Source organism: Acinetobacter celticus, from assembly GCF_001707755.1.
Taxonomy (GTDB): domain Bacteria; phylum Pseudomonadota; class Gammaproteobacteria; order Pseudomonadales; family Moraxellaceae; genus Acinetobacter; species Acinetobacter celticus.
Genome location: NZ_MBDL01000010.1, coordinates 1 through 115343 on the forward strand (window position 1 = coordinate 1; position 115343 = coordinate 115343).

The 115343-nt window shown below is 38.1% G+C and carries 107 protein-coding genes and 8 pseudogenes (1 of these 115 running past the window's edge); 32 read left to right on the forward strand and 83 right to left on the reverse strand.

Going from position 1 to position 115343, the window contains the following annotated elements:
• The 7 genes from BBP83_RS09020 to BBP83_RS09050 all read right to left on the reverse strand — a co-directional run.
• Positions 1-294, reverse strand: a 294-nt coding sequence (locus BBP83_RS09020; protein ID WP_141689966.1) for a 3-keto-5-aminohexanoate cleavage protein, incomplete at its 3' end; no start/stop codon positions are given.
• An 804-nt stretch (positions 295-1098) separates the two neighbouring features.
• Positions 1099-3972, reverse strand: a complete 2874-nt coding sequence (locus BBP83_RS09025) for a TonB-dependent receptor (RefSeq protein WP_068887695.1) — start codon at positions 3970-3972, stop codon at positions 1099-1101.
• 66 nt (positions 3973-4038) lie between these two features.
• Positions 4039-4932, reverse strand: coding sequence for a FecR family protein (locus BBP83_RS09030; RefSeq protein ID WP_068887697.1), 894 nt, complete (start codon positions 4930-4932; stop codon positions 4039-4041).
• 1 nt (position 4933) lies between these two features.
• Entirely contained in the window at positions 4934-5473 is a 540-nt protein-coding gene (locus BBP83_RS09035) for an RNA polymerase sigma factor (protein ID WP_068887699.1), read from the reverse strand.
• Between the two features lie 112 nt (positions 5474-5585).
• Positions 5586-6068: a transcriptional repressor gene (locus tag BBP83_RS09040; protein WP_141689967.1), complete on the reverse strand. Its 483-nt coding sequence runs from the start codon at positions 6066-6068 to the stop codon at positions 5586-5588.
• The gene (locus BBP83_RS09045) at positions 6047-6469 is read right to left on the reverse strand and encodes a YbaN family protein (RefSeq protein WP_068887701.1); all 423 of its coding nucleotides are present in this window, start codon (positions 6467-6469) and stop codon (positions 6047-6049) included. The genes BBP83_RS09040 and BBP83_RS09045 overlap by 22 nt, the downstream gene beginning before the upstream one ends.
• A gap of 22 nt (positions 6470-6491) precedes the next feature.
• A complete protein-coding gene (locus tag BBP83_RS09050; protein ID WP_068887703.1) occupies positions 6492-7073 on the reverse strand; it encodes a biliverdin-producing heme oxygenase in 582 nt (193 codons plus the stop codon).
• Positions 7074-7290: 217 nt separating this feature from the next.
• On the opposite strand from BBP83_RS09050, the pseudogene BBP83_RS15185 reads away from it, so the two are divergent.
• Together BBP83_RS15185 and BBP83_RS09055 are read left to right on the forward strand one after the other, a co-directional pair.
• A pseudogene (locus BBP83_RS15185) lies at positions 7291-7494 on the forward strand (transposase); the annotation flags it as partial.
• 27 nt (positions 7495-7521) lie between these two features.
• Positions 7522-8455, forward strand: a pseudogene (locus BBP83_RS09055) (IS5 family transposase).
• Positions 8456-8543: 88 nt separating this feature from the next.
• Here BBP83_RS09055 and BBP83_RS09060 read toward each other — a convergent pair.
• From BBP83_RS09060 to paaA, 12 genes are all read right to left on the reverse strand, one after another.
• A complete protein-coding gene (locus tag BBP83_RS09060; RefSeq protein ID WP_068887705.1) occupies positions 8544-9143 on the reverse strand; it encodes a DapH/DapD/GlmU-related protein in 600 nt (199 codons plus the stop codon).
• Positions 9144-9171: 28 nt separating this feature from the next.
• Positions 9172-10113, reverse strand: coding sequence for a PaaX family transcriptional regulator (locus BBP83_RS09065; RefSeq protein ID WP_068887707.1), 942 nt, complete (start codon positions 10111-10113; stop codon positions 9172-9174).
• A gap of 63 nt (positions 10114-10176) precedes the next feature.
• A complete protein-coding gene (gene paaK / locus BBP83_RS09070) occupies positions 10177-11469 on the reverse strand; it encodes a phenylacetate--CoA ligase PaaK (protein WP_068887709.1) in 1293 nt (430 codons plus the stop codon).
• Positions 11470-11529: 60 nt separating this feature from the next.
• On the reverse strand, positions 11530-12741 hold the full coding sequence (pcaF, locus tag BBP83_RS09075; RefSeq protein ID WP_068887710.1) for a 3-oxoadipyl-CoA thiolase: 1212 nt from the start codon (positions 12739-12741) through the stop codon (positions 11530-11532).
• An 11-nt stretch (positions 12742-12752) separates the two neighbouring features.
• Positions 12753-14306 carry a 3-hydroxyacyl-CoA dehydrogenase gene (locus BBP83_RS09080; RefSeq protein ID WP_068887712.1) on the reverse strand — a complete coding sequence of 518 codons (1554 nt, stop codon included), beginning with the start codon at positions 14304-14306 and terminating at the stop codon, positions 12753-12755.
• A 3-nt stretch (positions 14307-14309) separates the two neighbouring features.
• Entirely contained in the window at positions 14310-15101 is a 792-nt protein-coding gene (paaG, locus tag BBP83_RS09085) for a 2-(1,2-epoxy-1,2-dihydrophenyl)acetyl-CoA isomerase PaaG (RefSeq protein ID WP_068887714.1), read from the reverse strand.
• Complete coding sequence (locus BBP83_RS09090) at positions 15101-15871, reverse strand: enoyl-CoA hydratase-related protein (RefSeq protein ID WP_068887716.1); 771 nt, start codon at positions 15869-15871, stop codon at positions 15101-15103. Before BBP83_RS09090 ends, paaG begins: the two co-directional genes overlap by 1 nt.
• Before the next feature lie 19 nt (positions 15872-15890).
• Positions 15891-16949, reverse strand: a complete 1059-nt coding sequence (gene paaE / locus BBP83_RS09095; RefSeq protein WP_068887718.1) for a 1,2-phenylacetyl-CoA epoxidase subunit PaaE — start codon at positions 16947-16949, stop codon at positions 15891-15893.
• A 64-nt stretch (positions 16950-17013) separates the two neighbouring features.
• Positions 17014-17514, reverse strand: coding sequence for a 1,2-phenylacetyl-CoA epoxidase subunit PaaD (paaD, locus tag BBP83_RS09100; RefSeq protein ID WP_068887720.1), 501 nt, complete (start codon positions 17512-17514; stop codon positions 17014-17016).
• 30 nt (positions 17515-17544) lie between these two features.
• Positions 17545-18300 carry a 1,2-phenylacetyl-CoA epoxidase subunit PaaC gene (paaC, locus tag BBP83_RS09105; protein WP_068887722.1) on the reverse strand — a complete coding sequence of 252 codons (756 nt, stop codon included), beginning with the start codon at positions 18298-18300 and terminating at the stop codon, positions 17545-17547.
• A 17-nt stretch (positions 18301-18317) separates the two neighbouring features.
• The gene (gene paaB / locus BBP83_RS09110) at positions 18318-18608 is read right to left on the reverse strand and encodes a 1,2-phenylacetyl-CoA epoxidase subunit PaaB (protein WP_068887724.1); all 291 of its coding nucleotides are present in this window, start codon (positions 18606-18608) and stop codon (positions 18318-18320) included.
• Between the two features lie 30 nt (positions 18609-18638).
• Positions 18639-19583: a 1,2-phenylacetyl-CoA epoxidase subunit PaaA gene (gene paaA / locus BBP83_RS09115; protein WP_068887726.1), complete on the reverse strand. Its 945-nt coding sequence runs from the start codon at positions 19581-19583 to the stop codon at positions 18639-18641.
• 261 nt (positions 19584-19844) lie between these two features.
• On the opposite strand from paaA, the gene paaZ reads away from it, so the two are divergent.
• From paaZ to BBP83_RS09130, 4 genes and pseudogenes are all read left to right on the forward strand, one after another.
• Positions 19845-21956 carry a phenylacetic acid degradation bifunctional protein PaaZ gene (paaZ, locus tag BBP83_RS09120; RefSeq protein WP_068887728.1) on the forward strand — a complete coding sequence of 704 codons (2112 nt, stop codon included), beginning with the start codon at positions 19845-19847 and terminating at the stop codon, positions 21954-21956.
• 193 nt (positions 21957-22149) lie between these two features.
• Positions 22150-23595 carry a spinster family MFS transporter gene (locus tag BBP83_RS09125; RefSeq protein WP_068887730.1) on the forward strand — a complete coding sequence of 482 codons (1446 nt, stop codon included), beginning with the start codon at positions 22150-22152 and terminating at the stop codon, positions 23593-23595.
• Positions 23596-23786: 191 nt separating this feature from the next.
• Positions 23787-23990, forward strand: a pseudogene (locus tag BBP83_RS15000) (DDE-type integrase/transposase/recombinase); the annotation flags it as partial.
• 387 nt (positions 23991-24377) lie between these two features.
• Positions 24378-24815 (forward strand): winged helix-turn-helix transcriptional regulator, encoded by a 438-nt coding sequence (locus tag BBP83_RS09130; RefSeq protein WP_068887732.1) that lies wholly within the window; start codon positions 24378-24380, stop codon positions 24813-24815.
• Positions 24816-24832: 17 nt separating this feature from the next.
• Here the strand turns inward: BBP83_RS09130 and BBP83_RS15495 are convergent.
• The 4 genes and pseudogenes from BBP83_RS15495 to BBP83_RS09145 all read right to left on the reverse strand — a co-directional run.
• A pseudogene (locus tag BBP83_RS15495) lies at positions 24833-25037 on the reverse strand (NADH oxidase); the annotation flags it as partial.
• Between the two features lie 9 nt (positions 25038-25046).
• On the reverse strand, positions 25047-25433 hold the full coding sequence (locus tag BBP83_RS09135; protein ID WP_068887734.1) for a helicase: 387 nt from the start codon (positions 25431-25433) through the stop codon (positions 25047-25049).
• Positions 25434-25485: 52 nt separating this feature from the next.
• The gene (locus tag BBP83_RS09140; protein ID WP_068887736.1) at positions 25486-26349 is read right to left on the reverse strand and encodes an alpha/beta fold hydrolase; all 864 of its coding nucleotides are present in this window, start codon (positions 26347-26349) and stop codon (positions 25486-25488) included.
• A 40-nt stretch (positions 26350-26389) separates the two neighbouring features.
• Positions 26390-27265, reverse strand: a complete 876-nt coding sequence (locus tag BBP83_RS09145; RefSeq protein ID WP_245669744.1) for an alpha/beta fold hydrolase — start codon at positions 27263-27265, stop codon at positions 26390-26392.
• A gap of 430 nt (positions 27266-27695) precedes the next feature.
• Between BBP83_RS09145 and BBP83_RS09150 the strand changes: the two genes are divergently transcribed.
• Both BBP83_RS09150 and BBP83_RS15010 read left to right on the forward strand, forming a co-directional pair.
• Positions 27696-28694: an NADP-dependent oxidoreductase gene (locus BBP83_RS09150; protein ID WP_068887740.1), complete on the forward strand. Its 999-nt coding sequence runs from the start codon at positions 27696-27698 to the stop codon at positions 28692-28694.
• A 528-nt stretch (positions 28695-29222) separates the two neighbouring features.
• Positions 29223-29333 (forward strand): annotated as a pseudogene (locus tag BBP83_RS15010) (IS5/IS1182 family transposase); the annotation flags it as partial.
• A gap of 98 nt (positions 29334-29431) precedes the next feature.
• Here the strand turns inward: BBP83_RS15010 and BBP83_RS09155 are convergent.
• Positions 29432-30658 carry a heparin lyase I family protein gene (locus tag BBP83_RS09155; RefSeq protein ID WP_068887742.1) on the reverse strand — a complete coding sequence of 409 codons (1227 nt, stop codon included), beginning with the start codon at positions 30656-30658 and terminating at the stop codon, positions 29432-29434.
• A gap of 602 nt (positions 30659-31260) precedes the next feature.
• Between BBP83_RS09155 and BBP83_RS15015 the strand changes: the two are divergent.
• Positions 31261-31601, forward strand: a pseudogene (locus BBP83_RS15015) (transposase); the annotation flags it as partial.
• 287 nt (positions 31602-31888) lie between these two features.
• Positions 31889-32125, forward strand: coding sequence for a VF530 family protein (locus BBP83_RS09160; RefSeq protein WP_067724253.1), 237 nt, complete (start codon positions 31889-31891; stop codon positions 32123-32125).
• Positions 32126-32511: 386 nt separating this feature from the next.
• Here BBP83_RS09160 and BBP83_RS09165 read toward each other — a convergent pair whose 3' ends face one another.
• Positions 32512-33402, reverse strand: coding sequence for a LysR family transcriptional regulator (locus BBP83_RS09165; protein ID WP_068888557.1), 891 nt, complete (start codon positions 33400-33402; stop codon positions 32512-32514).
• Positions 33403-33801: 399 nt separating this feature from the next.
• On the opposite strand from BBP83_RS09165, the gene BBP83_RS09170 reads away from it, so the two are divergent.
• The gene (locus tag BBP83_RS09170) at positions 33802-35130 is read left to right on the forward strand and encodes an MFS transporter (RefSeq protein ID WP_068887744.1); all 1329 of its coding nucleotides are present in this window, start codon (positions 33802-33804) and stop codon (positions 35128-35130) included.
• A 4-nt stretch (positions 35131-35134) separates the two neighbouring features.
• Positions 35135-36604, forward strand: coding sequence for an aldehyde dehydrogenase family protein (locus BBP83_RS09175; protein WP_068887746.1), 1470 nt, complete (start codon positions 35135-35137; stop codon positions 36602-36604).
• Positions 36605-37340: 736 nt separating this feature from the next.
• Here BBP83_RS09175 and BBP83_RS09180 read toward each other — a convergent pair.
• The 10 genes and pseudogenes from BBP83_RS09180 to BBP83_RS09225 form a co-directional block, all read right to left on the reverse strand.
• The gene (locus BBP83_RS09180; protein WP_068887748.1) at positions 37341-38744 is read right to left on the reverse strand and encodes an amidase; all 1404 of its coding nucleotides are present in this window, start codon (positions 38742-38744) and stop codon (positions 37341-37343) included.
• A gap of 45 nt (positions 38745-38789) precedes the next feature.
• Entirely contained in the window at positions 38790-39998 is a 1209-nt protein-coding gene (locus BBP83_RS09185) for an alpha-hydroxy-acid oxidizing protein (RefSeq protein WP_245669731.1), read from the reverse strand.
• 52 nt (positions 39999-40050) lie between these two features.
• The gene (dld, locus tag BBP83_RS09190) at positions 40051-41739 is read right to left on the reverse strand and encodes a D-lactate dehydrogenase (protein WP_068887750.1); all 1689 of its coding nucleotides are present in this window, start codon (positions 41737-41739) and stop codon (positions 40051-40053) included.
• A 41-nt stretch (positions 41740-41780) separates the two neighbouring features.
• Positions 41781-43364, reverse strand: a complete 1584-nt coding sequence (gene mdlC / locus BBP83_RS09195) for a benzoylformate decarboxylase (RefSeq protein ID WP_068887753.1) — start codon at positions 43362-43364, stop codon at positions 41781-41783.
• 383 nt (positions 43365-43747) lie between these two features.
• A complete protein-coding gene (locus BBP83_RS09200) occupies positions 43748-44500 on the reverse strand; it encodes a glucose 1-dehydrogenase (protein ID WP_068887755.1) in 753 nt (250 codons plus the stop codon).
• 46 nt (positions 44501-44546) lie between these two features.
• On the reverse strand, positions 44547-46175 hold the full coding sequence (actP, locus tag BBP83_RS09205) for a cation/acetate symporter ActP (RefSeq protein ID WP_415502423.1): 1629 nt from the start codon (positions 46173-46175) through the stop codon (positions 44547-44549).
• Between the two features lie 16 nt (positions 46176-46191).
• Entirely contained in the window at positions 46192-46503 is a 312-nt protein-coding gene (locus BBP83_RS09210; RefSeq protein WP_068887760.1) for a DUF485 domain-containing protein, read from the reverse strand.
• Positions 46504-46526: 23 nt separating this feature from the next.
• A pseudogene (locus BBP83_RS09215) lies at positions 46527-46883 on the reverse strand (AMP-binding enzyme); the annotation flags it as partial.
• The gene (locus BBP83_RS15280; RefSeq protein ID WP_068887770.1) at positions 46834-47115 is read right to left on the reverse strand and encodes a protein kinase family protein; all 282 of its coding nucleotides are present in this window, start codon (positions 47113-47115) and stop codon (positions 46834-46836) included. The gene BBP83_RS15280 and the pseudogene BBP83_RS09215, both read right to left, overlap by 50 nt.
• 495 nt (positions 47116-47610) lie before the next feature.
• Complete coding sequence (locus BBP83_RS09225; protein ID WP_068887772.1) at positions 47611-48753, reverse strand: acyl-CoA dehydrogenase family protein; 1143 nt, start codon at positions 48751-48753, stop codon at positions 47611-47613.
• A gap of 251 nt (positions 48754-49004) precedes the next feature.
• Between BBP83_RS09225 and BBP83_RS09230 the strand changes: the two genes are divergently transcribed.
• The gene (locus BBP83_RS09230; protein ID WP_068887774.1) at positions 49005-49703 is read left to right on the forward strand and encodes a DUF1826 domain-containing protein; all 699 of its coding nucleotides are present in this window, start codon (positions 49005-49007) and stop codon (positions 49701-49703) included.
• A gap of 194 nt (positions 49704-49897) precedes the next feature.
• Entirely contained in the window at positions 49898-50809 is a 912-nt protein-coding gene (locus BBP83_RS09235) for a LysR family transcriptional regulator (protein ID WP_068887779.1), read from the forward strand.
• Positions 50810-50874: 65 nt separating this feature from the next.
• Here BBP83_RS09235 and madM read toward each other — a convergent pair whose 3' ends face one another.
• The 9 genes from madM to mdcA all read right to left on the reverse strand — a co-directional run bounded on the left by madM (position 50875) and on the right by mdcA (position 58222).
• Positions 50875-51636: a malonate transporter subunit MadM gene (gene madM, locus BBP83_RS09240; RefSeq protein ID WP_068887780.1), complete on the reverse strand. Its 762-nt coding sequence runs from the start codon at positions 51634-51636 to the stop codon at positions 50875-50877.
• Positions 51637-51683: 47 nt separating this feature from the next.
• Complete coding sequence (gene madL, locus BBP83_RS09245; RefSeq protein WP_068887783.1) at positions 51684-52085, reverse strand: malonate transporter subunit MadL; 402 nt, start codon at positions 52083-52085, stop codon at positions 51684-51686.
• A 63-nt stretch (positions 52086-52148) separates the two neighbouring features.
• Positions 52149-53072 (reverse strand): malonate decarboxylase subunit epsilon, encoded by a 924-nt coding sequence (mdcH, locus tag BBP83_RS09250; RefSeq protein ID WP_068887785.1) that lies wholly within the window; start codon positions 53070-53072, stop codon positions 52149-52151.
• A 12-nt stretch (positions 53073-53084) separates the two neighbouring features.
• A complete protein-coding gene (locus BBP83_RS09255) occupies positions 53085-53693 on the reverse strand; it encodes a malonate decarboxylase holo-ACP synthase (protein ID WP_068887787.1) in 609 nt (202 codons plus the stop codon).
• Positions 53683-54516, reverse strand: coding sequence for a biotin-independent malonate decarboxylase subunit gamma (gene mdcE / locus BBP83_RS09260; protein ID WP_068887789.1), 834 nt, complete (start codon positions 54514-54516; stop codon positions 53683-53685). The genes BBP83_RS09255 and mdcE overlap by 11 nt, the downstream gene beginning before the upstream one ends.
• Positions 54513-55364, reverse strand: a complete 852-nt coding sequence (locus BBP83_RS09265) for a biotin-independent malonate decarboxylase subunit beta (RefSeq protein WP_068887791.1) — start codon at positions 55362-55364, stop codon at positions 54513-54515. Before BBP83_RS09265 ends, mdcE begins: the two co-directional genes overlap by 4 nt.
• On the reverse strand, positions 55357-55656 hold the full coding sequence (locus BBP83_RS09270; protein ID WP_068887794.1) for a malonate decarboxylase subunit delta: 300 nt from the start codon (positions 55654-55656) through the stop codon (positions 55357-55359). Before BBP83_RS09270 ends, BBP83_RS09265 begins: the two co-directional genes overlap by 8 nt.
• Positions 55657-55658: 2 nt before the next feature.
• Positions 55659-56543 carry a triphosphoribosyl-dephospho-CoA synthase gene (locus tag BBP83_RS09275; RefSeq protein ID WP_068887796.1) on the reverse strand — a complete coding sequence of 295 codons (885 nt, stop codon included), beginning with the start codon at positions 56541-56543 and terminating at the stop codon, positions 55659-55661.
• The gene (gene mdcA, locus BBP83_RS09280; protein WP_068887799.1) at positions 56543-58222 is read right to left on the reverse strand and encodes a malonate decarboxylase subunit alpha; all 1680 of its coding nucleotides are present in this window, start codon (positions 58220-58222) and stop codon (positions 56543-56545) included. The genes BBP83_RS09275 and mdcA overlap by 1 nt, the downstream gene beginning before the upstream one ends.
• A gap of 474 nt (positions 58223-58696) precedes the next feature.
• Between mdcA and BBP83_RS09285 the strand changes: the two genes are divergently transcribed.
• The 6 genes from BBP83_RS09285 to BBP83_RS09310 all read left to right on the forward strand — a co-directional run bounded on the left by BBP83_RS09285 (position 58697) and on the right by BBP83_RS09310 (position 63481).
• Positions 58697-59293, forward strand: a complete 597-nt coding sequence (locus BBP83_RS09285; RefSeq protein ID WP_068887801.1) for a carbonic anhydrase — start codon at positions 58697-58699, stop codon at positions 59291-59293.
• A gap of 147 nt (positions 59294-59440) precedes the next feature.
• On the forward strand, positions 59441-59761 hold the full coding sequence (locus BBP83_RS09290) for a hypothetical protein (protein WP_068887803.1): 321 nt from the start codon (positions 59441-59443) through the stop codon (positions 59759-59761).
• Between the two features lie 68 nt (positions 59762-59829).
• Positions 59830-60246 carry a DNA breaking-rejoining protein gene (locus tag BBP83_RS09295; protein ID WP_068887805.1) on the forward strand — a complete coding sequence of 139 codons (417 nt, stop codon included), beginning with the start codon at positions 59830-59832 and terminating at the stop codon, positions 60244-60246.
• A gap of 256 nt (positions 60247-60502) precedes the next feature.
• Positions 60503-61720 carry an alpha/beta fold hydrolase gene (locus BBP83_RS09300; RefSeq protein WP_068887807.1) on the forward strand — a complete coding sequence of 406 codons (1218 nt, stop codon included), beginning with the start codon at positions 60503-60505 and terminating at the stop codon, positions 61718-61720.
• Positions 61721-61963: 243 nt separating this feature from the next.
• A complete protein-coding gene (locus BBP83_RS09305) occupies positions 61964-62293 on the forward strand; it encodes a putative quinol monooxygenase (RefSeq protein WP_068887809.1) in 330 nt (109 codons plus the stop codon).
• Between the two features lie 165 nt (positions 62294-62458).
• Positions 62459-63481: an urea transporter gene (locus BBP83_RS09310; protein WP_078055425.1), complete on the forward strand. Its 1023-nt coding sequence runs from the start codon at positions 62459-62461 to the stop codon at positions 63479-63481.
• Positions 63482-63564: 83 nt separating this feature from the next.
• On the opposite strand, the gene BBP83_RS15285 is transcribed toward BBP83_RS09310, so the two are convergent.
• The 9 genes and pseudogenes from BBP83_RS15285 to BBP83_RS09350 all read right to left on the reverse strand — a co-directional run bounded on the left by BBP83_RS15285 (position 63565) and on the right by BBP83_RS09350 (position 71617).
• The gene (locus BBP83_RS15285; protein ID WP_171258081.1) at positions 63565-63702 is read right to left on the reverse strand and encodes a hypothetical protein; all 138 of its coding nucleotides are present in this window, start codon (positions 63700-63702) and stop codon (positions 63565-63567) included.
• A 44-nt stretch (positions 63703-63746) separates the two neighbouring features.
• On the reverse strand, positions 63747-64019 hold the full coding sequence (locus BBP83_RS09315) for a hypothetical protein (protein ID WP_068887811.1): 273 nt from the start codon (positions 64017-64019) through the stop codon (positions 63747-63749).
• Positions 64020-64832: 813 nt separating this feature from the next.
• Positions 64833-65324, reverse strand: a complete 492-nt coding sequence (locus BBP83_RS09325) for a flavin reductase (RefSeq protein ID WP_068887815.1) — start codon at positions 65322-65324, stop codon at positions 64833-64835.
• A 214-nt stretch (positions 65325-65538) separates the two neighbouring features.
• Positions 65539-66567, reverse strand: coding sequence for a methionine synthase (locus tag BBP83_RS09330; protein WP_068887817.1), 1029 nt, complete (start codon positions 66565-66567; stop codon positions 65539-65541).
• A 32-nt stretch (positions 66568-66599) separates the two neighbouring features.
• On the reverse strand, positions 66600-67592 hold the full coding sequence (locus BBP83_RS09335; protein WP_068888567.1) for a DUF1852 domain-containing protein: 993 nt from the start codon (positions 67590-67592) through the stop codon (positions 66600-66602).
• 706 nt (positions 67593-68298) lie between these two features.
• A complete protein-coding gene (locus BBP83_RS09340; protein ID WP_068887819.1) occupies positions 68299-70503 on the reverse strand; it encodes a TonB-dependent receptor in 2205 nt (734 codons plus the stop codon).
• A gap of 192 nt (positions 70504-70695) precedes the next feature.
• A pseudogene (locus tag BBP83_RS09345) lies at positions 70696-70965 on the reverse strand (addiction module antidote protein).
• Positions 70896-71093: a hypothetical protein gene (locus tag BBP83_RS15290; RefSeq protein ID WP_171258080.1), complete on the reverse strand. Its 198-nt coding sequence runs from the start codon at positions 71091-71093 to the stop codon at positions 70896-70898. The pseudogene BBP83_RS09345 and the gene BBP83_RS15290 overlap by 70 nt, the downstream one beginning before the upstream one ends.
• Positions 71090-71617, reverse strand: a complete 528-nt coding sequence (locus tag BBP83_RS09350) for a hypothetical protein (RefSeq protein WP_213030442.1) — start codon at positions 71615-71617, stop codon at positions 71090-71092. The genes BBP83_RS15290 and BBP83_RS09350 overlap by 4 nt, the downstream gene beginning before the upstream one ends.
• 189 nt (positions 71618-71806) lie before the next feature.
• Between BBP83_RS09350 and BBP83_RS09355 the strand changes: the two genes are divergently transcribed.
• The 5 genes from BBP83_RS09355 (at position 71807) to BBP83_RS09375 (ending at position 77275) form a co-directional block, all read left to right on the forward strand.
• A complete protein-coding gene (locus tag BBP83_RS09355; protein WP_068887821.1) occupies positions 71807-73657 on the forward strand; it encodes an ABC transporter ATP-binding protein in 1851 nt (616 codons plus the stop codon).
• Between the two features lie 4 nt (positions 73658-73661).
• The gene (locus BBP83_RS09360) at positions 73662-74111 is read left to right on the forward strand and encodes a MaoC family dehydratase (RefSeq protein ID WP_068887823.1); all 450 of its coding nucleotides are present in this window, start codon (positions 73662-73664) and stop codon (positions 74109-74111) included.
• Between the two features lie 145 nt (positions 74112-74256).
• Positions 74257-75285 carry a helix-turn-helix transcriptional regulator gene (locus tag BBP83_RS09365; RefSeq protein ID WP_068887825.1) on the forward strand — a complete coding sequence of 343 codons (1029 nt, stop codon included), beginning with the start codon at positions 74257-74259 and terminating at the stop codon, positions 75283-75285.
• Positions 75286-75370: 85 nt separating this feature from the next.
• Complete coding sequence (gene gcvH / locus BBP83_RS09370; protein WP_068887827.1) at positions 75371-75745, forward strand: glycine cleavage system protein GcvH; 375 nt, start codon at positions 75371-75373, stop codon at positions 75743-75745.
• A 342-nt stretch (positions 75746-76087) separates the two neighbouring features.
• The gene (locus tag BBP83_RS09375) at positions 76088-77275 is read left to right on the forward strand and encodes an MFS transporter (RefSeq protein WP_068887829.1); all 1188 of its coding nucleotides are present in this window, start codon (positions 76088-76090) and stop codon (positions 77273-77275) included.
• A 73-nt stretch (positions 77276-77348) separates the two neighbouring features.
• On the opposite strand, the gene BBP83_RS09380 is transcribed toward BBP83_RS09375, so the two are convergent.
• Both BBP83_RS09380 and BBP83_RS09385 read right to left on the reverse strand, forming a co-directional pair.
• Entirely contained in the window at positions 77349-78533 is a 1185-nt protein-coding gene (locus BBP83_RS09380) for a PilT/PilU family type 4a pilus ATPase (protein WP_068887833.1), read from the reverse strand.
• Between the two features lie 275 nt (positions 78534-78808).
• Entirely contained in the window at positions 78809-79864 is a 1056-nt protein-coding gene (locus BBP83_RS09385; protein WP_068887835.1) for a 3-deoxy-7-phosphoheptulonate synthase, read from the reverse strand.
• A gap of 681 nt (positions 79865-80545) precedes the next feature.
• Between BBP83_RS09385 and BBP83_RS09390 the strand changes: the two genes are divergently transcribed.
• Entirely contained in the window at positions 80546-82126 is a 1581-nt protein-coding gene (locus tag BBP83_RS09390) for an ATP-binding cassette domain-containing protein (RefSeq protein WP_068887837.1), read from the forward strand.
• Between the two features lie 106 nt (positions 82127-82232).
• On the opposite strand, the gene BBP83_RS09395 is transcribed toward BBP83_RS09390, so the two are convergent.
• The 3 genes from BBP83_RS09395 to BBP83_RS09405 all read right to left on the reverse strand — a co-directional run bounded on the left by BBP83_RS09395 (position 82233) and on the right by BBP83_RS09405 (position 85822).
• Entirely contained in the window at positions 82233-83396 is a 1164-nt protein-coding gene (locus tag BBP83_RS09395) for a fatty acid desaturase family protein (RefSeq protein ID WP_068887839.1), read from the reverse strand.
• A gap of 23 nt (positions 83397-83419) precedes the next feature.
• Complete coding sequence (locus BBP83_RS09400; RefSeq protein ID WP_068887841.1) at positions 83420-84442, reverse strand: ferredoxin reductase; 1023 nt, start codon at positions 84440-84442, stop codon at positions 83420-83422.
• A 264-nt stretch (positions 84443-84706) separates the two neighbouring features.
• The gene (locus BBP83_RS09405; protein WP_068887843.1) at positions 84707-85822 is read right to left on the reverse strand and encodes an S-(hydroxymethyl)glutathione dehydrogenase/class III alcohol dehydrogenase; all 1116 of its coding nucleotides are present in this window, start codon (positions 85820-85822) and stop codon (positions 84707-84709) included.
• 129 nt (positions 85823-85951) lie between these two features.
• Here BBP83_RS09405 and BBP83_RS09410 point away from each other — a divergent pair, with 129 nt between their 5' ends.
• Positions 85952-87505 carry a phospholipase D family protein gene (locus BBP83_RS09410; protein WP_068887845.1) on the forward strand — a complete coding sequence of 518 codons (1554 nt, stop codon included), beginning with the start codon at positions 85952-85954 and terminating at the stop codon, positions 87503-87505.
• Between the two features lie 59 nt (positions 87506-87564).
• On the opposite strand, the gene BBP83_RS09415 is transcribed toward BBP83_RS09410, so the two are convergent.
• Both BBP83_RS09415 and BBP83_RS09420 read right to left on the reverse strand, forming a co-directional pair.
• On the reverse strand, positions 87565-88173 hold the full coding sequence (locus BBP83_RS09415; protein ID WP_068887847.1) for a uracil-DNA glycosylase family protein: 609 nt from the start codon (positions 88171-88173) through the stop codon (positions 87565-87567).
• Positions 88174-88195: 22 nt separating this feature from the next.
• Entirely contained in the window at positions 88196-88906 is a 711-nt protein-coding gene (locus BBP83_RS09420; protein WP_068887849.1) for an SGNH/GDSL hydrolase family protein, read from the reverse strand.
• Between the two features lie 252 nt (positions 88907-89158).
• Here BBP83_RS09420 and BBP83_RS09425 point away from each other — a divergent pair, with 252 nt between their 5' ends.
• Positions 89159-89914: a hypothetical protein gene (locus BBP83_RS09425; RefSeq protein ID WP_068887851.1), complete on the forward strand. Its 756-nt coding sequence runs from the start codon at positions 89159-89161 to the stop codon at positions 89912-89914.
• Between the two features lie 137 nt (positions 89915-90051).
• Here BBP83_RS09425 and BBP83_RS09430 read toward each other — a convergent pair whose 3' ends face one another.
• The 4 genes from BBP83_RS09430 to BBP83_RS09445 form a co-directional block, all read right to left on the reverse strand.
• Entirely contained in the window at positions 90052-90795 is a 744-nt protein-coding gene (locus BBP83_RS09430; RefSeq protein ID WP_068887853.1) for an SDR family oxidoreductase, read from the reverse strand.
• 28 nt (positions 90796-90823) lie between these two features.
• Entirely contained in the window at positions 90824-91522 is a 699-nt protein-coding gene (locus BBP83_RS09435) for a histidine phosphatase family protein (RefSeq protein WP_068887855.1), read from the reverse strand.
• Positions 91519-92640: a phosphotransferase family protein gene (locus tag BBP83_RS09440; RefSeq protein ID WP_068887857.1), complete on the reverse strand. Its 1122-nt coding sequence runs from the start codon at positions 92638-92640 to the stop codon at positions 91519-91521. Before BBP83_RS09440 ends, BBP83_RS09435 begins: the two co-directional genes overlap by 4 nt.
• Before the next feature lie 121 nt (positions 92641-92761).
• On the reverse strand, positions 92762-94003 hold the full coding sequence (locus tag BBP83_RS09445; protein WP_068887859.1) for an acyl-CoA dehydrogenase family protein: 1242 nt from the start codon (positions 94001-94003) through the stop codon (positions 92762-92764).
• Between the two features lie 93 nt (positions 94004-94096).
• Between BBP83_RS09445 and BBP83_RS09450 the strand changes: the two genes are divergently transcribed.
• Positions 94097-95014: a LysR family transcriptional regulator gene (locus tag BBP83_RS09450; RefSeq protein WP_068887861.1), complete on the forward strand. Its 918-nt coding sequence runs from the start codon at positions 94097-94099 to the stop codon at positions 95012-95014.
• Positions 95015-95272: 258 nt separating this feature from the next.
• On the forward strand, positions 95273-95827 hold the full coding sequence (locus BBP83_RS09455) for a thermonuclease family protein (RefSeq protein WP_068887863.1): 555 nt from the start codon (positions 95273-95275) through the stop codon (positions 95825-95827).
• A gap of 439 nt (positions 95828-96266) precedes the next feature.
• On the opposite strand, the gene BBP83_RS09460 is transcribed toward BBP83_RS09455, so the two are convergent.
• The 3 genes from BBP83_RS09460 to BBP83_RS09470 all read right to left on the reverse strand — a co-directional run bounded on the left by BBP83_RS09460 (position 96267) and on the right by BBP83_RS09470 (position 99215).
• Positions 96267-96758, reverse strand: coding sequence for a hypothetical protein (locus BBP83_RS09460; protein WP_068887865.1), 492 nt, complete (start codon positions 96756-96758; stop codon positions 96267-96269).
• A gap of 379 nt (positions 96759-97137) precedes the next feature.
• Complete coding sequence (locus BBP83_RS09465) at positions 97138-97698, reverse strand: hypothetical protein (RefSeq protein WP_068887867.1); 561 nt, start codon at positions 97696-97698, stop codon at positions 97138-97140.
• A gap of 356 nt (positions 97699-98054) precedes the next feature.
• Entirely contained in the window at positions 98055-99215 is a 1161-nt protein-coding gene (locus BBP83_RS09470; RefSeq protein WP_141689976.1) for an MFS transporter, read from the reverse strand.
• Positions 99216-99405: 190 nt separating this feature from the next.
• Here BBP83_RS09470 and BBP83_RS09475 point away from each other — a divergent pair, with 190 nt between their 5' ends.
• On the forward strand, positions 99406-100152 hold the full coding sequence (locus tag BBP83_RS09475; protein WP_068887871.1) for an AraC family transcriptional regulator: 747 nt from the start codon (positions 99406-99408) through the stop codon (positions 100150-100152).
• Positions 100153-100701: 549 nt separating this feature from the next.
• Here the strand turns inward: BBP83_RS09475 and BBP83_RS09480 are convergent.
• From BBP83_RS09480 to BBP83_RS09490, 3 genes are all read right to left on the reverse strand, one after another.
• Complete coding sequence (locus BBP83_RS09480; RefSeq protein ID WP_068887873.1) at positions 100702-100899, reverse strand: hypothetical protein; 198 nt, start codon at positions 100897-100899, stop codon at positions 100702-100704.
• 62 nt (positions 100900-100961) lie between these two features.
• Positions 100962-101195: a hypothetical protein gene (locus BBP83_RS09485; protein ID WP_068887875.1), complete on the reverse strand. Its 234-nt coding sequence runs from the start codon at positions 101193-101195 to the stop codon at positions 100962-100964.
• Positions 101196-101293: 98 nt separating this feature from the next.
• Complete coding sequence (locus BBP83_RS09490) at positions 101294-101509, reverse strand: cold-shock protein (RefSeq protein ID WP_068887877.1); 216 nt, start codon at positions 101507-101509, stop codon at positions 101294-101296.
• A 451-nt stretch (positions 101510-101960) separates the two neighbouring features.
• Here BBP83_RS09490 and BBP83_RS09495 point away from each other — a divergent pair, with 451 nt between their 5' ends.
• On the forward strand, positions 101961-102302 hold the full coding sequence (locus BBP83_RS09495; RefSeq protein WP_068887879.1) for an avidin-fold protein: 342 nt from the start codon (positions 101961-101963) through the stop codon (positions 102300-102302).
• 101 nt (positions 102303-102403) lie between these two features.
• Here BBP83_RS09495 and BBP83_RS09500 read toward each other — a convergent pair whose 3' ends face one another.
• The 13 genes from BBP83_RS09500 to BBP83_RS15505 form a co-directional block, all read right to left on the reverse strand.
• Positions 102404-103180 (reverse strand): N-acetylmuramoyl-L-alanine amidase, encoded by a 777-nt coding sequence (locus tag BBP83_RS09500; RefSeq protein WP_068887881.1) that lies wholly within the window; start codon positions 103178-103180, stop codon positions 102404-102406.
• 67 nt (positions 103181-103247) lie between these two features.
• On the reverse strand, positions 103248-103445 hold the full coding sequence (locus tag BBP83_RS09505; protein WP_245669733.1) for a hypothetical protein: 198 nt from the start codon (positions 103443-103445) through the stop codon (positions 103248-103250).
• A gap of 97 nt (positions 103446-103542) precedes the next feature.
• Positions 103543-103929, reverse strand: a complete 387-nt coding sequence (locus tag BBP83_RS09510; protein WP_068887883.1) for a hypothetical protein — start codon at positions 103927-103929, stop codon at positions 103543-103545.
• 73 nt (positions 103930-104002) lie between these two features.
• Positions 104003-104830, reverse strand: a complete 828-nt coding sequence (locus tag BBP83_RS09515) for a LamG-like jellyroll fold domain-containing protein (RefSeq protein ID WP_068887885.1) — start codon at positions 104828-104830, stop codon at positions 104003-104005.
• Complete coding sequence (locus tag BBP83_RS09520; RefSeq protein WP_068887887.1) at positions 104823-107480, reverse strand: hypothetical protein; 2658 nt, start codon at positions 107478-107480, stop codon at positions 104823-104825. The genes BBP83_RS09515 and BBP83_RS09520 overlap by 8 nt, the downstream gene beginning before the upstream one ends.
• Positions 107464-107643 (reverse strand): hypothetical protein, encoded by a 180-nt coding sequence (locus tag BBP83_RS09525; protein WP_245669734.1) that lies wholly within the window; start codon positions 107641-107643, stop codon positions 107464-107466. The genes BBP83_RS09520 and BBP83_RS09525 overlap by 17 nt, the downstream gene beginning before the upstream one ends.
• Positions 107644-107651: 8 nt before the next feature.
• Complete coding sequence (locus tag BBP83_RS09530; RefSeq protein WP_245669735.1) at positions 107652-107897, reverse strand: hypothetical protein; 246 nt, start codon at positions 107895-107897, stop codon at positions 107652-107654.
• Positions 107898-107907: 10 nt separating this feature from the next.
• Positions 107908-108825, reverse strand: coding sequence for a phage BR0599 family protein (locus BBP83_RS09535; RefSeq protein WP_068887891.1), 918 nt, complete (start codon positions 108823-108825; stop codon positions 107908-107910).
• On the reverse strand, positions 108822-110033 hold the full coding sequence (locus BBP83_RS09540) for a hypothetical protein (protein ID WP_068887893.1): 1212 nt from the start codon (positions 110031-110033) through the stop codon (positions 108822-108824). The genes BBP83_RS09535 and BBP83_RS09540 overlap by 4 nt, the downstream gene beginning before the upstream one ends.
• Before the next feature lie 49 nt (positions 110034-110082).
• The gene (locus BBP83_RS15295; protein WP_171258082.1) at positions 110083-110256 is read right to left on the reverse strand and encodes a hypothetical protein; all 174 of its coding nucleotides are present in this window, start codon (positions 110254-110256) and stop codon (positions 110083-110085) included.
• A gap of 514 nt (positions 110257-110770) precedes the next feature.
• The gene (locus tag BBP83_RS09545) at positions 110771-111130 is read right to left on the reverse strand and encodes a hypothetical protein (RefSeq protein ID WP_068887895.1); all 360 of its coding nucleotides are present in this window, start codon (positions 111128-111130) and stop codon (positions 110771-110773) included.
• A gap of 21 nt (positions 111131-111151) precedes the next feature.
• Positions 111152-114685 carry a tape measure protein gene (locus tag BBP83_RS15500; protein WP_068887897.1) on the reverse strand — a complete coding sequence of 1178 codons (3534 nt, stop codon included), beginning with the start codon at positions 114683-114685 and terminating at the stop codon, positions 111152-111154.
• Positions 114686-115073: 388 nt separating this feature from the next.
• Positions 115074-115343, reverse strand: partial view of a hypothetical protein gene (locus BBP83_RS15505; RefSeq protein ID WP_068887899.1) — the 3' portion only. Its footprint extends 147 nt past the window's final position; the window shows 270 of its 417 coding nt (coding positions 148-417); the start codon falls outside the window, past its right edge; the stop codon is at positions 115074-115076.

Here is a 115343-nt window from a genome sequence, read left to right on the forward strand (position 1 = left end):
AATTGAACCGCCGACTTGAATAATCATGTCAGGTACTTCTGCACGTACACCTGCAATCAGTTCATTGAACTTAGATAAACGCTTTGAACCTTTACCATCTAACTCACGAACATGTAGATGTAAAACTGTTGCACCCGCTTCGTAGCATTCTACAGCTTTGGCAATTTGCTCTTCCATCGTTACAGGAATATCTTCAGGGAAATCTTGAGGCATCCACTCAGGGCCATAAGGTGCAACTGTAATTACCACTTTTTCCATGTTTTCTGGGTGCAAGGAATCATCAAAGAACTGCATATACATTTCCTATTCTATTTTTAAATCATTTATTTAATAAAATGGTTTAATCTAAATTTCTTCAGATATACCTATTGTTTTAAGAGGCATCCATTGACTCTTAAAACAAAATATAAGAAGTTAAAAAACGAAAATTGTCTGTATGTCACTAGAATTTATCTTTACGTCATTTATTATTTAATGTTCATTAGAAATGATACGAATGAATGGAATTTTTACGGTTTTGGTTGGCTTTGTTGCACAAACCTATCCTTAAGGGCTGATCCTAGCCAAAATAATGGACAGCTCCTCCCTCTAAAGATAACGTAATGTGTAGTGGTCAACAATTATTGGACACAGTTTTAAGTTTTCTTCGAGGTCTCATTCCATAAACAAAGTTCTTATTCTTTTTTGTTTTTCAGATGGAGAACTGAATATACTAGTGGCACAGTGAGTGCTCCCCCAAAGAATATAAGGGAGTGTTTCTTCTCCCTATCCTTATGGTTTACTTCAAAACTTAATTTCTATCTTTTCTAGGTTGTATGATAAAAAATCATACTAGCATTCAACACTGTAAAAATGGTCATAATCACAATCATGGTCTGTGGTGTACCTGTTGAAAGCCAAGCGAGTAACAGCGAGGAAATAATGCCACTACCGTACTTGTAAGGCGGATGCTGAACCTACCTTTCTGGTACACCATCCAATGCTGCTGTGGTTAAATTAGCGGCAATCATGCCATTCATTGAATGGATGGCCCTAGTTCTCTTATTTTTCAAGTCAATTTCTTATCCCAGATTCAGGTGAGCTAATTAATTATTTTAATTAAAACTTGTACTCAAACCCAATATTAACCGTCCTTCCAGGAGCAGGCATATAACTCTGAGTCAATGCATCTAAATAATATTGGTCTGTCAAGTTGGTAATATTTAAGTTGTAATTTAACTGGTCAGACACCTCATATTTAGCATACAGATCAATTGTTTGTACTTTTTCGTAGAATTTCTGATATGTCGTTACGACCTTATGCCATGGTTTATCCATTCGTGAAATTGGGTTGTGGGTATAATTCAAACGCCCACCCAATGTTAATTTTTGATCCAATAGTCGTGTCCCTACTCCTAAAGCATAGGAATATTTAGGCGGATTCTGTGCTGCAGCATATGAACTACCAAATCCACCATCAACACAATTTGGTGTGCTTGCTGTTCCTTTTACATACGGAGAGTTCGTGGTGTCGCGGATTTTCTGTGCAATTTCGCTATCACATGCCTTCGCCTTTTGGAAATAGTTTCCAGTTAGGTTACTAAAAAATATTCCACTGTCATAAGCCACATTCATTTCAAAGCCTGAAACCTCGAATTTATCCAGGTTTGTGAAATACATAAACTGACTACTAGTGAAATACTCATTAGGATCTAAAAAGCGAGAAATATAGTTTTTATAATCATTATTAAAATATGCAACTTTAAATGAGAATTCGTCACCTGCTGTAATTACATCATTATGCATCGTACTAAAACCTAATTCAAAGTTACGCGCTTGTTCAGGTTCTAAAGAGGCAACTGTTTTTACGTTTGCGGTTCCCATACTCGTTTCAAACAATGATGGCATACGATACGCCAAACTATAGTTTGCATAGACAAAGGTTTCTGGTAAAAAATAATACGTTGTACCTAAACTTGGGGCAAGTTTACGATCATCATTTTTAATTTGATCTAAAAACTTGGCTGTTTTGGCATATTCATCAAATTGATTTTTAAAAATAAATTCTGGATTCTCATCCATTGTCATACACATATTCTGATTTGGACAAAATAATGACTTTTCAGGTTGTTGATTTAGATCTTTAGAGCCATATTGGATATATCTTAAACCGAATCTTAGTTCCCAAGTATCCACAGGCTTATAGAAAGCCTGAGTAAATAAACTCGACTCCCAACGTTTGGCATTTCGAATTACTTGCTCTCCAAGCTTTTCCATCGCAGTTAGGGGAGACAAGTGATCCTGCGGTTTGACATATTCATGTTTGAATTCTAAGCCATTCACCCAACGCAGATCGCCCAAGTCACCAACCAAGTTCGTTTCATTTCGAATATTTGCCCCCCAATTCAGTGCTGTTTGCGGCATACGTGCATAACCGATAGTATCGGGTTCTGCTGTTTCGTAAGGATGGTAGGGATTAGAACCACTAATTTCATTGGTATTGGTATTAGTGCTCCAAATACCAGCTTTGATATCGACCCAAGGATTGTCAATCGGATTAAAACGATAATCTAGGTTATAGGCATTTAAATGAACTGTTCCTGGCTCCCATTGAGCCAAGCCAGGGGTATATCGCCCTGTTATGCAGTTTCCAAATTTTCCACAATAGCGTTGCAGTGCTGAGGGCATAATGTTGGCTAATTCTGCATTATAGTTTCTATAACCCAATTTAATATATTGTTCATCATCAATATTATATTTTGCTTTGAGTAAAACTGATTCGCTGTCCGCACTGGTATTTAGGATCTCTTCATTTTCATAAAACATACCGTGTGTCACGGTAAAAGCTTGCTGTCCAGATCCTGCAAATCGGTCCTCATGGGCTTTTTGGTATCGATCATACCCATTTTTTCCCGAAAAATAATTCCCTTGTGTTCGCGTTGCATATGCGGCAAGCAGTTCCCAGTGATCATTCTTCCAAGCCGTAGCAATACTTCCTGAACGTGCTAAATCTGTCCATTGATGGCTACGCTCATCTCTGGGTTCTACCCATTGATAGTTACCTAGCCCATTAGGTTTACTGGTCCCACTGGGTGCGATGCTGTTATCTCCCAGATTCCCCTTAATACGCACACCAAAGTTTTTATCTGCAACTAAAATATCTTGAGGTTCAAGGGTATGCATGCGGACTGTTCCACCGATATATCCGCCCTCATTATCGGCAGTGCTGCTACCTTTTTCAATTTCAATACTTCGAATCAGATCAGGGTCGACATAACTACGCTGCTGTGTACCTGAATAACCTCTGTACACATTCACCATTTGTTCACCACCATCAACAGATACACCTACACGGCCTTGACCCTGTACCCCTCGGATATTTACATCAAGTCCACCACCATTTCTAGAATCACCAACAGCTACACCTGACTGCCCTTTTAACATGTCTGCTGGGCTAATATACGTATAACGATCAAGCTGCTCTTTATCTATAAATGCTTTTGAATTTGACTCTTTAAACATATTATTTTCTTTAGATGCATATATAGTTATTTTATCGAGCTTAACTAGAGGCTGCTTTTCTAAAGTCATCGAAATCTTATGTTCATTTTCTGTTGTAGTATCAGCATTAGCTAATGTTTTTACTTTACTCGAATTTTTATTTTCAATAATGACGTATATATTTCCCTGCTTTTCAGTGTTTAAACTGGAACTTTTTAACAGCTTTTCTAAAGCTTGTTCTGCAGACATGCTCCCTTTGACTTGAGGAGCTGTCTTGGTTTGTAGCACATGACCTGCAGAAATGATTTCAATACTACTTTGTTTAGCCAGTTGCTGAATAGACTTCTGTAACGACTGACTTGGTAAATTAAAGTCAATATTCTGAGCATGTAGTGGTGTTGAATAAATCACTGTAGCAATCAAAAAACTTAAAGTTTTGTGTTTACATAGAGGTAAATTACCGCGTCTTTTTTGATGTTTAAATAAGCTCATTTGACAATCGACTCAATAAAAATGCTTCTCATTTACAAAGACGATTGATCTCTAAAAAATGTAAACCTAGTGGGCTGACTTTTTCTTAATTTTCCATTTTTGGGTAGAAGCCTGCTCAACATCTAGCGGTGCTACATACGGTAACACCTGCATGAACTGTTGTACGTTCTGTGTTTTAAACTGACCTGTAATAGGTAAATCATTCAGCTCTTTATCTTCAATATGTACATGAAAATCGCTATAACGCTGAAAGTTTTGTAGCGCTAACAAAAGCGACGTTTGGTTAAAGACCACATGACCTGTTTGCCATGCTTGCACTTGCTCTAAACTCGCCTGCTCTACAGTAGCCAAGGTCTGCCCATAATTTCTTAAAGATTGGTTCTTAGTTAAATGAATCATTGGCGCTTTAGAGTTTCGAATACCTGCCATGACCTCTCCTCTGATTACCGTAACAGATGCATCCGTTTGATTATGCTTATCTACATTAAATACAGTACCTACATCAATCACATGTATTTCACCAGCTAAGACTTCAAAACGACGTTCAAGTGGCTTTAAGAGTCTATTTTCAATGTGCTTAACCGTAAAATTAGCTTCGCCCTGCACCAACTGTATCTGACGACTACGAATACGCTGCTGAACGCGTAGCACGGTATTAGTATTCAGCATAATTTGGCTGCCATCTGCTAGTGTTATACTCTTCTGCTGACCTTTTTGTGTTCTTACTTCATATTGTTCATAGCTAGGGTTTAGTAAAAATATACCCGAAAAAATACCCAACAAAGATAAAGCTGTACCCGTCCTCACCCTCTTTTTCAATTTTCTCTGCCTTGCTCTTTCCAAAATACTTTCTTTGGATGGAAGTAAGGGCAAAAGATCATCTTCAAAACTTGCTAATCGAAGCTGAATATCATGCAAATTGGTCAAACTATTTGTTTTATTCGTCTGTTTTTGCTTCATCTTAAATATTATGATCCATAAAAATAGGCACAAAAGACTGTAAAGCTCGAGTCAAATGCTTAATTACCATGGTTCTTGAAATACCAAGTTGACGACCAGCTTCTATTTGAGTCATATCGTAAAACTGAACCAAAAGAAATACATCTTGGCAAGCTGGAGGTAACAAAGCGATTTGATTTAAAATCTGTCTAGCATATTGGTCTTTGACTACACTTAACTCTAAATCAGATAGTTGTTTAGACTCCAATTGATTTCCTAAACAAATATCTAGCTCATCGGGTTCATAAAATTCAAAGTATTTATAATAGGTCTTATTTTTTTTTAAGTTATCTAAAGCAATATTAATACTAACTTTTTTTAAAAAAGCTATAGGATTTAATAAATTGAAAAACTGTTCAGGGCGCTGGAATACACGTACATAAGTTTCTTGTACAACGTCCAATGCAATTTGTCTATTACCAATTTTAAAACTGACATATTCAACCAATTCATCATAGTACTGCACTAAATATTCATTCGGTGAAGTGGAAGGGTTTACCATTTAAAAGCTCAAAAATATAAAATGATTACTATTATCATTTAATAATGAGAATCATTGCAATTTATTTTATAATATTTTTCACCTATAGTTTTTATACTATTAATGATTTTAATCAAATTTTGCTCAAACAACTCAAGCATTTCTGATGAATTAAAATCAATTGATAGCTATCTATCTTATTTACTCTGAGCAAATCCTCTAACTCAGATTTTAATAATGGAGTTTGAAGTTGTTGTAAACATCCACACTTTTGGCAACTGATTCGAATGTTAGTTTCGTTCTTGTTGACAGAATATAAAGCTTGTTTATCCTCATATTTACATTTATAAACAATACCTACTTTTTCAAAAAGCATTAAAGTTTGATAAACACTTGCAATTGATATTTTCATGAGATTTAGGTCAACACAAGCAATAATTTCTGTAACAGTCCACTCCTTTTCAGCACTTTGTAAAATATGTAATACTACTAAACGTACCAAAGTTACTTTAATATGGACTTGACGAAGTAAAGTTTTCGCCTTTTCTAAATTTTCATTTTCCACAAACATCTTCACTTTTATCGATTTTGTAGTTAAGTCTTTGTCCAAAGCCAAATTTGTACACACACCATAACTAGAATGATGATACTCACGGCTATGACATGTGGCACACTCACGATTAAAAGCACTGCACCTACACACATACTCATTAAGGAAATTAATTTAACGCGTAAGGGCAAGGTTCGATGTGTCTGCCATTGCTGCAAAATTGGGGCAATAATTTTATTATTCACTATCCAATCATGTAAACGCTTTGAACCTTTTGCAGCAAAAATCGCGGCTAAGAAATAAAAGTCAAAAGCTGGTAAGCCAGGTAACAGCAGTCCGACTGTTCCCAATATCAAGAATATCCAAGCTAAAATTATAAAAAACCAACGCATAGCCCATGATTTTGCGAGTTCTTGACTAGGAAGAGACTTATCTGTCAGCACTTGACCCGTTCCAGCTTTTTTCATTTCATTAACCTTTATGCTGAAATTAAGTTAATTGTTTTAGATCAGCGAGAAGATCACCAAAACGTTTAAAACCTTGCATTGCACCTTCAATAATTTGTTCTTGCTCAAGCTCATTGAAATTCGCATCATCTAAGGTTTGCTTAAAACGCTTCCACACGATTGCTCGACCCTCTGGATAAGCAGCTAAATTACGCGCAGCAAAATCGGCATTAAACCCAAATCTGGCTTGCACTTCTTTATATAAGAACGCAGCACCTAAAGTTGAACCCTCGGACACATAAATCCAGCCCAAAGATTGCGGAAAGCTCACTGCATTTGTAGTATTCCCTTCATGCTTTGGTTTTAAACCAAGATCGGCTAAATCGAGGAGTGCTGCTTCAGAGCGTCCTCTCACATCTAAATCTGGGATCAACTGCGAAACATGAGGATCTAAATATAAATGTTCAACATCTTTTTGAAAGTAGTATTGTGAAAGTGTAAACTGAGCATATCTTTCTTTAGAATCCAATGCTTTAGATTCACGCATTAATATTTCCATACGATCGTGCTCTGCTGTAGTTTCTTGTTTTAAACGCGACATTAAACTATCTTGGATTGGATTCATAAATTTTCCCTCTAGTTAAAAATATTGAAAATCAAGTATTTGTAAATAAAATTACAAATAATTAATAAGAAATTTTTCATTCCGATTCATGTTCAATGAACACTTAAATTCAGAAAAGTATTCCTATTTATATAGACGATCAATTTGTCTTGAATGTACACCTACAAACAAATTTATTTATATGATTTTTTAAAAATGATAAAACCCAAAACGAAGAGGTATAGATGCTGAAATCCTACAAATACATGCAGTTCAGATCTACGAACAATGTAAGTGACTCTCAGGTTCTTGGAAATTTACTGAATCAAATTTCTCCTGATGGGCAGATTGATTCTGTCTATACGATGGGATTTATAACAAAAAATATTGCAGGCAAATCATTTCAGATCGACTAGCACATACGGTGATTCGGCCAAGAAAAGTCTTCTTCAGTAATATGAATTTCCAAATGAAGAAACCTGCACCCAAAATCTATCACACAACCAATCGGCCCTCTTATAACCAAGCTTTAATAAAGCGAGGAAATATTTCAATTTGGTTTGATCCTAGGACTCAATGGTATGCTCAGTCACAAGCTAAGCATGGAAGAAATCAAACCTATTCCGATACAGCAATTCAATGCTGTTTGATGATCAAATCTCTATTTCGCCTTTCTTTACGTATGGTCACAGGCTTTATTCGAAGCCTTATTCAGCTCTGTGGTTTAAGTTGGACAGCGCCAGATACACTACTCTTTGTAGAAGACAAAAGCATATTGATATTCAAATTAACTATCAAAAAAGTAATAATGGGTTGCATTTACTGGCTTAAGGTTTTTAGGTGAAGGTGAATGGAAACGTAAGAAGCATCAGCCTGAATATCGTCGGCAATGGCGTAAACTTCATATTGGTATCGATGCTAAAACCCTGAAAATACGGGCTGTACGGCTTAGAACGAATAATGTCAGTGATTCATAAGTACTAGAAAATTTACTTGCTCAAATTCCCTTGGATGAACGAATCGACTCAGTCTATACAGATGGTGTTTATGACACAAAGCACTGCCGATAAGTCATTTTAGATTGAGACGCACATGCGGTGATTCCGCCAAGAAAGAATGCAAAGCCTTGGAAAGATCAGCAAGCAAGGTCTATAAAGCGCAATGAGTTATTGAAAACAGTCAACCTTGAGAAGCAGTGCTTCTCAGGAAGAGCCCTTTGGAAAAAGTGGTCTGGTTATTATCGTCGAAGTTTGGTGGAAACCAAGATGCATTGCATCAAATTATTGGGCGATAAATTAACAGCAAGGAGTTTTTCTAGTCAGGTGAATGAGATTCATGCACACGTAGCCGTCTTGAATAAACTCACAGAATTAGGTCGCCCTCATACCCAAGTTATCACTTAAATTTGAGTAACTTAGGAAAGCTCTATTTTTAAAGTCTTTATGCAACAAAGCCACTCAAAGCTAAAAACCTTACTCCAATGGAAAAAAATCAAATATTTTCCTTCAATACATGTATTGCTTTAAATTCTTTATAAGTAAGTCGATCTACTGAATCTTCTGACAAAGGCTCAATTTCATACATAGACGAGAGGCAGCGTTCTGAAAGCTGTATATACTGCTCGGTACCCTTAGTTTTCCAAGAAATTTCTTTAGCCTCTAATGACCGAATCACCTTAGCTGGACTCCCCAATGCCAGTGAATTTTCAGGAATCCGAGCTTTTGCTTTTACCGTACTGTTGGCACCAATAATGGTATTTTCACCAATTTCAGCCTCATCCAGTATCACGCTGTTCATGCCCACCAGTACATTTTTTCGAATAATACAGCCATGCAAAATTGCGCCATGTCCAATATGACCGTATTCTTCCACTAAGGTCACACTGTCTGGAAAACCATGAATGGTGCATGAGTCTTGAACATTGGCATTTTTCTGAATACGAATTCCACCAAAATCGGCTCTTAATGTTGCGAAAGGACCAATATAGACCCCGGCTTCAATTACGACATCACCAATCAGCACTGCAGTCGGATGAACATAAGCTTGAAGACTAACAACAGGGATCACACCATCTATGGCATAACAAGACATCGTTTTATTCCTTTACAATCCAATTGCTTTAATTGCTAGTTTCTTCCTGCCGCAAACCACCAAAGCGTTTATAAAACTGTGGATGTACAGGTGGCATGGAACCTTCTGAAGTTCGTGCGATATCCATAAAGAATTCTTCACCCATAGCCACCACTGTTTGATACAAGTTACTGCTTAAGTTTCGGGCATTGATGGATAACCAATTTGATGGTAATAATTCAAATGGCAAGTTTGGATCTTTTAATAAAATTCGACGATATTGATGAATCAGTAAAATGCGCAGTTGAAAAGCCTGTACTGGATCTAGCTCATCTTCATTTTCTACTAAATGAAAGAACTCTCTAAACACACCGATGAATTTATCATAACGCTGATGCAACTCCTGAACAGGCCAATTAGTCTCTACCATGAGTTTCACCGTTGGATAAGATTCCTGCCATAACAGCAAAGCTTCTGCCTTAAATACCACCACCTGCTCTGTCATTTTCAAACTCAACAGTAAGTTTTGCAGTTTGTAGTGATCACACCCCGGATAGGCCATGACATTGGTGGCAATATTGGCAAAGCCCAGCCATTCCAGTTCTTTTTTGAGTAGTAGTTTATTTTCCAGTTCAACCGAACTCAGCAGGACCAGATCCCATTTTTGGTCCCATTCCTGATGAGTAAAACTGTAAATTTTTTGATCTGCCATAATGAAGCGCTGGCGACTACTTTCAGTCACTCGGTAATAACTGGTACGGCCAATTTTCTCCGAGACTAGCCAGCCATTTTGAACTAGGCGAAACACGGCAGTACGAACTGATCTCTCGTTAAAACCAAATACATCCATTAACTGAATTAAACTGGCCAGACTGATAATGCCACCGCGGTGAAAAATACAGTCACCAAAGATGGTCATGATTAATGACGTCCCGCTCAGTGCTTCATTGCTAATAAAGTCATCGATTATTTGTTTTAATTTCGGATTCATTTCGTTTAACTTTACCTTTTAAAAATTAGATGATAGACCACTTGACTATCATCCAATAGTACTTCATGCAGACTTACGGATATCAAACACACGTTGTGTCTTCCCTTCAGAGCGTGGCAGACTACCTTCTGGTAGTACCTCCACACTTACACTAATACCCACCATAGTTTTAATCTGGCCCTTAAGCTGAGTCGCCAGCTGATGTGCCATAATATCACTACTATCTTTACGCATTTCGGTACGAATATGCAATGTATCCATATGTCCATGTTTACAAATATGGATTTGGTAGTTAGGAATTAATTGCTTGATCTGTAAAATTTGCTCTTCAATTTGGGACGGGAATACATTCACACCCCGGATGATCATCATGTCATCACTACGGCCCACAATTTTATCCATTCGGCGCATGGTTCGAGCAGTCCCTGGTAATAAACGGGTTAAGTCACGGGTACGATAACGAATCACCGGCATGCCTTCTTTGGTAATGGTGGTGAAAACCAGCTCACCCAGCTCACCATCTGCTAGCACCTCACCTGTTTCAGGGTGAATGATTTCAGGATAGAAGTGATCTTCCCAGATAGTTGGTCCATCTTTGGATTCCAGACATTCCATCGCTACGCCAGGTCCCATGACTTCTGACAAACCATAAATATCTAACGCATCAATGCCTAGGCGCTCTTCAATCTCCTTACGTATTTCATTGGTCCATGGCTCTGCACCAAATACGCCGGTTTTAATCGAACAGTTTTTGGCTGTACCAAATTTTTTCTCGAGTGCTTCAATAATATTCAGGCAGTAAGATGGAGTGACCATCAGTGCAGTTGGTTTAAAATCATGAATCAGTTGCGCCTGACGTTCAGTCTGTCCACCGGACATTGGGATCACGGTTGCACCTAAGCGTTCAACTCCATAATGTGCACCTAGACCGCCAGTAAACAGACCATAACCATAAGACACCTGAATAATATCTTTGCTGGTCAACCCGGCAGCTCGAAGAGAACGTGCCACCATGTCAGACCAGACATTAATATCATTCTGAGTATAACCAACCACTGTAGGCTGACCAGTGGTGCCAGAAGATGCGTGCACACGTACAATCTGTTCCTGTGGAACAGCGAACATGCCAAACGGATAGTTATCGCGTAAATCCTGTTTGATGGTAAACGGAAATTTAGCCAGATCTTCCAGTGATTTTAAATCATCCGGATGTACACCTGCATCATCAAATTTCTTTTTATAAACTGGACTGTTTTGATACGCATGCTGAAGGGTCTTTTTCATACGCTGAAGCTGGACACTGCGTAACTCATCAACCGATGCCGTTTCAATTTTTTCCATTGCATTGTTATTCATATTCTTACTCCTGACACAGTCATCCTGACCATGATTTATTTCATTAATTGAATGATGTTCTTAATCCATATTTTCTAGAATCAGTGCAACGCCCTGTCCTACACCAACACACATGGTACAGAGTGCATATTTTCCCTTACGACGTTTTAGTTCTTTCATGGCCGTGATCACCAGACGGGTGCCACTCATACCTAAAGGGTGGCCTAAGGCAATAGCACCACCATTCGGGTTAATTCTCGCATCATCATCGTGTAGACCCAGTTCACGAATCACTGCCAGTGACTGCGCAGCAAAAGCTTCATTCAGCTCAATCACATCCATCTGTTCCAGACTTAGGCCAGTCTGCTTCAAGACTTTCTGTACAGCTGGCACCGGCCCAATGCCCATATATTTGGCTTCAACACCAGCACTGGCTATCCCGATTACTTTGGCTTTCGGGTTCAAACCATACTGCTTAGCAAACTGCTGATTCCCTAGCAAGACGCAAGCTGCTCCATCATTAACACCCGAAGCATTACCAGCGGTGACAGAACCGCCTTCTTTACGAAATGGTGTTTTTAAGGCTGCTAGATTGTCCAGCGTAGTCTCTGCACGCGGGTGCTCGTCTTGGGAAATGGTGAGGATGGTTTTCTTCGGACCCTTGACCTCTACCTGCAGAATTTCTTCGGCAAAAATACCTTTTTGTTGTGCTACTGCAGTTTTTTGCTGGCTGTGATAGGCGAATAAATCTTGATCTGCACGGCTAATCTGGTATTTCTCAGCCACATGCTCTGCAGTTTCCGGCATGCTGTCGACGCCAAACTGTGCTTTAAATTTTGGGTTGATGAAACGCCAACCAATAGTTGTATCATAAATTTCTGGCGTACGGCTAAAGGCAGTTATGGGTTTGGATTGCACATAAGGTGCACGGCTCATAGATTCTACGCCACCAGCCACAATAAATTGTGCTTCACCCGATTTGATGGCACGTGCTCCTATTCCAATGGCATCTAGACCTGAGGCACATAAGCGGTTCACTGTAATCGCTGGAACAGAATCAGGTAGCCCTGCAAGTAAAGCCGCCATACGTGCAACGTTTCGGTTATCTTCACCGGCCTGATTAGCACAGCCTAGAATCACTTCGTCCAGTTCCGCCCATGGCAATGCAGGATACCGATCTTTGAGATGTTGAATCGGTAGTGCTGCTAGATCATCGCTACGGATACTGCTCAATCCACCGGCATAGCGTCCAATCGGTGTGCGTATTCCATCAAAAATATAAACCTGTTCCATGATTCTTCCTTTTAGCCAGCTACACGTAATGGGTGCTGCTGAGTTTTCTGTGCATGTCCCTGCACCGCTTTCTTTGCTAAATATATACTAGTTCTATAGCGATCTTCACCATAAATACGATACATATTTTCTATAATTTGTAAAATTGTGTAATATCCAATTCTTTCTGCCCACTCAAATGGACCACAAGGATAATTAACACCATATTTCATAGCAGAATCAATATCTTGTTCTGATGAAATATCATGCAAAACGGCTTCACATGCCTCATTTACTAACATGGCGATACTACGTATAACATAAAGGCCTGGATGATCCTTAGACCAAATTGGTATCACATTCATACCTATAAGTAATAGCTCTGTCGCTTGACGCTGTTCTTTACTACAAGCCGGAGATGCAACCACTGGAATCGCTTGGGCATTAGCCCAATCTGCATGCCAGTCCATCAACACCACTGGAGCATGCGGATAAGCCAGTTCAACCGACTCGCCAAGCGATAATCGTAGTGAAAGATCACCTATCAGGATTTCATTCTGTTCTGCCGTATGAAAACTCAGTTCCACATGTGATGCCTGTTTTAGACGTTCAATCAATGCTAATGAATGTAGCCATTCACCTTTTACCGTGACTTTGAGCTTATTTAGCGACTTAGCATAACTGACAGGCAATTCATACGTTGGTACAGACTTGGCCTGAGCGTAATCATAAAAACCCTGTCCAGACTTGCGTCCATAACAACCAGCGTCAACTAGCTCTTTTTGAATCAAGGATGGGCGATAACGTGGCTCATAGAAAAACTCTTGATAAACACTTTGCGTGACCGAGAAATTTACATCCTGTCCAATCAAGTCCGTAAGTTCACACGGTCCCATGGCAAAACGGCCACATTCGCGCATAATGTAATCGAGCTGTTCGGGTGTGGTGGTATTTTCCTGTAAGGCACGAAAGGCTTCGGCATAATAAGGTCGTGCGACGCGATTAACAATAAAACCGGGAGTAGATTTTGCCCGTACCGGAATTTTATTCCAGTCCTTCATTAACTCAAATACGGCATCGGCAATGGTTGCTGAGGTTTTTAGTCCGCGGATAATTTCCACCAGTTTCATCACTGGGGCAGGATTAAAGAAATGCAGCCCAATCACTCGCTCCGGATTCGGAATAGCTGAGGCAATTGCAGTAATCGAAATCGATGAGGTATTGGAAGCAAAAATTGTCTGTTCTGGGCAAATAGCAGCAAGCTGTTGAAACAGATTTTGCTTCACTTCTTTCTTTTCGACAATGGCTTCAATAATTAAGCCAGCATCGGCAAGTTGCTGAATATCCTCTGCCACGATCAGATTGGCAAAGGTACTCTCTAGCAATTGCTGGGTCATTTTGCCATTTTGTACGCGCTTGCTAAGCTGTGCCTCTAAAGCAGTTAAGGCACTCTGAACTTTACTGCTATCGAGATCAAACACATACGTCGGATGTCCGTGCATTGCTGCCAGTTGTGCAATACCAATCCCCATGGTTCCAGCACCAACCACAGCAACTTTCACTCGCTCTAAACTGATCTGTTGCATGATTTAGCATCCTTTATATTCAGGGGTACGCTTCTGCATAAAGGCTTGTACACCTTCTTTATAATCGCTTGAACGTCCAGCCAAACGCTGCAAGTCACGTTCTAAAATTAACTGATCATCCAAATTATTGTCAGCTGCGGCATGAATCGCTTTTTTGATCAGGGATAGACCATAGGTTGGTTGTTGTGCCAGATGCTCTGCCAGTTTTTTAGCTTCTGCTTGCAGTTGATCATCTTCAACCACTTGCCAGATCATGCCAAGTTGTACTGCGCGCTCAGCTAGAATTTTATCGCCGAGCATCGCTAGGCCCATCGCCTGAGCACGCCCGACCAGACGTGGCAGAAACCAGGTGCCACCTGAATCTGGTACTAAGCCTAGACGGCAAAAGGCTTGAATAAATGAGGCTGATTTTGCTGCAATTACAATGTCACAAGCCAAGGCAATATTGGCCCCTGCCCCTGCTGCCACTCCATTCACCGCACAAATCACTGGTTTTGGCATTTCAGTAATCAGTTTAATTAAAGGGTTATAGTATTTTTCAATCGATAAACCTAAGTCTGGGGCATCGGCGTTCGGATCAACTACACGATCATTTAAATCCTGACCGGCACAGAAACCACGTCCTTCGGCTGAAATCACTACGGCACGAATCTGGTTGTCTTTGGCCCAGGTCTTGATGACCTTGGAGACTTCCTGATGCATGATTTCATTAAAACTGTTGAGCTGTTTTGGACGGTTAAAGGTCAGATAGCCCACAGCATTTTTTTCTTCGACAATAATTGTTTGATAATCCATTACATACCTCTAAATTCTGGTTTTCTTTTTTCTAAAAATGCATTGATGCCTTCTTGGCGATCTTGAGTTGCAGCCAGCCAGACAAAATGTTGACGTTCAAGCTTCAATCCCTGACTTAAAGTCACTTCATGAATCGACTTTAAAGATTGCTTAATAGCACGAATAGCGAGCGGTGCCTGCTTAGCAATTTTTGCTGCCAGTTCCAGTGCATACTGCATGGTCAGTCCTGCTGGACAAATCTGGCTACTGATACCATGTTGCAATGCGGTCTGTGCCGAAATCATTTCACCAGTCATGGCCCAACGCATCGTCAATTGCTGACCGACCAGACGGGCTAGGCGTTGTGTGCCGCCGGCGCCTGGCAACATCCCTAAACCAATTTCAGGTAAGGCAAACTGGGCATTTTCTCCAGTCAGCACTATGTCACCATGCAAAGCCAACTCGAAACCTGCACCAAAGGCATAACCATTCACGGCCATGATTAAAGGCTTGGAAAATTCATCAATTTTTTTCCAAAGCAGAGGGCGCTGGTCTTGCTGGATACTGACTACATCTAACTGTGCCAACTCATTTAAATCAGCACCGGCAGCAAAGCATTCCGTATTTCCGGTAATGACTACGGCTTTCACGGCAACATCTGTTTCCAAGTCCTGTAAGCATGTTGCAATGTCCTGCAAGGTGGCATTATTTAGGGCATTGCGCTTTTCCGGGCGATTCAGTTCAATCAGGACTACGCCGGGTTTAGGTGAGTTGATTTTAATGTATAACATCCTTGACTCCTATTAGCTGTTATTCATCAAAACTGAGTCGGACATTGGCCGTGGTTGGTCGCGCCTGACAACTCAACACATAGCCTTTTTGAATTTCATCTTCTTCCAGACTGTAATTCACAGCCATTTCAACCTGTCCCTCTAACACCTTACATTTACAGGTTGCACAAACACCGCCCTTACAAGCATATGGCAGGTCTGCCCCAGCACGTAGCGCAGCATCTAAAATACTGTCATCCTGTTTGGATACTTCAACAATCAGCTCGCGACCATCCAAGATAATATTGACACGTTCTTCAGTCCGGCTTTCAATCTGCTGAGCGGTTGCTTTTGGTGTAGTCCCCGTATTGAATCGTTCAGTATGAATTTTGCTGCGCTGAATGCCCCAAGTCGGTAATACCGTTTCAACTGCTACCATCATTTCTTCCGGCCCACAAGCAAAACAATGATCGGTGCCTGCTGAGATCAGATTGGCCTGAAACAGCTGTTGTAATTTATCCTCGTCAATCCGACCGTTAAAAATCTCGCTATCATTCAGTTCACGTGAAAAAATATTCACCAGTTGCAGACGTTCTTTAAAACGGTCTTTCAGATCCATAATCTGCTCTGAAAACATGGTTTGTTTCCAAGAACGATTGCCATACACTAGGGTGAATGTTGCTTCCACTTGGCGATTTAATACCGACTTCACAATAGATAAGATCGGGGTGATCCCGCTACCTGCGGCGAAACCTAGATAATTTTGGCCACCAGTCTTGGCTGCTTTCTGAAAGAAAACCCCTTGCGGTGGCATGACTTCCAGTACATCACCCGCTTTGAGATGCTCATTCGCCCACGTTGAAAACTGACCCTGATCAATTTTTTTAATCGCAATGCTCATATCTTCTTGAGTATCACTGCAGATCGAGTAACAGCGACGCAACTCGCCATCATCGGTTAAATGACGAATGGTGAGGTGCTGACCTGGCTGATATTGAAAAGCATCCAACTGCTCAGGCGCGAGATCAAAAGCAATACAGATCGCCTGCTCGGTTTGTGGCTGAATCGATTTAATAGTTAAGGGTATAAATTGGCTCATTGGAAAATCCCTCTTTCGTTTTGGCTATTTCTTTTTTGTGTTCACGCAGATGCTAGACCAAACATTAAATACATTTGAAATAGTCAAAAGTTTCTAAACAGTCCCGACATTGATATAAGGCTTTACAGGCGGTCGAACCAAATTCACTTAATAATTTGCTGTTTTGGCTTAAGCACTGTGGACAGGTGATACCATCGGTCAGTGCTACATGCGTACCACAGCTATGTGATTGACCTTGTGGCGGTGCAATACCATACTGCTGTAATTTGTGTTTACCTGATTCACTCATCCAGTCCGTGGTCCAAGCTTGAGACAGATCAACAATGACTTTGACTGGCGTCAAACCGTTCGCCTCGAAAGCCTGAGTAATTTCTGCTTTTAATAAATCCGTGGCCGGACAACCGCTATAGGTCGGCGTGAGTCGCACCACAATTTCATCTTGCTGATTCAGCTCGACACCACGAATCATACCCAGATCAATCACTGACAATACTGGAATCTCTGGATCAGAAACTTGCTGTAAAACGTCCCAACATTGATCTTCTACGTGTCGAATCAGATTCATGCGACTCACTCTCCCTGTGATTATTCTGAATTACCAGCTCATGTTTGGATATGAACGCTGCATATATTGCAGTTCAGCCAAGACAAAACCAAGATGCTCTGTATGTAATCCCTGTTTAGCACCACTACGATAAGCGCCCAACTCTGGCAAGGTTAATTCAAATCGAGCTAACTCGGCTGTAATCGCCTCCAACCACTGTGCTTTTAGATTTTCAATATTTGGAATTAAGTGAGTATCTACCAACTGTTTTTCATCAGTAGTCAGGACAAAAAGTTCTTTTGTAAAACGCCATAACTGGTTTAAACCTTGCTGGGTTTTCTCATGCGCTTCTGCTGTACCTAAACTTAGGCGCTCCATCCAAGTGGTTGAAAAACGCTGGTGATATTTCACTTCTTTGAGTGACTTCACTGCGAAGGCAGCCAACTCAGCATGCTGACTATCACTTAATGCAGTAAACAATAAAGTATGGTAATGATCCATCAACCACTGGCGCACCAAGGTCTGAGCAAAGTCACCATTCGGCTGTTCGCACAGAAGTAAATTACGGTATTCACGCTCTGTGCGGAAATAAGCCAACTTATCTTCATCACGACCTAACCCTTCTACTTCACCGGCCAGACTGAGTGCGGTACGTGCCTGACCAAGCAAATCCAGTCCGATATTGGCCACCGCAATATCCAACTCCAGTTCAGGGGCATGGCCACACCATTCTGCTAAACGATGCGATAGGATCAGTTGACTGTCACCCACATGTAAAAGAAATTCTGCCAATACTTGATTTGTCATAGTCTTCACCTTTCCCTTTACATGTGCCCGATGCCAGCTGGAATGTTATAAAAAGTTGGATGGCGATAAACCTTGTCCAAAGCAGGTTCAAAAAATTCTGCTTTTTCATCTGGCTGAGAAGAAGTAATCAATTCAGATTTCACTACCCAAATACTGATGCCTTCATTGCGGCGGGTATACACATCCCGAGAATTTTGTAGTGCTACTTCCTCATCAGGTGCACGTAAGCTACCAACATGACGGTGACTCAGACCCTGTTTACTACGGACAAACACTTCATAAAGTGACCAGTTGTTTTTGTTATTCATGAGCAAAATTCCCTATATTGATCAAACTGTTTAAGCAACTTTTTGTGCTTCTGACTGCTGTTGCTTTTTTTGAGCATAGACTACTGCAGACTCACGCACCCACTTACCACCTTCCCAAGCTTTGCGGCGTGCTTCAATACGCTCATGGTTACAAGGCCCCTGGCCTGCAAGAATCGCAAAAAACTCATCCCAATTGATTTCACCAAATTCGTAATGTCCGGTTGCTTCATTGAATTTGAGGTCTGGATCTGGAACGGTTAAACCAAGCTGTAATACTTGAGATACAGTGTTATCAACAAATTTTTGACGTAGCTCATCGTTGCTGAATAATTTGACTTTCCACTGCATACTTTGTGCGCTATTCGGTGAATTATCATCACTTGGCCCAAACATCATCAGTGCTGGCCACCAAAAACGGTTCACGGCATCCTGGGCCAATTGCTTTTGTTCCGGTGTGCCATTGGCCAATTCCATCATGGCTGCAAAGCCCTGACGCTGATGAAAGCTCTCTTCTTTACAGACGCGCACCATGGCACGTGCATAAGGACCGTAAGAGGTACGACAAAGCGCAACCTGATTGACAATTGCTGCACCATCCACCAGCCAGCCAATTGCTGCAACATCGGCCCAGCTCAGGGTTGGATAGTTAAAAATTGAAGAATATTTCATGCGACCAGCAATTAGTTTATCCATCATGTCATCACGATCAGCACCCAAGGTTTCTGCAGCACTGTAGAGATATAAAGCATGGCCGGCTTCATCTTGGACTTTTGCCATTAGCACTGCTTTACGTTTCAAAGTCGGTGCACGGGTAATCCAGCTACCTTCTGGCAACATGCCGACCACTTCAGAGTGTGCATGCTGACCGATCTGACGAATCAAGGTCTTACGATAAGCATCCGGCATCCAGTCCTTCGGCTCGATAGAAATATCCTTTTCAATCTTTTGATCAAAGATTTGTTGTTGATTATTCATTGTTCCCTCACTTATCCCAAGTGTTGATACATTTAAATTAAAACGATACGAAATTAAAATCAATACATATTTATTTGTATCGTTTAATTTATTTTTTAAATATTTAATAAGTATTTGTTTTATATTATTAAATATTTTTTATATTATTTTTAATCATTTTTAAATACACATTTATGATTGACATTTCAGCTTTTTAATCACAAATTATGAAACATCAAAATTAAAATATTTTACAAACCGTATCATAAATGGAGTTTTACAATGTTAGAGCTAGATAGCGACTCAAGCGCAATGGATTATCAAGATACTGAATCAAAAAATAATCCTATTTCCATCAAAAGCTTAAGCTCACTGATTTATGGGCAGGAATACACAGCTCAAGCCGATTTACGTACGGTTTATCATGCCATTAGCGGTGAAGCTACTTATCTTGTCGGCAGTCAGGGTCTCGATACCCAAGCCGTTGTGAAATATGCCAAACAAAAAGGTGCGACTATTGCCAACTGGACGTTCCATCAACGTGCCAATGCACTGAAGCAAGTGGCACAGTATTTGATGGAACGCAAAGAAGATTTTTACCAGCTTGCTAAAACAACAGGTTGTACTCGTAAGGATGCTTGGATTGATATTGAAGGTGGGATTGGAACCTTATATGCCTATTCGAGTTTGGTTCGTCGCGAACTGAGTGATGAAACAGCGTGGGTCGAAGATGCCTGGATTCCTCTTTCTAAGCAAGGTAACTTTGGCGCGAAACATATTCTGACTCCTAAAGCCGGTGTTGCTGTCCATATCAATGCCTTTAACTTCCCTATATGGGGCATGCTGGAGAAAATCGCACCCACACTCTTGGCAGGCGTTCCCTGTATTGTCAAACCAGCCACTGAAGGTGCAGAACTGACTCATGCCGTGGTCAAAGCCATTCATGCAAGTGGTTTCTTGCCAGAAGGTTCACTGCAACTCATTTGCGGGCAGATCTATGATTTATTTGATCACTTAAACCCTCAAGATACGGTGACCTTTACTGGTTCTGCTTCAACAGGACAAAAACTGCGTTCGCATCCACACTTAAATGCCTACTCTATTCCATTCACCATGGAAGCAGACTCGGTCAACAGTGCGATTTTGACTGAACAGGCCAATGATGAAAGCATTGATTTATTTGTCCGTGAAGTCTTCCGTGAGATGACCACAAAAGCCGGACAAAAATGTACCGCCATTCGTCGTGCCTTTGTTCCAGCTGAATTACTCGATACAGTACAAAGTCGTCTGATTGAAAAACTGAAAAAAGTGGTCGTGGGCGACCCTACTCAAGAAGGCGTTAGCATGGGTGCTTTAGCCAGCATCAAACAGAAACACGATGTCGCTACAAAAGTTGAACAATTGAATCAAGATGCAGAGATTGTCTTTGGTAGTCACTTACGTCAGGACTTTATTCTTCAAGTACAAAACGCTGAAAATTCTGCATGTTACCCACCTACGGTCTTGGTATGCAAAGAACCGGATCAGGCAGAAAATATTCATAAGATTGAAGCTTTTGGACCTGTGGTGACTTTAATGCCATATATTGATCTGGCACAGCTTGCTGACTTGGTGGCACGTGGTGAAGGTAGCCTAGTAGCCTCTATCGTACGCAATACCAATGAAAATATTGAACAACTGCTCAGTAGAATTGCACCATGGCATGGCCGTGTACACATTTTAGATGCTGAAAGTGCCAAAGAAAGTACTGGACATGGTTCTCCATTACCTTTACTGGTTCATGGAGGACCGGGGCGTGCCGGTGGTGGTGAAGAACTCGGTGGCTTGCGCGCAGTCAAACATTATATGCAGCGTACTGCGATTCAAGGCTCACCAAATGCCATGACCCAAGTCGGCCATAGCTGGACGGCTGGTGCTCAGGTCTTTGAAGACCGAGTGCATCCTTTTAAAAAATCATTTGATGAATTGCGTATTGGTGAACGTTTGCTAACCGCACGACGTACTGTGACAGAAGCCGACCTGGTCAACTTTGGTTGTCTGAGCGGTGACTTCTTCTATGCACATATGGACAAAATTGCGGCAGCAGAATCCCTGTTTGGTGAACGTGTTGCACATGGTTATTTTGTCGTGTCTGCTGCAGCTGGTTTATTCGTTGATGCCGCTCCAGGACCAGTTATTGCCAACTACGGCATGGACAATTTACGTTTTGTAGAACCTGTGAAAATTGGTGATACCCTTCAAGTGGAACTGACTTGTAAGCAGAAAACACCTAAAGCACTACGTGATCCAGCACACAAACCACATGGTGTGGTGGTCTGGGATATTAAAGTCAAAAATCAACGCAATGAGCTAGTCGCAACTTATGACATTTTAACCCTTGTTGAACGTGGCTAAAAATCCAAACTCAAAAAAGGAATCATAATGATTCCTTTTTTTTATTAAAAAAATATATTTATATCTCTTTGTAGAAATTGATTGACGAAAATAAATTTAAACTCTAGATTATGAAACATGATACACATTAAAAATAATATAAATATTAAAGGTATCAAAATAAACACCTCAAACAATCAACATAGGATGTTGCATGATGAATGATAAATTGCTAGAAATAGAAATGGTTGAAAGGACGCTTCAACCTGAAAATCAAAGTTTTGAGCCTACCTCGATAGAAACAGTATCGCCTATTGCTGAACAGACTCCGTCACCCAAAGAAAATAGTACCTATCAATGGTATGTGGTGGTAGTTTGTATGATTGCTTACATTCTTTCATTTGTAGACCGTCAAGTTTTATCATTAATGATTGAACCAATTAAAGCCGATTTAATGCTAAGTGATACCCAGTTCAGCTTATTGCAAGGGCTCGCTTTCTCATTATTTTATGCGATTATGGGGCTTCCTATTGCCGCTCTAGCTGATCGAAGATCTCGGATTAAAATTATTGCGACAGGTATTGCTTTCTGGAGTTTTGCTACGGCAGCCTGTGGTTTAAGTAAAAACTTCATTCAAATGTTTTTGGCACGTTTGGGTGTCGGTGCAGGTGAAGCCGCACTCTCACCGGCATTTTATTCGATTGTCGCCGATTTATTTCCTAAAGAAAAATTAGGCCGTGCACTGGGTGTTTATGCAATTGGTGCCTTTATTGGTTCAGGTTTAGCTTTCCTGATTGGTGGCTATGTGATTGGGCTATTAAAAGATATCAGTTTCGTAGCTTTACCAGTGATTGGTGAAGTGAAGACATGGCAACTCACTTTTATGATTGTGGGTTTACCTGGTGTATTGCTTGCGCTTCTCATGGTGCTGACGGTGCGTGAACCTGCTCGTAAGGGTATGAAAGTTGGTCAAGATGGTCAGGTTGTTAAGGCTTCCTTTAAGAACTCGATTGGCTTTATTAAGACACATAAAAAGACTTTCTTCTGTCATTTTATTGGTTTTTCTTTTTATACAATGATGTTGTATTCACTTCTGGGCTGGGCACCTGCTTATTACATGCGTAACTTCGGCCTTGATGCAAGTCAAACCGGTTATATCTTAGGCAGCATCATTTTAGTGGCAAATACCTCTGGTGCCTTATTCTGTGGCTGGTTGATCGACTTCTTCTCTAAACGTGGATATAGTGATGCTGCTATACGTGCCGGCGCAATCGGCTGTGCAGCCTTGATTGTTCCAAGTGTATTGTTTACTCAAGTCGACAACATGTATTTATCATTTGCACTGATATCTGTGGCTATGTTCTTCTCAACATTCCCTATTCCGGCATCTGCAGCCGCAACTCAAATGCTGACACCCAACCAGCTACGTGCACAAGTTTCTGCCAAGTTCCTGCTTATTTCAAATATCATTGCCCTTGGTATAGGAACAACAACTGTTGCTTTAATTACGGATAAATATTTCCAAAACACCTTAATGGTGGGGAATTCCATTTCTATTGTGAATGCTGTCGCAGGTGTAATTGGAATATTTTTACTGTACAAAGGCTGTAAGTATTATCGAGAAAGCATGAAGGTTGAAAAACTGGATAAAATTTTCTAAGCTCCAATTTTAAAGCTTTAAATATTACCTCTCTAGAGGGTTCTGTCGCATTAAGGAATTAAAGACGGCTTTGTTGCTTAAACTTAGCCTAGAAGGCTTATTCAACAATATAATTTCAAAATGAATAAGCCTGCCCCTAAAATCTATCGTACAACCAATTGGTCATCCTATAGTCGAGCCTAATTAGCTGAGATGATCAAAAACAAGTAGCCGACTTAGTAAAACGCAATTTTAATGTAGATGATCCTGATCACTTGTCGGTGGCCGAATTCACGTATATTCAAACTCATTCAGGCTGGGTATATACCGCCTTTATTATTGATGTGTTCTCACGAGCAATTGTTGGATGGAAATTATCTACACGGGGTGCTCGATGGAGATGCTTAAGGTCTTAGCTAATCAGACGGGGTCAGGATTCAATAAAACTCTTGTAGATTAATTAAAATGATCTTGAACTTTCTAAGTTCATGAGCAAATCTTTTATTTTTTAAAATTATACTTTCTAACCAGATGAATTTAAAAAATAAAATTATCATTATAAACTAGATTTTAGGTAAGCATAAGTTAAATAAATAACATTTTCAATTTAGTTCATTAATACTGATATGGTAAGTTTTATTCTTCTTTATATCAAGTTTTACATAATAAAATTTATGAGAACTTATTAAAGCAAAAATAGAAGTTATTGACGAATAGCTCTTCTTTAAAAAGTAAAGCATAGTTGAATAAGTCAGATTGTGTTACTATTGTTTTAGTAGTAACCTTCAAATTTATTAATTCTTATGAGCAAAAATACCAATATTGAAATCTGCCCAATCGCAAGAAGTTTATCGGTGCTTGGCGATTCATGGAGTATGTTGATATTACGTGATGCGCATACAGGTTTTACTCGATTTGACCAGTTTCGTAAAAGCTTAGGTATTGCTCCCACCATGCTAACTAAACGCTTATCCGTTTTGGTTGATGAAGGATTGCTTGAAAAAAGACAATATTCAGAACATCCTCCACGTGAAGAATATGTATTAACTCAAGCAGGCCAAGATTTTCTGCCAGTCCTATTTGTAATCGGAGCATGGGGACGTAAGCACAAACCTTATGAGCATTCTGAAGAAATGGTTAAGTTTCTTGATGCTGAAAATGGTACTGAAATTAAACCAATCGTAATTGATCAAGTAACTGGTGCGGAAATTGGTACACGACTTATTCGCCAACAAAGCTAATAAATATAAAAAGCACTCAAAATATTGCCTGTGAGAATCATGCCAATCGCTGAAGCGACCCAACGTTGAGATAAACGAACGTGTTTGTCCGTTGGATTATTGGAATAAGTCCCTAGAGTTTCACTGGTTGTAGCCTTTGCCAAACGGTTTGGAATAACTGTACTATTGGGTTAAAGTTAAAGGCTGATTCAGAAGATTAGTGTTTAATTGCTGATGTTTCATAGGCTTCGCTCACATAGTTGAAGATGGTTTAGGATGTGGTTGAAGAAAGTCCACTAAACTTTGAAACCACATGACATCTACAAAGTTTCCAGTAATCACAAGATCCTCTGTTCTAAGCGCAGTTAGAAACGTATTGACACTATCTTTAGCTGATAGCACAGCAAAACCTGTACTGCCATTCTTAAAAGTGAATGTAAAGCTTGGGGATTGGGTTTGTCCTGCATAAGAAATTAGCTTGCCATTTTTAACTTCAAAATAACGTCCTTCACCATTTGCCGTCTGGATTTGGAATGTGACATTTTTATCTTTCACGTATGCAGCACATTTTGGATTAGTTTTCACAGCCCGTTGTAACAACTTGGTCAGCATCCACAGTAATAATTTAAATTTCATCATTTTAGCTCTCAGTTCATCAATATATAAAAAACACTAAGGAAACTCTGATCGATTACTCATCTAGAAACTGTATTGCATGTTTAACGAAGCGTTCTGGATACTGAAACTGTGCACCATGTCCTGCATCAGGATAAATAAACAGCTGTGCATTTGGAATATTCAGTGCCATGTGATAGGCATTGATGGTCGGAATCATCACATCATCCACACCATTGAGAATAAAAGTCGGCTGTTTAATCTCACGTAAATGCGCAAATGGATCTTGTTCATCAAGCTTCGGTAAAAAGTACATATTGGCTTCAATCTGAGCCTGCATAACATCAACTGAACTTGCAGGATCTTGATCTTTACGTTGATGGCGACGTTGCCAAAACTCACGACCTGCTTGAATTGCTTTTGGTGATCGACCAAAAAATAAAAACAGAAAATCCTCTTCAGAAGGCACAGCACTGGTTGCATGCTTCAAGACTAAAGCTGGTACATCTGGGTCATCACCACGTGGTTTTCCACCTCTTGGACCTGTGCCCAAAAGCATTAATTTTCTGACCAGTTCAGGATGACGACGCACTAAATCCTGTGCTTGAAATCCTCCCAAAGAAAATCCGAGTAGATCTACTTGATTTAAATCCAGTGCACGAATCACTGCGGCAGCATCATCAGCCATATCTTCAATACGAGTGCGTGGCTGACCTGTAGATGAAGCGACGCCGTGACCATTGAACAAAATGACTTCTCGCCCTAATGCTAATCCATCAGTAATCAATGGATCCCAATTGTCTAAACCACCACGGAAATGTTGCAGAAAAAATAAAGGTGGTTGCTGTGTATTTGAATTTCCCCATCGGCGATAGGCAAAGTTTGCTCCATCGACTTCTATAAATTGTGTTTCAACAGTTAGGTGTGTAATTGCGGTCATCTTGATTGTCCTAATTTTTAAAATCTGATTGGATCTAAATTTATTTAGCTAAAAAAGTGAGCGATTTTTTGACGAAATCATCATGAAACTGAAAGATTCCACCATGTCCTGCATCTGGATAAATGATGAGTGTGCTATTTGGAAGGCGTTTTGCTAAGTCGTAAGTATTCACTGTTGGTACCATACGGTCATGATCACCATTCGCTACCAATACGGGCTGTTGAATGATAGAAAGATCAGCTAGTTTTTTAGTTCCCCATTTTTTTAATGCTTTAAGCTGAGCACGGTAAGCTGAAATGGTTATTTCTTTATCACGATTTTCAGTACGTTCATTAATACGTTGAACAAACTGTTTCGCAACTGCTTTACCATTGTCTGTTCGAGTAAAGAATAAATAAACTTTAGGATCTTGGCGCGTTGCCATTCCACGAACTAAATCCCAATTTGAAACTCGACCCACTGTACTAATTCCAGTTCCGCCAGCAGGTCCAGTTCCCGATAAAATCATTTTACGAATCAACTTTGGTTGTTTAAGAACGATCTCTTGAGAAATCATGCCACCCATTGAAAAACCAAATAAATAAACCTGTTTAAATCCTTTCGCTTGAATAAATGTAATCGCATCATCTGACATTTGTTCAATGGACTTTGCTGGCTCGCCAGTAGAAGCACCAACACCACGATTATCTAAAATAACAATATGATGTTTCGCTGCAATACCATCAATAATTCTTGGATCCCAATTGTCCAAGACAGCAGCTAAATGATTTAAGAAGATCACAGGTGTGCCACCATTTTGCTGACCGTACTCTCGGTATGCGAAGCTAACACCATCAGCTGAAATAAATTGAGTTGGGACAGTTGTCCATTGATATTGTTTTTCCGTCTTTACAATCGCTCCTGAATTCTGGGTCATAGCTGTATTTACATCAGCATAGATTGAACTTGATACAGCTAAAGCCATTGAAATCAGACTTTTTTTGAGTAAGCCAAGCATGATGAATTTCCTAAAGTAAGATTAATATCTAAACCGCTACCCTAAGAATAAGAACCTCATACTTTTGAAATTATTCATATCTTGAGCTGGTCTGTGCACTCTTCAATAGGAAAAAACATTGTCACTATCGAATTAATACTAACAATACAGGCGTAATTTCGAATAGTCACTATCTTTTTAGTATTAACTATTAATTTTTTAGATTATGATAAAAAAATGAATAGTTGATGACTCAAATACACTTTTAAGTTTTAACTAAAGAGTCTGATATGCAACCTAGTTTGAAAATTTAATGTAGATTTACATGTGTAAAACATTAAAACAAAAAGTGAACCAATTGAGGTCTTATATGAAAGCAGCCTACATTAACCGTTACGGCAATATTGATGATGTACAACTGGATGAACAATCTAAGCCATTGATTACAGAAAATGAGGCACTTGTTAAAATACATGCAGCAAGTATTAATCCTCTAGACTTAAGGGTTTTAGAAGGTGAATTTAAGGCTATTCTGCCTGTTAAGTTTCCTTTTATTTTAGGTAATGATTTTGCAGGTACAGTTTTTCAAGTTGGCGCAAATGTTAAACAGTTTAAAGCTGGTGATGAGGTGTATGCCAAGACTGACCAAAATGGTGCTTTTGCTGAATATACGGTAGTTCAGCAATCCTCGCTGGCTCTAAAACCTCAAAATATTTCTATGGAACTCGCAGCCTCTCTCCCTCTTGTTTCATTGACTGCATGGCAGGCTTTGGTTGAAATTGCGAAAGTTCAAGTAGGACAAAAAGTGCTTATTCATGCAGGTTCTGGCGGTGTTGGCTCAATTGCTATTCAGCTTGCAAAACACTTAGGTGCGACTGTTGCAACGACCACGAGTGGTAAAAATGCTCAATGGGTCAAAGCATTAGGCGCAGACATTGTTATTGATTATAAAACGACTAATTTTGAACAGGAACTCAAAGACTATGACGTAGTCTTAGACACGCAAGGTGGAAAAATTTTAGAGAAATCTCTAAATGTCCTTAAGCGTGGTGGTCGAGTTATCAGTATATCGGGTCCACCCGATCGTGATTTCGCAGAAGCAATTCATGCAAATTGGTTGCTGAAATGTATTATTCCTCTTTTAAGTTGGTCAATCCGAAATAAAGCAAAAAAACGAGGCATTACATATTCATTCCTATTTATGCAACCCAATGGGCAACACCTATCTGAACTTTCAAAGTTAGTCGAGTCTGGGAAAATAAATCCAATCGTTGATAAAACTTATGCATTTACTGAAATTAAAGATGCTTTTCAATATGTGAATACTGGACGAGCAAAAGGCAAAGTCGTCTTAAAAATTGCAGAATAAATTCAGGGAAAAAAGAAAAATGGCATCGTTTGATGCCTTTTCTTCAATAAACGAGAGTAAGCTTCAATCGAATGAAAGAACTTATGGTTTTAAGCTTAGTTTTAATAAAAATCTTAGGTTCATGAACCATGTTTTTTAAGTAAATTAATTTATCTAAATAAATTATTGAAAATAAAATATAAATTTTAATAATTTTTTGTGAACTAGAATTTAGGTAAACATAAGTTAAATAGAATATCCAAGACTGTGGCCTACACCCAAACCATCTGTTGCCACAGCTCGACATCGTGAATCTGCAAAATTGTATTCACGATGCCAAGTATCCTAATGAACATAATATACGTTATGCCGAAATCTGCGAGCGAAGTTTTCAATTCTCTGGATAGGATTTCTAAAAGTTAGAATTGAACCACTATTAGCTTTAAAAGAATTTTAAGTAAATTATTTAAGAGCTAAATAAAACAACTCTTCTGAATATGCAATCACCCAAACCAGAATAAAAATATTAGAAATACTATATTTGGTGTACTCAAGACCTTTAGAATACTTTCAGAGCGTTATCTAAATAGAGGGAAAAGGCTTTGTTTAAGATTCAATTTGATTGCTGGAATTTACAACTTAGAATTGAATGAAAAATGAGTTATGAAAGAAGTCTAATGGTAGCTTTTTTTGCAAAAATTATCTAGCATAAGCCAACGATTCAAATCATTGAATGATTGGCTAAAGCAGGATTTTTGTTAATTAAGATCTTTAATCACCACGTTTTTATGGTAAGCCTCGACAGGCTGACCCACGATAACACGGTCCTTAAGCGCCCCTTCTCGCCAACTTGAACGGTAAATGCCCATTTGGAAATAAGGTGACCACTTTTGATGGTAATTATTGACCCCAGTGATGTTGGCTACTTCTTTTCCATTATGTTTCACCACCACTTTCCCAGGAATCAGTTGATCGTTTGCATCAAGTTCTGACCATTGGATATCAAAATTCCAATCATTCCACTGGTTATATGCCACAGGTACATCTAAGACATAACGCTTCAAAAGCGTTTCTGGAACTGCCAATGGTGAAGTCATTGGCTTCAACTCATATAAATGTAACTGCCACTCAGGTTTTAGACCTGAAAGTACCAAAGCTATTGGGGGATTCAAATTTTTTCCATTTAGGTTAAAGCCATGCCACTGTGCCAGTATTGTTCCATACTGAAATACTGGCCATGTTGAGGGAATATAGTGAGAAAAAGAATAGTTATAATGGCCCCAATCAAATTGCTTTCGTTGTATTTCCGCGCGATAACACTGACCATCATCAGGCACGATAAATTTGGCAACATTCTGCCCTGTACCAGCAGGATCTTTAACAATTGTTGCTGAACTACGATTTTCAAAGTGGAGGGCCATTGCATTCCACGTCGATAGATCATTACTGTATTTATCGACACGAATCGTCCCTGTCTCAAACCCATCACGAAAAATAACCTTACCCTTTTCTTCCGTATTGTCTACCAATACATCATCATTTTCAGTGTCTGGTATCACATCAGATGGATTAACAACTTGTTCTACATTTCTCGCGAAGACCTGTATTTTAACCGTGGTGGTTTGACTGTCTTGTTGACCATCATTTACCACTAAACTCAATTCATAATCTCCAGCACGGTCTGGAATAAAATGAAATATTTTATCCGTACTAGCACCAAAACTTGGGAAACTATTTTCAGGATTTTTAACGACTGCCCAACGATAATTCAATGTTGTCGCGCTATCATCAGTACTTTCAGAACCATCTAAAAGTATGCTATCCCCAACCATAGCGCTGTCTTGCGTTGATTGAATTATGCCTACAGGCACTTCATTCTGAATATCTTTTACCGTTGCCGTTGTTGACTGATCACCCTGACCTCCCCCGCAAGCACCCATCCCTAAAACTGTAGTAAAAACTAAAAAGTATCTAATTTTATTCATGCAAATGCACTCTATTTATACACACCCAGAATTAGCCATGTACCTTACTTCGTCCATATCTCTTTGAGAATAGGAAACAGTTGAACATGGCCAAATTCAATTTTTAAATACCTAAAAACAAGCTTCATCTTAAACAATGAAATACATCGCGTTACTTATTGATAAAAGATCAATTTTTCTCAAAATCAACCTTTCAGCGTAGCCTCCTCATCTTATAACATTATGGAATTTCAGCTCTGCTTTTTTGATGACTGAACACCTTAAAAAATGATTATAAGGAGTTAATATCTAAAAAAAGCAATAAAAACCAAAAAAGGAATGTAATATTATGAAATTAGTTTTAAAAACTGTTTTTACCCATCGCTTTTATTTATGTAATTCCAGCCACTCAAGCTGCCACTTCTGATGGAAAAACATGGGGGTTTCTGCGGGCTCGTTACATGTAGTAGGCTTTGTTGCACAAACCTACCATCAAAGGCTTATCAACAAAATAATTTCCAAATGACTAAGCCTACACCTAAAATCTATCGTACAACGAATTGGTCTTCTCATAATCGAGTCTTAATCAATCGAGGAAATATCTCGATTTGGTTTGATCCTACTACTCAATGGGCGACTGCCGACAAGTAATTTCAGATCGACAAGCACACGCGGTGATTCCGCCAAGAAAAAATGCGAAGCTCTGGAAAGATAAAACTCTGAGACCTTTACAGAGAAATGAATTATTGAAAACAGTCAAACGCCTAGGAAGAGCCATTTGGAAAAAGTGGTCAGGGTACCATCGTCGAAGTTTGGTAAAACCAAGATGCATTGCGTTAAATTATTAGGCGATAAACTGAGTGCAAGGAATTTTCAAAGTCAAGTCAATGAGATTCATGCACGTGTAGCAGTCCTCAATAAATTCACTGAATTAGGTCGGCCTCATACTCAAGTTGTCACTTAAATTTGAGGCGATATGGGGAACTTTAATTTATAAATCTTTGTGCAACAAAGCCTTTTTTTTACTAAGAAAAATTTAATAAATTTCGAATTTAAATCATAAATTCCGTACATTTATTAAAAAGCTTTCTTTGAATTATTAATTATTTGAAATATTTTATGCATCAGCACTGTTGTAAATAGGAAGATAAGCTGTAATTTTCTATGTTAATTACGTTTAAATCCCAACCCTCTCATTTTCCAACTAGCTCAGGTTATAATAATGGCCTCCCAAAATATGGTTGATCTATTATGAACACCTCCAATGACCCTTTACACGGCAAAAAACTTGCTGACATTTTGGATGAATTATTGGATTACTACGGTGGCTTTGAAGGCTTAAATCGTAAAATTGAAATTAGATGTTTTTGCATAGATCCAAGTGTTAAATCATCATTGCGATTCTTACGTACCACTCCATGGGCACGTGAAAAAGTAGAAAGCTTATATTTGTATGTCTTACGCCAAAAAGCTAAACAGAAATCGTAGCTATCAAAACCCTAGCCTCAGCATAATATTTTATACCATGCCACAGCTCGACATCGTGAATCTCTAAAATTATATTCACGATGCCGAGTATACTAATGAACATAATATACGTGATGCCGAAATCTACGCGCGGATTCTATCGATGTGATGATCTAATCTTATAACCAATATTTTTAACTTTTTAATTTCTTCATCACGATCTAAATTCGATTCCTGCAACTGCACTAGCACGGTCTCCAGTAGATCGCGCATATACACATAATCGTCTTTGTCTAAAGAACCCTTTTTCCTGTCGTAATTGACGGTTCACAGATTAAGATTATAGTGAAACTGTAAATTCATATTTTTTAAATAGCTAGTTATTAAAAGCATTTAAGCCATAACGACTAAAGATTTGATAAAGTATCCTGTAAAAAATTGATAAACCATTTTTGTGCTAAAACATCGGCTGTTTTTTTATGCCAATGTAAAGTGACATCAAACTCTGGTAAATCAAAAGGCACATCAAATACCCTAATTGCAGGATTAGACTGGTAATACTTCCCAATACGTGACGGAACCGTCACAATTAAATTATGCTTTTCAATCAGTTCATTTAAAATACTGAACTGTGGTACCCTTAATTTAATTTTGCGTCTTAAATTTTGTTTACTTAAATAGTTTTCAATTAGACTATGTCCTGTTGTCGCTGAAACTACGGCATGATTTTCTTCTAAAAAATGCTCTAATGTAAACTTCTCCTGAATTGACTGGATATTTTTGCTAACTAAACAAACATACTTTTCTTGAAATAAGGTCAGCGTATTTAAATTCTTATCCTCTAAATTTTTATTACAAATTGCAGCATCAATCTTTCCAGTTACCAACCAATCAGACAACTTATTCATGTCGACAGTGACGACTTCTAAAGAAATTTCTGGTGCAATTTGCTCCAAACGAGAAAGAATTAAAGGTAAAAAATACCGCCCACCAATGTCAGTTAATGCCACCCTAAAACAACGATCACTGTGATTAAAATCGAATTCCTTAACATCATTGATGACATTTTCAATATCTAATAAAGGTTGATTCAATGAATCATAAAGCTGTGTCGCATAAAAAGTAGGAATCATTCCCTCTTTTGTTCGAGTAAACAACTGATCTTTCATTAAATATCTTAAGCGCGATAGACTATGACTTACAGACGGCTGTGTAATATTTAAATGTTCGGCTGCAATACTTACACTACGCGTATCAAAAATTGTAATAAAGACTTTTATCAGATTTAAATCGACCATAAATGACTCCATGTCTTAGCCATAAAGTGAACACATTTTTTACTTATCTCATGATAAATAAAAAGAATGAAATAATTTAAAAAACCTTAATTCTCTTTTTATTCATTTACCAATGTAATAAACCATTTTGCTCTTTTATCGAAAAATTAGGGGTTTATCTCACGTCAATAATGCATTTAACACTATAGATAATAACTATATTTAATCATATTTTTTATTAATTTGATCTATAAGTTTAATCCCCATAAGATGATTCATGAAAATTAGTACATATGATTGTTAAGTAAAATCTATTCAGATGAGGATGTCTGAAAGAGAATAATTAGTAAATTAAAATTGATTATGTTTCATCTCGATGAATTTTAAATCATTTTTAATTTTATGCGAAGGACGGACGCGATGCAAAAAATTAATGCTGCAACCCTAATTGATAAGGCTCCCTTAAATAAACATCATAAAATTTTGGTGTTTTGGTGTGCCATTGTTATGTTATTTGATGGTTATGATCTGGTCATTTATGGCTCAGTTTTGCCTCATTTGATGAAAGAATGGCAACTGACGCCACAAACTGCTGGGCTATTAGGTGCGGCTTCCCTCATGGGGATGATGCTAGGTGCAGTAACACTTGGCATGGCTGCCGATAAGTTTGGTCGCAAAAATATCATTATTGCTTGTACCATTCTATCGAGTCTTGCTGTTGCTATGAATGGCTTTGCTCAAGACACAACAACCTTTTTCATCTGTCGTTTATTAACAGGCATCGGTTTAGGTGGAGCAGTGCCTAATTTAGTCACCATTATTAAAGAAATGGCCCCTGGTACTCATCGTAACCGTTTAATTAATTTAGTATTAGCATTTTATGGGGTTGGTGCGATCATTTCAGGTCTAGCAGGCTTATTCCTTATCCCTACTTTTGGTTGGCAAGCCACCTTTTGGGTTGCGGGGATCTGTATTCTTCTTATTCCTTTAATGTATAAAACCTTCCCAGAGTCAATTAGTTATCTAATTCAGAAAAACCAACAATCCGAAGTGGTTAAAACTCTAAAAAAATTCAATCCAGCACATCAACATCAACCTGCCATGCATTATGTGGTTGAAACCACAGCATCTAAACAAAAAATTCCTGTGGTTGGTTTATTTACCGAAAATAAAGCAATAGGCACCTTATTAATCTGGTCTGGTTTTGCCATGGTCATGTTGATGGTCTACGGTCTGAATACGTGGTTGCCAAAACTGATGAATGTTGGCGGATATTCTTTAGGTTCAAGCATCACGTTCCTTGTGACTTTAAATGTTGGCGCGATTATAGGAACATTGATTTTTGGTGTACTGGCTGATAAATGGGGTGCGAAATCAACACTCATCTTCGGTTACTTACTTTCTGCGGCATCAATTAGTTGCTTAGGTTTCCACCCACCTACGCTTGTACTTAGTGCATTATTAATGATTGCAGGTGGAGCAACTGTCGGCTCAATGTCAGTCATTCATACTTTAGCTGCCGATTTTTATCCAGCAAACATTCGCTCAACTGGCGTCAGTTTTTCTGCAGCGATGGGACGTTTTGGAGCAATTTCTGGCCCTTTATTTGGCGGTTATCTTTTGGCTATTAACCTGCCATTTCAACAAAACTTTATCCTCTTTGCAATTCCAGGCCTGATTGGTGCAATTGCAATCGGACTATTTACTCAAAAAAAAATTGTAGCAACAACACAAATGGTTAAAGGATAAAAATATGACTATTCAAGCAAAAGCAATTGAACAAATCTGGCAAGAGCATATTTTTCAGGGTAGCTGGGTAAAAAGCGAAAATCCATCATTTAATATTATTAACCCTGCTACAGGTACAACCATTTCTTCTGTACCTTTCGCTTCGGTGAACAATGTGAATTCTTCTGTTGAAATTGCAACTCAAGCACAACAGTCATGGAAAAATACCACTTTTGAAACCCGTGCCAAAATCTTGCGAAAAGCAGCACAATTATTTGAACAAAACATTCAAACCTTTATTGAATGGAATGTACAAGAATGTGGTTCTACCCTCTTAAAAGCGGGTTGGGAAGCCAATGCCTGTATTGAACAGTTGTATATGGCAGCCTCTATGCCAATGGCCTCTTCTGGTGAAATTTTCCCATCCTCTATTCCAAACCGTACCAATGTTTGGCAACGTGTGCCATTGGGTGTAGTCAGTGTTATTTCTCCATGGAATTTCCCACTCTTACTTTCAATTCGCTCTATTGCTCCAGCTTTAGCAATGGGAAATAGTGTGATTTTAAAACCTTCCGAGTTTAGTAATATTACAGGTGGTGCCTTGTTGGCATGGCTATTTGAAATGGCGGAATTACCTGAAGGAACTTTTCAAGTACTCAGCGGTGAAAGTCAGATTGGTGAAGCATTAGTCAACCACCCTCAAGTCAATATGATTTCCTTTACGGGCTCAACAGGTGTAGGCAAGAAAATTGCCGAAGCATGTGCCAAGCAATTGAAAAAATGTGCATTAGAACTCGGCGGTAATAATGCCATCATTATCTGTGAAGATGCTGATCTTGATACAGCTGTGAATAATGCAGTTTGGGGAACTTTCCTTCATCAGGGTCAAATTTGTATGCAAACTGGACGCCATTTGGTTCATCGCAGTATTGCAGATGCATATATTCAAAAATTAAAAGAAAAAGCATTAGCACTTAATGTCGGCGATCCATCCGCACCTGATACCCATTTAGGCCCATTAATTAATGCCGCCCAACACCAAAAAGTCAGTAACTTGGTAGAAGCAGCAGTCAATAATGGCGCAATATTAGAATGTGGTGGTAAAGGTGAAAACTTATTTTTCCATCCGACTGTCATAACAAATATCAGTAAAGATGATCCCATTTTTACTGATGAAATTTTTGGACCAGTGGCACCTGTACTCATTTTTGATGATATTGCTGATGCAATTGAAATTGTTAATTCATCTAAATATGGACTGGCAGTGGCAATTCATACGGCGCGTACGGCATGGGCATTTGAATTGGCCAAAAAAATTAAGAGTGGCATGGTTCATATTAATGATCAGACTGTTAATAATGAATATCATGTCCCTTTTGGTGGTATGGGCGAATCAGGTTATGGTGGACGCTTTGGTGGCCCAGCAAACTTTGATGAGTTTAGCCAACGCCAATGGGTCAGCATCTTAGATAAAGGTATTCAATATCCATTATAAATAATGGTATTTAGACCCAATAAAAGAAAACCCCAGTTCAAAAAACTGGGGTTTTCAAATTTTAAATAGATAATAATCAATTTCTTAGTATTAAGAAAACCAATACCGCAAACTATATATGGCTATTGATATTTTTAAATAATAAATACAAATTAAGCACAATCAAATGCATATATTATAAATTCGTTAAATATATTTGTATTATATAGGAAGAAATTCCGCAAATAGTGATGCCACGATAGCCTGAAAAACACTGGTAGACTCAAAATAAAATTGACGAACTGAACACCGTATAGGTAAAACCATTTAAAAAAATGGCTTAACTAGCAATTGAATTTAAGTTGAATATAAAAGTCGTTATATCAAACAAATAAGTAAAAAATAAACCCAAAAAATATCTCTAAAGTTAAGTAATCTGAGTTTTACGTCAAAAAGCTATTTTTTCTTAATTATAAAGGCTGTTTTTAGAGCCTAAAAAATCATGATTTAATGCAGATCATCAGGAAAAATGAATACTATTTAGTCGATATATTGTTTTTGTTTCATGACTTAAAAGTAAATTTTTTATCCGAAATGTGCGGTTAAGAAAGCATACTTTACCTAGAAATACGGTGTACTTCATAAACTCAAATTATTAGAACAACCGAATACTTAAGCGGTGATTTGAGTTTATGAAAATGCTCTATCTATCTTTTATGCAATAAAGCTGTTTTAAACACGGTCTTCATCATGAATTTTATAGGTCTGATATAGTCGGTTGAAAGGTATGCCAATCTGTTACTTTTTGGAAGTCTCCCCCCGCACGTACCAATAAAGCTTCTTGAAAATATGGGGCAACAAATTGAAAGCCAATTGGTGCCCCTTCTTGCGTAAAGCCACCCGGCAAAGTAATGGTCGGATGACCTGTTAAATTAAACGCTGTGGTATAACGAACAATCCCTTCAAATAAATTTTTGTCTTCACTAAATTTGTCTGATAAGTTAGTAAGGGATGCTGAAAAAGCAGATACGGGCATGAGGACTAAGTCAACCTGATCAAAGACGGCAGTGATCTTATGTTTAAAATCACGTCTGAATTGAAGTAGTTTCAAATATTCTGTCGCTAAAATTTTCTGCCCCATCTCAATAAACCCAGAAAAACTTGGCCCATACTGATCTTTAAATTGCTGATAATGTTGCTCATGTACTACGGCAGTTTCTACGGCACATAATGGTGCCCAGTTAATTGCAGCCGGTGTCGTATCAGGCATATTCATTTCAATCAGTTCTGCACCTAAAGATTTAACTGTTTCAATAACTTGTCGCATAACACGCTGAGTATCAGCATCGGCTTTAGCAAATATAAAATCATACTCAATGCCAATTTTTAAACCTTTGATCCCTTTCGCCATTTCTTTAAGATAGTTAGGAACAACTTGTTCAAATGTAGTCACATCATTGCGGTCTTGACCTGCAATCAGTTGTAATAATACCGCAGCATCCGCAACACTTCTCGCCATTGGGCCAACATGATCAAGTGAACTAGCAAATTCAAAGACACCCGCACGGCTTACGCACCCCCATGTAGGTTTAATACCTGTCAAATTATTGGCCGCGCATGGAAAGCGGATAGAACCCCCTGTATCTGTGCCAAGCGAACCAAAACATAACCCTGCTGCAAGTGCAACTGCCGAACCATTCGAAGATGAACCTGCCCATAGATGTTCCCCCCATGGATTTAGAGGAACAATAATATTCGGATGTGGGTCGGAAAATGCGGCCTCAGTGAGTTTTAATTTACCTATAATGATTGCCCCAGCATCAAGTAATTTATTCACAACAGTTGCATTGCTTGTGGGCATAACAGGATCAATCGTCATTCCATTTGTCGTAGGAACGCCTTTCATATCAAAGAGGTCTTTTAATGCAAGAGGTACACCATGTATAGGACTACGGATATTTCCTTGACTAATTTCCAGATCTGCTTGTTGTGCCGCATCTAAGGCTTGTTGTTTTAATACCGTGACATAACTCAGTAACTTTTTATCCAGTTTTTCAATACGCTGTATTAAACGTAGTGTCACCTCCACAGAAGAAATTTCTTGACGATGAATCTTCTCAGCAATATCTAATAAACTCATGTAAAAGATATCTTGTTCCATATTTTACTTCCCTGAAATCATGAAAATTATCTAGACATAGCCCATTTAAATACTTTGCTCATGAGTCAAATAATGCGTACTTAATTGTTTCACTGCTGGACAACCAATTTGTGCCAAAGTTCGGTCTATATCTTGTTTAAGGAGTTGTACCACTTCATCAACCCCTGCCTCACCTTTTGCAGCCAGACCATATAACGTTGCTCGTCCTAAGCACACCATATTTGCCCCTAAACACAAAGCTTTGACAATATCTGAACCTCGTCTAAAACCACTATCAATGAGTATTGAAGAGTGAGTGCTTGCAACCACATCATGCAATGTTTCCATTGGTGAAATACTACAATCTAATTGCCGACCACCATGGTTTGATAGAATCACGCCATCGGCACCACATTGAATTGCTTTCAACGCATCTTCAGGACGAACAATACCTTTGACCAATAGTGTATGAGGCCATATTTCTCTAATTTTTTTTAGACTTTCACTATTGAAACTGGCATCCATCTGCCGACTCATTAGCGCGGCTTGCACTTCAAGACTATTAATCTCTGATGTTACGAAATTTGCCAATTGCGGTTTAGCGTTACAAATAAACCGCCATGACCAAGCTGGATGTAGCATGCCATCTAACACTAAGCGTGGTGAAAAACGTAATGGTAGCGCAAATGCATTGCGAATATCCCGCTCTCGATAACCATTCACGCCAACATCTAATGTAATCACTAAAGTGGTATAGCCTGCTTTAAGCGCCCGTTGCGCCATTTGTTCTGCCAATGCCTGATGCACCACATACAGTTGAAACCATTTTTCTCCATCACAACTTTTGGCAACCTCTTCAATTGACATATTCGAAGCAGTAGATAACATAAACGGAATATTGGCCTTGGCTGCACTTTTAGCAAGTAAGGCATCTCCGTTAGGCCATAAAGAACTATTTAACCCTGTTGGTGCAATGGCAAATGGTGCATCCCATATTTTATTAAATAACTGACACGAAATATCACGCTGACTTACATCCACCAAACGCTGAGGCTTAAAGCGCCACTGATCAAATACCGTTCGGTTATGTTGTAAACCTTTTTCGTCTTCAGCCCCCCCATCCAGATAATCAAAAATAATCCGTGGCAAATTGGCTTTTGCTAATTGGCGATAATCTTCTACATTGATCAATGGATGAGACTCAAAAATAATCCGTGGCAAATTGGCTTTTGCTAATTGGCGATAATCTTCTACATTGATCAATGGATGAGACAAGGCATTTTCCTTTTTTTTAATTTTTAACTTACAAATTTTTCAAATTCAAAAATTACTGCCAATGTTTACATTTACTGGTTTTGCCAATTCCAGGGTTGAAAGTATTGGTTGGATCTAATTGTTTTAAATGTGCCTGATAGTCTGAAGATGCCTGATAAAGATGTCCCACATTATGTTCTGCAGGATATTTCGCACCGCGCTGTTCCAAATACGCGAGGACGTCATCCTTAAACTGATGAGCATCGATACCATCTTTCAGCAAATAATCTTGATGAGATACAAAACAAAAAAAGTGTCCACAGCAACTTTCCATCATCACCTGCTGTTTTAAATGTTCAGGTAAATCAATCAACCATTGCGCATCATTTCTTCGAAAGGCGACATCAAAAGATACCAAGCGTGTATTAGGATCAATATTTTTACTTTCACAATAGTAAATAATGCATCCGCCTACGGCAAAACGAATGAGAAATGCATTTTTTTCTTCTTTTTTGGTACATTGAAAAAACTGCTCGGTCTGACCTGCAAAAAAATCTGTTAAGAGTTTTTTTAGTTCATCATTCTGTGGCATATCAATTTTAAGCATGAGCAGATGCGGATAGGTCTGATGAAAATTTTGTAGTCGTGGTTCAATCCATGAGGGTGCAAGACGATTAAACAACTGAATACAACGGTCTGCTATATTATTTGGGACAAGAGGTATACATTTAAAAAAACGATCAATTTTTGCTTTAAGCCCAAAAAGTGCAGGAATTTTTTCTGCACCCCAAATATCAATTGCTTTATACATATGTTTGGCATAGTGCTGGGTCAGCTCAAACGCATTTTTATGAATGTATTCTGCTTGACTTGGAAGCACCGATAAGTGCTCTAACAAATATTTACGCAACTGAATTAACTTGGTTTCATCATGACTGCCAATTAAATATGTCGTTGCTTCAACTGCTGCTTCAAAAGTGGGCAACCGTACAGCGAAGACAGCTAATTTTCCTGAACAACCTGCACTTTCATGCAAATACTCTGGGTTTCCGTTATATCTGGTCGGCGTCGGTGAAGTTGTATCTCGTAAAGTATCTGCATAATTTTCGGCCCAAATTTTTCCATTCCACGCGTCACTCTGACCTGTACGATAATGCTGTTGCTCTAAATTTTGGAAAATTTCTTCAGGCGTTTCACCTAAATTAATCCCTAAATGATTAACCAATTGCAGTTCGCCCTGTGCATTTATTTGAGCAAATAAGGATTTTTCTGTATAGGCCGGGCCACGACGAATTAACGAGCCCCCTGAATTATTACAAATTCCACCAATCACAGATGCACCAATACATGATGAACCAATAACAGAATGTGGTTCACGCTGATAAGGCTTTAAAGCAATTTCCAATTCAGTCAGGGTTGTGCCTGGAAATGCCAACACTTGATTGGCATCATCTAGTAATTGTAATCCTTTAAGTTTTAATGTACTGACCACGACAACATCACGGTCATAATCATTGGAGTCAGGTGTTGAACCACCTGTCACACCTGTATTGGCCGCCTGTAGAATCATGATGACATCATGTTTGACACATAATTCTAAAGTTTTCCACAACTCCAATAACGTCTTAGGAATAATCACTGCAACCGCCTCACCTTTCCCAACCCGAAAGCCTTTGACATAAGGTGCTTTATCGGTCTCCTTGCTCAGTACTTGTGCCGAACTCAAAGCTTGAGACAATTCATTGATGATCTGATGTTGCATAATTATTTTCCTCACTTTATTTTCAATGATGTACTGCACACTTACTTTAAGTCAGCCGTTATAACCTCAATCAATGTTGGCTTATCTAAATCTAGTGCCTGATTAAAGGCTTCAATAAATGCACCATCATTATTTACACTACATGCCTCTACACCATAGCCTTTTGCAATTTGCGTAAAATCAATATCTGGCACATCCATACCTGGTACATTTTCTGCATTGAGTACACCTGCAAACCAACGTAATGCACCATATGTTCCATTTTTTAAAATAATGAAGATGACAGGAATTTTATACTGGGCTGCCGTCCATAATGCAGTAATACTATAATTAGCTGAACCATCACCAATAACAGCCACAACACGACGTTCAGGTCGCGCCAATTGAATTCCAACAGCAGCCGGCATACCAAAACCTAACCCACCTGCTGCTGCAAAATAGTAGCTCCCTTGCCCTTTCAAGCTTAAACGTTCCCACAAAATATTCGTGGTTGATGTCGATTCATTGGTATAAATGACATCTTCAGGTGCCAAAAGATTGAGCAGATCAAACAAGCGTTCAGGTTTAATATATCCATCAGCACTGGATTCGGCTAATGCCAATTCTTTACGAGGCATTACAGCTATAGACTTAGCTTCAACTACCTCACTCAAACGCGCCAAAGTATCATCTAAATCACAGACAAAACTTGTTCCCATCGCAGCACGAGCAGCCTCATGCAGATCACAAGTGAACGCCATTAATTCGGTGTTTTCACCTAAATACTGCCCCGGTTCGTATTGGTGATAACGGAACACAGGCGCACCGAAAACAAGCACCAAACTATAATCTTCAAAAATTTTAGAAATACCCGCAATACTTGCAGGAAGAATTCCTTGAAATGCTACATGTGTCGTTGGAAATGGACAACGTGGAGAAGATGGTGCCACCCACACAGGTACATTTAAAGCTTCAGCAAATTTAATTGCATTTTCATTAGCACATTGACGATCTACATCTGTACCCAATACTAATGCAACGTTTTTAGCTGACTTGATTTTTTCTTGTATTAAAGCCAGATCTTTCGCCGATAGGCATTGAGAACTGACCACTTGCTTATGTAGTAAATGCTCATTTTGGTCATCTACCTCAACATCCCAATCACTATAAGGAATAGAAACATAAACAGGGCCTGCTGCTTCTGCTTTGGAAATATCAATAGCACGATGAATCGCATGAGGGACTTCATTAGCACTAGCAGGTTCATGACTCCATTTTACCAATGGTTTTGGCAATTGGGCTGCTTCAATGTTAGTCAGTAAAGCTTCTACACCCATCATGGCACGGGTTTGTTGACCAGATGTAATGACTAAAGGGGTATGCGAATTCCATGCATTACTCAGAGCACCCATTGCATTTCCAGTTCCGGCTGCAGAATGCAGATTCACAAAAGCAGGGTGACCCGTTGCCTGTGCATAACCATCTGCAATACCAACCACTGCACCTTCATGCAAGCCGAGAATATATTGAAAATCACTTGGAAAATTCTTTAAGAAAGGCAATTCATTTGAGCCAGGATTACCAAAAATAGTTTGAATATTATTTTTTCTTAAAATTTCATAGGTATATTGATGAACCGTTTTCACAATAAGTCCTTTTCCATGTGATTACTTGAAATTAATCATAGACCCTTGTTAAATATAGCTCAAATAAATATTACTAATGATTGTTTATAGATATAAACTATAATATATAACTTACATAAAGACTAAAAGTTAAAACCTCCTTAAGCTATTAGGATTCAAGCGATACTTAAATATAAAGTTTATTTAATTCAGTAAATTAATTCAGAGATGCTACAGCTCGATATCGTGAATCTGCGAAATTGTATTCACGATGCCGAGTATTATTTCAAGAGCATGGTACTGCACTTTAAAATGGTAATCTAAATATTGCACAAGTCTTAGCAAGTAGCACATTTGAGTTTGGCTATCTCGCTATTTTTTATACAACAAAGGTCAACAAACTACTAAACAGTCCTTCCACCATCGACTGGAAATTCCACACCGGTAATAAACGATGCTTGGTCAGACACTAAATAAAGTGCCGCATTGGCTACATCATCCGCTTCTACAAAACGCCCCATTGGAATTGTCGCAATAAACTTAGCTCTATTTTCAGGCGTATCAGGGACACCCATGGCAGCTTCAAGTATGCCTGTTGCACCTAATGTCGGACAAATTGCATTGACTCGAATATTCCAAGGCGCTAATTCTACCGCCATTGATTTTGACAACATATTCACTGCACCTTTAGAACCGTTATACCACATCAAACCTGGTCTAGGACGGATGCCTGCGACAGATCCAATGTTGAGTATCACACCACTTTTTTGTTCACGCATCATAGGAATAACGGCATGTGAAAAATTGAAAATTGACTTTACATTGACTCTAAAGACATGGTCAAAAGTTGCCTCATCCACCTCAAGCATTGGTTTATTTTGATGAGTCACGCCAGCATTATTTACCAATATATCCACTTGACCCAATTGCGTGCTGACTTGTTGCACAACAGTTTGTACCGTATCAAAATCGCCGACATCAACTTGAATCGCAATAGCGGAATCACCAATCTCTCTTGCAACACGCTCTGCTGACTGCAAATTAAGATCTAGAATGGCGACTTTTGCGCCTTGCTTAGCAAATTGTTTTGCAATGGCTTCACCGAAACCAGAACCTGCGCCTGTAACGATGGCAACTTTATCCTTTAGATTTAACATGCTTACTCCTTGTCGCTATGATTTTAAATAATTGAAATAACAACAGTTAATGTACAGGTACTTTTTCTAAATCTGCTTGTCTAGCACCTAATTCAGAACGAACAACTTGTTGTTCAAAGCCAGCTCTATCTATTGCAGCACGCTCACTATGATCCGTTAAGGAAACAACACAACTTACGATAAATGCCAAAGGCATGGAAAATAATGCAGGGTTGTCATATGGGAAAATGGCCTGAGCATAGCCTAAAACACCAACCCACACCGTTGGTGAGAGCACAACGAGAACAATTGCAGAAATAATGCCTGTAAATCCGCCCCATAATGCCCCTCTCGTGGTGAGATCTTTCCAATACATCGCTAAAAACAGCACAGGAAAATTAGCAGATGCCGCAATACCAAAAGTCAGCCCCATTAAAAAGGTAATATTCATTTTTTCAAATAAAATACCGCAAGCTATAGCAATCACACCAAGGCCAATCACCGCCACTCTTGAAATATTCATCTCTTGTTTTTCAGTCGCTTGCCCTTTTTTAATCACTTTCTGAAAAAGGTCATGAGAAATTGCCGATGCACCTGCCAGCGTTAAGCCTGCAACCACAGCAAGAATCGTGGCGAAAGCCACCGCAGAGAGAAAACCTAATAAAAGATTGCCGCCTAAAGCGCCAGCCAGATGAATAGCAACCATATTTGAGCCACCAATTAATTCTCCACCTAATTTTCCATCCACATAAAAATTTGGATTAGTGCCAATAATTGAAATGGCAGCAAAACCAAGGATACAAACTAAAATAAAGAAATAACCGATATATCCCGAAGCATAAAAGACCGATTTACGCGCCTCTTGAGCATTCGAAACAGTAAAGAAACGCATTAAAATATGAGGTAAGCCCGCTAAGCCAAAAATTAAAGCGAGTGAAGTTGATAATGCATTAATTGGATTAGAAAGCATCGAGCCAGGTTCCAAGACCTTTTGCCCTAAATGATGATTTTTTACAGCGGCAGCAACTAAATTATCGAAACTAAAGCCAAAATATCTTAAACACAAAAATGTCAGTACCGTACCGCCAAACAATAATAAAATTGCTTTAACAATCTGAATCCAAGTAGTTGCCAACATGCCACCGAACATGACATAAACCAGCATAAGACAACCGACTAAAACCACAGCAACAGTATAATCAATCCCAAATAACAGTTTGATCAATTGTCCTGCACCGACCATTTGTAATAATAGATAGCAACACACCACGATTAATGAACCACAGGTTGCTAAAACACGGGTTTTTGCAGGTTCTAAACGATAGGAAACAATATCTGCAAAAGTATATTTTCCTAAATTTCGCAGTCGCTCAGCCATTAAAAAAGTTAAGATTGGCCAACAGACAAAAAAGCCTGTGACATAAATAAAACCATCATAACCTTTAAAAAAGACCATGCTTGAAGCACCAAGCAAAGTAGAGGCAGACATATAATCACCAGCAATAGCTAAACCATTTTGCTTTGCTGAAATTGAACCGCCCGCAGTATAAAAATCTTCTTTTGAATGGGTTTTTCGAGCAGCTTGCCAAGTAATCACCAAAGTAATAAAAACAATTGTGGTGAACATGCCAATTGCAGTCCAATTCAATGCCTGATGCGTTGCAGCTTGTGCATGGCTGCTAGAGACAACAATCATTGCCAAAAGTAAAAATTTATTCATATTGATACTCCTGCTTCAATTGCGCTTTTATTCGGTCAAAATGCTGATTGGTGATGTAAATATAAAGGCCTGTAATCAGCCAACTGAAAATAATAACTAATGCTGCAATTGGCATCCCAATGGTCATTACCCGATCACCCAAGGTCTGCGCAAGAAGATGTGGGTAAAAGCTAGCAACCCCTATGAATAAAAAATACATCACTAAAATACAGATACTTAACCACATGGCAAAACGATTGCGAGCCTTGACCATCTTGGTAAATTTTGTATTTTGAATAATGGCAATTTCTATATTTCCTTGCATATAAAAAATCCTTTTTTATGGTTTTATACGGCATTTAGTTGCTGAAAATAGTGCTGATATTTTTCTCTTAATTGTTTTTTACTGATTTTTCCTGTTGGAGTATGAGGGATTTCTTTCACCACAATCGTTGCAGAAGGCAATGCCCATTTATGTAAATCATTAGATAGATAAAGCAATATCTCCTCATGACTAATCGATTGATTTTCCTTCGCCACAAGAATCAATAAAGGACGCTCTCCCCATTTGGCATGCTCTACTGCAATGACTGCAGCCTCATGAACTTTGTGATATCCCATTGCCGCATTTTCTACTTCAACGCTGCTGATCCATTCACCACCTGATTTGATCATGTCTTTGGCACGATCTGTAATATGCATATAAACGATGTAAAAGATCATATTCTTGTTTACGGTCTGAACTGGCATCCACACCCGTTTCCGCATTTTTTCTTAAAACAATGTCATAATTTGCATGATTACGTTGACCCGAAATTTCCCAATTTTCCTGAATAGCTCCACCACTCAGTTTTTTAATTAGCATCGGTGAGTCAGTGATAAAATCCAACCGTTGCATTAACAGTGTTTGTAAACCTTGAACTTGAATGCCATCCATAACATATCTCCTTTTTATTTCATAAAGCAAATAATGTGCCATTAATTTTTTTATTATTTTTCAACTAGTTATAAATTAAAAATGTTTTCAATTTTGAAATTTTATTTTCATTTTTGAATATATTGATTATACACGGCTATGCATAAAGCTTGATTAACAATATTTTCCTAAAATAAATCAGTCTTCACCCCCAATACCTTCCTCACCATAAATGGGCTTTTTTACAATTCAGTCTTAATCAAGCAAAGTGAAATATCAACACACTACCCCCTGAGGGATGTGAATCTAAATTTCTGAGCAAGACGTACAAAATCTTGTCTCACAACAGGTTTAATTAATGAAATATAATATTCTGATGTAATAAAACCTGAACCCTTTATAGTTAAAGTATTTACACTCACATTTTAACTATTAGGGTTCAGGCTTTTTGTTTAAATTAAACGATCGGACAGCAGTGGCCTAAAAGCTTTTTTTAAACGTCTGTGTTTGAAACGCCTAACGGCCTAAGATACCGCGAGCGACAATTTCTTTCATAATTTCATTTGTACCACCGTAGATTTGCTGAATCCGCGCATCGACAAAGAAACGAGAAATTGGATATTCCATCATATAGCCGTAGCCACCAAACAGTTGTAGTAGGTTGTCCGCGACTTTCATCTGCATATCCGATGAAAAACTTTTTAAGGCTGCCGCTGTTTCAACATCCAATTTGCCTTGCATATACAGCTCAACATTGCGTTCATAAAAGGCAGCTGTCGCCAGTTCATCAATTTTAGCCTGCGCCAATACAAAGCGGGTATTTTGGAACTGTCCAATTGCCTGACCAAACGCTTGGCGCTCTTTGACATACTGAGTAGCTAAATCAATTGAACCACGAATTGCGCCAATCGCTATAGATGCAATAGAGGTACGTTCACGCGGTAATTCCTGCATCAAATATGCAAAACCTTGCCCTGCCTGCCCCAGCAACTGCTCTTTTGGCACTTTGACATTGTCATAAAACAATTCTGAAGTATCTTGAGAGTGAAGACCAATCTTGTTTAAGTTGGTGCCCTTTTTAAAGCCTTCCAAATGCGTATCGACTAGCAGTAGTGAAACTCCTTTCGCACGTGCTTGCGGATCAGTTTTGGCAGCCAAAACCACTAAATCTGCATGTTGCCCATTGGAAATAAAAGTTTTAGAACCGTTCAGTAAGTAATGATCGCCCTGTAAAATGGCGTTACTGCGCATGGACTGCAAGTCTGAACCCGCACCTGGCTCAGTCATACCAATTGCGCCCACGACTTCACCACTAACCATCTTCGGCAACCAATACTGCTTTTGTTCTTCTGAACCAATGTTCAAAATATACGGCGCAGCAATTTCTGAATGGCATGAAATAGCTGTCGCTAATGCGCAAAAACCTGCACGGGCAGACTCTTCTACTAACATAAGTGAATAGTGAATTGGTACACCATAACCGCCATATTCTTCAGGTACATCTACGCAAAGAAAGCCATTTTCACCTAAAGCGTTCCACACCGAACGTGGCATAATGCCTTCATGTTCCCATTGTTCATAGTGTGGCGCAATATTCTCTTGCATAAAACGGCGAAAGTTATCTCTGAACAATTCTAAATCTGCATCGCAAGCCAACATAGTCCTTCCTTGTTGATGGGTTTTTATTGTAGATTTCACTCATCCTATTGCAGTTTAAAAACTTCGTCATTGGCAAAAACCCACAGGGTCAATAATTTCTAAATCATCCATTTTATGTACAAAATTTAATCCGAATAGCTTTTATTAGATCCACTTATTCGACAAGCTTTATTCAAAATATGGACTGAATCCTTCTCTATTTCTATCAAGCTAAGTGTATAATTAGACATAGTTTATTATTTAACCCCAATATGAAAAACACACTTTCTGACAACAATCAAATTAAAGTAGTTTCTACTTTTTCTGAACTTGTAAATTTAAATTTTCAAGGAGATAACAATGCCATTGGCTGGCATAGAAATTTGGTTGGCGATTTTAAAGAAATTGTAGATAAGCTTGAATTAAAAGAAAATATTACAGAAGTTTCCATTGAAGACCTTTTAGCACTACAGCTTTCAGAAAGCGGTCATCTAGCAAGAGAAACTATCTTAAAGGATGTGCAACTATTAACTGATTTCGGAGCATCACCTTCTCTTAATTTACTTAAAAATTATGAACGAGATGATGAACTAGATTTCATTTCAACAGATGTATATTCATATCATATTGATCGCTCACCCATCGAAACGGATACTTTTTTATGTACCTATTATGGCCCTGCAAGTGATATCTTGCCCCATAATCAGGTTGAACAAAAAGTTTTGATTCCAGAAATTAGAGGAAAACTTAAAAAATTACATGACGGCCCAGAGGCTGAATTTGAAACTTTCCTAGAAGACTATTTCTTTGACCTACATTATCAGCCTAAACCCAATACAAAACCTATGAATTTAGGTTCAGGACATCTTTGGCGGTTGGCTGTAGATCATCCAACGCAACAAGTCTTACCTTGTGTCCATAGAGCACCTACTGAAAAGGATGGTGAATATAGGTTGCTATTGATTTGTTAGCTTCTTTTGACGACAAGTTTTATCTATAAGTAAAGATCTAGCCTGTCCTTATTCGCTATAAACGCCATCTGTATAAACTGAATCAAAATAATGAGAAATTAATACTCCTAAAATCAAATACAATTCTATTCATTGAGTACTTCAATAGACTATATTCATACATCCATCCCATCAGCATTTAAGGATAAACCTCGGTGGAAATAGATGAAGAACTCACGCTCAAAAAAATTCAAATTTTTTTAGCTTTTATGCGCTGTGGTAATTTGTCAAAAACAGCAGTTGAAATGCAAATTAGTAATGTCAGTGTTCATAAAGCATTACATTCTCTTGAAAATTCATTACGTTGCCCTTTATTTAAAAATGAAGGACGCAATTTAATCCCGTTAAAAAGTGCCTATGTACTTGAAGAAAATTCCAAGAAAATTGTTCAAGATATTGTCACGACCGTTAATAAAACACGTGAAGCAGCAGGATTTGCTTCAAAAATTTTTCATTTAGGGTCTTTGTATTCCCTAACAGTAAATACTATTCCAAGTATCATTAGTGGTTTAAAACTTAGACGAGGCGATTTAGATATACAACTGTTGTTAAATTCAAACCTAGATTTAGTCAAAAAGCTAAAGGCAACTGAGTTAGACGCTATTATTGTCGCACTCAATGAAACCACTCAAGATCAAGAATTTGAATGTTTGCCTATGTTTCAAGATGATATCTTTTTAGCTGTACATAAAAATTCTAAATATGCAGCACTTAAAGAAATTGATTTAAGTCAGCTTAAAGATGAAACTTTTTTGATACTGGCAAAAGGGTTTGCTACGCGTAATGACAGTGATTTTGTCTTTGAAAAAGCAGGAATTGAACCTAAGGTTTTTTTACAAGTTTCTGATATTTTTACTTTAATTAGTATGGTCAGCTCTGGCGTTGGACTTGCATTATTGCCTGGTCGAATTTCAACAATTTATGAAAATTCTGTCAAATTAATTCGGCTTAAGCGCCAATATCAAATTAAACAGGAAATTGGTTTGGTTTTTCTAAAAAGGAAGGAAAGAGACCCAAATTTATTGGCATTAATTGCTGAGTGTCGTATGTTTTCAAGAAATGTCTAAAAATAAAAAATTGGGCAATTTATGTGTTATCAATAAATTGCCCATACTGGATAAAATAAATTCATTTAGCCAAAAATAGCATTTATCGTAAGGAAGAATACAGAAGGCCCCAATAGGCAACCTAAACCAGTATAAAACGTTGCAACCAACGCACCATAAGGAACAAGACGAACATCAGTTCCAGCTAAACCAGCTGCCGTTCCACTTGTTGTTCCAGCCAAACCACCAAAGACCATGGCAGATTTAGGGCTTTTTAAGTACATAAATTTAGCCAGTAGTGGGGTTCCTACCATAAAGAACACCGACTTAATTAATCCAATCGCAATTGATAAGGCAATGACATCGGAACTCGCGCCAATCGCTGTGCCTGTAATTGGGCCAACAATATAAGTCATTGCACCTGCACCAATGGTCGTCATTGAAACTGGGTCTTTATATCCCATTAACCATGCCACCATTGCACCAATCACAAAAGGAACAACACAACCCAGTGCTAATGCAACTAGACCTACTTTTCCTGCCTTTTTAACTTCTTTCACATCGACTTCAAATGCAGTAGAAGCAATAGCAAGGTCACGAATCATTGCGCCACCAAGTAAAGCAAATCCAGAAAAAATGACAATATCTGAAACGCCTTTGGTTCCTTGTGTATATACACCCGCAAAATACGCTACGACTAAACCTAAGGTAATTGCAATTGCAGAACTTTGTAATTTACCTCGAGTCAAATACTTTGACAGTAGATGAGAAACAAACATCATCAATCCTGTGACTGCAAGTGCAGTCACTAGCGCATTTTTACTTAATACCGCAATTAAAGCATCCATTTATTTAATTCCTTTTAATTATTGAACTCATCGTTTTATAACGAAAATTAAGCGGTCTTTTCCTGAGATTCAACTGGCCACTCATAAGTTTCATAGTCACAATTCATTTTATTTAAATAACGAATGACCAAAACAGTACCAATTAACGAAGCCACTGAAACGATTAAACCCAACATGCCACCTGATAATGCAGCAACGACATTTTGACCCGCAGACATGGCAACTACAATTGGAATGTACATTCCTGACCAATACAACACACCGAACTGAGTTCCTTTAGGTAAATATCCTTTTTTTGCTAAAATCTCTTTTGATAAAATCAGCAAAATCATCGAGATGGCAACACCACCCACATTTGCTTTGACGCCTAGCAACATGCCTAAGGTATTACCAAAATAATCTCCTAACAGGTGGCAAATGGCTAAGAGTGCTGTTCCATATATAATCATTGTTAATTCCTCACATCCTTGGATAACGACTTTTTTAAATTTATTTAGCGACTTATACCGTGATTAAGCACTTTCTTTATGCATTGCACAGATAAGACTATCTAAACGTGTTCCTTGAAAAGAAAGTATATTCCCTTCCTTAAAATTTTTTCTAGCAAGCCCAGTTAAAACCGAACCAGGTAAAACTTCGATATGTAACCTAACGCCACGCTCCCACGATGCTTGAACGGTACTTTCCCAATCAATGGTTCGGCACATATTAAAGATCAGATCCTCTTTAATTTGCTCTGCTTTATGAATTAACCGTGCAGATGTACCACTTAAATATTTAAACTTTGCTGGATTCAAATCTATGTGTGCCATAGCCTGAACCAGTTGTTGTGCTTGTGCATCCAACAATTCGCAATGTGATGGCACACTTACATTTAATTTTTTAGCAATTGCTCCCTGACTTTTAGCAATTTCTATCACCTGTTGCATCGCCAGTTCTGAACCAGAAATAACAATCTGATTGGCTGCATTTAAATTAGCGACATAAACATCACCCATTTGTTGATAAACCTCTGCAACCCATTGGCTCACCTGTGATTTATCGGCATTGATGATGGCAGTCATGCCATAACCAGAAGGATAAGCGTCTTGCATGAGCTTGCCACGCAATGACACCAGCTTAAGACCTTGTTCAAAACTATAAACACCTGCGACCGCTGCTGCTGTCCATGCACCAATTGATAGCCCTGCGACATAGTCAGGTTGTACCTGTTCATTAAGTAGAATGGCTGAACTGATATAACCTGCTAAATACAAGCACAGTTGTACCGCTTCTGTTGAACGCAGTTCATCGGGTTGATCCAAGGTCAGTACATCACGCTGCAAAGCCACTGAAGCGCGTTCTAAATAGTGTTGAACCAATCGATGTTCAGGCAAGTCATGCAACATATTGACTTTTTGTGCCCCCTGACCTGGATATACCCAAATTGAACTCATGCCATCATCCCTTTACAGCCAAGGATTATTTACTAAAACGGCACCATCATTTCGTTTTAGTAATACTTTCCCTGTAGAGCTTGCCCATTCTTTAAGTGCGACACCACCCTTTGGGGTTTGTAGTTGCACATCCAGTTTTAATTCAGTTTGTTCCAGCTGATGAAGCAATTGTTTGGCTTCATCTTTGGTCAAAAATTCCTCTTTCCGAATCAAAAGATCAATATCACTGTTTTCAGTTACAGTCTGAATACCTGTTGCCAACTCAAACCCGACGCTACCTGTATATCCCCATGTCCAGTGTTTTTGATTCAATATGTTTTGAATCATCTGCAACTGGTTCATTAAATGTGGAAAACAGTCTAAGTCCACATTACTCAATGCCTCTGGTTTTAACTGCTTAGTAATTGCAGAAACTGGCATTTGTGTCGCATACCGTTGATGTCTTGCTGTACCACGAATTCCAACTGCAATGACTGTAGGATCTGTTGTCGCACGGCGCACAACAACTGGTTGTCCTTGTGTAATAACCTCTGTAACCCATGTGGGCAAATCCGTTTCTAACAGATCAAGCGTCATACCCCATAACAAGTCATGTGCTTGAAGTGGTGTTTCAGTCTGCATACCATTGCTCACGCAATAATTCACGTACTTTTTTCGAAGCTTGTCGGTTTTCACCATGTAAGCGATGTTCAAGTCCTGTTGAAGCCGTGGCTTGAATGTCATTTAATGCGTGTAAAAATGCATTTTGAACAGATGCAATATCTTCAATTGTCGGTTGTTCAGGGTTCGCGACGGTTAAAAGGTCGGATAGCAAGCCTAATGTGGCATAGCTTTCAATGTCATAGGCCATAGGTGGAATATTTGCTGCAAGTTTTTCTAGCTCATCCACAGTACGCAGTGTCACACGGGCCGCCGACTCTTTCCCCATGGCATGCACCATAACACCTGTATCTTTAAGTGCAATGATACGATTTGCTTGGTAGCCATGTGCTAAAAATGCGCCTGACATTGACTTGCCAACCAATAAACTAATCACAGGGTGCCCTGCCAAACGTGCTCGCGCATAACTATCGACTGCACCTGCAAGCGCCTGATGAATACCAAAAAGTTCTTCACGGCGGCCATAAGCCTGACTTGGAACATCGACAATACATAAAATGGCACGTTTATGATCACGGCCTAGATCGGCTTGAATGGCATCATCCACAATTTTGGCTAAAGTCCAACCTTCCAACAATCCAACTTCACCACTTTGAGCACGTGGATAAAGATTGTGTTGGTATGGGACGACTGCTATAACACGCACCTTTTTTTCTGAAATTTGTCCATCTGCAACGCAAACAGACTCTACAGCATCTTTAATCTGGGCAAAATCAGCAGTGAGTGCCTTAAACCAATTCTGCCCACGTGTTGATGTTTTAACTGCATGTATATCCATATTCATGCTTGTTCTCCTTGATATAAAGTTCGAACTTGAAGTGGTGTAGCCTGAACCGTAGTATCAACGCCCTGTAAGTGATTCAAATAAAAATCATAATTTGAGCTACGATGTAACTCTGGTTGCCCTTGAATTAAATACTGTAAAACTTGTTGCTGAATCTGCTGACGATCATCTTCAACATAGGCATCAACCAAGCCACTTGCGGCACGTTGCTGTCCACCAGTAATACTCCAAATAAATGGTCGATCCTTCGAGTCATATTCTTGTACACCTGCTTCTTGCTCAATAACTTGTGGGCCATTTAGTCCTAAACGTCCTTCTTGGGTCATAATTAAATAACTGCATAATGCAGCTGCAATTGACATGCCACCAAAACAACCAACACTTCCCGCAATAACGCCGATAACAGGTTGATATTGTCTAAGCGCTACTATTGCGGCTTGTATTTCTGCAATGGCAGCCAACCCTAAATTTGCTTCTTGTAACCGAACGCCACCTGTTTCAAGTAATAAAATAGCGGCAGTCGGAATTCCTTTAAGGTTATCTTCGACAGCAAGTTCTAATGCACCCGCAATTTTTGCACCGCCAACTTCGCCTAGGCTTCCACCCTGAAAATTACCTTCAATCGAAATAATAACGACTGGTTTTTGCTGCAGTGTGCCTTTTGCAACCACGACACCATCATCCGCTTGTGGCACAATATTCTGCTTGGGTAGCCACGGCGACATCATTCGTGCAAAAGGATCTAATAACTCACGAAAGCTATTTTCATCTAATAATGCTTTGGCACGTTCTCGAGCACTCAGTTCAATAAAGCTTTTCTTAGCCAGTAAATTTTGTAAATCAGCCACGGCTCACCTCCTCAAATGCTTGTTCTAAACGTAGGCGAACAACACCGGGTGTTGCACCAAAATCATGAATATCAATATGTACAGCTAACGGTTTTTGTTCAGCAAACATCCGCGCAAATAAATTTCCCCAACGCTTTGAACTACCATCAACTGAGGTGACAACTTGAATTGAAATTTTTCCTGTTGAATTGGGTTGCATTAAAACTTCTAAATCACCAGAACCGACACAACCAACCAATGCTTTTTTAGTGGGTGTACTACCCGCAGAAAATTCAAAATTAAGTGTTTCCATGACTACACATCCAATTTATTTTTAAAATAAAGTTGCTCAACACGATCAATAAATAATGTGGCTGCAAGTACATCGGCCACTCCACCGGGTGAGGCTCTTAAACGTAAAAGGTCTTGTTCTAAGAAATCAAATTCACGTTGTCCAGCGACAGTTGAATAACCGCCCAGTGCAAGCACCTTTTGAGCACCTTGCTGCATTCGCGCTAATCCTGCTTCTCCTGCACGGTATAAAACGCAGGTATCATCAAGCGTGGTCATCATGGCAAGCAAAGCATCTATTCGTGCGGTTGTTTCATTGCCCTGTGTTTGACGACTTTTATACAGTTCAGGTAAGCCAAAACTCACAATTGCAGGAAAACCTTGCTGTGCTTGTGCCTTAGCACCACTTATACCTAAGGTTTTTTGAACTTGTTGACCATGACTGAGTGCCTGCTGGGGAATAAAACGATCTTCCAGTTGTGCAATTTTCCCTGCCAATTGACACAGTTCAATGGCTTGTACTGGTTTGGCATCTAAACTCCTCAATGCACTTGCTGTAACCATCAGTCCTAATGCCCAAATTGCGCCACGATGAGTATTCACCCCATGGGTTGTCTGTAACATGGTGGCTTCACCTAAACGACCAATTTCACCAATCGCTTCACGTAAGGCTTGTGAACAAGTTCTATGTTGAACAGCAGCCTGTGCCATTGCCACAAACATCGGATGTAAACTGTGGGCTGAACGCTCCATTAACTCCAGTGTTAAATCATCGTGTGCACCGCTTCCACGTTGATCGACCAACGCAGGTTTTGGGGTTAAATTGACTTCTGCAACCAAAGCATCGACTGCAAAATCTGCAAGTAAAATACAATGTTGGCTAATATAGGATTGAACACGTGCATTCATTACCAACTCCTAAATTTTGCTGGAGGTTGATATAGCCCATCAGACCATGTCACAAGATCCGCAATATTTTTTGCAGCTAATAATTCACGTGTGGCATCGGTACGACGAATACCTAGATCTTCAGGAAACACGACCAAGCCTTCACGTCTTAAACGTTCTGTTGTTTTAGGATTATGGTTTAAGCCAATTTCAGTTACTCCTGCAACCGCAGCAATCATCTCCTGACGTTCTTCTAAACTTCTGGCTTTATACAGATATGCAATGCCTTCTTCGGTTAAAAGGTGTGTCACATCATCGCCATAAATCATAATTGGAGCGAGAGGCATTCCTGCTTTTTTAGCAACTTCGACTGCATCTAAGGTATGTACAAAAGTCGGTTTGCCACCTTCTTGGAAGGTTTCCACCATTTGTACAACCAGTTTTTTACCACGAGCAAGATAAGTATCCGTTTCTGTTGCACCTGAAGGACGCATATCTAACCATGCAGGCGTCGCATGACGTCGTCCACGCGGATCATGTCCCATATTGGGTGCACCACCAAAGCCAGCTAAACGGCCTTTGGTTACTGTTGAAGAATGCCCACTGCCATCGACTTGTAAGGTTGCGCCAATAAATAAATCAACTGCATATTGTCCAGCCAGCTGACACATCATTCGATTTGAACGTAGAGAACCATCCCGCCCTGTAAAAAATACATCTGGTCGCGCCGCAACGTATTTTTCCATGCCCAGTTCTGTACCAAAACAATGCACGCTTTCCACCCAGCCACTTTCAATTGCAGGAATTAAGGTAGGATGAGGGTTGAGCGTCCAATTACGACAGATCTTGCCTTTTAAACCTAAAGACTCACCGTAAGTTGGTAAAATCAGTTCAATTGCCGCAGTATTAAAACCAATGCCATGATTCAACGACTGTACATTATGACGTTCATAAATCCCTCGAATCGCCATCATGGCCATTAAGATATGTACAGGCTTGATATGTTTAGGATCGCGGGTAAATAAAGGTTCAATATAAAAAGGCTTATCCGCCACAACCACAAAGTCGACCCAAGAAGCAGGAATATCGACCCGAGGTAAATCTTTGACGTCATCCACCAACTCATTAACCTGCACAATCACAATGCCATCACTAAAAGCTGCAGGTTCAATCAGTGCAGGAGTATCTTCTGTACTTGCTCCTGTATAAATATTACCTTCGCGATCTGCCATAAAACCTGCGGAAAGCACAACATTTGGAATTAAATCGACCAATAAGCGCGAATAGAGTTCAATATAGGTATGAATTGCACCAATTTCGAGTAGCCCATCTTCAACCAGCTGGCTAATGCGTAAACTTTGTGTACCGGCAAATGAAAAATCAAGCTTACGAGCAATGCCTTTTTCAAATAAATCCAGATGTTCTGGGCGCCCTACGCTTGGCATGATCATATGTAGGTCGTGTAAAATATCAGAGTTCGTTTGTGCCAATGAACGGGAAAGGAAATCGGCTTGTTTTTGGTTATTTCCTTCTAAAACAACGCGATCACCCGCCTTAATTAAGATTTCTAACACCTGAACAATATCTTGCGTTGGAATGACTACACCATTGGCATACTGATTGACCATGTCTATTTTTAGTTGTTTGGCATGTCGCCGTGTATTCCATTTACGTTCTATGTTCTGAACCGAACCATCCATGTCATTTATCCTAATTCTGTATTTTGATCTAAGCCTATAAGAGCCTTTTCTGAGTCTTTGATCAATCAACCTTAAACCACATTCATTAACATGAGGTTAATGTTTAAATTAAATACAAGGTTTTAATTGGTATGTTTTTAGAATGATGCTGGTTATTTAATTTAGGACAGTTTTAATGAGATATGTTGGTTTGAAAAATTATCGTATGACCAATCTTGTTTTTATCTAATGAAGATACTCAATATCAATCATTTTAAAATTGACTAAACGTAACTATCCCTCCATTTTAAAAATATTTTCTTCTTCCCAAGCACGAACAATAGTATTTGGGAGAAATGAATCACACAAAACACTTAACTTATTATTCAAAATTCGTTACAAAATGCAATGTTAGCTCATCAGAAAGAAATGTAATAATTCAACACCATTCCATACTTTCATTTATTGAACTGTCATACAAAAAGGATAAAAAAAATGATAACTTGGCAAGAATCATTAGCCGTTTTAAAAAATGGAAATAAACGATTCATTCAAAATAAAATGCATGACATTTTACAACACGATTTAAAATTGCTCTCTGAAACTCAAAACCCACATACAGTGATTCTATGTTGTTCGGACTCAAGAGTATCCCCAGACATAATTTTTGATCAAAGTCTTGGAAATTTATTTGTTATTCAAAATGCAGGTAATGTCAGTGATACCTCAGTTTTTGGAAGTATTCAATATGCAATTCAACACTTAAAAACACCACTCATTATCGTGCTCGGCCATACATGTTGTGGTGCAGTAACTGCTTCTCATCAAAATAAAAAAATTAAAGGGCCTTTACAAGATCTTATGACATTCATTGATGACAATATTATTTTGGATGGCACCATTGAAGATTCTATTAAAAATCACACTCTAGTCACGGCGAAAAAGCTTAATGAGGCACTAAATCTACATCAGTCTAAAATTGAGCAAGATACACAGGTCATTCCTGCTATTTATGATATTTCTAATGGTCACATAGTATGGCTTAATTTAGGTGGAGAAAACAATGTTACGCCAGATTTAAATTGCACATAAAAACCGTATAACCAAATGATATTTATAATAATAAAAATAATTAGGTAAAAATTTACATACACTACTTAAAGTAATGTAAAAGATACTTTTCATCATAAATTACTGCTGTATGATTAAGTTTGAACTTCAAAAATACGGTACAGCACAATGAAAAAAATAGGTTTTATTGTATTAAGCCTGATTTGCTTATCTTCCTCTACTTTCGCTAGCTCAGCCAGTTCATGGAAAAAGCATAATCAGAGCATTAAATCGGCATGTCTCAAAGTAAGTCAGCTAAAAAATACTAAGGTTGTGAGTGATATTATGACATTTGATGATCGCGTCGGATATTCTGCCGTTATTTTAGAAGGTCACTACCCTCAAGCACACATGAAAAACCAACGAGGAAGAGAGTTATGTTTGTGGCAACGATCTACCCAAAAAGCCTCTGTTACAGAAGCAGATACGCTATTACAATCAAAGAAATAGATACATCATCAAACAAAGTAAGATATAAAAAATGATAGTATAACCCCATTATTACTAGGGATAATAAAATGAAAAATGTTTTTAAAACTGCCATTTTAGTTACGTTCGTTGCCTTAAGTTCTACTTCTGTATTTGCAAAAATTATAGAAAATCCTATCGTTTTTAAAAAAGGAAGCTATGGTACAAACTTAAAAGGAACGTTCAAAGGCGATGATGAGGCACGATACACTCTGCATGCCAAAGCTGGCCAACAATTAAAATTTAAGATAAAAAGTACCAAAAATTTAGCCTATCTCAACATTTATGCACCTGAAGACAAACCGGGTAGCGCTGAGGCGATTTTAAAGGGTGCTATTGTGGGTTCAACTGGCGAAATTACTTTGCCTGAAACAGGTCAATATACGCTTCAGCTTTACCAAATGCGTAATACAGCACGGCGCGGAGAAATTGTAAATTATAATATTGAGCTTAAAATCATCAATTAACATTGCCTAAACCTAACTGGGTCTAAATGGAATTTTCGATATTTTTCATTAAGCCAAGAAATTTGTTCGTTAAGATTCACTATTTGTGAGTCTTTTTATTTCCAATAATCGGTATTTTTTTAATGCCTATTCAAATTTTTTTGGCTTTACAAATAACGAAGTAATTTTTATATGATAAGGTTTATCCAATATCAAAAACGATTTCCGTATTCGTAATTTCATTTTATAAAATGTCCTTTTAAAGGAGTTCGGTTTCATGCTTAAACTGAGAAAAAATCTTCAAAAATTTGCATTAAGTTGTTTTATTCTAAGTTGTGGCTCAGCCACCATTGCACAAACGATTAATTCTGCCCCCCCAAATGCGATTTCCAACATTAAAATAGCCGCTACAAAACCGGGCACTCTCTTATCCATTCAAGCACAAGAACCATCCTTATTACTAAGCCATGCAGCGCAACGATATTTAATCACTTATCGTAGTCGAGGCGTCAACAACGAGCCTATTGTAACTTCTGGATATATCGTGCTTCCTAAAGGTCAAAGTCCTAAAGGTGGTTGGCCGATTATCGCTTGGGCGCACGGAACCACGGGTGTTGCTGACACATGTGCTCCTTCTGGAGATTACCAAAACGGGCCAGTTAACTCTTACCAAAATGTGGCTGAAAAAGCCTTAAATGCGTGGCTTGCTAAAGGGTATGCAGTCGTTGCAACTGATTATCAAGGACTGGGCACACCCGGTGGACATCCTTATATGAATGCTGTGAGTCAACTTCATACAGTAGTCGATAGTGTTCGCGCCTTACATTCATTTAAACCTAAAAGTTTTAGTAAAACTTGGTATGTGATGGGTCATAGTCAAGGCGGTGCAGCTGCATTGACTGTCGCTGCTTATGGACAAAAAGATGCGCCAGAATACAATTTAGCAGGAGCCATAGCACTTGCTCCGGGTGGTTATAAATATGAAGGCATTGCCGAATATGTAGAAGAAAATCCAAAACCTGCTGTCAATGTTGTCGCGTTCTTTCCTATTGTGTTGTTAGGTGCCGAAGCGGCCGATCCTACATTGTCTCCAGATCATTTGGTCAGTAAAGAAATGCAGGTTATTTTAAATAGTGGCCGAAGTCGGTGCTTATCCGAATTACAAACAGATTTAAAAAAACCACCTGAGTCTATCTTCAAGCCGAATGCAAATTTAGCACCATTAATTGCTTATCTTAAAAAGCAATCTATTGAATACATGACACCCACTGTCCCACTTATGATTGTTCAAGGTACTCAAGATCAACTGGTTGATTATCATGGAACATATGCATATTACCAACAGCAATGTAAAGCAGGAAAATCCATCAACTATCACCCACTTCCAAATGGCGACCATCGTGACTCTTTACGCCAAAGTGAGTTTTTAATTGGAGATTTTATCAATGCCGTTGAACAAAAACGTAAAATAAGCACATGTGGACAAACACAATAATTATATTGTGTACAAGTCGTTGAGCTGTGTAGGCGAAGGTTAGAATGCACAGCTCATAATAAATGATGATCTCGTCGGCAAAAACGTAAAATAATGATATGGTCAAATAAAGGGAAAGGTTTTAGATGAGCAGTTTTTAAATGAATACTGTCATATCATCAAAATACCCCTATTCAAATTACTAATTCAGTTATACAACTTCCCAAAAAAAACCATCTAAACTAAATTGTGGACAAATCATTTATGCTAAAAGTCATTGCTCAAGATTTTATTCACCTTGAACATATTGAGCGTGTTATGCCTTTATATAAAGAACTCGTTGAGAAAACAAAAACTGAACCAAGATGTATTTCCTATGAGCTTTTTATTGATCAAAAGGACTCTGGGCATTTTATATTTATAGAAGAATGGCCTGACCGAGCAGCCTTAGATGCACATTGTGAAACTGAACATTTTAAAAGGTTAGTTCCTCTGATTAATCAGTACCAAAGAGCCTCTGGAACGTATTTACTTATGGATGCATTTTGTAATTCGAATTATAAAATTTTAGATTCAGAGGTGGAACAACGATAAGGGTTTACCTGACCACCACTTATGGAAATTTGATTCATTTAATAATGTGCTGAATTTCGTTTATAAAACAAGCTCAAACTTGGTACGGGTAACGTAAAAGCTCTGGTTAAGTTGTAGACTACACTTCATTGAGATTCAACAATGAAAATTTGACGGTATGTATAAATGAAATTTACTAATTTTCAAATCGCTTTTAAAAACTTTTCGCGTACTGGGCTTGTCTACAATAACCAGTCCCCGCTCTCATCCTTTTATATTTTTATCGACTCAGTGCTACGTGGCATTGGACAAGTCATGTTACAAAACAATAGCTATACTGGCTTATTGTTTTTGATGGGTGTTTTTTACAACTCCTTACTTCTTGGTTGTGCGGCTTTACTGGGGTCAGTCGTCAGTACACTAAGCGCAAAGTTACTGGGTGTTGAACGCTCTAGTCTTGAAGCAGGTTTATTTGGTTTTAATGGCGTACTTGTTGCTATTGCACTACTCCATTTTCTTGAACCATCATGGATCACTTGGGGTTATGTCGTTTTAGCATCTGCAAGTAGCACCGTGATTATGGCGGCCATGTTAAACATTGTAAAAACATGGAACATTCCAACACTGACTGCGCCCTTTGTCTTAACAACCTTATTATTTATATTAGCCTGTGCCCGTTTTGGGCAACTTCATTCCACTGGCACACTACCTAGTGCTGGACTACCTAGTACTGTCATAAATGTTGAAGGTATTGTTACGCTATCTACAATTTTGGAAGGGCTCTTAACAGGTATTTCACAAGTATTTTTTCAGGGTAGCGCAATTACTGGGCTTTTCTTTATTGCAGGCTTACTTATTAGTTCGCGAATTATATGTTTAGCTGCAATTATTGGATCATTGCTTGGTGCATTGGTCGCTTGGGGAATGGGAGCGGCAGAGCCAGCAATACGGGCCGGTGCTTTTGGGTTTAATAACGTACTCACAGCTATTGTGTTTGGTGGGGGGATTTTTATGCTGAATAAATCAACCATCATTTACGGAATATTAGCAGTGATTATAACTTCCTTTGTCTACGCTGCATTATCTGCGGCTTTAGAACCTTTGGGTATGCCTGCAATGACGTCTGCCTTTATTTTAGTTGTTTGGTTATTTATTTTGGCTGCTCCGTACTTTTCTAATCTTAAGTTAAAGCCATCTTCTGGCGATTAATATCGTAAGAAATAGACATTTCCCTCGATCTAAAAGAATGTTTGTTTAACCTAAAAAAGACCACGCTAAATAAAGTGGTCTTTTTACTTCACCCAATTCATAAAATAAAAAACCGTTCCAGTACGCTGATGACTAGAACGGTTTTCCTTATAATTCAACGCAACAATAACAGGTTCTTTAATTTCTACTACAGCGCGACCTAAAATGACATAAAACCCCAATAGGCGCATCCCACCAAAGATAACTTTATTTTAAAAATGAGTATTTATGAATCTATTTTTTTAAAAGCCCAATCTAAAAAATCCTTTTTATTAAAAAAGTTTGGTGCCGTAGTCGCAAATATAGTTTGAACCTTTCCATTAAAAACGCCCTTATAGCTAGAAGGTTTTACAGCATCAAATGCTATTGGGTCTGCCTCATGTAAGGCACTAAAGAACATCTTTAATTGTATAAAATGGCTTTTAGAGTCAATTTCTGGCATTTCTACAACAAAATTATAAATTTGTTCTAATATAAATTTTGGGCTTTTGTGTGACATTTCTTTCCTAATTATTATAAATTAATATTTAAATTATAATTTTCATTAAAAAAAATGCACTGACCTTTTCTTACAACATGTATAAATAGCTTGTTTTTCATACACAAATATGATCAATCGCGTCAAATTATCAAGAAGGGTTTTTTATTCTTGCTCAGATGCTTGGGGACAGCCATAACCAAGATCAATATAATTTTTTCCATTTCTATCATAAATACCGGCAACAAGAAGAATTTCTCTGATTACTTTTAATTTTTGTACTTTCTAAATTAAAAAATAATGTTATATTATTTGGATAATTAAACTTTAGTGTGGGGTATATCTCATGCAAAAAAGTATATGTTTAATACTTACCATTTTCTTAACTATTCTAATCTTAGCTTGTCTTAGCGCATGGATTTATTCAAAAGATATGTTCTTTTTAGGTGTTGGAGTATTATTAACTATAGCTTTAATTTTAGTTGGACTAGAGTTAAAGAAAATAAAAAAAGACCCTTTTTCCTAGTTGCAGTAACAAGTAAAATTCCCGTCGCATTCTAGGTGTTGATGGGTTTTTTATATACTGAAATAAGCCAGTCACTCATTCCATTTAGGAATCACGGCGCACTTGATTGTTTTATGCAATAGCCCATCGTCTTAAGTTACTATCAACTCGTGCAATATAGGTAAATAGCGACATACGCTCTTTTGAAATCAAATGTGCTGTCATCATCACTCACATAAAAGCCGTATTTTGCTCTTTAGGTCTGGTCACAATAAAAACGACATTCCATACATGACTTCATGCAACAGAGTCAAAAATAAGAAGTAAATTTAGGCAGTTTCCATCTCACCGACATGGTGATAAGCACGATTAAAATAAGCAAGACCCTGTTCATGCTCGCCTTGTTGAATCGCGACCACACGACAAATAAAAATAGTATGTGTTCCGACTTCTTGAATTTGCTCAATCTGACAATCAAAACCCACTAAGGCATCTTCTAAAATTGGTGCGCCAGTTTTTAATTTTGTCCAAGTTCCATGTTTAAACCGCTCATCTGAACCCATTTTGGATGAAAATACATTAGAAATTTGCTGATGATGCGCTCCTAAAACATTCACTGTTAAAATTTTATTTTCTATAAAATGTATATGTGATCTAGATGCTTTATTCATACAGACCAATAATGTCGGAGGAGTATCAGTGACACTACACACAGCAGATGCAGTAAACCCATGACGACCAGACGCCCCAACCGTAGTCACAACATTGACTGCACTTGTAAGCAAAGACATGGCATTTTTAAAGTCTGTTGATTGAATCATCACTTTACTCCTAAGTCCCTAAATGAGAACCTTACTTTTTTCTGTATTTTGATATCTCACATGATTTTGTCACGTGAGATATCTTCTAAATGGGTTTTGGGTAGAAACCGATGCTTCTTCTTCATGAAGTCATGGGTATGCGATTTAATCAGAAATTTCCGACTAAACCGACCACCCTTACACATCATTATTTTGATCAGTACTTTAGTAAATATTAAGCCGATAGCTCTTTTCGAACAATTTCCGCACCTGCACTTAAAGCATTCAACTTGCCTCTTGCCACTTCACGAGCTAAAGGTGCCATACCACAATTAGTTGAAGGATAAAGCTTGTCAGCATCTACAAACTGAAGTGCTTTACGTAAGGTATTCGCAACTTCTTCAGGTGTTTCAATACTATTGGTTGCGACATCAATCGCACCAACCATCACTTTTTTACCGCGAATGAGTTCAATCAGATCCATCGGCACACGAGAGTTTTGACATTCGAGTGAGATGATATCAATTTTAGATTGTTGTAGCTTCGGGAATGCTAGCTCATATTGACGCCATTCTGAACCTAAAGTTTTTTTCCAATCTGTATTGGCTTTAATACCATAACCATAACAAATGTGTACGGCAGTTTCACATTTAAGGCCTTCAAGTGCACGCTCTAAAGTCGCAACACCCCAATCATTCACTTCATCAAAGAACACATTAAATGCAGGTTCATCAAACTGAATAATATCTACACCCGCAGCTTCTAATTCTCTGGCTTCTTGATTTAGAATTTTGGCAAATTCCCAAGCCAGTTTTTCACGGCTTTTATAATGACCATCATACAGCGTATCAATCATGGTCATTGGGCCTGGTAAAGCCCATTTAATTGGTTGATCTGTCTGACTACGTAAAAACTTAGCATCTTCAACAAATACAGGTTTTTGACGACTTACTGCACCAACCACTGACGGCACACTCGCGTCATAACGATTACGAATTCGAACTGTCTCACGCTTTTCAAAATCAACGCCATCAAGGTGCTCAATGAATGTGGTGACAAAATGTTGACGGGTTTGCTCACCGTCGCTAACAATATCTATTCCTGCATGTAGCTGTTCTTGCAATGACAAACGTAAAGCATCTTGTTTCGCTTCAATCAATTGCTCACCTTCTAATTTCCAAGGTGACCAAAGTTTCTCTGGCTCTGCAAGCCAAGACGGTTTTGGTAAGCTACCAGCTGTTGATGTCGGGAGTAAAATTGTCATCTTTAAATCTTCTATTATCTATTTAAGGTAAATTATGCAGCTTGATGTTGAACGGTGTAGCTTGTAGCCCATTGCTCAAGAATATTTTGATACGGCTTGATAAAGTTTTCTTCAGTCCACTTGCCTTGTTTAACTGCTAACTGACCACGTTCAACACGGTCATATACAATTTGTGTTAATGAGTAATCTGGGTAATCTAGACTTGCTTGATAGACTTGCGCCGCTGATGAGTTTGCATTGTAAATTTCAGGGCGATAAATCTTTTGGAACGTTTCCATGGTACTAATTGCACTGATGAGCTCAAAATCGCTGTAATCACGCAGTAAATCACCCGCAAAATAGAATGCTAAAGGTGCAGCACTACCTTTCGGCATAAAAAAGCGAACCTGTAAACCCATTTTATGGAAATACTCATCGGTACGTGAGTATTCATCTTGTTTATACTCAACCCCTAAAACAGGATGCTCATTGGCAATGCGGTGATACTTCTTCGCCGTTGAAACACTCAAGCAAATGACAGGCTGTTGATTAAACTCTGCTTTAAAAGTCTCTGAGTTCACTAAGTATTGATACAGCTTGCCATGTAAATCACCAAAACCTTCAGGTGCGTACGAAGTCGAGTTTGCTTGATTATGTTCTTTAAGCACCACGCTGAAATCGTAGTCACGTACATAAGATGAGAAGCTATTACCAATCATGCCCTCAATACGTTGATTGGTGTGATGATCAGTAATCGTGCTTTTAAGCATCTCAATGATCGGGAAAGTTTTACCATTACCTTCAATATCCAAGTCCACAGAAATAATGTCTACTTCAACTGAATAACGGTCTGCTGTTGGATTATCCCAATGTGCTAAAGCGTTAAAACGGTTATTGATCATCCGTAGTGTATTACGTAAGTTTTGTTCACGACTTTCGCCACGAGCTAAATTGGCAAAATTAGTGGTGAGACGTGTGCTATCTGCCGGCTGATAGTTTTCATCAAAACGAATTTTTTTAATTGAACATGCGAACTGATTACTCATTGTGATCTCTTCCCCTAATTTCTGCGATAAAACCTGAATTTTTTTCATGTTCTTTCTAGACTTTCCAATTTTATGTTTAGATCCTTCTACCCAATTGTATTCCCAGTCTTTTCGGACTTGAACCTGATGGTTAAATTAAGAATCAACTTCAATATGGTCGATAGTTAAGAACATGGTGTAATTTATACCCCAATCAACACATGAATAAAAATGATTTAATCTCACAAGTAAGTGAACAAAATTCATGTTTAAGTATTCTGTCGTATTAAGAATGAATGATGTGGCTATCATATTTTACAAAAGCTGATTTTTTCACTAAATGAATAACCTTATGAACAGAGCTATTCATACTTGTGCAGATGCAAATTATTGGATAAGTCAGTCACTGAATTAGGTGGTATATCCCGTCCTAGAATATGGAAAAATTTATACAAATAACGACCTAATTCTTGGGTAACTTAAGCCATAGATATTTTAACAATAAAATGAGTAATTTTTATGCACAAATTCTTGGTCAAAAAGTATTGATAATTGAAGGAAATGACTCGATTGAATTTAGTCATATAAATTTCGAGAATACTACTTTTATTGGGAGTACTAGCAATGTTGGTGGCAATTCAAGCCATAGAAAAGCACCCTTCAAATTAGACTAAAAGTGTCCAACTTTCGGGGTGCGAATCACAAGCTGTAATTTTACTATTATTTATTAAAAATAATAATTCATTCTTAATAAATAATTTCGTGGAGTTCCAGGCATTGAATTCGAACGCCAGTATTCTTTATCCGTTAAATTATTTACAGCAATCGTCGCGCCCCACTTGTCATCCTTATAACCAACAGCAGCATCTAATCGTGTCCAGTCTGGCATTTTTGTCGTATTTTTATCCGATGTAAAATAAGAACCTACATAGGTTGCCCCTAACTCGCCATACCATTTTTCCACAGGTAAATAACGTACAAATAAGTTTCCTGTATTTTCAGATATGCCTGATAACTTTTTGCCTTTTAAACGTTCTTCTTCTTTTACAGTTGTACGACTATCACTTTTCCATGTGGCATCGGTATAACCATAACCACCTCGCACATAAAGATTATCTAATACTTGACCAATAAAACTAAACTCTACACCTTGAGATTGTTGCTGCTGACCAACTTCCCAATCATTTGGTCGTTCTATAGCATCTGGTTGATAGCGTATATTATTTTTAGTAATGTCATATACAGAAAGCTGCGTATTTAAGCGACCATCCAACCAATCACTCTTCACTCCAATTTCATATTGTTCATTAAATTGAGGCTCAGCATCATATAAGCTTGGATCTATGCTTGTACTCACCCCTAACAAGCCACGGCCACCATAAGGTGAGAAGCTTTTACTATAAGAGGTATAAAAACTTTGACTTTCAATAGGTTGCCAAACAAAACCAATATTTGGACTTAAACTGTCATCGCTATATGATCGTTTACTCTGATTACGAACATCATTGGTTGAAAAATCATAACTGTCGTAGCGAACACCTAACATTATTTTATATTTTTCATTCAATGAAATTAAATCTTGTAGAAAAAAGCTTAAGGAGTTTGCATCAGTTTGACTATGTGAAGTTTCTGCTGGGCGTGAACCATTGAGTGTAGCCCAACCAGAGGATAAAGAGCTGTCCGAAGTATTGAATGGATTGACATAGCGATAATATAGCCCTGCTTTGTCACCACTTGAATAATTTCCAAGAATTGGCTCTCTTTTTTCATTTGACCAATCACTACCGAACATAACTTTATGATCTAAAGCACCTGTTTTAAACAGTCCTGTAATATCAAAGGTATTCATCAACGTTTTATTTGTTGTTTGCTGCCATGCATAGCTTTGACGGATTTTTCCTTGCCAATCACATTTTTTGCCATCGTTTTGTAACCCCGTAGCTGAGCACCACGTACCACCAAAGAAGTTATCAAAATCCTGAAAAGATTCACGATGACTTAATGCCCAATGAAAATTCCAATTCGGTGCAAATTCATATTTCAGATCTGTTCTAACGGATTTGGTTTCATCGACAATATTATCATTGCTTCCAGCAAAACCTGTTTTAATAGAAACGCCTGAAGGCAAGTTCTCATAACTTGGCCCACGATCAGGTGTTCTGTTTAAATTGTCGTAAGTAAATTCAGTTGTCCAAAGCAGTTTTTCATCATCACTACGATAAGTTACACTTGGCGATAACATTTCTTGCTTAAAGCCAATCCCTGAACGAAAACTATTGGTATCCGATTTTTCTCCGACTAGACGAATAGCCCAGTTATAATCAAGTGCTTTATTAATATCAATGGTTCCCCCCACGTTGTCATAAGATCCAACGTAAGCGCCTACCGAACTGTTTGAATCAAAATTAGCAACTTTAGTCACCATATTGATCACACCGCCACCAGCACTTCTTCCATAAAGTACAGATGCTGGACCTTTTAAAATTTCGATCCGCTCAACATTTGCTGTACTGCGTCGATATTGACCACTTTCACGGATGCCATCTCGATAAATATCGTTAGTATCAGCATTGAAACCACGGATAGAAATTCCATCATTTCTAGTATCATAACTTGTTGAAACACCAGGTGTTCCTTGTAACATCACACTCAGATCGTTTGCGCCATATAATTTATATTTAGAAACATCAAGCGTATCAACAGTTTGAGGAATATCTTTCTTATCTAAACCATTTCGAGTGACATTCGCTTGTTTATAGTCAACATAAGTTTTTATAGGGTCTCCCTCTGCCATTGCTTCAATAACAATAGTTGGGAGAGTTGCTGATGCTTTAATATTTACATTCTCTGTATCAGCCAATGTTACAGAAGAGATAAAAAGAAACCCTGAAGAAATCATCATCAAAGCTAAAGTATTTTTTGCGTAAGGCATAGGTCAGAAACGATAAAGAGAATTATTATCAATTATATTAACATTCACTACAAATTCACAATAGACTTCTGCTAATTTTTTATCAGATATATAGGTTTTAGTTTTGAAATTTATCTAAAATTAACACAATACACCTTATACGAAATCACAATGGGAGCCTTAAGCTCCCACTCTGATTAATTTTTTTAAATTTTAAGAATGTTGCACTGTAAGTTTTAAACCTAAAGCATTTACTATACGATTGATCTTATCAAAATGAGGTACAGAGTCATGACGAAGCGCTTTATAAAGGGCTTCACGTCCAATACCTGCCTCTTTCGCAATTGGGGGCATTCCTCTTGCATGCGCTAATTCAGCAGGATTATTTTCTTTAAGAACTATATTGAGATACATCACAATATCTTCTTAAGTTTTGAGTGACTCAGCCATATCAAAACTTGGTAAATCAGCGACTTTAACCATTTTAATTCTCCAATGTTTGCAGGGTTACCAAACGGTGTTAATTTCTTATCTGGAATTTCATAAATAGAGCGTGCCGACATTAGCTGATTGTCTTTACGATCGACAACAGGTTCAGCAAGTCGCATCACTTACGTAGCTGCGCTGTTGTGCGGTCAAGGGCATTTAAATCTACAGGTGTTTCCCACATGACCGATGCATGTGTTAGCACACTACGTATCTGTAGTAATTCGTGAAGAATAGTACTGGGCACCACAGGGCCAACCTTTACTTTCGGGCAATACGTTTTCCTTAAAGCAACATGATCAGATAAATCCATACTGTTCAATTTCATGATAGACTTTTTAGCAATCGGAAACTTCTTGATTAGCTTTAAAGCATTTACTTTTGTTTTGCTGTAGACCCCTTCTGTTTCATTCAGATATAAATCTATAGCATCAGAAAGCTTTATGCTTTTTTCGTGTTGATTACCGTTCAAGATGTCTGGGTTGTTCTCAATTTCGACTTCACGTTTTTTGATCCATTTTTCGGCAACTCGCTTTGTAGTGAAGGTTTTACTTTCTCTAAATGCTGGGTAATCTTTGCGTTGAATACGAATCACGGCTCTGTATCTCAAAGCCCCGTCTGATAGTGTTCTGGTAAAAATTGAACCCATAAATTTGCCCCTTTCTTGATTTTTCCATTATGGGGCAAATTAGGGGGCAAATATAATCGGGTTCGCACAGCTAAAGTGGTGTTTACACAGGTTCAAACGTATACTAAGCTATCAATCAAGATATTGTTTTTGATAGAAAATTTGTAAATAACTGAAATTTAATAATATTGATATTCAAAGGTGGAACTTATGTTGAAGTGGTTTGAAAAACTCGTTGATCCTTATCCAACGAAAGGCTTAAACGAACCACTTCCAACCGAGTTTTTTCCTTTTGTTTGGCAAGCTGCACATGGTGTAAAACGTTATTTATTGCTTTTGATTATTTGTACTGCGGGCGCAGCCAGTTTCGAAGCGCTACTCTATGCCAAAATTGGTGATTTGGTCACATGGCTAAGCAAAAGTCAGCCTGAAAATTTTCTAGAAAACCACGGTCAAAATCTCATTATTTTGACCGCAATCCTATTAACAAATATTTTCTTTGCCAGCTTACAAACCATTGTTAAACACCAAATGCTATATAGCAGTTTTCCAATGCGACTGCGGTGGCGTTTTCATAATTTACTGTTGCTTCAAAGTCTCGATTTTTTCCATAATGATTTTGCAGGGCGTTTATCCGCAAAAGTCATGCAAACCGCACTGGCCGTACGCGAATTTTGGATTATTTTAGGAGACATGCTGGCTTATGTGCTAATTTATTTCATCACAATAAGTTTTGTCTTTGCAGCGATTTCTCCCTTACTCCTCATTCCATTAATGCTTTGGTTGGTTTTATTTATTTGCTCAGCGGCTTATTTTATCCCGCGTCTAAGTAAAATTTCAAATGCACAAGCAGATGCTCGCGCCGTCATGACTGGTCGAGTCACCGATGCCTACACCAATATTCAGACTGTCAAACTATTTGCTCACGCAGGTCGTGAAAGCCAATATGCTAAAAGTTCCATGCAACACTTTATGGTAACGGTCTTTAAGCAAATGCGTTTGGGTGCACGCTACTCTATTAGTATCAGTCTATTAAATATTGTGTTGTACGTAGGCGTGATTGGAACTGCTGTTTATTTATGGATGCAAGGACAAGCAGAACTAGGTGTGATTGCAGCCGCTACCGCAATGATTCTAAAACTCAGTAGCATTGCAGAATTCATTATGTGGCAAACATCAGCATTATTTGAAAATATCGGAACCATTCAAGACGGTATGAAAACCCTTGGACGCCCCATTAATATTCAAGACAAACCCAATGCGCAAGAACTCCAAGTACCACACGGCGAAATCACTTTTGAAAATGTAAGTTTTTCCTACAATTCAAAAAATGTGATTGATCAACTTAATTTAACCATTAAACCCGGTGAAAAAATTGGTATTGTAGGACGTTCAGGCGCAGGGAAATCAACGCTCATTCAGCTTTTATTACACTTCTACCCCCTCAATCAGGGACGTATTTTGATTGATGGTCAAAATATAGAAGATGTTACTCAAGACAGTTTAAGAAAAAACATTGCTTTGGTGACACAAGACACATCATTGTTACATCGTACAGTTGAAGAAAATATTAAATATGGTCGACCCAATGCCAGCAATGAAGAAATGTATCAAGCTGTGCGTAAGGCAAAGGCTGAAGAGTTTATTCCGCAACTGGTCGATTTACGCGGTAAAACTGGTTATGACGCTTTTGTTGGCGAACGTGGTGTCAAGCTTTCTGGCGGTCAGCGCCAACGAGTAGCTATCGCACGGGTATTTTTAAAAGATGCACCAATCTTAATTTTAGATGAAGCCACCAGTGCCTTAGACTCCGAAGTAGAAGCCGCCATTCAATCGAGTTTGAATGATTTAATGCAAGGAAAAACCGTCATTGCGATTGCCCATCGCTTATCGACCATTGCGCAAATGGATCGTTTAATTGTGCTAGATCAAGGATGTATTGTAGAGCAAGGTACACATGATGACTTGGTCGCTTTAGATGGTATTTATGCACATTTATGGCAACGTCAAACGGGCGGGTTTTTAATGGAACAACAACACGACGATGCTACGGGGAAATAGAAGCATGCTTTATTTAGAAGATATCAAAATCGGTGATCGTTTTATTAGCCGTGAATATGAAATGAAGCTAGAAGAAATTAAACAGTTTGCACAGGCTTATGACCCGCAAGACTTCCATTTAAATGAAGAAAAAGCAAAAGATCATTCGATCTTTCAAGGGCTGGCAGCAAGTGGATGGCATACAGCTGCAGTCACCATGCGCCTATGGACGGAATGCTTTCCTATTGCGAATGGCTTAATTGGTGCTGAGTCGAATATTCGTTGGCCTCGTCCGACGCGCCCTGACGATAAGCTTCATGTGGAAGTAGAAATTGTAGCAATTACGCCATCAAAAAGTAAAAATGATCGTGCCATAGTTAGCTATGTGACTCAAACATTGAATCAACATGCTGATGTTCTGTTTATATCTACAACAAAGATCATTGTATTTAAAAAAGAAATTTCCTCTGTATAAAATACAGGAGTACGATGATTAAATGGTGTGATTAGACGAACTGCGCACGTTAAATTGTCAAACAATTTTTATGGTAGATGGCTATATTTCATGCCAATATAGTTTCGGACAAGTAGAAAAATACAAAAATTGCAATGGATGGCGAATGAAAACAATTGCTTTACGTCAAGATCAAGGTATTCCTGGCGTTTATGGATTATTACTTTTAGATGTTGTGTCCCGCTGGGGCTACAATGCTGAGACGCTTTTTAGTCCATATCATTTAAAGGTTGAACAACTGGCTGATCCTGAATACCGCATTCCAACAACTGTAGCCAATCAATTGATACAACATGCTTTGTACTTAACTGGAGAACCAACGTTAGGTTTCCATTTAGGGACACAAATGCGTATCTCAATTCATGGTTTTATTGGCTATGCCATTATGACATCCAATAATATTACTGATGCATTGATGCTGGCCAATCGGTTTATACAACTGCGTATGCCCTTCCTACAGTTGTTTTTTTCTACTTTTGGCACAAAAGCCACGATTCAACTACAAACGGATGTTAGTTTTGAACCTTTACGTACTGAAATTTCAATTGCTTTAATTTTTGGCATGATTAGCATGGCTAAGGCAATTACAGGTATTGATTATGCTTCAGGCGATATTGATTTTGACTTTCCTAAACCTGAAGGTTTTGAACGTTTTATGGCTAAATTTCCGCATCATCAATTTCGTTTTGACCAACCTCATCTCGTGCTGAGTTTTAATAAGCAATATTTAGGTAATAAACTGGTACATGCGGACCCTATTGCTAGTCAAATTGCCATTAATCAATGCGAAACCGAACTTTCTGCTTTTGGCGAACGACATCGCTTGGCCATGCGTGTACGGGATATTTTGACTCATTCAGAACAGCATTATTTAAGTATTGAAGCAGTTGCAGAAAGACTACATATGTCTGACCGCACGCTTAAACGACAATTGGCCACCGAAGGCACTTCATTTTCAACCTTAGTTGATGAAGTCCGTTATCGTCATGCAACGTCTTTACTTTCACGTACCGATTTCACTTTAGAACAAATTGCAGATGAACTTGGTTATAGTGATGTCGCCAATTTCAGTCGCGCCTTTAAACGTTGGAGTGGTCGTAGTCCGAGCAATTGGCGTAAAGATCCTTATTTATAATTTGCACCTATTAGTACTTTTGTTTTTAAACAAATGCATGTATAAAACATGCAAAAATGATTTCAATAGTTTTAAGGAGTTATCCATGAATCATCCTTCAGATTTAAAATATGCACGTACACATGAATGGGTACGAATTGAAGGTGATCTTGTCGTAACGGGCATTTCAGACCATGCTCAAGATGCTTTGGGCGACTTAGTCTATGTAGAAGCGCCAGAAGCAGGAACACATCTTACTGCTGGTGAACAAGCAGGTGTGGTTGAATCTGTAAAAACGGCCTCTGACATTCATGCACCTATTTCTGGCACTGTGGTTGAAGTGAATACTGAATTAGAAGATGATCCTGATTTTGTTAATGATGCGCCTTACACTAAAGGTTGGATTTATAAAATCAAGCCTGACAATATTGCAGATATTGAAAAACTACTTTCAAGCGCAGATTACGAAGCAGGTATTTAGTTTTTCTAGACGTTAAATACAAAAAATCAGCAAATATGCTGATTTTTTTATATCTCTATTTTAAATTCCTATTAAAAGCCCATGTTTTTAACCATATAATAAAAATAAAGCCACTCTTAATACCATTAAAAATAAGATTAAATTATCCAATTGTGATAATTTAATAAAAATAATGACAAAAAATATGCATAATAAGTAATAAATTATCATAATTGCTGTACTTTTCCACTATATTGTTTTATAGTTTTTATTATCGCCATGAGCTTAGTTTTCCGTTTAATCACAATAATACTTATATAAATAAACCTGAAAACGAAGCGTCCTTTTATCTTTAGGTTTATTATGCACACTGTAACTGCTCAACATTTATGGAATAAATCATTTATTCTGTGTTTGGCAAATAATCTGTTTTTATTTATTTTTTATTTTGCACAAACCACTATCCTACCCATTTATATACTGAAAGATCTAGGAGGCGACTTATCTCAGGCCGGCTTAGCGATGACATTATTCATGGTTTCTGCTATTGCTGTACGTCCTTTTAGTGGTTTAATTATTGAAAAACTAGGCACAAAAAAAACACTCTATATTTCAGAAACACTATTTTGTTTATTTAGTTTGACCTATATCTGGGCAGACAATCTGACCGTCTTAATGCTCATTCGATTTTTACACGGTATTTGGTTTAGTATTTTAACCACAGTGACGGTTCCTATTGCCAATGAGTTTATTCCTACTGAACGTAAAGGTGAAGGCATGGGTTACTTTCTCATGTCAATCAATTTAGGGATTGTTCTTGGCCCGTTAATTGCCCTGACTTTAATTCAAAGCATGCCCTATGTTGTCGTTGCCAGTATTTTGGCGGGCTTTGTTGTAATTGGCTTTATTTTTTGTTTTTTAATTCCATTACCTAGCATTCAAAAACTACCTATCAAGCCGACAAAAAAAGCCTTGAGTAGAAATGACTTTATAGAGTTCAAAGCTTTACCTGTGGCATTAATGGCAATGATGGTTTCATTTTGCTACGCCAGTATTATGTCTTTTATTGCCACATTTGCTGAATCAAAACACATGCTCGCCTATGCCAGTATGTTCTTTGTTGTTTTCGCAATTTCAATGATGATTTTGCGCCCATTCACTGGCAAAATTTATGACCGTAAAGGTCCAAATGCCGTGGTATATCCTGCTTTAATTTTATTTTCTATTGGTCTTGCTGTACTGGCATTTATTGAGAGTGTCGTTGGTTTTTTATTTGCTGCTGCTCTCATTGGTATGGGATTTGGTTCAGCACAGCCCTGCCTGCAAACCATTGCTATTCAACGCTCACCTAAAAATCGTATTGGCCATGCGACTTCTACTTATTTCACTTTCTATGATATCGGTATCGCCATTGGCTCAATTGTATTGGGCTTATTAATTGCAAATACCGGTTACACCATGACATATTTATGCTGTAGCTTATTGGTAATGGTTAGTCTCATTTACTATAAATTTATGGTATCTAAAAAACCTGATTTATTATTAGATTAACTAAAAAAGCATACTTAAGAGTATGCTTTTTTAGTTATGAAAATTCCGCATTTCATCTAAAGATAGATGTTCACTAAGCTTGTTCGGCGTTTGCTTCTTCACTTTCAGATTCGGCAAGCATGCTAAAACTTGACGGTGTATTTTGTAAAGTAGGATTGGCACGCTGACTTTTTAATTTAATCTGCAAACGTAATTCGTTTGTAGAGTCAGCATTACGTAAGGCCTCTTCATAAGAAATTGCCCCATCATCATACAAATCATACAATGCTTGATCAAAAGTTTGCATGCCCAATTCACGTGATTTTGCCATGATAGGCTTCAATTCTTGAAATTCACCTTTTAAAATAAGGTCTGATACCAAAGGTGTATTCAGCATAATTTCTACAGCCGCACGTCGTCCTTTCCCGTCTTCAGTTCGTATTAGTCGTTGTGAAATAACAGCTTTCATATTAGACGATAAATCCATCAACAATTGATTACGGCGTTCTTCTGGGAAAAAGTTAATAATTCGATCTAACGTTTGGTTCGCATTATTGGCATGTAAAGTACCTAAACATAAATGACCTGTTTCAGCAAAGGCAATGGCGTGTTCCATGGTTTCAGTGTCACGAATTTCGCCAATTAAAATAACATCTGGCGCCTGACGCAATGTATTTTTTAGCGCGTTATGCCAAGAATGACAGTCGACACCCACTTCACGCTGCGTAATCATCGACTTTTTATGCTTATGTACATATTCGACAGGGTCTTCTACGGTAATAATATGTCCCGCCGTGTGTTCATTACGGTAGTCAATCATGGCTGCCAAGGAAGTAGATTTACCCGAACCAGTCCCACCAACAACCAAAACTAAGCCACGTTTTTCTAACATGACGTTTTTAAGTGATTCAGGTAGTTTTAATTGCGTGAAATTTGGAATTTCATTGGTAATTGTACGAATCACCATCCCTACATTGAGTTGTTGCTGAAAAACATTGACGCGAAAACGTGAAATATTAGGCACACTGATTGCGAAATTGCATTCAAGTTCTGACTCAAATTCATTACGCTGTTTTTCATTCATGAGGCTATATGCAAATAATTTGGTTTTATCTGCCGTTAAAGTTTGTTGCCCAAATGGTTTCATTAACCCCTGATGCTTTATACTTGGCGGAAAATCAGCCGTAATAAATAAATCTGACCCCCCATATTCCACGACTTTGGTCAGCATGTGGAACATTAAACGGCGTGCTTCTTCAAGCAATTCGGCTGTAAACATTAAGATTTCCCCCAGAAAAAGATTCAGCAGTACACAATTACGGATTTCTACAGTTATTGTTTTTGTACGCATGAATTGTGCATAAAATTCAAAAGACTCACAAACATAAATATCTAATTTTAAAAATAATTTCTTAAAAAAGTGTGTGATAGTTCATGTATGTATTATTTTTTCTGACTTACTGCAATTTTTATTAAATAAAGGCTTAAAAATGATTTATCTATATAAAAATATGCCCCTCAACTGAAGGGCAAGATTATGAAATAAGAATAAAATTATGCGCTACGTTGTAACGGGCACTCATTTAATTTTTCAGCGACATCTAATAATAACTGATAAGTTTTGTCCCAACCTAAGCAACCATCTGTCACAGATTGACCATAAGCCATGTCGCAAGAAATTTTCTGTGCACCATCTACCAAGTGACTTTCAAGCATGACACCGCGTACATGACTCAAGTGACGCTCATTCACAATAGTACGAAGTACATCTTGTTGTAATAATGGATTTTTATTGCTATTACCATGACTGCAATCAATGACTAAAGCAGGCAAGTCACCTTGTACTTGCGCTTTAATTTTTTCAATATCTGCCAACTGATAATTTGGCCCTGTATTTGAACCCCGTAAAATCAAATGGGCTTTTGGGTTACCTTTAGACTTTAAAATACTCGGCAATCCAGCTTGATTCATTCCTAAAAATTGATGTGAATGAGAAGCCGACTGAATCGCATCTAAAGCAATTTGTATAGAACCATCTGTGCCATTTTTAAAACCAATGCTATACGGCATATGGCTTGAAATTTCACGATGAATTTGCGATTCACTGGTACGCGCACCAATTGCGCCCCATGCCAATAAATCATCAAAATAAGCGGTGGCCATTGGGCTAAGGATTTCTGAGGCAATGGGTAAACCCATTTCTATCATTTGTAAGTAAAGCTCACGAGATTTTTCCAACCCCAATTGCATATCTGCAGAACCATCTAAAGCTGGGTCATATAAAAGACCTTTCCATCCGACAGTTGTTCGTGGTTTTTCAATATAAGCACGCATGACCAAAAAAATCTGGTCTGATACTACCGCCTGTAACTGTTTTAATTTTTCGGCATAATCTAAAGCAGACTGAGTATCGTGAATGGAACATGGGCCGGTAATCACTAATAAACGGTGATCTTGACCTTCTAAAATATTTTGGATGGTTTGGCGATGTTCAGCAATTTGTTGGGCCAAATGTGGCGATAAAGGTAATGCTACCTTCAATTGATGTGGCAAGCTTAAATTTTTTTCTTTAACAGCTGATTGTTGTAATGCAGTATTTAGAGCGTTCATGGGTCTTTCCTTGGGACTGTTTTACGTTTTACAGTCCGAATATTTATTTGAGCGTTATGGGAGGAATGGATTTCTGGTTAAGGGTCATCAACTGACTAAAGTAAAACCAATATGAGCGACTAAAATATGCATAGTTAAAAATTTTCATGTGGTTTTCTCCAAAATATTTATAAAATTCAAGGTATAAAAAAACCTGATCAGGGTTGCCGATCAGGTATAAACTGGGTGGGCAACCATTTTCTTTGCCCAAACGCGTTTAGGCAACTATCTAAATTGCCAGAAATAATAATATGCGTTTGAAAGTAATGGTTGCTTTAACATCTTGATGTCATCAACAAAAAGTAAGTATCTTGAAATTAAAATACGCTGTATTCATAGCTTTGACAATAGTTTTTGTAAAAAAACCAAATAAAATTTTATAAACCATTCAAATGAATTAAACGCATAAAAATTGCTTAAAATTTCACCTTGATATAAAATATTTTTTAAAATTAATTCTTAATTCTCCTTTTTTTTTAGAGTATCTGCCAATGAAGTAAGTGCTATTTAACCATCAAAAACGAAACCATTTTCTATTTTTTTGATGTGCAAAATAGTGTCTTATTCTCATAAAACCCATAAATCAAAATCCAATCAAGAATTTATACTATTTTGTGCATCCTGCAATCACGAGGTTCTTTTATGACTCAGCAGGCATGTATTATTTCGCATCTTAGTTTGGTATTTCCACATAAAACGATGTTTCAGGATTTACAGTTTTCATTGGAAAAACAACAGGTGTCCGCACTTATTGGCCGAAATGGGCAAGGTAAATCTTTATTGATGCAGTTGTTACATGAGCCATCTGCAACTTTACCTTATCGTGGCAAAATTTCATGGCAAAATCTCCACGCCTATTTGGCCCAATTACAACGCCTAACCGCCAAAACCATTGCAGGTGCATTGGGTGTACTTCAATTACATAATGCTTTCGAGCGCATTCATACAAGTTCTGCTAGCTTTGAAGATTTTGACCTCATCGAAAATCAGTGGCATCTTCCTGCACTTTGGCATACACAATTAACTGAAGCTCAGTTGCCTACAGATCTGAATTTTCCAGTTCAGCATCTGAGTGAAGGACAAAAAACCAAGTTGGCTTTATGTGCATTATTTTTGCATTCTGACCATTATTTATTGCTCGATGAACCAAGTAACCATTTAGATGTAGAAGCACGTCAATGGCTGATTGATTGTCTAAAAAAGCATCCTGCGGGTGCTTTAGTCATTAGTCATGATCAGACTTTACTGAATGAGGTACAGCATATTTTTGCACTTAATGAACATGGCTTACAGCATATTAAAGGCAACCTTGAGGATTATCATCGCCATGATCAACTACAGTTTTCTGCCTTGGCGCGGAGTGTCGATCAACAAAAACGTGAATTAAAGCAATTGAAAACACAGCAAAATGAATCTTTAATAAAGGCACAAAAGCGCGAAAGAAGTGGCAAAAAGCTTCAAGCATCTCATTCTCAAGCCCCTATTCTTTTGGATTTTAAAAAAGAACAAGCAGGTCAAAGTTTGGGTGCAGTACGTAAACAGCAACAAAAACAAATGACTGAGCTACAATCCAATTTAAAAATGTCACAACTGAAAATAGAGCACCTTACAGCACAACAATTTACTTTTCGGCACCGCTCCATTAAAACGGGTGAAATTTTGCGCGTTGATCAGTTATCTTTAGCATTCCAAGATTCAATAAAGTTGCACTTTGCACTGCAATCAGGGCAGAAAATTCAATTACAAGGTGCAAATGGATCTGGAAAATCTACATTTTTAAGATTATTGCAGGCGCATAATGAGGTAAAACATCCCAATATTTTTTTAGCAATACCGCCAGTTTATTTGGATCAAAATTTTAGTTTTCTGAATGATACTCTTACGGTATTAGAAAATTTAAAGCTTCTTAACCCGACTATTTCAGAAACAGAATGGCGTAATCAATTAGGGCAATTACGGATTCGTGGGGACAAAGCCATACAGTCTTTATCTAAGTTAAGTGGAGGCGAAAAACTAAAAGTTGCGCTTTTAGGACTGAATTATTGGCCAAATAATATTGAATTACTGTTGTTGGATGAGCCTGAAAACCATTTAGATCTTGAATCTAGAGATTTACTGGCACATGCTATCCAAAGCTATCAGGGTGCTGTTATTTTGGTATCACATGATATGAGCTTTGTTGAAAAATGTGGTATTCATCAGGCGGTTTCTTTAAGAAAATAAAGTTTCAATATTTAATTTAGACTTAGGTCATAAATTAATACAGATTTTCCTATAAAAAGACCAAGCAATTACTTGGTCTTTTAGTTAATAACCCATTAAAAATGAATTAAAACCAGCTGAGTACTTTAGATTGTAAACGTTGCTTGGTGCTTCCAACCTGATTTTTTAACTCAGTTTTCCAATCATTCGGCAAAGAGTTTTTGGCTAAACGCACCCAAACGCTAGCAAATTGCTTCATAAAACTGGCTTCATTATAGTGAATACCGTATTCAGCACATAAGGCTTTAATTTTGGGTGCAGCTTCTGCATAGCGGTTTGCAGGCATGTCTGGGAATAAATGATGCTCTATTTGATGGCTTAAGTTACCACTTAAAATATGTAGCCATTCGGTGCCAGAGAAATTACTAGACCCTCGAATTTGACGTAAGTACCATTCTGCACGGGTTTCATTATCTGTATTGTCCATTTCAAAGTTCTCTGTATCTTCAGTGAAATGTCCATTAAAAATAACTGCAGAGGCCCATAGACTTCGAATGACATTTGCGACAACATTTCCTGTAAATACAGGAATTGCATTTGGCCCTGCAATTAAAGGAAAAAATACATAATCTTTCAAAACTTGACGCTTCATTTTCATACGAAATTTTCCAGCGTCATTCCATACCTCACGCCAAGTTTTTGTTTTATAAATAATAACATCTTCAATATGTAAGTTTTGTAAGCCGACATACCATTCAAAAAATAGCATCAACTGAGCAGCCAAAGGAATATTAAGAAGAAAACGCGGTTCCCAAGTTTGCGCTTCACTGACTCGTAGCAAACCATAACCCACGTCATGATCCATCCCAATAATATTGGTATAAGTATGATGAATATAGTTGTGCGTATATTTCCAGTCATCCCCTGTCGCCATGGTGTCCCAGTCATAATTGGCACCATTCAAACTCGGATCATTGAGCCAATCGAATTGACCGTGCATGACGTTATGACCCAGTTCCATATTTTCTACAATTTTAGAAATACCCAATAAGCCTGTACCCACAAGCCAGACTGGCGGTAGCCAACCAGCAAACATCAGCATGCCACGTGATGCAATTTCACTATAACGAACAAAATCACGAATTTTATAGATATATTGCGCATCTTTTTCATTCAGGCTATCCATAATTTCACGGCGGATGGCTTCTATTTTTGTACCAAGTTCTTCAATTTGCTCAGTACTTAAATAATTGGATTGACTCTTCACGTTAAAACTAACAGGTTTATTCATTTTATTTTTCTCCCCTGATTACTTTATAGATTAATGACAACTGGGCTAACGGCTTGAGAAATACACAGTTTGATTTGTGAATTATTTTCGCTATTTATTTCGCCAGTAAGAATGTTTTTAACTGAACCTTGCACCTTCGTACATGAGCACGTGTTACAAATACCCATGCGGCAACCATGTGCGGGTTTTAATCCAGCTTGTTCTGCACTTTCTAACAAATTGCTCTTTGCTTGAAATTCTTGCTGTGAACGTAAAAATTTAACTGGTTGCACCGCTATACCTTCATCAATCGGAATTTGAAAATATTCCATATGCAACTGTCCGCTTAATGACATTTGTTGATATAACAACTGAATACTTTGCATCATTGAAGATGCGCCACAGGCATAACAATCACGCTGTTTAAAATCGGGAACTAAGCACTCTAACAGCGCAACATCAAAATGCTGTTTTTGTTTAAGCGTATTTATTTGATGAAAGTTAAAATGTGGATATTGCGTTGCTAAATCTTGAATTTCAGTCGAATATGCATCATCTCGGGTAAAATAAATCAGCTCAATTGTCTGTTGGCTTTGACGTAAATGTGCATGTAACAAGGCATAAATTGCGGTAATACCACTTCCCGAAGCCAACAAAATCTTCGGTCGAGCTGAAGATTGAAGAACAAATTCACCTTGTGGCTGTGAAATTTCAACAACATCACCAACAGCTAAGGCGGTTAAAGCATTAGATACCAGTCCCTGCTTTTTAACTGCAATACTAAAATGCCCTTGATTTGAAATATGCACAATTGAATAGCTTCGTTGATGGCGAACACCACCAATCACCACGGTGAGTAAAACACTTTGGCCTGCGTGATAATCCTGCACTTTAAAATTTTGATTAGGTCGTAATTGCACCTGAGTAAAGTCAGCACTTAATGCTTTTAAATGGATGATTTCTGCTTTAATTTTTTTCCATGCCCAAATTGAGTCAAATTTTTCGGCAAGAAAATCGACAAAATCTTCGCGGATCCATTCGGGCTTATAATCTGTGTTTGTGTACATACAGCCTCTCAAAATCATTAGACAATAAATAATATACAAGTGTTCTTTATTGTGATGCAAAGATAGTGTTTGATTTATTTTTAGGCTATATCAATACAGGACATAATGGTAAATTTAGAACTTTTTAGCATTTATTGTCAGACAAAATAGCATTTTTGCCATTATTACTTAATGCAGAAGACAGCGTATTTGAGTGAGGTTCTATTTGAAACAATAAAAAACCAAGCCGAAGCTTGGTTTTGATCGATCAATGACAATCAACAATTAGTCTTCAAAATGTACAACTGAACGAATTGATTTCCCTTCATGCATTAAATCAAACGCTTCATTAATTTTATCTAAGCCCATGGTATGTGTTACAAATGGCGCAAGTTGAATTTCACCTTTCATGGCTTCTTCAACCATTCCTGGTAATTGTGAACGTCCTTTGACACCACCAAAAGCGGTTCCTTTCCAAGTACGGCCTGTTACCAATTGAAAAGGTCGTGTCGAAATTTCTTGTCCTGCACCAGCCACACCAATAATGACCGATTGTCCCCAACCACGGTGTGCACATTCCAATGCCGAACGCATCACATTGGTATTGCCAATACATTCAAATGAATGATCTACGCCCCAACCTGTCATCTCTACAATCACTTCTTGAACTGGACGATCATGGTCTTTGGGATTGACAAAATCTGTAGCCCCAAATTCTTTAGCTAAAGTATATTTTTCAGAATTGGTGTCAATAGCAATAATACGACCTGCTTTGGCTTTTTTCGCGCCTTGCACAACCGCTAAACCAATACCGCCTAAACCAAAAACAGCAACGGTGTCGCCTTCTTGTACATTGGCTGTATTTTTAACCGCGCCTAGACCTGTTGTTACACCACAACCCAATAAACATACGTGTTCAGGGTTTGCCTCTGGATTAATTTTTGCCAAAGAAACTTCTGCAACCACAGTATATTCAGAAAAGGTAGAACAGCCCATGTAATGATAAATAGGCTGACCATTATAAGAAAAACGTGTGGTTCCATCAGGCATTAAACCTTTGCCTTGTGTGGCACGAACAGCAACACACAGATTAGTTTTACCCGATTTACAAAATAAGCATTCGCCACATTCGGCGGTATAAAGTGGAATCACATGATCGCCTACTTGAACGCTGGTCACACCTTCGCCAACTTCAATGACAATACCAGCACCTTCATGGCCTAATACCGCAGGGAACACGCCCTCTGGATCATCACCAGACAAGGTAAAGGCGTCTGTATGACACACCCCTGTATGGGTAATTTTAACCAAAACTTCACCCGCTTGAGGTGGTGCAACATCAATTTCAACAATTTTTAAAGGTTGACCGGGCCCAAATGCGACAGCTGCACGAGATTTCATTGAATGAATATCCTTATTTATTGGCAAGATTAACAGATGATCTACAGTAACCGCTTTTTATTCAATGATTCAACCTTTAACATGATGATATTATGAGCGTATAACATTTTGAATGATCTAAGAATAAATATGCAAATCCGTTTAGCTATTCAAGTTGGTTCATTTTTTTTAATGGGTTTGTCGCTGACAGGATGTAATTTGCCTATGAATGACGCAAAACCAGAAACCTCTATTCATGTTTATGCGAAACATTGGTTGAACGAAACTGATGTGGAACAGCATTTATCACAAGGTTTAACTGCATATTTAGCATTAGATGACGCCTTTACTAGTATTGCTTCGCGCGTGCATTTAATTCGCAAAGCGCAGCATCATATAGATTTGCAATATTACATTTGGAAAGATGATTATATTGGCCATATGATGTTGCAGGAACTTTTAAAAGCAGCCGATCGTGGTGTGAAAGTTCGCCTGCTGATTGATGATCAGAATGGTACACAGCTAGACAATGTCTTAAAGCCTCTGGCTTCGCATCCGAACTTTGAAATTAAAATCTTCAATCCCTATAAATTTAGAAAACTACGTATTATTGATTATGCTTTTCGCTTTAAATATATCAATCATCGTATGCACAACAAACTCATTATTGCAGATGGTGCAATTGCGGTAACGGGTGGTCGCAATATTAGCCGTGAATATTTTGATGCCAGTGACAGCTTTCAATTTACCGACTTAGATATTTTATTTTATGGCAATGCCGTCAATCATGCCAATGACGTGTTTTTAGACTTTTGGAATGACCCGTTAAGTTATAACGCGACACAGTTATTGGGAATCAGTTCCCCAGTCGAAATACAGCATTTACGACAACAATATAAACTTGATGCGATTGAAAAAAATCAGGTAGAAAACAAAATTGAATTCGCTCAAAAACAATTAGATACCAACTTAAAAAAACGTGCATTTAATTGGGCACCTGCCCATTTTGTAGCCGACAGCCCAAATAAAATTCGCGGGCAAGCCACAGGACAACAACTCATTTATCAGCAAATGCGAAAAATTATGGGAGAACCCAAACAGCATATGGAATTGGTTTCTGCTTATTTTGTACCCACACAACGTGGGACAAAATATTTAACAGATTTATCAAAAAATAATATTAAAGTGCGCGTACTGACAAACTCTTTTGTAGCCAATGATGTTGCTGTGGTGCATGCTTTTTACCAGAAATATCGCTATGATTTACTCAAAAATGGCGTTCAACTGTATGAATTTAAACCGTATATAGCGCGTAAAAAAAGAACATGGTATGAAGTTATGACTGGAAATGTAATTCCTGCAAAAGGAAAAAGTGCGTCTAGTCTACATGCCAAATTTTTTGATATTGACGGTATCGTTTTTATTGGTTCTTTTAATTTTGATCCACGTTCTGCCAATTTAAATACTGAAGTTGGCTTAGTCGTCGAGTCTAATAAGTTACAAGATGGAATTTCAAAAACTTTAGACCAGTACTTACCACAAGTTGCTTACCAGCTAAAATTAAATGCAAACAATGAAATTATTTGGTTAGATCAACAACCCGATGGTTCCATACGTGAGTATAAAACAGACCCAGATACCACAAGGTTTCAACGTTTTAGCATAAAAACTGTCTCTTATCTCCCGATTGAATGGATGATGTAATGACATAATCATTACATTCAACTCTTTTATTTCGAATACTATCATTTATTAGTACCAACTTATAGTAAGCCTATTTCCAAGAATAACTTCCGATAGGCCTCGGCCTTCTTTTCCACTGCTAAAGGATATGCACGGGAGGACGACGGCATACGATACAGCGTTAATTCTCTACCCGCAAAATATGTATGACTGGATGTGCCAAGCATTGGTTTTTCAGCAGTTTCAGGCATAGATAACATGAGTGTATCCGTTGCTTTATCGCCCGTAGTCATTAAGCTATGACAATTTGGCATTTGATCTAATAACTTTTTCAAATCAGTTGCAGTATGAATCTGTAAAAACTGATCAGATGCATTGCCTTTTAAACGAATGATTTGATACGCCGTATCAAATATTCCAATGCCCTTTTCTGTTAAAAACTCGCGAATCTGTTGTTCTTTAAAAGTTTTTTCTTCTAAATTAAAAAAATGGTTTTTATCTTGAAAAAAACAGAGGCCAAAAATTTTCCACATATCATTTTGATAATTCGGATAATAAAAATTCATTTTCCAACGTGCCTTAGGTGGCGGAAAGCTCCCCAACATCAGTAATTTTCCATTTTCAGGTAAAAAAGGTTTTAAAGGATGGGTTTCTATGATGGCTGGATGCACAAGATTAGGTTTTTCCATAATTTAAAATTAAAGCATAGTCTTAAAATGATTGACGAATTTTGTCTGCGACTTCCTTTGCCCATAATTGATACACCGCTTTGCTCGGATGGAATCCATCTTCTGCCATATCTAAATTTAAGGCTTGATATCGCTTAATATTATACTTAATCCATTGCATATTAGACTGCTGTTGTACTAATTTTGCTAATTTTATGTTCATCTGCATTGCATACTGACCAAAAAGCCAACGCAGTGGATTAGGTAATGCAGGAAACAGATGCATTGGTGGTACACCAGTTGCAATCACCATCTTGGGGGTAAATTTCTGATGAATCAGTGCATATAATTGATTTTGTTTTTTTACCCATTGCTGTGCAGACATTAATTGGGTGACATCATTCACTCCTACAGAGGTAAGTACCACGTCATAAGGGCAATCTTCTAAAGTATGTAAATTATTGATTATTTGTACTGTACCATCACCTGATCTTGCATGAAGTTTCCACTGAAGTGCGTAATCCATTTGCAGTTCTTTGATAAGTGCGCCAAGTAACGCGTCATCTTGTGTCGCCACACCAACACCCGCTGCTGCAGAATCTCCAGCAATCAAAATAGATAATACTGGCCCTTGGCCTGTTTGACCTTCCCGTATGCCTTCTGGTTCCGGTAAACGTGGTGTATTTTTCTTGACCTGACGACCCTGAATAATTAAGGATGGAATCAATACGAATGTCGCAATTTTTAAAAACATAAATTTGTTCTTTTAAAATGTAATTGAATTTTACCCATCTAAAATTGTAAAACATTGGCAATAATATATCTTCTTTAAAATAGAGCGCTTAACGTTCATTAAATAGTTTCTTGATTGACATAAAATGTGCGAATTAAATCATTTTTTATCTTTTAACTGAGCTTAATTTTAAGCACAATTATCACTTCCAATGCATGAACTTCGTGCTTAAATTCTATGTGTAATTATGGCAATAAATATACGGAAAATCATATGTTGAATAAAATAATCATTACAAGTGTATTACTGGCCAGTAGTATGTCCGTTCTTGCTTTAACGACAGCAGAACAAAAGCAAGTAGATCATCTCATTTCGCTATTTAAACAAAATAATGTACCTGCAATTAGCCAAAGTATTCGTTATCCTTTAACACGTGAAGCGCCTATCCCAACTGTAGAAAATGCACAGGAGATGCAAAAGCGGTTTAACCAAATTTTTGATGCAGAGCTTAGACAAAAAATTGTCCACTCTTCGCCACAACAATGGGATTCTGTAGGTTGGCGTGGAATGATGTTCGATGGTGGTAAAATTTGGTTTGATGGCGAAAAAATCACTGCCGTTAATTACAGTTCTAAAGCGGAACAACAGCTTAAGCAACAACTGATTTCAAATCAAAAGCAACATTTACATTCCTCACTTCGTTCCTTTAAAGAACCCAAATTTAGTTTTATAACCAAAAGTTTTCAAGTACGTATCGACCAGTTAAATAATGGTCAGTATCGTTATGCATCGTGGAAAATAAATCAGCCACAATCAACAAAACCCGATTTAATTCTGAATCAGGGCTCGGTTAAATTTGATGGTAGTGGTGATAATCATTATTATATTTTTAACAGTGGCTCATATCGCTATACTATCGAACGTAATGTTATTGGTGCAAATGACACAGCACCTGTGCGTTTAATTGTCACTCAAACTAAAAAGGTTATTTTAGACCAATCTGGCAAAATCTTAGATAACGTAAGATAAGCACTTTTTAGAAAATGCAGTGAATAACAGTGTACGACAATTAATGACGTTCAGCTTTTTCGTATGTTAATGTTTTTAGTATCTGTTTTTTATAAAAATCGCCATATCAATGATATGGCGATTTTTTGATTAAAGCATTATCCCAACTTATTGACCCATTTCAGTGGTAGGACTTTCATTGCAAAACCAATAGGTAACCAAGGCCATTTCGGTACATAAGCTTTTACTGGTTCTTTATCAATTGCAGTGGCCAATAGATGTGAACCTGTTTTTTCATCTACTTCAAAAGGTAGTTTTTTGGCCCCTTCATTTATTTCTGTGCGAATATAACCGGGGAAAATAGTCGACACTTTAATTGGCGTATCAATAAATTCTGCGCGAATACCTTCTGCCAACGCAGCAACGCCCGCTTTACTGGCGCCATATGCTGTCAAATGTTTTGGCATCCCTCGCATTGCACTCATAGACGAGATGACCACCAAATGTCCTGCATTTTGCGCCCGAAAAATTTCTACAGCAGCTTCACATTGCGCTAAAGCAGAAATAAAGTTGGTTTCAACTGTCGCGCGGTTAATTTCAAAGTGACCTTTGCCAATGCCACGACCATTGCCAATTCCTGCATTTACAATGACACGGTCAAGGGTGCCAAAATCTGCTTTAAATGCACGAAAGACTTCAAATACTTGGTCGTAATTGGTGACATCTAAAGTTTTTGCAATTACTTTTACGCCGTATTGGCTTTCAAGTTCTTGTTTTAAGGTTTCTAAACGCTCTAAACGTCGTGCACATATGGCAAGGTTGTAGCCCTTTTTGGCAAATTCACGTGCCATACCGGCACCAATTCCAGAACTTGTACCTGTAATTAAAATGGTTTTTGCCATGATCTCTTGCTTTCCTATTTTTATCCGATCAAATCCAGGTCAGTAATTGTGGGCTTTCAACTTTAATAAAATGATGTTCATTTAAGCTTAATAATTGTGGCTCATTGCCCACCAAACGCAGTGTAGTCATACTGCTATTTGTAATAGCCCAATTCAAAGCAAAGGTTTTATTTGGACTAAGACCTAAAATTTTTCCAGCAGCTACAGAAATAACACCGCCCGAAGTAAATACAACAGCATAGCGTGGTTTGGTTTTAGCTAGCTCATCACATAAATTTTGTAAGGCTGTTTCAACACGGGTTTTAAAGTCAGGCCAAGATTCTTCATATTCATGGTGATAGTCTCCACCCGTCCAACGGTCAATTGCACCTTCAAAAATTTTGGCTAAATATGCACGTGGATTATCTTCTTTAGCGACATCTTCTTTCAGCAAATGTGGCTCATTAAAACGTGGTTCATATTGTGCAAAAACTTGCTGATGATTAAATTCATTCCAAGCACTGTCCGTTATTATTTCGGCTTCAGGAAAACATTCATTCAACGCCAAAGTTGCAGTTTGTTGATGACGTTGCATAGAACCTGCAACCACATAGGGCGTCTCTTTTAAAATACTGTCAAAATACCTTCCAAGAACTTTTGCTTGTAACTCACCATTTGGTGAAAGCTTGTCATAACTTTCTGCACCAAATGAAGCTTGTCCATGACGAATTAAATAAATTGTGGTCATTTTCCTAAAATTTCCTTCATTTTTTCTATGTATTTTTGCGCAATATCATTGGCTTCAATTTTTTGTTTACCAATAAGTTTTAGAGCACGAATATGTAAAGCATGAATGACAATCCAAAAATCTTTAAATGCAGGATTATTGGTTTGTTTATGGTAGTAGCGATAATAAATTTGTTGTGCAATAACAGCTAAACGAAAGATGCCAAATACTTCGTAGAACGCCCAGTTGTCCGTTTGTAAACCTGTTTTTTCTAAGTAGTAATTGACAACTTCTTTGCGTGTGAACATGCCTTTTAAATGAGTAGGCTGGCGACGTGTTGCTTTAAATATTGGGCTATCTTTCTCTTCAACCCAATAAGCTAGAGCGGCCCCTAAATCCATAAGTGGATCACCTAACGTGGCCATTTCCCAATCTAAGACACCAATCACTTCAGTCGGGTTTTCAGGGTTTAAAATGATATTATCAAAACGCCAATCATTATGAATAACACAAGTTTTTGAATCTTCTGGAATATTATTTTTTAACCAATGACGCACAAATTTAAATGACGGTACATTTAAGGTTTTGGCCTTTTCATAACGTGCATCCCAACCTTCGACCTGACGACGGCAGTAACCTTCACCTTTACCTAACTTTTCTAATGCGGTTCCTTCATATGGCACTTGATGCAATTCAATCAGCTTATCAATGACATTGATACAAAGTTGACGAACTTGTGCTTCATTAAAGTTTAATTCTTTGGGTAAATTTGCACGTGGAATTATGCCTTCTATGCGTTTCATTACATAGAAATCACAGCCAATGACCGATTCATCCTGACACAGTGCCACCATTTCAGGTAAGACAGGATAAAACTCTGCTAATGCTTTTTGCACATGATATTCACGGGCCATGTCATGTGCAGATTTTGCTTTCGTACCTTTGGGTGGTCGACGTAAAATTAAATCCGCATTTTCATATTTCAGGCGATATGTCCAATTTGAAGCGCCACCTGAATATTGAGTCACTTTAACTGGCCCGGATAGCTCTTCGCCATTTTCTATTAACCAGTTGCCAACCACACGAACATCTAATTCTTCGCCTTCTCTGACATTTCCACCCAGATCAATCACTGACATGCTTTTTTCCTAAACCCTGAATTTATATTTTATAAAATGACTTTATTTAAATGAATAGCATCATTTTCTTATAGCATGACTTTTCATTTAAAGTCACCGCTATAAGAGACACATTGTGTGATTATTTTTTCTGCCGTGAGCTGTAACCACGTTTTGCCAATTCAAGTTTCGCAATCATTCCTTTATGAACTTCGTCTGGGCCATCGGCTAAACGTAATGAACGTGCTTGCGCAAAAAAGCCTGTTAATGGTGTATCACGCGAAACGCCCGCACCGCCGTGTATTTGTATGGCCATATCTACGACTTTTTCCAATACGCTTGGTGCAACCACTTTAATAGCAGAAATTTCAGTAAGGGCCGCCATATTGCCCATGGTATCCATTTTATAGGCTGCATACAGTGTTAATAGCCGTGCTTGATCAATGGCAACACGTGCTTCTGCAACACGTTCTAAATTGCCCCCTAATTTTAAAATTTCTTTACCAAAAGCAGTTCGGCTCATACCACGGTCAATCATTAACTCAAGCGACTTTTCTGCAGCACCAATACATCGCATACAATGATGAATACGACCTGGCCCAAGACGACCTTGTGCAATTTCAAAACCTTGTCCTGCACCACCAATAAAGTTCGCAACGGGAACTCTAACATTATTAAAACTAATTTCGCCGTGGCCATGTGGTGCATCGTAGTCTCCAAATACAGGTAACATACGTTCAATTTTTACACCAACAGTATCTACAGGAACCAAAACCATAGAATGTTGATGATGACGATCTTTGGTTTCATCTGGAGTATGCGCCATAAAAATAATGATTTTAGCGTTTGGATCGCCCAAACCTGAAGACCACCATTTACGGCCATTCAACACAATCTCATCACCTTCAACCACGGCTGTTGCTTGCATATTGGTTGCATCACTTGATGCAACAGCGGGTTCAGTCATACAAAAAACCGAGCGAATTTTGCCATCAAGTAATTGCGTTAACCATTGTTGTTTTTGTTCTTCTGAACCGTAGCGCCACAGCACTTCCATATTGCCACTATCGGGTGCATTACAATTAAAAACTGTAGGGGCAATTAAACTTCGGCCCGAAAGTTCTGCAATGTGTGCATATTCTTGAACCGAGAGCCCTTGACCTAATTTTTCACATGGCAAAAACATATTCCAAAGCCCTGCATCTTTGGCTTTATTTTTTAATACTTCCAATTGTGCAGGCCATTGCCATTTGGTCCAATCACTCCCCTGATTTAATTCATGGACTTCATTCCAAAAATCAGTTTCTATTGGCTCAATTTCTTCTTTAATAAAGGTTTTGGTTCTTTCAAGATAACCTTGTGCACGTGCTGATAGTTCAAACATGGCTTTATCCTTTTCAATATTATGTTTATGTGCTTTACAACAACATAGCGCGAAAACTATTATGAACAAAATGATTTAATTCAATACAACTCCATGAATACTATTCATAATCAAACGCATATTGATATGAGCCTTTTTCACCGTATCGATATCAATCTATATCCATTATTTATTACCATTTTTGAACAGCAAAATATTTCAAAAGCAGCGAAAATTTTGTGTATCACACAATCTGCAGCAAGCCATGCCTTGCAACGGCTTAGACGACATTTACAGGATGATCTTTTTGTCCGCTCTGGTAGCAAAATGTTGCCAACCCCCTTTGCAGAACATATTTATCCATCCATCAAAGACGCTTTATTTACGATTCAAAATATCTCCATGCAGAAGCATTTATTTGAACCAAGTTTAGTGAAAAGTTTAAAAATTGCCGTACATGATGAAATCGAACCTATCATTTTTCCAAAATTGGTCAGACACTTTCAGCAAATTTCTGCTGATATTCAATTTACAAGTATTAAGTTAGATCGGAAAAGTATTGTTGCAGATTTATTAGCACAACAAATTGATTTTATTATTGATATTGAACAAAATTATGGAGAAAAAGTTCAATTCGAAAAACTGGTACAAGACCAATTTGTAGTCTGTACTCAACAAACAGAAATGAATGAGGCTTGCTATTTAGCATCTCCTCATATTGGTGTTTCTTCACGTAGAACAGGCGTATTGGTTGAAGATATTTATTTAAATCGAAATAAACAAAACCGTCAGATTTTTTTACGTTGTCAGCATTATTCGACTGCTTTACGGATTTTAGAACAGCAACCAAAAGCGATATTGACCATTCCTCAAAATCTATTGGCGCATTTACAAATTTCTAGTCAATTAAATATTTTTGTTGCCCCTATTGAATCACCTATGATTAATATTGGGATGTATTGGTATAAAGATTTGGAAATTAATCCGAGGCATGCTTTTTTGCGAAGCGAAATTCAAAAAATATTTGCTTAGGCTATTTTATTTGAATATTTATTTGCTTAGGCTATTTTAGTGATTTAAGGAATATGCCATCATTCCGTCAACTTTTTAACAGCAACAATGTTTTTGAGTGAAATTTCAACATATTGTTGATTGTTCATGTATTTTTAATACAAAAACTAGCTATTCATGCTTTTACTTCACCCAATTTCATTTACAATAAATTTATCTATCTTCTGCAATTTTTAGAATTTATTTGATGCTTATCTATAAATTCGGCTAATTTTTCTTATGCTTTCAAACTTATCTCCTGGTTGGCTCATTGCTTTAGGCATGATGCTTTGTGTTCTTGTTTTATTTATTTTTCACAAAATTTATATTTTTTTGGCCGAGCTTTTCAAACCCTTTAAAAAAGGAAAGTCATATTGGTGTCGTGTTATTTCCATAAGTGATGGAGATACCCTAACGTGTACACGCTTGAATATTCGTCGTTCACAAACCAAACTCCGTTTTGCTTATGTTGATGCGCCAGAGTCCTCGCAAACGTATGGCAAGGAATCACAACGTATTGTGAAAACCATGATTTATAAGAAATTGGTACGAGTCAAAATTACCGATGTTGACCGTTATGGTCGGTGTGTCGGGGTGATTTACCGTTATCGACGCAATGTAAATGAAGAGATGGTGAAGCGTGGTGCTGCATGGGTATACGAAGAATATATTCGTGATAAAAAGCAACTTAAACATATGATGGCTTTACAAGACCATGCGCGTAAACATAAAAAAGGTTTATGGAAAAACAGCAAACCTATGCGACCGAGTGTTTATCGTAAACAAAGCAAATAAAATAGGGCTGACCAGTTCAGTCTTTTTTGTGATTCAATATGCTATAAAAACAACCATTTTTTAAGTTCATATTGCCTCAAATTTAAAGCGAGCCTGTAGGTCTTATAGTTTCCAAAACTTAGTTGATCTAGATTACTAAGTTATTTTTTGTGAATATGGAATTTATATTATTTCCTTAGACTAATTGGATTCCATGCTTTAGCTTTATTGAGCACACTCCCCCATTCCATTGATTATGCTATGTACATTCTACCTTTTCGCAATTTTTATAATAAATGTGTTCTGATCTTACTCAGATATTAGCTCAAGGTTCATGGATATTTCTGTTGTACACAGCTTTACTTGTAGGTTTAACTTCAACTATTCGTTTAATTTTAAGCATAAAAAAATCCCTGATCTATGGTCAGGGATTTTTGTTCTAAACTATTCGACGACAATCCTAAAATATTGCTTGTAGCACCTTGGCCGAAACTTTACCTTTCCATAAGTCTCGTAAAATTGGTAAATAAAATTTTTCACCTAACTCAACTAATTCCGCGTCAATTAAGCCATGCACTTCATGCATAAATAAATAATCTAAATCTACAATTGAAAGCATTGATTGCGCTTTCGAAAAATCTTTACGTTTTTGCTGTGCTTGTTTCACTAATTTGTCTGCGTATTTGCGGTCTTTAAATTGTGAAATTGCATTGAGGCGCAATTCAATTACCCCCCAACCGGTCAGCAATAGTTTAAATATTTCTAAATCTTGAGTTGTCGATTCCCATGTGATTTCTTCCAAACTTTCATTTTCTGGCAGTACTGGAAGCATAAGCTCCATCACACTTGGGAAAATTTTTTTAAAATTTAGAACAAATTTAACAGGATGCTCACCCGGATAATCCTTGAATTGCACCTTCTTTTGAACATCTGTTAAATAAATATCGAACATTTAAAATTTCCGCATATAAATTACTGTTTTTAATGAGATAAAAAATTGCCTATCAAAATTCTATCAAAACTTTAGAAAAACAGTGTTTTTTAGTGTTGAGTATTCTAGCAATTATGACATCTTAATCAATGTTATTTGAGTAATAGAATCAATATAACAAGTGCTTTGTTCTAAATTTCTTCAATTAGCTGAAAAGTATTTTTTCGTACTCTTTGGATAGAATCATGATGAGAACAAAAAAAATGAAAACATGGCTCTACTTCTATATTGAACACACCGTGAAAAATGGACTCTACGGAATATCTAGTGGAATTTAATAATTCATAGATACTCAGAGCCAGAATTAAAGCGCCATGGTGCGTGAATACTTAAACCTTACTTATTCATCTAACCTAGGTTTTACTTGCATTACATTGCCCGGTATTGCACTTCCTTTCAAAATTTCAGTTAGAGTTTTTGTATCAACATTGCTAATGTCTTTTGATGGTGGTTTCCCTGAATCTGCAGTACCAACAAATCCTTTTAGTTTTTCCAGATATTCCAAATTATATTGATTAGCACTCTTAAATTTAATAATTAGTTTGCTACCTCTTAAATCTTCGATTTTGGTATCCTGAGATGCATCAAATGAAAAGGTGCTTTTAGATAATGATTTTAGACTTAATGGGTCTGCTGCTATACCCAGCTTTCCATCTTTTGTTGCATTGGCATTCAAATTAATTTCCAACTGAATATCGTCAACATAAACACCAGCTTTTACATTATCAGCATCCAATTTATTTTTCATAGCAACAATACCTTCAGCAATTTGAGGTAATGCTTTGTCAACACTGATAATTTCTCTGGTTTCCTGTTGCCCCTTATTGATCTGGAATGCTGTACACCCAATTAATCCATAACTAAGTGTAAAAATTACTGAATAACAATAAAAATTTTTCATAATTTATTCTCTTTATTATTGATTTGTAATTTTATTTATACATCACCATTTGTATATAAACAACTCAATGCAAGCAAAATTAAAAGCTAACTGCTTTTTTTGAGATGGCATCATAGTTAAAGTTTTATATCAAATTTCCGACTAAGTTAAAGTGAGTAGCCCTCACTTAATGGCCTTCACTCTTGAGCCATGCTTTGTCTTGCAGTCATAGTGATAATTACAAAGAAACCATGATAGTGCGCTGAACCCTATCATGGTTTCATATAAAATATTGATGCTTGTGACTAAATTTCAAGCATTTCGCATAAGCTGTATTATGTTAATTTTAATAATCCTTAAAAATTACTTATTATGTTCTAAACTTTTTTAAGTTGGGTATTAGGTAGGAATAAGGTAAAAATTCCTAATAAGGGTAAATATGAACATAATGTAAATACCCATTCTATGCCATTTCTATCAGCTAGGTATCCTAAACCAGCAGCGGCTATACCACTTACACCAAACATTAAACCAAACATTAAACCAGCAATCATCCCAACACGCCCAGGAACCGCTTCTTGTGCATACACGACCATTGCAGAAAATGCAGATGACATAATTAAACCTGACATAACCGCGAGAATACAAGTCCAAAATAAATTTGCATAAGGTATGAATATAGCGAATGGGGCCATTCCTAAAAATGAAATCCAAATAACTGCTTTACGCCCAATACGATCACCAATAGGACCACCAAAAAATGTACCAAAAGCAACTGCTGCCAAAAAAGCAAATAAATATAATTGAGCACTCTGAATTGGCAGGTTAAATTTTTCAATTAAATAAAACGTATAGTAATTGCTGATGCTTGCGATATAAGTAAACTTTGCAAGCATCAGTATAGAAATAACTATGAGAGCTCGAACTAAGGTACTGCCATGTAATTTAAAACTTGTGATAGATGTTGTTTTGCTAATTTGATTTTTCGCATAATGAATAGTCCATTTACTCACTTTAAATAAAACAAAAATTGCAATTAAAGCAAATAGCACCAACCAGACTGCTGAAGCTTGACCGTTAGGAACGATAATAATAGCAGCTAACAATGGACCAATTGCAGACCCAGTATTACCACCTACCTGAAAAGTCGATTGAGCTGTCCCAAATCGGCCACCAGAAGCCATACGTGCAACACGAGAAGCTTCAGGATGGAAGGTTGATGAACCAACCCCAATTAGTGACGCAGAGACAAGTAGCATATAAAAGCTACTAGAAAATGCGAGCATAACAATCCCTATCAAGGTAACTACCATTCCTAAGGGCAGAAGATAGGGTTTGGGATATTTATCAGTATATAAACCGATCCAAGGTTGTAATAATGAAGCTGTAATTTGGTAGACCAATGAAATTAGACCGATTTGCGTAAAACTTAATGAAAAATTATCTTTTAGTAATGGATAAATAGCTGGTAAAGCTGCTTGAATTAAATCATTGAGTAAATGTGCTAAAGCGACAGCAAAAATAATATGACTTACCATTTTCGGCACCAAGTCTGTAACTTCAACTTGGGTATTTTCCTCTATCTGAATAGGTGGTTGCATGAAATACCTTACTTGCTTTAAAACTTTAATAATTACGATTATAATCTGTCATATATACAGCTATATTCCAAAAATCATTCTATAAGTGACAATTTTAAGAGTTAATAACAATGTCTTTAAGAAAAATATGATTTCTACATTAATCATTTCTATGGGATCAAAGCATGATTATGGAAGTATTATTCCGCCTCATACTCATAATCGCGCGCAATTGCTTTACGCATCTAAAGGTGAAATACGCGTTCATACCGCAGAAAATATTTGGTTAATCCCTCCACAATGTGCCTTATGGATTCCAGCATTTGTTGAACATAGTGTTACTTCATTAAGTAATGTACGCTTAAGTACAGCCTTAGTTGAACAAAATGCTGCAAAAACGTTAGGAGATAAATGTTTTCTAGTTAGAATGACTAATTTATTGAAAGAATTAGTTTTGAGACTGAATCAGTTTGATGAAATGCAACAAAATGGAATACTATATAGTGAAGATTTACAAAAATCGCTACAACTACTTATTTTTGAAGAAATTAAACAATCTCCTACCTTCCCAGTAGAAATTCCATGGCCTAAAGATAAGCGCTTAGTTTTAATTTGTGAGCAACTAATTAAGTATCCAAAGCATTGTAAAGACTTGAATACATGGTCCAATATAATTGGAACCAGTTCAAGAACTTTAATCAGGCTATTTAAAAAAGAAACTGGACTATCTTATAGGGGATGGATCCAGCAAATGCACATCGTATTAGCATTGAGTCAATTGGCGAAGGGGAAAGCTATATCGGATATAGCCACATCATTAGGGTATACAAGCACAAGTGCATTTAGTGCTATGTTTAAACGCCATTTAGGCTATTCTCCTCAAAATTTTAAATAAAATTCGACCAAATTCCCCCCAATTTAACATAATGGGGGTTATACGAAATGCAAAAATTGAAACTGATAAAGATCAAAAACTTATGTTATAAATAATCTGCTCGATGATGTCGAAAAGCCGACTTGGAAACAAGTCGGCTTTTTTATGTATAACTCTGGAAGATATTGCCAATAAAATTGATTAATATTTAATCAAAATGACACATTATTGTGATTTATCAATTCATCCACTGCTTAAATTATCCCCAATTTCTGCGGACAACTCTTGGGATAAAAAACAGCCAAATTTGTACGCTCTGGCGTACATAAATTCAAGCCCTTTGCGTCTATGCCACTTCGTTCTGATTTCTTATCATGGGGACATAGAGAGCAGGATGCTCCAGAGAAGAATAAGAAAAGAAAGAACAAGGAATGTCAGGTACGACAGGAGTTATACCAACGCATCAGATATGTAAAAAAGCCCAACAGGATGTTGGGCTTTTTTATTGTCTAAAATCTTGCTGAGCTGATTGTTTATGATTAAATAATCACTCCACATTAATTTTATTATCTATATAATTTTAAAAATTTTTCCGCTTAAAGAGCTCTGGAAGAACATTTCAAAACTAGGTCGAATATCTTCACCATCGACAGTGATATATTTTATATTCGAATGAGATTGCATGTTGAAAAGCTGATGATCCACTGTTGCTTGAATAGCATGTTTAACCCCAAACTGATCTTTAACGCTAATACTTTGTTTAATCATGGATATATCCTTAATAATATTTTAGTTTAAAAATTAACCTTAATTATTGATTTTTATTAATTTTATATCAAAGAAACTCTATGATTTAATTTAAATAACTGATTTGTAGAAGTGTAAAATGTACGGCCATCCAGATTTAAATCTACCTCGAGTCCAGATGAAAGAAGAACTTTTTTACCCACTTCGATTTTTTTTAAACCTTGACGTGTATTTTGCATTTTATTGAGGGGAATTAATGAAACAATAATTTCAGTACCATTTTTAGATTTTGCAATTAAATCATTTATTTTTAACAATTTGTATCCTGTTTTTAGAGATTTTTATAACTTTAAAATTTAATTTTAGAGTATAAAAAAGCACTCATGAGTGCTTTTTTATTACTGTCTATTATTACTTAGATAGCAATAATATTTACAGCATTCGGCCCTTTTTGACCTTGAACTACACTAAATTCAACCATTTGGCCTTCGAGCAAGGTTTTGAAACCTGAGCTCGCGATTTCGCTAAAATGAGCAAAAACGTCTGGACCTGATTCTTGTTGAATAAAACCAAAACCTTTAGTTTCATTGAACCACTTTACAGTACCTTTAACAACATTTGAGTTTGACATAATATATCCTACTAATTTTTAATAATTTTTAGTCAATTTATTGACTGAGTATAACTTTGAAAATAATAAAGAATGAAACTTAAAATCTGAAAAAAACGAAGGATTATGACTAAAACTGCGATACTTAAAGAAGATTTACCGAAACAAGACTTTTTTCTAGTTAAGTTAACTATACAGTAAAAATTCATTTAATCAAACTTTCTTATATATATATTTATTAATCTTATAAAACCTATTCAGTAACTTGAGTATTTCATTATAGCCCTCACTTAAGGGCCTTCACAATTGAGCCATGACGTGCCTTGCAATAATAGTAAATCATCACAAAGAAACCATGATAGTACGCTGAACCCTATCATGGTTTCATATAGAATATTGATGCTTATGACTAAATTTCAAGCTTTTCGCATAAGGGGTATCATGTTAATTTTAGGCAAATTCAAGAGTAGAAATGAACGTGAATCTAAATAATAAAAAATTTGTAAATGCTAAAAATACATCTAATGGAGAAGTATCTCACGAGACTATTTTTAATTATTACCAAGTAGGTGAGCGTATAGAAGCTACATATTCTGGTGGCAGTATTACGAATGGACATTTACTAGGTTTCATGACTTCTGAGAAAACTTTCACTATGGCATACCATCACATCAATGAGATGAATGAATTACGTATAGGTGAATGTAATACTAAGATTGAGATCCAAACCGATGGGAAAATTAAGTTAATTGAAAAGTGGCAATGGCGTAATGGGGACTGTTCTACAGGCGAATCAATCCTTGTTGAAATGTAAAGTTGAGATAACTAAAGCCCTGATTTTATTTCAGGTGTTATTCACCAATTAAAGTTGAGAGCGCTGTGCAGCCTGAAATCAGAATGCACAGCAATAAGGACTCAAACCCCTTTTTCATGCTCAATCAAAATATTGGCCACGGCTTTAGCTGCTGACCAATATTTAGAATAAAAAGTAGCAAGTTCGGTTTCATTTGAGATAAAACCAAGCTCAACGATTAAACCGCCAGCATTGATAAAACCGAGCTTTCCACGTGCAGACTGACTTTGATCAATCCAACCTCCATCCCCGCGCAATCGACTGCCAAATACATCAGCTACAGCTTTCGATAACTTTTGTGCAAGCAATTTATCTTTTGGCAATGCAATTGTTTCAATGCCATTTGCCTGCTTTGAGGTTGATGCATTCATATGGAACTCAACAGCAATAGATGCACCTTTCGCTAAGGCAATCGCATTGTTTAAAGGTAAGTTGATTGTGCCCGCTCCATCTGTTTTGATTGTCAGCCCAGCCACAGATAGGTAGTGAGCAACAGCATTTCGAAACTGCCGAACCAGTTCAGCCTCTTTGTATTTACCATTTACTGCACCGGGATCTGTATTTGAATGCCCCGCTGTTATGGTTACAAATGGCTGAATTTCAGTATGCAATTCGGGTTGCTTTTTAAGTCGTGCAAGCACCATGGCCACACCAACAAGCATGCCTACCCATTCAGCAATGTTTTCAGGAATCTTGTTTTTTAGGTCTTGCGGGATGATATTCCAGACACTTAAAAACTGCTCTGAAAGCAAAATTAAGGCATAAAAAAAGGCGCTGATTGCGCCCACCTGTACTGACTTGAGTTTCCAAGCCTGTTGCCAATTTTCAATTAACTTCATTTCACTTTCCTTTGGATATAAAAAAACCGCCTGAATGGCGGTATAAATTGAGTATGCTAAATATCTGTTAAGCAATAGACCACAAATAATAATATTCTTGGATATCTGAATTTAAAAATTCATCACTTTCGAGATCATAATGAAATGGCTTACCCTCTAAAAGCTCTAAGCTATTCAAAGATGTTAGATACCCCTTTAAGAATTTTTTAAATAATTCAATTTTTTCAGGAAAGGGATTTTCTTCATCCCATAAAATCATAGCCATTTCAAAAGCCTCAATAATTAACCAATTGCGCGGATTGCATTGCAAACGATTAAACCATTCAACACTTAAATGAGACTTAAGTCACAGTATAAAGCACTCATTTTCTTAGGTGATCTTTCACATCTTTCAACTCCTTGACTACCTCAATAATGGTTTTCCCCTCCTGTTTATTGATGAAGTTGAACGTCCATCGAACGATGGCCCAACCTGGTAATCCACATACGAAGAAGAAGCCACCCAAAGCGATTACTCCCCAAATATCAGTGACCCACTCATGTAGCCCCCATTTCACGATAATAAAAGCACCGCCAGTAAGACTAGATACAACTGTGCAAATTAGGCCCACGGCCCATTCTTGCGGTGATCGTGGTAGACGCATCATAATGACAACTGTTGCAACAAGTGCTATTGCTAAAGTGACCATGATTGCCGCACCATAAAATTTTAAAAACGCGGCAAAGCCACTTGTAGAGACTGGCTCCATTAACTCCCCCTAAATTTTTGGCAATAAAAAAGCACCCGAAGGTGTATGATTAATCAATAGTATTATTTGTATATCAAAACATACTTTTTTCTATTTTCAGCTCATCAATATAGCCAGAAAAATATGAATAAATACCATCCGCATCTATCGCAGCGCCGACAGAAATCCTTTTTGTTGACACTTTAATATATTGATTCGTAGTTGATGTTGCCACTAAGCTATCATTAATTAATAATTGCAGTGTAGTGCCGATCCTCTTCACTTCGATTTTTGTGAAAGTGTTTGCAGGAGTTGTGCCGGATGGACTCACAACAGAAGGTGCACCCGTACCAATATAGTAAAATCCGACAGCCCCATTAGACTCTCTCCGCAACATCCAGCCTACTGTACCTTTGTCCCTGTTTGTGATGATAACTCCCTGTGTGTTGTTGGTCGGACTGATATAACATTCCAAAGAAAAATCAACGCTCTCAAGCTCAAACTCATTATTGTATGGCGTGTAAATATAGCCATTCCCCGCGAGATATAATGACGACAAGCCGACCGCGGCATAATCAGTCTTGAGTACAGCATTCACAGGTGTCCAAACTTTCCCTTTTTCATCAGTTATTACTGTTGAGTTATTTGGGCCTTCAAAATGCAAAATGCTTACAACCCTATCATCTGTGTAAACCTGAAAAACACCACTTAATTTTTCAATACCATTTTTTACAGAGCCGACCGCAACATAATACATTTTATCAATTACAACATCTGCATCTATATAAGACCTTACATCACTAGCAAGAGTAGCTTTGGGCAATGGTGGGCTTAACGGATCAATGGATGTTTCTGAGCAGTAATAACGCTGCTCATCAACAAAACCATCTACTTTCCAATTTAGCTCTAAACGATTAGTCATTTTTAAACTCAACTGTTAAGTCAAAAGGCGCACTAAAGAATTGTGATAATTCGACTATATGAATAAATGGGTTTAAACACTCATAGCCATCTCGCACAGTTTTAAGCACAATCTCAACTGTTCGCGTATCGGCTTGCATTAATGAAATCGGCATTGTGTAATTTGTAGTACCTGTCACGTTGGCATTTGTTGTTGCAAGCTCAACATCATTTTCATCAAACTGCGTCAGAATTAAATGCGTTTGAGTATCTTGCTCAATCATCACCCCACTATCAAACCAACCCAAAATACTGCCGCCCGTCTGCTGCACACGGTTGCGATCTACCCAGGTTAAAACCAGATCTGTTTCAAGTTCTATTGGCCAGTATTCTTCATTAATTTTTATATTCGCTGGTGGGTACGGACGAATAGCACGAGCGTGTATTTCAACTTGCTGTGCATCTACATTTTCAATATCTAAAATCCCACTTGGCGTTGTCGTTAAAGCTTTGACCTCAATGACCTCACTGGTCACATACTCAGTTGAATCAACAGTAATAAAGTCATCAGCAAAATACAGTACACTGCCAGCACTGTGCATCTGTGGAATGCTATCTAGTGCGCCACGTTTGACTGTCAGCAATGCTGTATTGGTATCGTATGACTGATAAACCATAATTTCATTTTCAATTGTGATTTGAGTCCCAATGCCCACCGAAGCAATATTGCCCACATTTTTAACAATAAATGCTGTATTGGTCTGCGAAATAATCTGATCAAGCTCAGCCGTTTCACAGTATGCAATTGTCCCAGCACGTTCAAAACCATTACCGATATCTGTATACATCAATGCATTCAGTGAATTGTTTTGAGGTCGTTTAGCAATCACTGTCGCATAACCTGCATCGGGGTTATATGCCAAAGCATCATCTACAGACTTTTGTCCATTGAGTTGTACTGCTTCAAAATATGACAATTCAAAAGCCTTAAACAAAGCCGGCTGTGGTGGTTTTGGTGATGTATCAACAGGTGTATCAATCACAATATTTGACGATAGATCAGATGAATACGGAACCACTTCTACAAAATCAATTGAAACGTCAGTACCTGCGCCTAAATTAATTTTCATGATTCGAACTAAGATGGTACCCGACCATTTTCTTGGCCAAGCCAGTTTTAGTAGGTCATAACGATTCCATTTTCTCGCTTCATAAAAACCTGTTGTGAACGTGCCCTGCCAAACTGGTGTAGACATCTGCTTCAGCTTCCACTGGGCCACGACCGCTGCATTACGCTGATTCATAAAATAGGGGAAATCAGCTGTCTCAGCGTTTACTCGGCCCTGTAAATTTTTAATCGATGCATTTTCAGCAATCGAAAATGATGAATTTTTGATGGCTTCGCGGTTGTAATGACTCACATTCAGCTGATTAATTGTTTCATCTGTGTTTTGAGGATCGAGTTGCATACTCTTAATTTTATTTAGAGGCAATGTATGTATTTCATCATCTTTGAACCAATCATCACGAAACAGAACCATTTCATATAAACCGCTTTGACGATTGACACGAATTCCCGCTTCAATGTGCCCACACAGCTCATTAATGGCCTCAAGACAAGATTTTTCTGTCACTGCCCAAGAAATTCCTATTTTTTCTTCATACAGTACATCTGCCGCTTTCTTAAAATTTTCATCATTCACGTCAGACTCAGGCTTATGCATTGCTGTGTCATCTGTCAGAATTTCACGAATTTTATGAATCGGATTTAAATCACTTACTCCGCCTTTATAAACACGCAAAGAAACACCGCCGCGATTATCATCTGGAGGAATGTCGTCAATCCAAAATTTATATGAAGTACTACCCGTCAAAGTGAAATAGTGGTTTGATGCATACTCTTCTGCTTCATCATCTGTCTCAAAATAACCTTCCCAAAACTTAGATACACCAGCATTAGAAGTCACAGATATTTCGTTTGTCCAACTATTTTCAGAAGAAATATCCGCTGACCAATTAGACCAAGCTTTATATGTTAAACCCTTTGTTTTTTCGACGACTAAAACATCGTCTTTTGAAAACCCGCTATCAATTATTATTCCAGCAGCACCATCTACTGTTGCATGACTCGCACTAAACTTTAAATCATCAATAAAGGAAACACTTGGTATTGCAACAATCTCAGCCTTTTCGTCATACCATTGCGGGCTTCCATCATTTCGTACATGAACACGCTGTGGCCAAAGCAACATCTCTTTCATGTAACCAGAATTGCCCAAATAAAATGAAGCGCTGTAATGCTGTCCACCCATGATTATTCCAGCAATCCCTCCAATTGTTCCGCCCGATACTCTTTGTCCAAGCCCGCGAAACAACAAATAAGATTGAAATGGATAGCCTGAAACTTTTGGAAAATCAGCTTTGTAAAAAACATTCGGCAACTGATCGGCTGTACCGGTTTGAATATCAACAAACCCAGCAACACCGCCTTCTTTATCACCATATAAGTTTTGCTTTTCTATACAAAAAGATGACTCTTCATTGTTTGGTTTATAAACCCAGCCCCGATTATCGAAGTTAATCCCAATCAACTTTTCAATTGGATTACCAATAAAAACAGCAAGTTTTGCGAAGTATCTTTGACCAATTGTTTGACTACTGCTTCCGCCCATTTTTTACATACTCCACAACTTGTTGTGCCATCGCATCATTGGCTTGTTCAACAATGTCTAAATCAATGCCATTTACTAAGAAGTCTTGATAATCCCAACCTTGAGCCAAAAAAAATGCCCGCGATCCGCGAGCACACATTTTGGCTTTTCGTATATCAGACATATAAATTTTCACTTGCCACCTTTCTGCTTAATATCCGATGTCGCGTGGCCCCAGATATGCGTGATATTTCCATACATATGTGGGCTTCCTGCCACATCTGAAAATGAAACACCTTCATCTGCGATGGTGCCATCAAGTTGATTGGATTTTTGTTGGTTCTTTTTCTGCATTTTGCGCATGGCGTAATAGCTGTATGCCATTGTTACAACCATTAGCGCAAGCATGGCGTAAATAACCCATGGTGCAATAACCATTGAGCACTCCTTACTTAATTAGTTGGGTGTAAATTGGATTGCTATTCGGAATGAATTGATGCCCGGCATAACGAATGTGATTGCTGTACTTTTCATCGCACATCGTTAATGACTGATCACAACCGGGTGCAACCGTCACACTGTCACCCACTTTTAACCCCGCATGCCATCGGTACAGCGTGAAATTACTTGCGGTGCTGGTCGTGATTAAAGTATGTACTCCTTCTTTCAGTAATAAGCCCAAATTCAGCCAGTGGTCTGGATAGACTTTGGTTTCCATGATCGGATCACCATTTTCAAAAATGGGATGCCCCTGCTCATCCAGAACTGGGTGTCCATCTTCGTCTAACACTGGAATTTGCTCAAACACTGGATGACCTTCAGCATCCAAAACCTGAGTGGGATTTACAGTGAATGTGATATCCAAACCCTCAATTGCGGTGATAGTGACATCAAAGGCCCAGTCATCAAATTTAAGTCCACACCAACGGTCATAAATGTTGTTCGGGCATGAATATTGAAACTTACGGGTCAGGATATTGCGATTTAAATACGACTCACCTGTTTCACATACCAAGGTCAATGTATCCGCATCTTCATCAAATTTTGGCTGTGTGACACGACCTTTGTGCAGTACCAATGTTTCATCACGATATAGCTCAAGAATCGTAACAGTCACACCGCCATAGAAGATTTTTCCTGCAAATACCAAAGCCAAATCTGCACCTTCTGCATTAAGTAAATTCATCTGCGGAAAAGTCACTTCGGTATCACATTTATCAATACTTTCATCTTCAATGGCTGTACGTTTTAAGCCACGAACTGGAAGATATTCAATGCCTGCATGGCTGACTACTTTACGTTGGTCTGTAAAAAACCATGCACGTGCACCATGCTTAAACTGGTATAGCTCTGCTCTATTTCTCATGATGTCAGCTCAACAATGGGGATGGTCACTTGTGTAATCTGTGCCCCTAGAAATTGGAATTCGATTTGATCCGCATCAAAACGATGTAGGCCCAAATAACATATGGTTTGAATGTCATTGCGATGTGCATTAATCGCAGGTGAAACAGTGAGTGAACCACCGGTCTTGCCCGTAATTTCATGCGCAGTCCATGTACCATTTTTACGCTTCACCGCAATATGCTTGCGATCTGCTTCTACGACGTATTTGGTATTGGTACTCAGTGAGGTAGTGATATTCCCCGTGTTGAGAATATTCAAATGCTTTTCATATAAAGGCATCCAAAATTCTTGATAGCGCCCCATGCGACGAAATAAAAACTGACGATATTCTGTGTATTGATCCCAGCCTTTTAAAATCGATTTAAAGGGTTTTAGGTAGCGTGGTTTTTTCCAATGTGTAAACTGCTGAAAGCCACCCACATCGGCATCTACAATATTTTGATGCTGGGTCAGCGTCATTTCTAATGAATTTCCATCCAACAGCAAGGGTTTGAAATAAATATCTTCGCCCTGGTACTGTTCAGGAATATCACCACTATGCTCGGGTGAGTCTTCGGCAAGAACGCGGAACACAATGCTAGAACTAGACCAAAACCCGCCCGTATTGACGGATGCATCGCCATCGATGATGCAAATCCGCATTGGCATAATTGAAGCATTCGAAACCGTCACATTTGAGCTAATTCGAAAACCACCTTGATATTCAGTTTCTAATTCCTGAATAATTTCATTGGTTTCAGGATCTCGAATTTCTTCTTGAATAACGATGTAGCGACCGATACCAATAAGTTCCACAGCCTGAAAGCCTGTAGCGCTTTCAATTAAAGCAAAACCGACTCGAAGGTCGGCTGGGTGCACATTAGTCGGCATGATAATAAAGTCATCGTTATCAACATCTGGGATGATTTGCCGAAACTGTGGCAGTGGAATGCCCCACTGTTTACGCAAATTTGCATACAGCATATGGAACATGTCACCCATGGCTTTACGCATATTGATGTAGTTAAAGCTCAATATCTGGCGCGGTGCATCACGGGAAATATAACGCTCTTCACTGCCATCAAATGACTCATGAACTTCGGTTTTGAACTCCAGACGTTCGGTTGAATCAAGCAGAGGGCAATTTGTTAATACGTGCACCTCACCGTATGATGTTTGTATTTTCATTTTGTCCTCGAATTTTAAACATTAAAAACCGACCTCGGTTTGGGTCGGTTTATTTCAGTACTTCAATTAACTTGGCTACTGCAATCAATATTGGCGCAGCCTGCCAAATGCATAAGCCAACTATCACAAAACCAGCAATAATGTATGTCCAAATTCTTAGCTTTTTGCTTTCAGAAATTTTATTCACTGCTTTATCAACCTTTAGATCTAGGTTAAAATTCATTTATGTTTTGATCCTCAAGTCTGCTTTGTGGGTTGGAATCAAAAGACCTCAGTGCGCTAACACTGGGGTTTTTGCTTTTCTGAACTTTAATAAATGTTGCAATCAAAGATCAGGCGGAAGAACTTCCGATTATTTTTCATTTTCTAAAAACTGAACTTTTAAATCCTCCGGCCCAATTTCCAAACTCTTCATTGCTGTTAACTGGCATTGTGTGTGAAGTGAAAATAGGCAAAGATTTTTGTTCCCAATTTTGGATAGCCCGAAAAAAAGCCCCACATTTCTGTAGGGCTTAGTCTAAAGCTATTAAAAATAGGCCTTTTGGCGTTTTTCCTGATTTTTAAAATCGTGATCAATGTTAATTTTTGAACAAATTTAGAATCAGGAATATTGAAAATAGACCACTTTTAAATATGTTATGGGAATAAAAACATAAACAATGTCTTTTCTCTCTTATATGTGTCCCACTAAATAAAAAAGCCCACTAAAGTGAGCTTATATGGTTTTTTAAAATTTATTACTTCTGTTCAATCTTGCCTATGTTAAAAGCATCGATTGAATCGAGATCAACTGATATATAAATCCCATTGGATGAGGGAATCATTTGGTTGCCTGTCAAATAAGTCGCATCTTTTAAATACAGAGATGGTTCTTCGCTGAACATATCCTCATCACGAACTTCGCCAAACATTTCATTTGAGTAATCGAGCATACGCTTTAAGTGCGAGTTTTGTGGAGCAGCATAAAACTCATCCTTAGTGGTAATGGTCCCGCTAATTAATACACCTCTAACACTTAAGGTAATATCAAACCCCTTCTCTTCAGTATTCCGATTGGCCATAATATTGGCTTGTATTCGAATAAAATTATTTTGCATCTGCCTCTCACTTGTAGTTAATTAAGCCTTTAACATCCCATTTCTTTTTAAATGATACATGACAACCTTTTCGCCTTTTTTGCCGTACATTTCATTCATCATATCTGCACGATCATCAAAGATTCCAACACGTACATTACTTTCGATAGGTTGTGGATTAGCCGTCTGCGCCTTAACATTCGCCTGAGCCTGCTTCTCAGCCTGAACATCAGCACCGCGATTAATAGCATCCACAGTTCCCATGCCAACGCGGTAGGTGTCTTGTGGAGTAACTAAACCGCCATCCGAATAACCTTTGGGTGGCTGAGATGTTCGCATGGCTTCCACCACATTCACACCGCCCCAACGCTTGATATCCTCCTGTGACCAAACCACTTCACCTTTATGAACGATACCTGCGGGATCGAACTTACCGCCAGCACCAGTGAAACCACCGTCGGCATAACCAGTTGGTTGTGCGACAGAACTAATAATAGATGCAATTTGCGCACCTTGGGCCATGGCACCAGCAATCATTGGGATATTGTATGGAAAGCCCATCTTTGAAGCTTGAGCGATATTCTGCCCCATTGCTAACGCGGCTTGAGCTACTGCAAATGCTTTCTCGACTGCAAAAGCAGCTGCATAGGCTTTTGATTTTTCACCGAAGATCGCACCCATCATCGTAGACATGCTGGATGCCATTTGCTCGCCATACCCCAACTGCAATTGAACAGAAGACACTTGGTAAGCATTTTCAATGGCGATCATCCTGTCTACATACGCCTGATATGCCTGCTCTTTTAGTGCGTAGTTTTCACCAGCCATTGCAAGCTCAGCATCAAATAAAGCTTGGGAGGCATCAAGTCGATCAAACCGTTCTTTTTCAAAATTGAATTGATCTGTCGTGCCCGTCATTTCAGCATTAATACCACCCCATTGCTGGACTGCGGTATTTAGGTTTGTGCGCTTTTCTTCAGCTTGCAAGGCGTTTGCAATTTCTAGTTGCCGATTACGTTCTTCCAAATCTTGAGCACTTCGAGTTATACGAATGCGCTCAAGCTCCCAGTACCGTTCAGACTGAGCATTAGCACTTATTAATCCTTGTTGCATCTGAAAAATGCGCTGTTCTTTGGCTAGTTGGATTAGGCCGAGTTCGTGAGCACTCTCTTTGTCAGCAGAATCTTTTTTTAACTTGCGTTCTTCTACTAATAGCCCTTTGGTGGAATCAACACGAAGTTTCTTAATATTTGTCTGAGCTTTTAGTTTTTCAGACTCAGACATACTGTATTCACTCAATTCGAAATCAAGTTCTGTTGCATAAAGCTTTTTTCTAGCCTCAGATATAGTTCGCGCATCACCAATCATCTTTGTTTTTGAATCCGACTTTAATGATGAGTTATTGATTTTTTCAATTTCATTTTTTAAGTCAGTTTCAATTCGGGTGAATTCACTGGTGTAGTCATAGATAAGACTTTTCGCATCCTCTAAAGCCTGTCTTGTATCGCGCTCTAATTCTTTTGCCTCTTTTTTTTGCTGAGTTAATGCTACTTTCGATGCCTTTGCAGAGGCACTTGCTGTGGCTTGAGCTACTTTCTGGCGAACCTCTCTCTGTTTATCCACTGCATCCAACTCATCAAGCATCTTCTTCTGCTCAATAGTTACGCCTTTAAACCCCTTCTTGGTATTCTCGTTATAGACCTCTGTCCATCGAGCAGCAGACTGACTGGATTTACCTTGCTTTTCGAATGCATTTTGAAGTTTCGCTGAGAATACATCCGAATTTAACTTGGTATTAACCTCTGATAGCGCTGATGCTAAATTTCGAACACCAGCAGCCGCATTATTACCAGCAGTGCTAGTGCTATTAAGCTCCCCACTTAGTTGGGAAATAAATTCTTTCTGGGTTTTAGCAGCTCCCCCTGCCTCATATACGGCTTTCGCAAAATTAGCTGTTTTATCCTTTGCATCTTGCGAAACTTTGCTTGAATTTTGAACCGATGTATTAAATCTATCTAGATCACCAGTTTTTTGGTATTCAGCAAAGAGCTTTGATAATTCAATTTGGGATTGAGATACAAATTCCCCCATATCCCCCATATTGCTCGCGTAAACCATAAGCTCAGCCGATGCTTTACGGTATGCCTCGGTCAATTCATCTAGTTTTTGTCGCTCAGCTGCCATTTGTGCATCGCGCTGAATCCCATTTAATTCTCGGTACTTAACAATGGCATCACCAACGGCCTCGTTATTTTCCCGCAATGACTTTGTTGATTTTTCTGAATTATCACTTAGAAGCATATAACCTGCGGCTAGAGCCGTTACACCCAAGGTTAATACGCCTGTCCAACCGCCCACCAACCCAAGTAAAGTTGATCCAATTTTACGACTATTATTTAGAGCATTTTGTGCAGCGGTTTCTGCAACTACAGCACCAGTGGAATTTTTAATTGCAATATTATAAGCAACCTCAGCCATAGCTAAATGCTGTGTGGCACGCGCTTGCTCATCTTTATTTTTAGCATTCACTAATGCCAATTGAGCCATTCTTAACTCTTGAGCAGCCAAAGAAGCAGTTTGTCTTGTGCGATTAACCTCAACTGTAGCTAATCGAACTTGGCTTTCAATTTCAGCGGTTATTGATGCGCGTTTTTTATATGACTCATTGATAGAGCCACGAATGGCAACCGTTTGCTCCGCAATTCGCTTTGTTAAATAAGCAACACCTCCTAGCATTGCCACATTTGCCACAGACTCTAGATTTTTTGCTAATTCCCCAAGCGCACCTGCCATAACACCTGTTGCACTTGTTGACTCGTTGGCTTTGCCAAGGTAAACAGTCACGGCGTTAGACAAAGTTGTAAAACCATCGGCCAAGCTGTTTTCCATGTTATTCGCGAGCTTTTCATTCTGCTCACGTGTTGCAATCAATGTTTTGATCAAGTCTTCAAGTGAAACTTTACCTTCAGCACCCAATTTACGGATTTCAGCTTCAGTTTTGCCTGTTGTTTTTGCCATATCTGCAATTACATTGTCAGCACCAGTAACAATAGAGATCCATGCATCACCATCAACTTTGCCTTTAGCCATAGATTTACTAAGTGCATCCATAGCAGACTGTGCTTGATCTATACGTGTAGCGTTGTGTGTAAATGAAAAACTAAGGGAGTCAGTTAAATCCAAAGTATCCTTTGTGGTTTTCCCTAGCGACTTCATACCACCAGCCATACTTAGGTAAACCTCTTGGGCTTCACCAAGTTGACGATATGTTGTGTTGGCATTGGCAAGCAATCGGTCTTGCACTAATGTGTATTCCTCAGCACTTGCGGTCGCATTTCGAATACGTGCAGCCATTTGCGTATAACCATCTGCCATAGCAATAGCTTTATTAATGGTTAACAGGCCACCCATGTAGCCAACTAAGCTTTTAATTGAACTCGACATTTCAGTCATTTGAGTGTCGACTTTAATGCCTTTAGTTGTTAGATTTTCAAGCTCATTGGCGACTGCCCGTGTGTTTCGTTCAGCATTACGTGAGTCAATTTCAATGACTAAGCGACTGGTTTGTGTGGTCATATCACTTTCCTTTAGGCATAAAAAAAGCGCCTTCGGGCGCACAGACAATAAAAAACCGACCTCACAGTGGGTTGGTTTAAGATTTAATTGCCGAAACTAACTCGGGGGATTTCCATGCAAGTATCATCAATATAATGATGAGTGTTACCTTCCAGAAACCATATTTATCCATGATTGCCTCTACAAATTTAATAATCACTGTTATACTTTCAGGCATAAATTTTCTTTCCTCTAGCTTTTCTCGGTTAAGTGGATACAAAAAACCCCGATAGCTACCAACTGTCGGGGTTTTTCTTTGGGTGTAAAAAAACCACCGCGAACGATGGTTAATTAATTCTCTCTTACAAGTGTAGCTCTATTAAAAAAACCTCCCGAAGGAGGTTCTTGTTTATTTATTTCTATACTCCAATGCCATTCTTTCCGTGTGAGTTAGATGCCACGAGTAGCATTCAACTTTCTCATCAATACCTAATCGGGTTGGTTTATCAATGAAGTAAGTTGCAAAACTGTGACCATCAATAAAGTTATCATTTATTGCACCAGCCATCCGCGGGCTGATAGTGCGAATAGCTGGGCCAAATTCTCTCCACCACTTATAAACCCACACCATATGCAAAGCCAAGCCATAAGCGTTATCTCGATAATGCTTATCTACTTC

Coding starts and splice junctions, on each gene's coding strand:
- mdcE (WP_068887789.1), bottom strand. CDS start 54,516: ATGAATATGGATATACATGCAGTTAAAACATCAACACGTGGGCAGAAT.
- BBP83_RS09050 (WP_068887703.1), bottom strand. CDS start 7,073: ATGAATCCAATCCAAGATAGTTTAATGTCGCGTTTAAAACAAGAAACT.
- BBP83_RS09045 (WP_068887701.1), bottom strand. CDS start 6,469: ATGAAAAAAGCTGGAACGGGTCAAGTGCTGACAGATAAGTCTCTTCCT.
- BBP83_RS09350 (WP_213030442.1), bottom strand. CDS start 71,617: ATGGGTTCAATTTTTACCAGAACACTATCAGACGGGGCTTTGAGATAC.
- BBP83_RS09475 (WP_068887871.1), top strand. CDS start 99,406: ATGATTTCTACATTAATCATTTCTATGGGATCAAAGCATGATTATGGA.
- BBP83_RS09505 (WP_245669733.1), bottom strand. CDS start 103,445: ATGGCTATGATTTTATGGGATGAAGAAAATCCCTTTCCTGAAAAAATT.
- BBP83_RS09530 (WP_245669735.1), bottom strand. CDS start 107,897: ATGGTTATTGCACCATGGGTTATTTACGCCATGCTTGCGCTAATGGTT.
- BBP83_RS09400 (WP_068887841.1), bottom strand. CDS start 84,442: ATGTACACAAACACAGATTATAAGCCCGAATGGATCCGCGAAGATTTT.
- mdcA (WP_068887799.1), bottom strand. CDS start 58,222: ATGGATGGTTCGGTTCAGAACATAGAACGTAAATGGAATACACGGCGA.
- BBP83_RS09080 (WP_068887712.1), bottom strand. CDS start 14,306: ATGCAACAGATCAGTTTAGAGCGAGTGAAAGTTGCTGTGGTTGGTGCT.
- BBP83_RS09305 (WP_068887809.1), top strand. CDS start 61,964: ATGCTAAAAGTCATTGCTCAAGATTTTATTCACCTTGAACATATTGAG.
- BBP83_RS09315 (WP_068887811.1), bottom strand. CDS start 64,019: ATGTCACACAAAAGCCCAAAATTTATATTAGAACAAATTTATAATTTT.
- BBP83_RS09025 (WP_068887695.1), bottom strand. CDS start 3,972: ATGAGCTTATTTAAACATCAAAAAAGACGCGGTAATTTACCTCTATGT.
- BBP83_RS09300 (WP_068887807.1), top strand. CDS start 60,503: ATGCTTAAACTGAGAAAAAATCTTCAAAAATTTGCATTAAGTTGTTTT.
- BBP83_RS09510 (WP_068887883.1), bottom strand. CDS start 103,929: ATGGAGCCAGTCTCTACAAGTGGCTTTGCCGCGTTTTTAAAATTTTAT.
- gcvH (WP_068887827.1), top strand. CDS start 75,371: ATGAATCATCCTTCAGATTTAAAATATGCACGTACACATGAATGGGTA.
- BBP83_RS09495 (WP_068887879.1), top strand. CDS start 101,961: ATGAACGTGAATCTAAATAATAAAAAATTTGTAAATGCTAAAAATACA.
- BBP83_RS09290 (WP_068887803.1), top strand. CDS start 59,441: ATGAAAAAAATAGGTTTTATTGTATTAAGCCTGATTTGCTTATCTTCC.
- BBP83_RS09030 (WP_068887697.1), bottom strand. CDS start 4,932: ATGAAGCAAAAACAGACGAATAAAACAAATAGTTTGACCAATTTGCAT.
- BBP83_RS09145 (WP_245669744.1), bottom strand. CDS start 27,265: ATGACCCAGAATTCAGGAGCGATTGTAAAGACGGAAAAACAATATCAA.
- BBP83_RS09335 (WP_068888567.1), bottom strand. CDS start 67,592: ATGAGTAATCAGTTCGCATGTTCAATTAAAAAAATTCGTTTTGATGAA.
- BBP83_RS09355 (WP_068887821.1), top strand. CDS start 71,807: ATGTTGAAGTGGTTTGAAAAACTCGTTGATCCTTATCCAACGAAAGGC.
- BBP83_RS09480 (WP_068887873.1), bottom strand. CDS start 100,899: ATGATTAAACAAAGTATTAGCGTTAAAGATCAGTTTGGGGTTAAACAT.
- BBP83_RS09535 (WP_068887891.1), bottom strand. CDS start 108,825: ATGAGAAATAGAGCAGAGCTATACCAGTTTAAGCATGGTGCACGTGCA.
- BBP83_RS09380 (WP_068887833.1), bottom strand. CDS start 78,533: ATGTTTACAGCCGAATTGCTTGAAGAAGCACGCCGTTTAATGTTCCAC.
- paaE (WP_068887718.1), bottom strand. CDS start 16,949: ATGAGCCAATTTATACCCTTAACTATTAAATCGATTCAGCCACAAACC.
- BBP83_RS09340 (WP_068887819.1), bottom strand. CDS start 70,503: ATGCCTTACGCAAAAAATACTTTAGCTTTGATGATGATTTCTTCAGGG.
- BBP83_RS09545 (WP_068887895.1), bottom strand. CDS start 111,130: ATGCAAAATAATTTTATTCGAATACAAGCCAATATTATGGCCAATCGG.
- BBP83_RS09210 (WP_068887760.1), bottom strand. CDS start 46,503: ATGCAAGGAAATATAGAAATTGCCATTATTCAAAATACAAAATTTACC.
- BBP83_RS09310 (WP_078055425.1), top strand. CDS start 62,459: ATGAAATTTACTAATTTTCAAATCGCTTTTAAAAACTTTTCGCGTACT.
- BBP83_RS09435 (WP_068887855.1), bottom strand. CDS start 91,522: ATGACCACAATTTATTTAATTCGTCATGGACAAGCTTCATTTGGTGCA.
- BBP83_RS09465 (WP_068887867.1), bottom strand. CDS start 97,698: ATGAAAAATTTTTATTGTTATTCAGTAATTTTTACACTTAGTTATGGA.
- BBP83_RS09425 (WP_068887851.1), top strand. CDS start 89,159: ATGTTGAATAAAATAATCATTACAAGTGTATTACTGGCCAGTAGTATG.
- BBP83_RS09255 (WP_068887787.1), bottom strand. CDS start 53,693: ATGCAGACTGAAACACCACTTCAAGCACATGACTTGTTATGGGGTATG.
- BBP83_RS09375 (WP_068887829.1), top strand. CDS start 76,088: ATGCACACTGTAACTGCTCAACATTTATGGAATAAATCATTTATTCTG.
- BBP83_RS09360 (WP_068887823.1), top strand. CDS start 73,662: ATGCTTTATTTAGAAGATATCAAAATCGGTGATCGTTTTATTAGCCGT.
- BBP83_RS09155 (WP_068887742.1), bottom strand. CDS start 30,658: ATGAATAAAATTAGATACTTTTTAGTTTTTACTACAGTTTTAGGGATG.
- BBP83_RS09200 (WP_068887755.1), bottom strand. CDS start 44,500: ATGTTAAATCTAAAGGATAAAGTTGCCATCGTTACAGGCGCAGGTTCT.
- BBP83_RS09430 (WP_068887853.1), bottom strand. CDS start 90,795: ATGGCAAAAACCATTTTAATTACAGGTACAAGTTCTGGAATTGGTGCC.
- BBP83_RS09160 (WP_067724253.1), top strand. CDS start 31,889: ATGAACACCTCCAATGACCCTTTACACGGCAAAAAACTTGCTGACATT.
- BBP83_RS09385 (WP_068887835.1), bottom strand. CDS start 79,864: ATGAACGCTCTAAATACTGCATTACAACAATCAGCTGTTAAAGAAAAA.
- BBP83_RS15280 (WP_068887770.1), bottom strand. CDS start 47,115: ATGGATGGCATTCAAGTTCAAGGTTTACAAACACTGTTAATGCAACGG.
- BBP83_RS09180 (WP_068887748.1), bottom strand. CDS start 38,744: ATGGAACAAGATATCTTTTACATGAGTTTATTAGATATTGCTGAGAAG.
- BBP83_RS09270 (WP_068887794.1), bottom strand. CDS start 55,656: ATGGAAACACTTAATTTTGAATTTTCTGCGGGTAGTACACCCACTAAA.
- BBP83_RS09450 (WP_068887861.1), top strand. CDS start 94,097: ATGAATACTATTCATAATCAAACGCATATTGATATGAGCCTTTTTCAC.
- pcaF (WP_068887710.1), bottom strand. CDS start 12,741: ATGGAACAGGTTTATATTTTTGATGGAATACGCACACCGATTGGACGC.
- paaA (WP_068887726.1), bottom strand. CDS start 19,583: ATGAATAATCAACAACAAATCTTTGATCAAAAGATTGAAAAGGATATT.
- madM (WP_068887780.1), bottom strand. CDS start 51,636: ATGGATGCTTTAATTGCGGTATTAAGTAAAAATGCGCTAGTGACTGCA.
- BBP83_RS09285 (WP_068887801.1), top strand. CDS start 58,697: ATGATAACTTGGCAAGAATCATTAGCCGTTTTAAAAAATGGAAATAAA.
- BBP83_RS09275 (WP_068887796.1), bottom strand. CDS start 56,543: ATGAATGCACGTGTTCAATCCTATATTAGCCAACATTGTATTTTACTT.
- BBP83_RS09525 (WP_245669734.1), bottom strand. CDS start 107,643: ATGTCTGATATACGAAAAGCCAAAATGTGTGCTCGCGGATCGCGGGCA.
- BBP83_RS09165 (WP_068888557.1), bottom strand. CDS start 33,402: ATGGTCGATTTAAATCTGATAAAAGTCTTTATTACAATTTTTGATACG.
- BBP83_RS09140 (WP_068887736.1), bottom strand. CDS start 26,349: ATGACCGCAATTACACACCTAACTGTTGAAACACAATTTATAGAAGTC.
- BBP83_RS09230 (WP_068887774.1), top strand. CDS start 49,005: ATGAAAAACACACTTTCTGACAACAATCAAATTAAAGTAGTTTCTACT.
- madL (WP_068887783.1), bottom strand. CDS start 52,085: ATGATTATATATGGAACAGCACTCTTAGCCATTTGCCACCTGTTAGGA.
- paaD (WP_068887720.1), bottom strand. CDS start 17,514: ATGAATCTGATTCGACACGTAGAAGATCAATGTTGGGACGTTTTACAG.
- BBP83_RS09035 (WP_068887699.1), bottom strand. CDS start 5,473: ATGGTAAACCCTTCCACTTCACCGAATGAATATTTAGTGCAGTACTAT.
- BBP83_RS09175 (WP_068887746.1), top strand. CDS start 35,135: ATGACTATTCAAGCAAAAGCAATTGAACAAATCTGGCAAGAGCATATT.
- dld (WP_068887750.1), bottom strand. CDS start 41,739: ATGCAACATCAGATCATCAATGAATTGTCTCAAGCTTTGAGTTCGGCA.
- BBP83_RS09420 (WP_068887849.1), bottom strand. CDS start 88,906: ATGTTTTTAAAAATTGCGACATTCGTATTGATTCCATCCTTAATTATT.
- paaB (WP_068887724.1), bottom strand. CDS start 18,608: ATGAATAACAAAAACAACTGGTCACTTTATGAAGTGTTTGTCCGTAGT.
- BBP83_RS09500 (WP_068887881.1), bottom strand. CDS start 103,180: ATGAAGTTAATTGAAAATTGGCAACAGGCTTGGAAACTCAAGTCAGTA.
- BBP83_RS09410 (WP_068887845.1), top strand. CDS start 85,952: ATGCAAATCCGTTTAGCTATTCAAGTTGGTTCATTTTTTTTAATGGGT.
- actP (WP_415502423.1), bottom strand. CDS start 46,175: ATGATTGTTGTCTCTAGCAGCCATGCACAAGCTGCAACGCATCAGGCA.
- BBP83_RS09455 (WP_068887863.1), top strand. CDS start 95,273: ATGCTTTCAAACTTATCTCCTGGTTGGCTCATTGCTTTAGGCATGATG.
- BBP83_RS09090 (WP_068887716.1), bottom strand. CDS start 15,871: ATGTTATACATTAAAATCAACTCACCTAAACCCGGCGTAGTCCTGATT.
- BBP83_RS09135 (WP_068887734.1), bottom strand. CDS start 25,433: ATGATGAAATTTAAATTATTACTGTGGATGCTGACCAAGTTGTTACAA.
- paaZ (WP_068887728.1), top strand. CDS start 19,845: ATGTTAGAGCTAGATAGCGACTCAAGCGCAATGGATTATCAAGATACT.
- BBP83_RS09490 (WP_068887877.1), bottom strand. CDS start 101,509: ATGTCAAACTCAAATGTTGTTAAAGGTACTGTAAAGTGGTTCAATGAA.
- BBP83_RS09225 (WP_068887772.1), bottom strand. CDS start 48,753: ATGTTGGCTTGCGATGCAGATTTAGAATTGTTCAGAGATAACTTTCGC.
- BBP83_RS09470 (WP_141689976.1), bottom strand. CDS start 99,215: ATGGTAAGTCATATTATTTTTGCTGTCGCTTTAGCACATTTACTCAAT.
- BBP83_RS09330 (WP_068887817.1), bottom strand. CDS start 66,567: ATGACAATTTTACTCCCGACATCAACAGCTGGTAGCTTACCAAAACCG.
- BBP83_RS09150 (WP_068887740.1), top strand. CDS start 27,696: ATGAAAGCAGCCTACATTAACCGTTACGGCAATATTGATGATGTACAA.
- BBP83_RS09295 (WP_068887805.1), top strand. CDS start 59,830: ATGAAAAATGTTTTTAAAACTGCCATTTTAGTTACGTTCGTTGCCTTA.
- BBP83_RS09445 (WP_068887859.1), bottom strand. CDS start 94,003: ATGTTTGAACTATCAGCACGTGCACAAGGTTATCTTGAAAGAACCAAA.
- BBP83_RS09440 (WP_068887857.1), bottom strand. CDS start 92,640: ATGTCAGTGATTGATCTGGGTGGAAATGTCAGAGAAGGCGAAGAATTA.
- BBP83_RS09130 (WP_068887732.1), top strand. CDS start 24,378: ATGAGCAAAAATACCAATATTGAAATCTGCCCAATCGCAAGAAGTTTA.
- BBP83_RS09515 (WP_068887885.1), bottom strand. CDS start 104,830: ATGACTAATCGTTTAGAGCTAAATTGGAAAGTAGATGGTTTTGTTGAT.
- BBP83_RS09325 (WP_068887815.1), bottom strand. CDS start 65,324: ATGATTCAATCAACAGACTTTAAAAATGCCATGTCTTTGCTTACAAGT.
- mdcH (WP_068887785.1), bottom strand. CDS start 53,072: ATGAGTTCAATTTGGGTATATCCAGGTCAGGGGGCACAAAAAGTCAAT.
- BBP83_RS09170 (WP_068887744.1), top strand. CDS start 33,802: ATGCAAAAAATTAATGCTGCAACCCTAATTGATAAGGCTCCCTTAAAT.
- BBP83_RS09540 (WP_068887893.1), bottom strand. CDS start 110,033: ATGAAAATACAAACATCATACGGTGAGGTGCACGTATTAACAAATTGC.
- BBP83_RS09405 (WP_068887843.1), bottom strand. CDS start 85,822: ATGAAATCTCGTGCAGCTGTCGCATTTGGGCCCGGTCAACCTTTAAAA.
- paaK (WP_068887709.1), bottom strand. CDS start 11,469: ATGAATAACAATGCAATGGAAAAAATTGAAACGGCATCGGTTGATGAG.
- BBP83_RS09390 (WP_068887837.1), top strand. CDS start 80,546: ATGACTCAGCAGGCATGTATTATTTCGCATCTTAGTTTGGTATTTCCA.
- paaC (WP_068887722.1), bottom strand. CDS start 18,300: ATGACAAATCAAGTATTGGCAGAATTTCTTTTACATGTGGGTGACAGT.
- BBP83_RS09520 (WP_068887887.1), bottom strand. CDS start 107,480: ATGGGCGGAAGCAGTAGTCAAACAATTGGTCAAAGATACTTCGCAAAA.
- BBP83_RS09395 (WP_068887839.1), bottom strand. CDS start 83,396: ATGAATAAACCTGTTAGTTTTAACGTGAAGAGTCAATCCAATTATTTA.
- paaG (WP_068887714.1), bottom strand. CDS start 15,101: ATGGATTATCAAACAATTATTGTCGAAGAAAAAAATGCTGTGGGCTAT.
- BBP83_RS15500 (WP_068887897.1), bottom strand. CDS start 114,685: ATGACCACACAAACCAGTCGCTTAGTCATTGAAATTGACTCACGTAAT.
- BBP83_RS09060 (WP_068887705.1), bottom strand. CDS start 9,143: ATGTCTTGTTATGCCATAGATGGTGTGATCCCTGTTGTTAGTCTTCAA.
- BBP83_RS09415 (WP_068887847.1), bottom strand. CDS start 88,173: ATGGAAAAACCTAATCTTGTGCATCCAGCCATCATAGAAACCCATCCT.
- BBP83_RS09065 (WP_068887707.1), bottom strand. CDS start 10,113: ATGAATCCGAAATTAAAACAAATAATCGATGACTTTATTAGCAATGAA.
- BBP83_RS15295 (WP_171258082.1), bottom strand. CDS start 110,256: ATGAATTTTAACCTAGATCTAAAGGTTGATAAAGCAGTGAATAAAATT.
- BBP83_RS09460 (WP_068887865.1), bottom strand. CDS start 96,758: ATGTTCGATATTTATTTAACAGATGTTCAAAAGAAGGTGCAATTCAAG.
- BBP83_RS09365 (WP_068887825.1), top strand. CDS start 74,257: ATGAAAACAATTGCTTTACGTCAAGATCAAGGTATTCCTGGCGTTTAT.
- BBP83_RS09125 (WP_068887730.1), top strand. CDS start 22,150: ATGATGAATGATAAATTGCTAGAAATAGAAATGGTTGAAAGGACGCTT.